Consider the following 95,690-nt stretch of genomic DNA (forward strand, 5'->3'; position numbering starts at 1 on the left):
GAATCGTTTGAATCTGTACATTTGGCCGATTTTCCAACTTACAACAGCGAAATTGTTAATAAGTCGTTAGAAAGTAAAATGGAAAAAGCGCAAACTGTGTCATCTTTAGTATTATCATTGCGTAAGAAAGAAATGATTAAAGTACGCCAGCCGTTACAAAAAGTAATGATTCCTGTTTTAGACGAAAATCAAAAGGCAGAAATAGAGGCAGTTGCAGATTTAATCATGGCAGAGGTGAACGTGAAAGAAATTAAATTGTTAAATGATGCTTCGGGAATCTTGGTAAAACAGATCAAACCGAATTTTAAGGTATTAGGTCCGCGTTTCGGAAAAGAAATGGGAAATGTGGCAAAAGCTATTCAAAATTTCACGCAGGAACAGATCAGCGAGATTGAAAAAAACAACGAAATATCTTTGGAAATCTCAGGAAATCTGGTTAAATTAACAAACGAAGACGTTGAGGTTTCATCACAAGATATCGAAGGTTGGTTGGTAGCAAACGCAAACGGAATTACGGTTGCTTTGGATATCACGTTGACCGACGAATTAAAGAAAGAAGGAATTGCACGCGAATTGGTGAACAGAATTCAGAATATCCGTAAAGATTCGGGATTTGAAGTAACCGATAAAGTAAAAATTAAAATGCAGCAAAACTCGGTTATCCAAGATGCCGTTACCGCAAACATTGAATATATTAAAGCAGAAACCCTTACGGAAACGCTTGATTTTGTTGATGTTTTAGAGAATGGTACAGAAATTGAGTTTGACGATATGATAACCAAAATTAGTGTTTCAAAATAAATTGTTTAGTTATGGAAAAGGAAAGTGTACAAATTAGATATTCAGACGCAGATTTGGCTGAATTTAAAGAAATTATCTTAAAAAAGATAGAGAAAGCACAAGCAGATTTAGATTTGATTAAAAGCGCTTATATGAACGATTTAAATAATGGTACCGATGATACATCGCCTACATTTAAAGCGTTTGAAGAAGGCAGCGAAACATTGTCTAAAGAAGCAAACTCGCAATTGGCAACACGCCAGGAGAAGTTTTTACGCGATTTGAAAAATGCTTTGGTGCGTATTGAAAACAAAACTTACGGAATTTGCCGCGTAACCGGTAAATTAATCGAAAAAGAACGTTTAAAATTGGTTCCACATGCTACAATGAGCATGGAAGCTAAATTACAGCAACGTTAATTGATAAAACGCTCTTAATTAAGAGCGTTTTTTGTTTTAAATAACTTACATTTGTGCAAAATTTTTGCATAGTATGTCGTTTAACAAAGCTTTATTTTTAGCGATTGTAGTAATTATTATCGATCAAATTTCAAAGATATATATCAAAACCAATTTTTTTATTGGGGAAGAAGTTCAAGTTTTTGAATGGTTTAAAATTCATTTTATAGAAAACGACGGAATGGCTTGGGGAGTTGAACTTCCGGGTAATTACGGTAAATTGATTTTAACTTTATTCAGAATTATTGCGGTTGGCGGAATTTTGTATTGGTTGAATGATTCGGTAAAAAAAAGAGGATCAAATATTTTAATTGTTGCCATTGCTTTGATTTTAGCGGGTGCAGTTGGTAATATTATTGATTCTGTTTTTTACGGAGTGATATTTAACGACAGTCACAACCAAATTGCAACATTGTTCAGCGATCAACCCTACGGAACGTGGTTTCACGGTAAAGTGGTAGATATGTTTTATTTTCCTATTTGGAAAGGTTATCTGCCAGATTGGTTGCCTTTATGGGGTGGCAAACACTTTACCTTTTTCAACGCCATTTTTAATGTTGCCGATGTAGCCATTTCGGTAGGTGTAGGATTATTAATTGTATTCAACAAAAAAGTTTTTAAGTAGGATTTCTGTTCAAACAGAAATCTTTTTTTATCTTTAAAATATTAAACTAAAATAAATTTTATGGAAGCATTTCAGTTAGCCGCGCAGGCAACCAAACAAGAACAAGCTACTTTTTATAAAAAAACTTACCTTAATTTGGCGTTAGGTTTGGTAGCCTTTGTAATTTTAGAAACTATTTTCTTGCGTATAGAACCTTTGGTAGATTTCATGTTGAGTTTAACTCAAGGGTATTTGTGGTTGGTATTGTTAGGTGGTTTTATGGGCGTTTCATATATCGCACAAAAAATGGCTTATAACGATACTAGTTTGGCAAAACAGTATTTAGGATATTTTCTATACATCGTTGCACAAGCAATTATTTTTGTGCCGATACTATACATTGCCATTTATTACACAGGAAGTTACGAATTATTAACACAAGCAGCCATAATTACAGGTAGTTTGTTTTTAGGATTAACCTTTGTGGTATTTAGTACAAAAGCCGATTTTTCTTTTTTACGAAGCATTTTAGCGATTGGATTTTTCGTAGCGATAGGCGCAATTGTTGCCGGTATGTTGTTTAATTTCGATTTAGGTTTATGGTTTTCTGTCGGAATGATCGTTTTGGCATCGGGATCAATTTTATACAACACACACCAAATTAAAAACAACTTTGGAACCAACCAATACATTGCAGCAGCATTGTCTTTGTTTTCATCGTTAATGTTGTTATTCTGGTATGTATTGCGTTTGTTAATGAGTAGAAACTAAAAAGTTTACTTTAATATGAAAGCTTACAATCGATTGAACGATTGGGATAAAATAGTTGCAATTGCAACTATTTTGTGTTTTATATTCTGGGTATTGGCAAAAATCCCGATAGTGTGGGATTTTATACCTTTTGGAATACTTTACGAAGCCGGAGGTTGGATACTATCAGCATTAATAACAATAGTGTGTAGTTTATATTTTCTTGTTAAATGGATCCTTAATAGGTTTTCATTAAGAATGATATATCTCTACGGATTTTTATTAGGAGTGTTTACTTTGTTAATAATGCGTTTAGTTTATAGTATTGATTTGAATGGAATAATTTGGATGACAAATAAAATATAATAACTAAAAAGTCCCGCATTTGCGGGACTTTTTACAACTAAACTAACCAAAATAAATTTTCCTTTTCATAACTTATATCGGTTAATCAATTAGTGTGCCAAAAATATTATTTCAATAGAAAAACTAAAAATATTGCCGGTATAAAGTAAATAACTATGGTTCTGGCACCATCGTAATCTTTTGCAATACGTTGTCCAAACAATAAGAACAATAAGGTAACGGAAGAAACAATTCCCGAGTATAATGCAATTTCTTTACAGTCGTTAAATAAAAACCAAATTCCGGCAAGTGATAAAATTCCGGCAATAATTTCCAGAATTAAAATAATTCCTAACGAAAAAGGCACTTTATCGCCTAAAAACGTATTTGCAAAATGCGATTTTAACCAACCAACGTTTCCGTTCCAATCTACAATTTTATCGTAACCCGATTGTAAAAAAGTAATTGCCAAGAACAATAAAATAAGTATTTCTGTAATGTAATTCATGTGTACGTTTATTTTTTGTAAAGGTAAAATTTATTTCGGGTTTTTACGAACGAAGCTCCTTGTACTTAAAAAAGTTCATAAAAAAACGGTAGTTACCTACCGCGTTTTAAGCCTCTGCGTTGCTTATGTTCTTTGTGATGTTGCTTTTTTTGCTGTCCCGGTGCATATCGTTTTGCCGATCGGTCGCCACGCAATTTTTTTTCGTGCCCTGGTGGAAGTTTTCTACGCTCGTGGTGATGTGGCGGTCTTACAACGCAACTTGTAAAAGTTGCAGAAAATGCCAGCAACAATAAAAAAATCGTTGCATAACGCGCTGTTCTACTAAATAATAACTTTTTCATATCACTAAAATTTAACTATCGTATTTGGTGTAATACAATAATCAAGCCGAACATCTTCTGTAAATACATCTTCAATTAGTTTTTCAGGATCGAAAAAAGATAATCCAATTTTTACGACATCAGGTTTGCATTGCGATAAAAACTTATCGTAAAAACCTTTGCCGTAACCTACTCTATTTCCAAAAACATCATAAGCCAGTAGCGGCACAAAAACCACATCAATCTGGTTATCTGCAACCGAAAATCCGTTTTGAGGTTCGGGAATGTTCCACTCGTTCTTTTTAATAATCACATTATCGGTCAATAAAACGTGATTCATTGTTCGGGTTTCAAAATCTGACTTTGAAACAATCACATTTTTGTCTTTTCCGTTTAAAATATGCAGCAGATAATCAGTCTGAACTTCTTTATGCTCGTGTATCGTTAGGAAAATATGGTAGTTTTCGAAATTCCAGATAGGCAGTTTTAAGGCGTTATTGGCAATTTGCAGACTTAAATCTTCTATCTCATCAAAACTTAAATTGTTCCGTAATTCTTTATATTTCTTGCGTAATTCTTTCTTGGTCATTTTTTAATTTGGTTGAAATATGATAAACGGCATCGCCCTGAAACACAATGGCAGCTTCGTTTTCGCAAATAATGTACCCATCGTTCGGCGCCAAAATAGGTTCTTCTACCAAGCCATACGGATCGGTAATTTTACCCAATTGTGTACCAGCTTTTACAAACATGCCCTGATGCACAAAATTCTGCATCAAGCCTGAATATTGTGCGCGAATCCATGTAGAATTTTCAATACAAACCATTTCTCGGGTTGGTTCTTTTACAGTAAAATTGTTGTTGAGCATTTGAAGTTTGTCCAAAAAGCGAATGGTTCCCTGAAGACCTTCTTCAATGACATCATTATTGATATCTAAAGCCTTTCCACCTTCAAACAACAAATATTTCTTGCCTAATTTATCGCAAGCAGCACGGAAAGATCCTTCGATATTGTTTGAATACAGAATAAAATGCGTAGAAAAAGCTTCTGCCAAAGCATCTAATTCTTCGTTATTTGGTTCGATACGAATTTGAGGTACATTAAATCGACCACGACCACCGGCATGAAAATCGATAATATAATCAACCAACGGCACAATATCCTGCATAATTCGGTAAGCAAAACGGCTTGCCAAAGAACCCGATTGTGAACCTGGAAAAACTCGGTTTAAATCTCTGCCGTCAGGAAAATCGCGCGATTGATTTACAAAACCAAACACATTCACCAAAGGCACGCAGATTATGGTTCCGCATTTTGGATAATTGATTCCGCGACGAATTACCTGTCGTAAAATTTCAATTCCCGTTAGTTCATCGCCATGCAAACCTGCGGTAAGTAATACGGTTGGTCCGTCGTAAACAGATCGTGAAACAATAATCGGAACCTTTAATTCCGTCATCGTATGTAGTGTTGCAATTTTTAATTCAATGGTTTTTGTTTCGCCCGGTATAACCGATTTGCCTAAAATTTCAAAATTACGTGTAGTAAAGTGCATTTATTAAATTTTATGAAAATCATAACTTAAAGATACTTTTTTAATCGTTAACAATTACAAAAACTTAATGTAAATTTGTTGTGCAACCCAATGCCGCTATGACAACAAATTCCGATATTTCTTTACAATTGCAAACGTTACCACAATTACCGGGTGTTTATCAGTATTTTGATAAAGACCAAAAGTTGCTGTATGTGGGCAAGGCAAAGAATTTAAAAAAGCGGGTGGCATCGTACTTTAACAAAACGCACGACAATGCGCGTTTAAATGTTTTGGTTCGAAAAATTGTGACGATAAAGCATATCGTTGTTAAAACCGAGACCGATGCGCTGTTGCTGGAAAACAACCTGATTAAAAACCTGCAGCCGCGTTACAACATTTTATTGCGCGATGATAAAACTTATCCGTGGATTTGTATTAAGAACGAGCGTTTTCCAAGAGTTTTTTCTACTCGAAATTTTATTAAAGATGGATCTGAATATTTTGGACCATACACCAGCGGTAGAACCTTGCATACCTTATTAGATTTAATTCGGGAACTATATCCGTTGCGAAACTGCAATTACGATTTAAGTGTTCAGAACATTAAAAACGAAAAGTATAAGGTTTGTTTAGAATACCATATTGGGAATTGTTTGGGTCCTTGCGAAGCGCATGAAACCGAAGAAGAATATCTGCGTAAAATTCAGCATATCCGTCAGCTTTTAAAAGGAAATTTTAAGGAAAATCTGAAAGAATTTAAGCAGTTGATGTTGCAATATGCATCTGAAATGAAGTTTGAAGAAGCACAGGCGGTTAAAGAAAAAATGCAGATTTTAGAGAATTATCAGGCGAAATCTACCATTGTAAATCCAAAAATTACAAATGTGGATGTTTTTTCTATTGTGTCCGATGAAACCATGGCATACATTAATTTTCTGCAGATTGCGCACGGTGCCGTTGTAAGATCGCATACGTTGGAATTAAAAAAGCGTTTGAATGAAACCGATGATGAATTGCTGGTGTTGGGAATTGTTGAAATTCGCGAGCGTTTTAGGCTATTGACAAAAGAAGTTATTGTTCCGTTTGAAATTGATTTGGGCGAGAAAATATCGGTAACCGTTCCAAAATTAGGCGATAAAAAACAACTTTTGGAATTAAGTGAACGCAACGCCCGTTATTACAGATTAGATCAGTTAAAGCAGATAAAAATTGTAGATCCGGACAGACATACCAACCGCGTTATGGCACAAATGAAAACCGATCTGCGTTTAAATAAAGAACCGCGCCATATTGAGTGTTTCGATAACTCGAACATTCAGGGAACAAATCCTGTGGCGGCGTGTGTGGTCTTTAAAGACGGAAAACCAAGTAAAAAAGATTACCGTCATTTTAATATTAAAACCGTAGAAGGACCGAATGATTTTGCGTCGATGGAAGAAGTGGTTTTTCGTCGTTACCGCCGTTTGTTGGACGAAGGTGAACCATTGCCCGATTTAATTATTATCGATGGAGGTAAAGGTCAGCTGGGTGCTGCTTTAAAAAGTCTGGATATTTTAGGCTTACGCGGAAAAATTGCCATTATTGGTATTGCAAAACGTTTGGAGGAATTATTTTATCCGGGTGATAGCGTTCCGTTGTATTTGGATAAAAAGTCTGAAACGTTAAAAATTATTCAGCATTTACGAAACGAAGCGCACCGTTTTGGAATCACCTTTCATAGAAATCAGCGCAGTAAAAATGCGATTGATAGTGGTTTGACAACCATTCCGGGTATTGGACCAAAAACCATGGAAAAATTAATGATTCAGTTTAAATCTATTAAACGTTTAGGTGAAACGCCCGAAGAAGAAATCGTTAAACTGGTTGGTAAAAGTAAAGCAGAGAAGGTTGTTAACTTTTTTAAGGAATTACAAAGCAAAAAGGAATAATAAAAATTATTCCTTTTTTAACTCTATTAAATTTAAACAAGTTTTATTCGTTTAGTATAAATGTTATTAATTTAGCGTCGATCAAGTTTGCTGGATTATTTGGGTCTTTCACTTGTACGTTTTGTATTGTCAAATTCGGATTTTTCAAAGCCTCAATTTTTGTTTTGCTTTCAGTTGGAAAACTGTCATATTTTGGGGTTGGAATTAAAGCAACTAATTCAAAAACGTTTGATGAACTTGTATACAGATAATTGAAAACTCGTCTTGGGTTTTGAATTTGCCACATCCCTCGAATACGCAAGTTAGTAATCCCTAACGGGTCAACTCGATTTACTCTTCCTAATTCATTGGTTACAGCAAGTTCAACATTTGGAATTTCATTAATTCCTTCAGTTATTTTCTGTTTAATGATTTGGTAAGTTTCATGATTAGCTGCATAAATATTTCCATAAACCATCCACAAAGATTTTATACTATCATCTGATGTGTGTCCAATACAATAAATCAAATCTTTTTCTGACCAATCTTCACAAGTCCTACAAGCTTGTGTTATCATTGTGCTATTTACTTTAACTGTCGATTTTGGGTACGAACTATTCAAAGCTAAATCAGAATTTGCACTTTGAGTTTTCTTAACTTCAATTGCATCTCCACCTTTTATCATAATATCAGGTGGATGGTTTTGATTGCCTAACCAAGAAAATTCTTCACTATATCTCCGCATTTTCTCTAATTCATCTTCAGTCTGAATAGTGTTTACAAAAGCATCTTTCACAAAAGTTTCCAATGCTTCCCCAATATTGTTTACCCTATTTCTTCCTGAATAATGACTTCTTATCGAATAGATAGGATTTTGTGAAATGTTTACAATCGCTTCTAAAATATTTGTCATGCGGTAACTAATTCATTAGTTGTTATTTCTATTTGGTTCTGAATTTCATTTTCCAAAATTTGTTGTCTGATTGTGTTAGCTAAAAAATTAGCTAAATTAACAGGGACTGCATTTCCAATCATTTTGTAGCCTGCAGAAATATTATCATAATGAAAAATAAAATTATCCGGAAAAGTCTGAACTCTGGCGCATTCTCTAACGCTTAAACGTCTGTATAAATGTTCTTGCCCAGGAACGAAAACACGGATGTTTTGCTCAATAAATTTCATTTTAGGAGCTTGTGGATGAATAGGTGCGTGACGCCCGCCTGCTTGTATTGTAAAAGATTGCTCGTCCCAACTTCTCACTCGGTTTCTTGACATAAAAATGGTAGAAAATCCCCCCGTCATATATTCGTGGTTTGGAATTACGCAATTATTTCCGTTTGTTTTATTATTCGTTTTTGCAGGCAAAACATTTTCTTTCAAATCAGAAATAGCATCTTGCAAAGTTAATTTTGGGAAATTCGGTTTTTGAAATTCATATTTAAAGCCTAAATCTTTTCGAATTCCTACAAAAATCACACGTTTTCTATCTTGCGGAACATTATAATCGCAAGCATTTACCATTTCAAAAGAGAGTTCATATCCAATTCCTGCATTTCGAAACATTTCTTTAATATTTTCCAACGCACTAGAATGTCTGCCAAGCAACATTCCGCTTACGTTTTCGGCAAGAAAAAATTTAGGTTGCTTTGCTTCTAAAATTCTTATGAAATCAAAAAATAATTGTCCACGTTTATCTTCAATTCCTTTCATAGCTCCCGCTTCACTCCAGCTTTGACAAGGTGGTCCACCAATAATTCCATCACATTCTGGAACTTCATCAGAAGGAACATTTACAATGCTTCTTTTATCTAAAACGGTTTGAGGATGATTTTTTTGATAAGTTTCCCAAATTTCTTTGTCGTATTCGTTTGCCCAAATTACATTAAATCCAGCATTTTGGAATCCAAGGTCAAGTCCACCTGCGCCTGCAAAAAATGATACTACATTCATATTGTTATTGGATTTTAGATTTTAAGTAAGCAACTTTTTCTTCGGCTAAAACCAAAGTTTGTTCATCACAATTGTTTTTATAGATTTTTTTAGCAATAAAATCACTAAAAAATTCGGTTCGTAGTTTAGTAATATCTAAATTGAAAACTTCTGCCATAAGCGTTAATCTTCTTTCGTCAAACTCACGTTTATTATTCTCTATCTTGCTTAGATTGGCAGAATCTAAATCTAATTTAGCCGCCAGTTGAGTTAGCGTAAAACCATTTTCAGTTCTAAGCCTTTTTATATATTCTCCAAATGTTTCTTTCATTAGACTTGTCAATTTATGACAAATTTAATTTTTATTTTGTAAAAGAGAAAATTTTTCTTTCAATTTTCTTGTAACATTTCTGTAGAAAGCGATACTTACTTGCTAAACAACACTTGTATCACTTCTAAAACTCAAGATAATGATCGAAATAAAAGACCTTCACAAATCATATCAAATGGGAAAAAATGCGTTGCATGTTCTCAAAGGAATTAATTTCAATGTTAAAGAAGGCGAATTTGTTTCCATTATGGGAAGTTCCGGCTCTGGAAAATCTACTCTTTTAAACATTATCGGAATTTTGGACGAAGCCGATCAAGGTTCGTACACGTTAGATAATGTTCCCATTAAAAACCTAAACGAAACCATTGCATCGCAATACCGCAATAAATTTCTGGGTTTTGTATTTCAATCGTTCAATCTTATCAATTATAAATCTGCGTTAGATAATGTAGCGTTGCCTTTGTATTACCAAGGTATGGCGCGTAAAGAACGTATGGAACGATCGATGCATTATCTTGAAAAAGTGGGTTTGGCAAACTGGGCAAAACATTTACCTAACGAACTTTCGGGCGGACAAAAACAGCGTGTGGCTATTGCGCGAGCGTTGGCATCGGATCCTAAAGTGTTGTTGGCAGATGAACCTACGGGAGCGTTAGATACAAAGACTTCATACGAGGTGATGGATTTGATCCAGCAGATTAACGACGAAGGTAAAACCGTATTGGTTGTTACGCACGAACCCGATATTGCCGAAATGACCAAGCGTATTGTGTTTTTGAAAGACGGACAAATAGAATCAGACAAATTGGTAAACCAGATAAGAGCATCGCAATATGTTTAGTATTGAACGTTGGCAGGAAATATTCGAAGGGCTTTATAAAAACAAGCTCCGCACGGCTTTAACCGGCGTTTCTGTTGCTTCGGGAATCTTTATTCTGGTGATACTTCTGGGTGCAGGAAACGGAATTCAGAACGGAATTCAAAAGCAGTTTGAACAAGATGCCGTAAACAGAATTTCGGTTTGGCCGGGCACAACTCAAAAAGAATATAAAGGTTTGGGCGTTGGGCGTGAAGTACAACTGCATAACGCCGATTACGATTTGGCAACAACGCTGTTTAAAGATTATATTGAGTATAAATCGGCAATTTTTTCGGTTTGGAGCGGAAACATCGTTTATAAAAAAGAAACGGGAACGTATCGGGTAGAAGGCGTTCATCCTGATTATCAGTTCATCGAAAATGCTTCTATTGTTAAAGGACGATACATCAATCATACCGATAATTCAAACTACGAAAAAAATGTCATCATTGGTAAAAAAGTAGCTACAGATCTGTTTAAAAACGGCGAAGAACCCTTAGGACAAGAACTGAATGTTTCGGGAATGATTTACAAAGTGGTTGGTGTTTATACTGATCCGGGTGGCGAACGCGAAGAAAGCCGTGTTTTTATACCAATATCAACAGCTCAAAAAGCATACAGTGCCGGCGACAGTATCCGTAGTATGGCATTTACCATGCGAAGCAGTGCTAATTTCGACAGTGCCATTGCAGAATCTAAAGAATTCACTCAAAAACTGGAAACCTTTTTAAAGGCAAGGCATACTGTTGCACCAGACGATCAAGGCGCAATCTATATAAACAACTCGTTAGAACAAGCAAAAAACATCTACATTATTACAGGTGGTGTGCAGGCATTCTTTTGGTTTGTGGGAATTTGTACCATTATCGCAGGCGTTGTGGGTGTAGGAAACATTATGCTGATTATTGTTAAAGAACGAACCAAAGAAATCGGGATACGCAAAGCTTTAGGCGCTTCGCCTTTTTCAATTATTACCATGATTTTGCAGGAAGCCGTTTTTATAACGGTTATTGCAGGTTTTTCAGGATTGATCTTTGGTTTGGTTGTTTGGGAAGTGGTGGCGCCGTACGTAGAAGCCGATTTCTTTACCCGACCTGAAGTAGATTTTAACGTGGCAATTACCACACTGATTATATTGATTGTTGCCGGGGCATTTGCCGGATTTGTTCCTGCATACCGTGCCGCGAAAATTAGACCAATTGTTGCATTAAGAGGAGAATAGTATGTTTAGCAGAGATAAATGGAATGAAATTATAGAGGCACTTTCTGCCAATCCGTTCAGAACGCTGATCACTGCATTCGGAGTTTTCTGGGGAATTTTTATCCTGGTAATTCTTCTTTCTGCAAGTCAGGGTTTGCAAAACGGTATCAAACGACAAATGGGTGGTTTATCAACCAACACCATGTTCATGTGGACACAGCCAACATCGAAACCGTTTAAAGGGTTGCCGCAAGGCAGAAGTTTCAACTTTAAAAACCCTGATGTTGAAGCTTTAAAGAGAGATATCGACGGTTTGCTGTATGTATCGCCACGAAATCAGCTGGGTGGTTTTAGGGGAAGCAACAATGTGGTGCGCGGAGAAAAAACGGGAGCTTACAACGTATATGGCGATTATCCGGAATTTATCCTGCAGCAACCTATGGATATTCTTAAAGGGCGATTTATTAATTATGGCGATATCGAGAATAACCGAAAAGTTACTGTAATTGGCGAAGGCGTTATCCGTGAATTATATGCACCGGGCGAAGAACCTTTAGGATCGTACATTAAGGTGCAAGGCGTTAACTTTTTGGTTGTTGGTGTGTACAAAAGTATTTCGAACATGGGTGGCGATGCCGAAGAAAGCCAGAAACAGCTTTTTATACCTTTTACAACTTTTCAGCAGGCGTTTAATTATGGCGATGTTGTGGGTTGGATGACCATAACCGCAGAAGACGATAAACCTATTACCGATTTAAAGGAAGATATTTTTAAGTTGTTGAAAGATCGGCATACGGTAGATCCTACGGACGATAGAGCCATTGGGCATTTTGATTTGTATCAGGAATTTAAAAAGATTAACGGGTTGTTTTCGATCTTAACTGCCGTTTCGTACATCGTAGGAATTTTTATTTTAGGATCAGGAATTATCGGTATCGTAAACATTATGTTGATTATTGTTAAAGAGCGAACCCAAGAAATAGGAATCCGCAGAGCATTAGGAGCCACGCCGGCTGTAATCATCAAACAGATTTTGACCGAATCGGTTGTATTATCACTAATTGCAGGTATGGCAGGAATCATTTTTGCATCATTTGTATTGGCATTAATTAATCTTGGACTAGAAAACGCACCAAACAGCGATCAAATACCAATTGTAAACCCAAGCGTACATTTAGGTGTGGTGGTAATAGCGTTAATAATATTAGTCATTGCCGGACTTTTAGCAGGATTAATCCCCGCTATCACAGCCATTAGAGTAAAACCGATTGATGCTTTAAGAACGGAGTAGAGACGATGAAGGAAGAAAGAGTAAAGAAGAAAGAAAATAGATTATAGAATATAGAAGAGTATTCTAATATACAGATCAACAATTAAACAAATCAACAGATCAACGAATAAAAATCAACGAATAAACAAATAAAAATATATATGAAAAAAGGTTGTACCATTTCAATTTTAGTCTTTTTAGCAATAGCTTTTGCAGGCGCATTATTTTGGTTGTATCAAAAAAACGCACAACCGCCGGTAGTTTATGAAACCGAAAAAGCCGAAGTTCGATCGATCTCTAAAAGCACCGTTGCTACAGGAAACATCAACCCGAAAGAAGAGGTATTAATTAAACCGAATATTTCAGGAATTATCGATGAGGTTTATGTAGAAGCCGGCGATTACGTAAAATCGGGCGATTTAATTGCAAAAATTAAAGTAGTACCAAATGTATCAAGCTTAAACTCTGCCAACAATCAGATCAGCACAGCAAAAATCGATTTGGAAAACCAGCGAAAAGTGTTCGAACGTCAAAGAACATTGTTCAATAAAGGCGTAATTTCTGCCAACGATTTCGATACTGCCGAAACAGCTTTTAAACAAGCACAACAAACCTACAATGCCATGGTTCAAAGTGCCGAAATTATCAGAACCGGTACAACCAGCGGAATGAGTAATATCGCACAGACCCTTATTCGTTCTACGGTTTCGGGAATGGTGTTGGATATTCCCGTTAAAAAAGGAAATCAGGTAATCGAAGCGAATAATTTTAACGAAGGAACTACCATTGCAAGTTTGGCTGATGTTGGAAACATGATTTTTGAAGGAAAATTAGACGAATCCGAAGTAGGAAAAATCAAGTTGGGACTTCCATTAGAAATTACCGTTGGTGCCATTGAAAACAAGAAATTCGAAGCTGTTTTAGATTATATCGCTCCAAAAGGTGTGAACGAAAACGGAGCCATGCAGTTTCCAATTAAAGGAACTTTGGTTAATAAAGACGATACTTTTATTCGTTCGGGGTTAAGTGCCAACGCGTCGATCATCCTTTCAAAAGCCGATAATGTGCTGGCAATAAAAGAAGGTTTGGTTCAGTACGACGAAAAAACCAAGAAATCTTTTGTAGAAGTTGAGGTTAGTCCGCAGAAATTCGAACGCAGAACAGTGGAATTAGGCGTTAGCGACGGTATTTACGTGGAAATTAAAAAGGGTATTACCAAAAACGACAAGGTTAAAGTTTGGAATCAGGTGAAAAAGTAGTTGAATCGTTGATTTGTTGAATCGATTAATTGGTTAAACAAATCAACAGTTAAACAACTAAACAATTTAAAACATGAAAATAATATCAAAAATAATTATTGCAATTTGTGTTTTTTGGGCAGGAAATTCGTTTGCCCAGAAAAAATGGACGTTAGAAGAATGTGTGGCACATGCCATGGAAAATAACGTATCCATTAAACAAATAGAATTAGACAATAAACTGGCTACTATCGATGAAAAAGATGCCTTTGGTAGTTTCTTGCCAACGTTCAACGCATCGGCATCACACTCATGGAATATTGGTTTAAATACCAACATTACCACGGGTTTGTTAGAAAATCAAACTACACAGTTTACATCGGTTGGTGCAACGGCGGGTGTAGATATTTTTAAAGGATTGCAAAACCAGAACCGTTTTCGCCGATCAAAACTGGCTGTAATATCTTCGCAATACCAACATTTAAAAATGGAAGAAGATGTGGCGCTGAATGTTGTAAACGCTTATTTGCAGATTTTGTTCAATAAAGAAAATCATAAAGTTCAAATACAGCAGTTCGAAGCCGATAGCTTACAATTGGTAAGGTCTGAAGCTTTGGTTGATGCAGGTATGATTCCAAGTGGCGATTTGTACGATATGAAAGCGACTTTAGCAACAGGCAAACAACGAATTATTCAGGCAGAATACGCTTTGATAGTTTCTAAAATGAGTTTGGCGCAGTTGTTACAAATGGAAGATTTCAAAGATTTTGATATTGCCGATGTAGAATATGAATTTCAAGCAAATTCGATCTTTTTTGAAACACCGGAATCTATCTACCAGAAGGCAAAACAAGAACGTACCGAATTAAAGATCGCCGAAAACAACGTAAAAATCGCCGAAAAAGATGTCGATATTGCAAAAGGCGCACGCATGCCGTCGTTAGTAGGTTTTTACAGCTTTAGTTCGCGTGTTTCATACGCCAATGTTCCCAATGGTTTGGGTGGTGTAATGTCGCCTCCGCCGTTTTTTGAACAGTTAGATATGTTTAAAGGACACAATTTTGGTTTACAGTTAAATATTCCAGTTTTTAACGGATTTTCGGTTCGAAACAATGTAGAACGAAGCAAAGTAAATCTGGAAAAAAACATACTGGCATTAGAACAAACCGAATTAGATTTAGAGCGAAACATTTACACAGCGTACGCCGATGCAAAAGGAGCTATGGAAACTTTTCTGGCTACAAGAGAAATGCTAAAGGCTCGTGAAGAAGCTTTTCGATATATTACCGAACGTTACGAAAACGGAATGGCGACAGCCTTTGATTACAACCAGTCGCAAACGCTTTTGGTAAACACACAATCTGATTTACTGCGCACAAAATACGATTATTTGTTCCGCACCCGTATATTGGAGTTCTATTTCGGTATTCCGATTATTGTGAGAAATTAAAAATTAAAGCTTCCGGTTAGGAAGCTTTTTTTGTATCATACTTTAGCATTTGGTAATACTGTTTTGTAACTAAAATTTTTTAAATTTGATGAACACCAAAAACCAAAACCTAAACAACCATGATAAAACTTTTATTTGGCTGCTTGTTTCTTTTTGCAGCATGCTTTCCGGCTTTTGCCCAAGAAAACCAGCGACCTAAAGTTGGTTTGGTATTAAGCGGTGGCGGTGCAAAAGGCTTGGCGCACATAGGTGTTTTAAAGGTTTTAGAAGAGCAAGGTGTAAAAATCGACTATATTGGCGGAACCAGCATGGGTGCAATTATTGGCGGTTTGTACGCATCGGGTTACAATGCCTCGCAGTTAGATTCTATCTTTCAATCGGTTGATGCCGATGCCCTTTTGCAAGATTATATCCCAAGAAATTCAAAATCGTTTTACGAAAAGCGCAACGATGAAATTTACGCATTACAACTTCCGTTTGATGATTTTAAAATCGGCAGCCCGGTATCGCTTTCTAAAGGAATGTATAACTATAATCTGCTCAATAAATTGTTGGCACATGTACGTTACGAACACGATTTTTCAAAGCTAGATATTCCATTTCTTTGCATTGCAACCGATGTAGTTTCGGGCGAAGCCGTTGTGTTAGAAAAAGGAAATCTACCGCAGAGTATCTTGGCAAGTGGCGCATTTCCGTCGCTTTACACGCCTGTTGAAATTGATAATCGTTTGTTGATCGATGGCGGTGTAGTTAATAATTATCCTATTCAAGAGCTTCGTGATAAAGGTATCGACATTATTATTGGTGTTGATGTGCAAGACGGTAAAAAGGATCGTGAAAATATAAAAGGAGCTTTGGACATTTTAATGCAGATTGCCAATTACGGCATGTACGGGGGAATGGATGAGAAGAAAAAGCAAACCGATATCTACATAAAACCTGATATTTCTACTTTTTCGGTGGTAACTTTTGATAAAGGAAACGAGATCATTCAAAAAGGAATTATGGCTGCCAAAGAAAAAATTCCGCAATTGCAACAAATCAGCAGTAACTATAAAAAACCAAAATTGCCAGATTATCTGTTTAAAGACGATATTCATATCCACTCTGTTAGCATGAACAAGTTAAAAAACTACAACAAAGATTATGTTTTTGGAAAATTGGGTTATTTTAAAGACGAATGTGTGTCGTTCAAAAGATTAGAAAACGGTATCACAAACCTAAATGCAACCCAGAACTTTAGCGGAATTTCGTATCATTTTGAAAAATCTGATGTAGAAGGAGACAATCTAGTTTTGAATTTGAAGGAAAACACCATAAATCGTTTTTTAAAGTTTGGTCTGCATTTCGATAATTTGTATAAAAGCGCGGCATTAGTCAACATCACACAGAAAAAATTACTCTTTAAGAATGATTTGGCATCGCTCGATTTTATTTTTGGCGATAATATTCGATACAATTTTAATTATTTGGTAGATAACGGTTTCCGTTGGAGTTTTGGTGCGCAAAGTCGATTTAATAAATTCAAATACAACGCAAAACCTTATGAAACAGGCGTTATTCCACCGGAATTTTTGGGGTTCGATATTTTTAATACCGATTGGAACGATCTAACAAACCGTTTGTATCTGCAGAATTATTACAATGATAAATTTGTAATCGGAATGGGGGTTGAACACAAATATCAAATTGTTGATATTGCCAATTTAAACTTTAAAAAGAATTGGTTAGATAACAGTCATTACATAAGTCCGTATTTCAACGTTGTTTTAGATACGTATGATAACAAATATTTCCCAACCCGAGGCGTTAATTTCAATGCCGAAGTGAAACACACTATTCTCTCATCGGATTATAATGAAAATTTTGAACCTTTTACACAGATTAACGGAGAATTAGGAACGGTAAAAACCTTTTTCGATCGAGTTTCGGTAGAAGCAAAAGCCGATGTTGGTTTAACAATTGGTAGCACTCCTTCAACAAACATGAACTATTTTCTGGGTGGCTACGGTTTTCAGTCCATATCAAACATAAAACCTTTTTACGGTTACGACTTTTTAAGCCTTAATTCAAATACCTATCTAAAAGCACTTTTACGCGTTGATTACCGTTTTTATAAAAAGCATCATTTAAATTTCACAGCAAATTATATGTATTTAAAAGATGCCATGTTCCAGTACAACGATTGGTTAGAATTGCCTATTAATTCTGGTTATGCGTTGGGTTATGGTTTTCAAACCGTTGTTGGTCCGCTGGAAATTAAGCAATCGTATTCACCCGAAGTAAAAATTCATTATACCTGGTTTAGTTTAGGATTTTGGTTTTAAATAAAGTGAAAATTTGCGTGATTCTTTTTATTTTTGGTTAAAATTAATAATCACAAAAAAATAGTTTTTATATTTGTTAGGTATGAAAACATGGCAAGGATTATTATCAAAACTAAAATACTTCATTAAGCGGAATCCCGAATGAAGAAGGCAATGCTATGCTTTTATTATTAATTAAAAACTAACAAATATGCCTTTATATCATAAATTAGGAAAAATTCCACATAAGCGCCACATACAGTTTCGCAAGCCTAACGGCGGTTTTTATTACGAGCAGTTGTTTGGTACGGTTGGTTTCGATGGTATGTCAACAAATATGTATCACGAACACCGTCCAACACAAGTAAAAGAAATTAAAGGTTCGTACAGCGTTGCACCAAAAATTGCACGTGCAAACAACATACAATCGTACCGTTTACGCGGTTTTCAAGTACCAAAAACCGAAGACTTTTTAGAAAGCCGTAAAGCTGTTTTAACTAACAGCGATGTAACCATTACATTGGCTGCACCTTCGGGTAAAACCCAAGATTACTTCTATAAAAATACCGATGCCGACGAATTGATTTTCATTCACAGAGGTACAGGTAAATTACGCACTTTTTTAGGAAATTTAGATTTTAAATACGGTGATTATTTATTGATTCCACGCGGAATTATTTATAAAATTGATTTTGATACAGACGATAACCGTTTGTTTATTGTAGAATCGCGCCGACCTATTTATACGCCTAAGCGTTACCGTAACTGGTTTGGTCAGTTGTTAGAACATTCGCCGTTTTGCGAACGCGATATCCGCCGACCAGAAGAATTGGAAACCTATGATGAAAAGGGTGAGTTTTTAATTAAAGTACGCAAGCAAGACGAAATCTTCGATATGGTGTACGCTTCACATCCGTTTGATGTGGTGGGTTATGATGGATACAACTTTCCATATGCATTCTCCATCCACGATTTCGAGCCGATTACAGGTCGTATCCACCAGCCGCCACCGGTGCATCAAACTTTTGAAACCGATGCGTTTGTAGTGTGTTCGTTCGTTCCGCGTTTGTACGATTATCATCCGGAATCTGTTCCAGCTCCATACAACCACAGTAATATCGATTCTGATGAAGTGTTGTATTATGTAGATGGTGATTTCATGAGCCGTAACGATATCGAAGCCGGTCATATTTCGTTACATCCGGCAGGAATTCCACACGGACCGCATCCGGGCGCAATGGAGCGAAGCTTAGGTAAAGTAGATACACAAGAATTAGCCGTAATGGTTGATACCTTTAAGCCATTAATGGTTACCGAAGAAGCTATGAAAATAGCCGATGAACAATATTACCAGTCTTGGTTAGATTAAAAATAAACTAAATAATGTGCGAATTAGCTAATTACATAGGTAACTAACTCGCTAATTAAACTAAACAATAATATATTATGTCAAACGAATTAAAATCTGTTGAGTACGGATTAGAAAAAATATTTGAAGGAGCACAAGATTTCTTACCAATTTTAGGTACAGATTATGTTGAATTTTATGTAGGGAATGCAAAGCAAGCAGCTCATTTCTACAAAACGGCATTCGGTTTTCAGTCTGAAGCTTATGCTGGATTAGAAACAGGTGTCCGTGACAGAGCGTCGTACGTTATCAAACAAGATAAAATACGCATTATTCTTACAACGGCTTTAAATTCTGATTCTGCAATTGGTGAGCATGTTAAAAAACATGGCGACGGTGTAAAAGTTGTGGCTTTATGGGTTGAAGACGCTGTTTCGGCTTACGAGGAAACTACAAAACGTGGTGCTGTTTCGTATATGGAACCAAAAGTAACTTCAGACGAGAATGGTGAAATTATCCAAGCAGGAATTTTTGCTTACGGTGAAACAGTTTTCATGTTTACAGAGCGTAGAAACTACAATGGTTTGTTTTTACCTGGGTACGTTAAGTGGGAAAGCGATTATAACCCGGCTCCGGTTGGTTTAAAATTTATCGACCACATGGTTGGTAACGTAGGTTGGAACCAAATGAACGTTTGGGTTAAATGGTTCGAAGATATTTTAGGTTTCGTAAACTTCTTGTCTTTTGACGATAAACAAATTACGACTGAATATTCTGCGTTAATGTCTAAAGTAATGGCAAACGGAAACGGACGTATCAAATTCCCGATCAACGAGCCGGCTGAAGGTAAAAAACGTTCGCAAATTGAAGAATATTTAGATTTCTACGAAGGTCCGGGTGTACAGCATATCGCCGTTGCTACAGACGATATCATTAAAACGGTTTCTGAAATGAAAGCCCGCGGGGTTGAATTTTTATCTATTCCTCCACAAGCTTATTACGATGCCATTCCAGAACGTTTAAAAGACCACATGGATAAATTTAAAGAAGATATCAAAGAATTACAAAAATTAGGAATCATGATTGATGCCGATGAAGAAGGATACTTGTTACAGATCTTCACTAAACCGGTAGAAGATCGTCCTACATTGTTCTTTGAAGTAATTCAGCGTATGGGTGCTCGCGGATTTGGTGCGGGTAACTTTAAAGCGTTATTTGAATCAATTGAAAGAGAACAAGAAAAACGCGGAACACTTTAATAATCTGCTTTTTAAGTATAATTAGTTAAAGTTATGTTAAATACAAAATAGTATTTTTACATATAAATTAAAAACCTACCTTTGCACTCACAAAATCAAGGTGGTTAAAAGCCTTGGTAATTGTAATAAATTTTTCATAATTTATAGTTTTTTGGTTGGTTAATAGCATAAAAACTCAGTTGGTAACAACTGGGTTTTTTTGTTTTTTAATAACTTTGGAATAGATATTGTTTTGTATCTTTCGTAAAAAAATTGAATTAATATGAAAAATACATTTTTAACTTTTGTAATTCTCTTTATAACGATGCTTGGTTACGGGCAATCATCGGCTTTTAAAGCAGGCGAATATTTTAAATTTCAGGTTTCGTACGGTTTTATAAATGCCGGTATTGCTACGTTAGAATTAAAAGAAACAACCTATAACGGTAAAAGCGTGTATCATGCAAAAGGCGACGGACATACAACAGGTTTATCGAAAACTTTTTTTAAGGTAAAAGATGATTATCAGAGTTATTTCGATAAAACAACCGGGCAACCATATCGTTTCATTCGCAAAATTAACGAGGGCGGATACACCAAAAACCAAGAGGGTTTCATAAATTATACAACCAACACTGTTTTGCTGAAAGATTACAAAGCAAAAACAGAAAAAACGTACAACGTAAATTCAAAAATCCAAGATGTTATTTCGTCGTTTTATTATCTGCGTAATCACGATAAGTTAGACAATATTAAGGCGGGTGAAACCATACAGATTGATATGTTTTTTGATGACGAAATCTTTAAATTTAAACTAAAATTTATGGGTTATGAGAAAATTAAAACTAAATTTGGTACGATTAACAGCATGAAGTTCCGTCCGTATGTAATGTCGGGGCGTGTTTTTAAAGAAGAAGAAAGTTTAACTCTTTGGGTTTCAAACGATGAGAACAAGGTTCCGTTGAAAATTCAGGCAAGTTTGCTGGTTGGTTCTTTAAAGGCAGAGTTAATTCAATATAAAAATTTAAAAACTACTTTGAAAGTCGTAAAATAATGGAAATTTCAAACGAACGCAAACAAAAAATAGAAGCCTTACAGGATAAATTCACAAAAATAGATCAAAAATTAGACACGCATTTAGAAGGAATGTTGTGGCAAAAACCAATCACTTATTGGGATTACATACAAACCGATGCCTTGCTTAATTTACAGATTCAACGCTCAACCCTGCCAGATGAAATGGTTTTTATCATGTACCATCAGGTAAACGAATTGTTGTTTAAAATGATCTTGTGGGAAATGGAACAGGTTTGCTTCGCAGAAAATTTAACAACTCTATTTTTTACCGATCGTTTAGGAAGAATTTCGCGTTATTTTGATATGTTAACTACATCGTTCACTATTATGCGCGATGGAATGGATACCGATCAATACCTTAAATTCCGCAACACCTTAACACCGGCAAGTGGTTTTCAAAGTGCACAATATCGTTTGATAGAATTTGCATCAACTGATCTAATTAATTTGATCGATGCCCGTTATCGCGAAACCATCGACAGAAATACACCTTACGAGCATGCTTTTGAACACATGTATTGGCAGGCTGCGGGTAAAGATTACAAAACCGGAAAAAAATCATACTTAATTAATGAATTCGAAAAGAAATACAAAAAAGAATTCATTGATTTTATGCAGAAATACAATACCGCAAACCTTTGGCAAAAATTCAAACAGCTTCCAATAGAAGATCAGCAGAACGAAGATTTGCGTGCAGCAATGCGTCATTACGACAAAACCGTGAATATTACATGGGTTATGGGGCATTTTAAAGCGGCAAAAAAATACATAGAAAGCGAAGCCGGACCGCAAGAAGCGACCGGTGGTAGCGATTGGAAAAAGTACATGTTACCGCAATACCAACGCAGAATTTTCTTCCCAGAATTGTGGAGCGAAGAAGAATTAGCAAACTGGGGCAAAGACGCATTATAATGAAGTTTTTTCAGCTCATATTATCTCTAACAGTTTTTTCGGTACTTTTTGCGTGCAATAAAAAGGTGTCAGAACCTGAATTTGCCGAAGTAGCCGTAAAAGACAAAGAAGAAGTGAAGCCTGAATTTGCCTATGGTTTTTCTTTAAACGAATATCATGTAGAGCGTGATACCGTTGAGCGCGGAGATAATTTAAGTTTGATATTGGCACGCCATAATTACGATGCTACCGAAATTCACGATATTGTTGGCAAAGTAAGGGATTCTTTTGATGTTCGAAAGATTAAGGCAGGTAAAACTTTTACGTTATTAAAGTCTAAGGAAACCATTCCTAAATTAGAAATATTGATTTACGAACCCGATAAAATGGGTTTTCAAGTAATCGATTTTCGCGATTCAATTCATGCTTACACCGTAGATTATCCGGTATCGTATAAAGTTAAAACAATAGCCGGCGAAATTGACGGTTCTTTATCGGCATCTATCCAAAAAGAAGGGTTAGATCCGGGTTTGGCGGCAGGTTTGGCAAAACGTTTCGCTTGGACTGTCGATTTCTTTAAATTTAAAAGTGGCGATAAATTTGCACTTTCTGTAAAAGAAAAGTTCATCAACGATTCTATTTATGTTGGGACCGAAGAAATTTTAGGAGCTTATTTCAGTTACAACGGTAAAGATGTGTATGGTTTTCCGTATAAACAAGAAGGCGAAAAAGAAGCACAGTTTTTTGATGAAAATGGAAAGCAAATGCGTACCATGTTTTTAAAATCGCCTTTAAAATATTTTACCATCACATCAAAGTTTTCTAAAAACAGATTTCATCCCGTACAAAAACGTTTTAAAGCGCATAACGGAACCGATTACGCAGCACCGCACGGAACACCAATTATGACGACTGCATCGGGTGTTGTGGTTGAAACCGGAAGAACATCGGGCAACGGAAATTACGTAAAAGTAAAGCACAACAACATGTACACCACACAATATTTACACATGTCTAAAATATTGGTACGCCGTGGGCAAAGTGTAACCCAAGGTCAGGTAATTGGTAAAGTGGGCAGTACCGGTTTGGCTACAGGTCCGCATGTTTGTTACCGATTTTGGAAAAACGGCGTTCAGGTAGATCCTTTAAAACAAAAATTACCAACATCTTTGGTAATGGATAAAAAAGATATTGCTAATTATCTGACACAGATAAAACCAGTTAAAAAAGCTATAGAAGACAAACTTCAAGAAAAATTTGAAAATTAATGTCATTACCAAAGAATAATCCTACCGAAACACAAGCGTGGCAAAAGTTGCGTGAACATTTTTACGAAGTTCAGTTTGTAAAAATGCAGGAACTTTTTAAAGAAAACCCAACGCGTGTTAATGATTTTAATATTGTTTGGAACGATTTTTTAGTCGATTTTTCCAAAAACAGAATTACCGGTAAAACCATTGATTTGCTGGTTCAACTGGCAGAAGATGTTGATTTGAAAGCAGGAATCAATGCACTTTTAAGCGGAGAAACCATCAATGAAACCGAAGACAGAAAAGTACTTCATACCGATTTAAGAAAAAAACCGGAAAATCAAACCGAAGAAGTTGCTGCGGCTTTAAAACAAATGCAACAGTTTACGGAAAGTGTAATTTTAGGGGATTTGAAAGGATCTACCGGAAAAGCGTTTACTGATGTGATTAATATCGGAATCGGCGGATCAGATTTAGGTCCAAAACTGGTTACTGAAGCCTTGGCTGATTACAAAAATCATTTAAATGTTCATTACATATCAAACATCGACAATGATACTATTGAATGTTTAAAAAACAAGTTACAAGCAGAAACTACCTTGGTTGTAATGGTTTCAAAATCGTTTACAACGTTGGAAACCATTAGCAATGCCGATATCTTTAAAAATTGGCTGTTGCAGAACGGTTTAAAAACGCAGGATCATATTGTGGCGGTTTCATCAAACATTCCCGAAGCGGTAAAGTATGGTATTGAAACACAAAATATTTTCCCAATGTGGGATTACGTCGGCGGTCGTTATTCGTTATGGAGTGCCGTGGGCTTAAGCACCGCGTTGTCTGTTGGATTTGCCAATTTTGAAAAGTTGTTAAATGGTGCAAACAAAATGGATCAGCATTTTGCGAACACACCTTTTAAAGAAAACATTCCGGTTATTTTGGCGTTGCTTTCTATTTGGTACAACAATTTTTTTTGTTTTGAAACCGAAGCGGTTGTGCCGTATGTTGATAAATTAAAAATGTTGCCGGCTTATTTGCAACAGGTTATTATGGAAAGTAACGGAAAAAGTGTTGATAGAAGCGGAAGTCCGGTGAATTACGAAACCGGAACCATTGTTTGGGGCGAAGTTGGTACCAACTCGCAACACGCATTTTTTCAATTGTTTCATCAGGGAACAAAGATTATTCCGACCGATTTTATTGGTTTCATTAAACCTTTTTACTCAAGTGATTTGCATGATTTGTTAATGGCGAACTTTTTTGCACAGACCGAAGCATTGATGAATGGCAAGGAAGGAAACTATCATACAGATGATGATACCGACAAGAACGCTGTTTATAAAGAATTTAAAGGAAACCGACCATCAAACACTATTTTGATTAACAAGTTAACGCCCGAATCGTTGGGAAGTTTGTTGGCATTATACGAACACAAAACGTTTGTACAGGGCTATATTTGGAACATTTACAGTTTTGATCAGTTTGGTGTGGAATACGGGAAGGTTTTGGCAAACAACATTAAAAGCGAACTGCAGGCAAACGAAATAAAAAAACACGATTGTTCAACTGCCTTTTTGTTGAATCATTACTTAAAAAACAAAAGCGAAAACTAATTAGTTTTCGCTTTCTTTTCTATATATCCTTCTGTTTCTAAAATATGAAGTAAAGAATCTGTTGAAATTCCTTTCTCTGATTTAAAATCTAAATTGATTAAAATCGATGTTCCTTTATAAATCTTATTATCGGGAGATAACACTTCTAAAATTTCATGTGAATTGAAATATGCTGCTTTTATCTCAAAAATTGTGTCCATTTCATCCGTATAAATCATTTCTACAGGATCAATCATGCCTACAAACTGCTTAGGCTCAATAATTAATTCGTAATTATTATTTTTGATTTCTACTTTATCAATATTTAAAAGATAATAAGAACCTTCTATGATAAAAAATGCCACAAAATTCCAAAGTGCATGATACATAAATCCTAACCAAAAATTAAAACGAACACGTAAATAAGACATTATTGCTCCGCCAATTATTTGCGTTAAAACTAAAAACGGAGCTAGAATATAAATCCAGATACTTGTAAATTCATAATTGGTAATGTGTACAAATCCAAATATTAAAACAGAGCTATAAAAGAATATAGGATAAAATTTATGCCAGACTTTCTCACTGAATAGATATTTTAAAAAGCCTGTTCTTCTTAAAAAATACCTGAAAAATAATTCTTCTAAAAAAGGGATCAATAAAACATACAGAAAAAAGGACATTAATATATTATATGAATCGGCAAATGCTTCTTCTAATTCAACATATTTATCAATCCAAATTACGATGGGATAATAAAAAATCAATAAAGCTAATTCTGCCAAAAAAAGCGTAAAAAACACTTTCCATTTATAAATTTTGTCGTCTCCAAAATATTGTAAGTCTCTTGGTTTTTTGATAAAAGAAAAGAAATCAAGTAAAATTTGTTTCATAAGTAATGTTTCGGCAAAAATAACAAAATATCTTAAAACAAACTTCCTTGTATTTCTTTAGGTTTTCCAAGTAACGGGAATTCTCTATAAACCATGAACTGCTTCAGGCTTTCGTCAAATTTTCTTAAAGTTAGGTTTGTTACGGCAAATTCTAAATGAATGTTGGTAAACAATTGTTTGGCAATTTCTAATTTTTCGGGCGATAACCTTCTTGCAATTGATAAATGTGGATTTGTATTCGTAATTGTCTTTTTAATTTGGATCGATTCTTTTAAAACCTGTTTCATTAATTCGGTCATTTTGGTACCTGAAACTTCGTTTGGTTTAATGTAAAAAGCGCCGTTATCAAACCAGTCAAAGGCATCACACTGTACATTAAAAGTATTTATTTCAGAAGCAATTCTATCTAACTGCAAACAAAATTTATCTTCCTGATTTTCATCTTCAAAAAATTCAAAAATAGTAAAATGTGCCAGCGAATTTTTACTGTTAAACCAGCCAATGTGCTGTGCTAAAAGTAATTTCATTTGCTTTACCTTTTCAATAGTTTGTAAATCGGGCATAAAAACCACCGAATATTTATTCATTTTATTATTTTTTTTAAATATCGTAAGAATCGTTTAATTAATACATTAAACACCGTTTTTAATTAAATAATTGCGTTTTTTTAAATAACTTTACCCTTTTAGAAACAAAATAATACAATGAACAACGCACTTAAAGTTTCTGTAAATAAAGAATATACCTTTGATGTTACAGAAGAGCAAATGCTTGCTGCCGATGCGGTGAGTTTAGATCAAGAAAACTTTCATGTGTTACACAACAATACTTCGTATCACGCCAAAGTTGTGAACACCGATTTTATCAACAAAACATATACGGTAGTTGTAAATAACAACGAATACGTGGTAAGCATTGCCAACCATTTAGACCAGTTGATTAAAGAAATGGGCTTTGAAGTTGGTAAAGCCAAAGTGGTAAACGCCATTAAAGCACCAATGCCGGGACTGATTTTAGAAATTAACGTTACCGTTGGGCAAGAAGTAAACGAAGGCGATAACCTGTTGATTTTAGAAGCCATGAAGATGGAGAATAGTTTTGATTCGCCTCGTGCCGGAATCATTAAATCTATCGCGGTTACAAAAGGTCAGGCAGTTGAAAAAGGTCAGTTATTAATTGAGTTTGAATAAAAATAGAAAAAAGACCCAAGAATAAAAAGATCGTTTTAAACGTAAAGGTTGTCATTCCGAACTTGTTTCGGAATCTCAAAAGATTATTTGAATATATTTAATGAGAAGCTGACTCGAGCTTGCGAACAGAACGAAGTTAATCAAGTTCAGCTTGACAACAGATTAGATTTAGTCTTGTATTAAAGAGAAAAGTCGAACGAATAGATAATTTTCAATCATTCAATCTTTGAATCATTTAATTTGTAGAAAATCATAATGAAAAAAATATTAGTTGCAAACCGTGGTGAAATTGCACTGCGTGTAATGAAAACGGCAAAAAAAATGGGAATTAAAACCGTTGCTGTTTATTCGGTTGCCGATCGCCAGTCGCCACATGTAAAATTTGCCGATGAAGCTGTTTGTATAGGCGAAGCACCATCGAACCAATCGTATCTTTTAGGCGATAAAATCATCGAAGTATGTAAAGAATTAGGGGTTGACGGTATTCATCCGGGTTACGGATTTTTATCTGAAAATTCGAAATTTGCCGAACTGGCAGAGAAAAACGGAATTACGTTTATCGGTCCAAAATCGCATGCCATTGAAGTAATGGGCGATAAATTGGCGGCAAAAGATACTGTAAAAGCCTACGATATTCCTATGGTTCCTGGTTTGGATCACGCAATTACCGATATTGATGAAGCGAAGAAAGTAGCGAAAGAAGTCGGTTTTCCTATCTTAATCAAAGCATCTGCCGGTGGTGGTGGAAAAGGAATGCGTGTGGTAGAGAAAGAAGAAGATTTTGAATCGCAAATGCAACGCGCTATTTCCGAAGCAACATCCGCTTTTGGCGATGGATCTGTTTTTATTGAAAAATATGTAGGATCTCCGCGTCATATCGAAATTCAGGTGATGGCAGATACACATGGAAACGTAGTTTATTTGTTCGAACGTGAATGTTCGGTTCAGCGTCGTCATCAAAAAGTGGTTGAGGAAGCTCCGTCTGCCGTTTTAACTCCTGAAATTCGTCAGGCAATGGGCGAAGCTGCTGTAAAAGTGGCAAAATCGTGTGATTATGTTGGTGCAGGAACGGTTGAGTTTTTGTTGGATGAAAACAAGAATTTCTACTTTTTAGAGATGAACACGCGTTTGCAGGTAGAGCATCCGGTTACGGAATTGATTACAGGAATCGATTTAGTAGAAATGCAGATTCGTGTAGCTCGTGGCGAAGTGCTTCCTATCAAGCAAGAAGATTTAAAGATAAAAGGTCATGCTTTGGAATTACGTGTGTATGCAGAAGATCCTTTGAATGATTTCTTACCATCAGTGGGGAATTTATCGACTTACATTTTGCCAGAAGGCGAGGGTGTTCGTGTAGACAACGGTTTTGAACAAGGTATGGATGTGCCTATTTATTATGATCCAATGCTTTCTAAATTAATCACGTATGGTAAAGACCGCAACGAAGCAATTGAGTTGATGTTAAAGGCAATTCAAGATTATAAGATCGAAGGTGTGAGTACAACATTGCCATTTGGAACGTTTGTGTTTAAGCATGATGCGTTTGTTTCGGGCGATTTCGATACCAATTTCGTTAAGAAATTTTACAGTGCCGATATCATTAAAGAAAGTCAGGCAAAAGAAGCCGAAGTTGCAGCTTTAATAGCTTTGAAACAATATTTTGCAGATCAAAAAGTTTTACGCGTACCAACGAAGCTATAGTTTAAAAGTTTAAGGTTTAAAGTTCAAAGTTTTAAAGCTTATAACTAAAAACTAAGAACTAAAAGCTAAATAAAAGAAAGAGAATGGAATCAAATACAAAATTCGATATTTTAAATAAAAAATTAGCCGAAGCCAAATTAGGCGGTGGCGAAAAGCGTATTACAGCGCAACATGCTAAAAAGAAATTAACGGCTCGTGAGCGTATCGAATATTTTTTCGATGAAGGATCGTTCGAAGAAATCGGAGCGTTTGTAACACACCGTACCAAAGATTTTGGTTTAGATAAAGAACATTATTTGGGTGATGGTGTTATTACGGGCTACGGAACAGTAAACGGACGTTTAGTGTATGCTTTTGCGCAGGATTTTACGGTTTTTGGTGGAGCTTTATCTGAAACGCATGCTGAAAAAATCTGTAAAGTAATGGATATGGCATTGAAAGTAGGTGCTCCAATGATCGGCTTGAACGATTCGGGTGGCGCGCGTATTCAAGAAGGTGTGCGTTCGTTAGGCGGTTATGCCGATATTTTCTTTAGAAATGTTCAGGCTTCTGGAGTTATTCCTCAGATTTCAGCAATTATGGGTCCATGTGCAGGTGGAGCAGTTTATTCGCCAGCAATGACCGATTTTACTATGATGGTTGAAGGATCTTCGTACATGTTCGTTACCGGACCAAACGTTGTTAAAACCGTTACCAATGAAACCGTTTCCGCAGAAGAATTGGGTGGAGCATCAACACACTCAACAAAATCAGGAGTTGCGCATACAACATCTGCTAACGATATTGAGTGTTTAGAAGATGTAAAACGTTTGTTAAGTTACATTCCGCAAAATAATCAGGAAGTTGTTGAGGATTTACCTTTTGAGTTTGGCGATGAAATCCGCGATCAGTTAAACAATATTGTGCCAGATAACGCGAACAAGCCTTACGATATGCACGATGTAATCAATAATGTAATCGACGAAGATTCGTTCTACGAAATTCATAAAAACTATGCCGAAAATATCATTGTAGGATTTGCACGTATCGGTGGAAAATCGGTTGGTATCGTAGCAAACAATCCAATGTTTTTGGCAGGATGTTTAGATGTGAATTCCTCAATAAAATCAGCTCGTTTTGTTCGTTTTTGTGACGCTTTCAATATTCCGTTATTGGTGTTGGTTGATGTACCTGGATTTTTACCGGGAACCGATCAAGAGTGGAATGGAATTATTGTTCACGGTGCAAAATTATTATATGCGTTGTCTGAAGCTACTGTGCCAAAAGTGACTGTAATTACACGTAAAGCCTATGGTGGTGCATACGATGTAATGAACTCTAAACACATTGGTGCAGATATGAACTTTGCGTGGCCAGGAGCAGAAATTGCTGTGATGGGAGCAAAAGGAGCATCGGAAATTATCTTTAAACGCGAAATTGCAGAGGCAGCAGATCCAGCAGCCAAATTAGCAGAAAAAGAAACAGAATATGCTGAAAAATTTGCAAACCCATATCGTGCAGCACAACGTGGATTTATCGATGAAGTTATTTTTCCACAAGATACCCGCCGCAAATTAATCAAAGCATTTAAAATGCTTGAAAATAAAGAAGTAGCAACACCAAACCGCAAACACGGAAATATTCCGTTGTAACTTGTTAGTAGTTAGATACTAGATTTTAGATATTAGAAAACCGTTCATCGCAAGTTGAACGGTTAACGTTTTTACAAACTCAATTATAAAATTAGTTTATTGTTTTATTTTAGCATATAAATTATAAAAAATTAAAATGATTGAATAATAACTACATCATCAATTATGTTTGAAATAATCTCATTAATTATTACTGTTGTATTAGGTTTACCAAGTTTAATAATTTTTCTAAAGCAGAAAAAAACGAGGTTGGTTTATCTAGAAAATAAACAAATTAATGTCCAAGAAGATTTACTTAAAAATTTTGATAATATTTCTATTAGTTATAATGGGCAGGAAATTAATTCAAACTTGATTTTTATAAGAGGATTTATAATATGCGATGGTGATAAAGATATAACAAGTAAAAACAACTTCATTGAAATTATAAGTTCTAGTAACTCAAACTGGACAGATTTTAAAATTATTTCTAAAAGTAAAGGTCTAACAGAAACTTCTACAATTAAAGAAAATATTGCAACGATAAATTTCGATTTATTCAAATCTCAGGAAAATTTTGAATTCGAAGGTATTATTGAGAAAAGCGAAAATGTAAAGATAGAGGATATTAAATTAAAGTTTTTTCATAGAATTCCAAATATAGATAAAATCGAAATTTTAAAAGCTGAGGATTTAAAAAATCTAAAATATTCATTTATGATCTCAACAATTTTACTTTTGTTTGGATTATTTATACTAAATACTCAATATCAAATTAAAAGTCATAATATTTTAGTTTACGATGCTAAAACAAGAAATGAAATTAAATCTAATGATATATTATACTCTGATAATTTGCAAACAAAAATAGATTCTTTAAATAATGAAACTAATGGAATTTATTTAATATTTAGTGCTTCCAAAAAGTATGATATTATTTATGATAAATATAATTTTAATAGCTTAAATTCTAAAAAAGAAAAAAAAACAATTTTCTTTAAGAAAGAAGTGTCTTTCGAAAATATTTTTACTTTATTTATAGCTTTAATTTTTCTAATTTTTTCAACATCTTTTTATTTATTATTTTTTCATTATTACTCTAAAAAAAAATATTTGAAATATATTTCTACGATTAATTGACTTACCTAACTTGATTGATCATATTACTTTTTGAAAAGAATTTAAGAACCAGTAGTACCCCAGCTAGCGCGAGCATCTTGCTCGTGCAAAGAATAAAAACTATTCGTGAGCAACGAAAGATAAACTTGGAGGAATACAAGATAAACCGTGAGCAACACAAGATTAAGTGTGAGGAATACAAAATCAACAGTGAGGAGCACAAGATTAAGTGTGAGGAATACATCCTCATCCTTGAAGAATACAATCTTATGACAAATAGACAGAAGATCATGTCAACCCCATACACCATAAGGCGTAACAAATACAAAACAAACTACAAAAACCCGTTTTTAAGCAACGGAACAATTATTGATACTTAACTTAAACATAAAAACAAATATCAAAGACTGTTGTTTTACACCAATATCTTTGCATCAACGAGAGTTCTTTCTCACAAAAAACAAAAAAATGACAATAGAAAACAACCATGTAGTTACAGTAAACTACAAACTTCATACTATTGAAGCAAACGGAGAAAAAGTATTTGTTGAAGAAACTACAACAGAAAACCCGTTAACTTATTTACACGGCGTAGGCATGATGATTCCTAAATTCGAAGACGAAATGAATGGCTTAACGGCAGGCGATAAAAAATCGTTCACTATTTCACCGGAAGAAGGTTACGGAGCAATTGATCCGAATGCTGTGGCGCAATTACCTTTAGATATGTTCAGCGAATCGGGCTTGCCACCGGTTGGTGCTATGTTGCCTTTGACCGATGATCAAGGAAATCAGTTTCGTGCGGTTGTTGTTGAAGTAAACGATAATGCCGTTGTTGCCGATTTAAACCACCCAATGGCTGGTAAAACATTAAATTTTGATGTAGAAGTTGTGGCTACACGTCCGGCTACAGAAGAAGAATTGTCTCACGGACACGCTCATGGTATCGACGGTACTGAAACACATTGATTTATAACCAAAACCGACTTTCAATTGAGAGTCGGTTTTTTATTAGTATTATGACAAACAACAATCCTTTACACGGAATGACGCTGCAAAAAATACTCGAAGAAATGGTAGAGTTTTTTGAAGGCTGGGAAACAATGGGCAAAGAAATTCCTATTAATTGTTTTAAAAAAGATCCAAGCATAAAATCATCGCTCACTTTTTTGCGTAAAACGCCATGGGCACGCACCAAAGTAGAACAGTTGTACCTTAAGATTTATCCACATTTAAAGAAAAACAAGCTGTAATCAGGTATTCAAAACCTTTTCAATCAGAAGATCGGTTTCATCCTTAAAAGAAATATCCACAATATCGTTGCTGTATAACCAGCTTTTTAATTTATCAACTTTTAAATCTTCGCTTCCGGTTACGCCCAGTTCTTTTAATGCCAAATAATTGCAGTATTGTTCAAATTGGCCTTTAATCGGCACTACATACAACATCTTTTTAAGATGCAAAACTTCAGCAGGAAACTCAAAACCCGCACCGCATAAAACTCCTTTTGTTGTTGCCAGATAAGATGTAAACAACTGCTCATCGATAGGGAAAAAAGTACAGTTCCCCTGCTTTTTAGATGTTTTACTGAAAGGTGAAAATACAACCCAATCCATATTTTTAATTTGCGAAAGCACTTTATACAGCTCATCGTTATAAAAACTGGGAAGATAAACCAGAATATAATCCTCTTTTTCGCAGTTTAAATTTTTGATCGAATTACGAATGATCGGATGAAAAATAGTATCATCGTATTTCGTAAAATGAAACCCAAACGAGTTTTGAATAGGCGCATATTTCTTTAAAATAAGCTTGCTTAAATGAAAATCTTTCTGCGGTTTAGGTGCTTTATCATGCAAAACGGCTGCCTGATGACTTAACCCGATGATTTTTTTGTTTCGATATTTGGCAGCATACGCCGTAACAGGTTCAAAATCGTTAATAATTAAATCGTATTGCTGAATGGGCACATTTTGTACCGATCTTAAAAACTGCACAAACGAATTTTTCTTTATGATTTTCTTGTAATTCAAACCGCCTTTTTTAGAGTAGAACAACGAAATTCCTTTGTTCTGCACGGCGTTTCCTTTAAACGGCAACTGCGAGTTCTGCCCCGAAATAAATACATCAACTTCGGCGTGTTCTTTTAATTTGGGTACTAAAACGTTGGCGCGCGCAATGTGTCCGTTGCCTGTTGCCTGTAATGCGTATAAAATTTTCATTTAAAAAAGACTTCAATTTCTTTGTATTGATCGGGAGTTTGCTGTGGTTTTTGATCGATCTGATTCATTAAATAAATCACCAAATCGTTTTCGTAATGATAGATTTCCCACGAACCGTTGTTGTATTCCAAAGCCGTTAAATTTTCGATCCAATCGCCCGAATTCAAATACAAACAACTTCCTTTTGCAGTAGTAACTTCTCTTTTTTGCGGTTGATGGATGTGTCCGCAGATCACGTAATCAAACTTATTTTCAATAGCCAGTTCAGAAGCTGTTTCTTCAAAATCGCCAATAAACTTCACGGCTTTTTTAATGTTGTTCTTTATTTTTTTGCTGAAGGAATATTTCTCGCGCCCCACTTTAGCTAAAATCCAGTTCGAAAGGTTGTTCAAACGAATCAAATAATCATACCCAATGCCGCCTAATTTGGCGATCCATTTTGAATGTTGAACAGATGAATCGAAAACATCGCCATGAAAAACCCAGGTTTTCTTTCCGTCTAATTCAAAAATATGTTTGTCTAATAGTTGGATCTTACCAAAAGTCATAGGAGAGAATTTCCGCAGAAACTCGTCATGATTCCCCGTAAGATAAATTACCTGACAGTTTGTTAGCGACAAATTCAGAATATATTTGATGATTTCGAGGTGACTTTCAGGAAAATAACTTTTTTTAAATTGCCAGATATCGATAAAATCACCGTTTAAAATCAATACTTTTGGATCTATTGACCGTAAATAATTCAACAACTCTTTGGCTTTGCAACCGTAAGTTCCCAAATGTGTATCTGAAATTACCGCTACTTCAACACTTCTCTTCATATTAAACAGAATTTTACCGAAGGTACTGCCGCGTTGTAAACTTATGGTTTTAAAAAAGTTATGTTTAAAACAACAAAACCGCTTACATTTGTAAAAAGATCGATATGAAAAATTACATTTTATGTTTTGTACTACTTTGGCAGTTTGCTGTAAATGCGCAAAACAGATTTACACAGATTTTACCCGAAACCGAATATATTTCCACCGAAAACGAACTGAATAATTTTGGTATGTATGATTTTTCGCCTGTAATTTTAGGATTGGAAATGAACAGAACATACGGAACAATTGGCAACAGTTACAGAAGAATCCACATAAAAATAACCAAAGTTGAAAAGGATATTGCCAATCCAAATGTTTATAGCGTAACAGGAAAATCAAAAGTGGGCAGCAATGTTGAAAGTTTTACAGGAATCATTAAGCTTCAGTCGGTCAAACATATTAAAATTACTGAATTAGACAATGAACCTGTAAACCCATCTGCAAAATATGAAGGTGTAATTTCGGGTACTTATGAATTTAAAGAACCTACAGATCGCAATCATTTCGGAGTTTTTGAAGGAACTTATAATGCACTTTTTCTAATTACAAAAGACAATGTTGTTTTTTATAACGATTTAGGCTCATTTAGCAATGGTTACATGAATAATGTGTACCAAGGTTTTTGGACTGATTATCAAACCAAAGAAGCAAAAATTTGCAAATGGGCTGATTTCCGCGTGCCTGATGTTTCGGGCGATTTTGATTTAGGAGCCGGCGAATTTAGTCCCAACGAAAAATACAATAACAAAGGTTGGCAAACCTATAACGATGCGTATTTACGAAAAGACAAATCTGCTTTAGCTGCCGAAGAGGCTGTTTGGTGGGAATAATTAGACAACTTTAATTAAACTACCGTCTTCATCGGTTTTTGTGATTTGTAACGCTACGGGAATGCGTTCTTTTAGTTCTTCAACGTGCGAAATAATTCCAACAATGCGGTTTTCTTTGTGCAGGTTGTTCAACGTTTCAAACACAATATTAACCGATTCGGCATCTTGCGTTCCAAAACCTTCATCGATAAAGAAAAAGTTTTTGCTAGCAACGCTGTTTGTCTGCACACTTTCTGCCAACGCCAACGCCAAACTCAGCGAAACCTGGAACGATTGCCCGCCCGAAAGCGTTTTCACACTGCGTGTTCTGCCTTCGTTTAAATAATCAATCACTTCAAAATCGTTTGCTTCGTTAACCTGCAAACTCAACTGGTTTCGAGTCATTTTACGGAAGCGAATATTCGCATTTTCGCACAGTTGTTTCAAATAAATCGACGAAACATATTGAACAAAACCGGCAGCTTTAAACAAATTGCTCATTGTTTTCAGGTTTTCTGCTCGTTTTTTAAGTTGATCTAACGTTTTTAGTAATTCTTTTTTCTGATTAAAAGCTTCGGTTAAACGAGTAATTTCTGCGGTAGTTTTGGTAACGTTTTCGGTAGCAGTTTTTAATTCGATTTCGGCAGTTTCAAAATCTTTTTCGTACTGATAATAAGCCGTTTCATTAAAAATTTCGTCTTTTAGTTTAACTTCTAATTCCTGAATTTGATTATTCAGCGTTTTGTACGCAACCGTAAATTCTTCAATTTCTTTTCGGAGAACTTCCACATTTAGGTTTAAATGCAGAATTTCAACAACTTTTTCTTTGTTTTCGATATTTTGATCGAACAGATTTTTGTTGAAAAGATCGTTTAATTCTTCCAGATTTTTATTAAGATCGAACAATTGTTTTTCAGTTGATACAATCGATGATTTTTGAACATGAATTTGAGTATTTAACTGATTAAACTGTTGGTTATATTGGTTAAAATCAGTTTCGATTCTATGATTAAACGCTTTTAAATCTCTTAATTTTTGTTCGATTTCTTCAACCGAAAAATTATTAAAATCTGCGAAATCAAGAATTTTTAAATTACTTAAGTTTTGATTGATTTGTGCTTGTTTTTCTGTTTCGTCTAACTTAAATTTCTCTAAAGCTTTTTTATATTTTTCTGCTGTTTCCTGTTGATTTTCTAATTGTGCTCTTTGCTCTGAAATGAATTTATTTTTAGTTTCGATTTGTTTTGTTAAATCAAATGAAGCTTGTTTCTTCTGCTGAAAATCCACAAAATCATCTGCATTAAAATCGATCCAAATAAAACCTGCATTGTGTTGAACAATTTGATTTTTTAAATTTTCTAAATGATTATTCTCTTTTAAAAATTGATCTTGAAACATTGTAAGTTTCTGAATTTTTTGTCGAATTTTATTAGTAAACTCAGCATAATTATTCTGCTTTTCATCAATCAAGTCCATCCCTTTTTTCAGTTCGTCTAAATGCAAAGTAACATCGTTCAACGTTAAAATTTCAGGATGTTCTAACGATCCACAAAGCGGACAAGCCTCGCCTTTATGCATGTTGTGTGCAAAATGAGCTAATTCCTGCTGCACTTGAAATGATTGCAGTTTTGCGGTTAATTCCTTTTTTTGTTGCGAAAAAGTATCGTTTAAAGTTTTTACATCATTTTCAAAAGTTGAAATTTCAATTTTATCACTGATTAATTCGTTTTCAATTAACTGAATTTCGCTTTTTAACTGATTGTTTTTCTGTTCTTGATGATTCCAATCTTTCTCTAAATGTTGTTTTTTGCTGAACCACTCGCCAACATTGATTAAAACAGTGGTTTCAATTTGATTTTTAGCAAGATTATTTATCTCAATTTCGGTTTCTTTTATGGTTTGCTGCAGTTGATTAACAATATGTTCTATTTCATGAACTTTAGCTTCTCCGTTAGAAGTTCTATTTTTTAACTCCACAACATCAGCAGTAAACTGAATTATTTTTGCAATAAAATCTAAATCGTTTTCCTGTAAACGCTTGTTATGTAAATCATCAACATAGGGTTTTGTTTCGTTAATAGCAGCTTCAATTTTACTTAATTCTGTTTCTGAATTTTGTAAAAGTGTTTTGTCTGTTGCTAATTGACTGGTTTTTTCTTGAATCTCACTTTCGGTTTTTTTAATGTCAACCAACAACTGATTAAACGTTTTGTAAACACGATCGTAAATTTCTAATTCCGACTTTTTCTGATCAATTGAGGGCTTTTGATTGTTGAGTTCTGCGAACTGATTTCTCTTATTTTGTAACGATTCAAAATCGGTTTTTATACTTTTTAAATGCTGTAGTTTTTCGTTAATAATTTTGAATGCACTTTGTTTTTGTATTTGAATTGTAGTTTCTTCTTTAAGTTTCTCTTTTAAAAGTGAAATGTTTTCTTCGGAAACTTCATCGTAACCTGACAATTTTCCTTCTAACTGATTCAAATCGGTAAGATTTTTACTGTTTAAAACCGAAACTTTATCAGACAGATCAAATCGATGCAGTTTAAAAATTTCTTTCATCATTTTGGTTCTGTCTGTAGCTCTCAATTCAATAAATTCTTTGAATTGACCTTGCGGAATTATGATGGTTCGTTTGAAATTATCATAACTCAAGCCCACAAGTTCTTGTGCATTGCTATGATTCAAAGGAATCCAATCGTTATTTATCCATTCATAAAAAACAACTGATGGCGTTTTAATATCGTCAAAACGTTTAGAATTTCGCTTAAATTCACGAGTTATCCGAAATATTTTGTCTTCATAATTATAAAAATCGAACGCAATAAAAGCAGTGTCCGATTTTAAATTCATCATATTATATGCACGTTTGTCTTTTGAATTTAATCGCTCGGTTTCGCCGTATAACGCAAATGTAATGGCTTCTAAAATGGATGACTTTCCCGATCCAACCGAACCAAAAATGCCGAACAAACCTGCGTTTATCAAGTTTTCAAAATCAATTGTTTGTCTTTTTTGATACGAATACAAACCTTCTATCGTGAGTTTAATTGGGATCATAAATTTAATTCTGTAAGGGGTTGAACAAAGAGAAAAGACGATAGACGAAAGACATTGCTTTTATCTTTCACTATTATTTAAAACTTCATTAAACAAATCCATTAATTCGTTATTTGGTTCTTGGTTGGCGTTTTTCGATTTGAAATAATCTTTAAACAAATCTTTTATGTTTTGATTTAGGTTTATTTCTCTTGCTGAAATTTCGTCTGCACCATTATTTTTTACTTTCGGAATTAAATGCACAATGCCTGAATGTGCCTGAAATATCGCTTTTCGTTCATCGGTGGTTAAAAAAGTATCGGTTTCCATTGTCAATTCCACCAAAGTATCCGGATTTTCCAACAACCAATTTACTGCATCATCAACCAATTGAAAGGTTTTACGAACCAACGCTTTTCCTTTGGTAAGATTTATTTTAGAAAAACTTACATTTTGATTTGGTTGGGCGTTGATGATGGATACATATTTGGTTTGACCGGCTTCGCTAAAGCTGTAGCACAAAGGCGACGACGAATAAACAACGGGGTTTTCGGTTGTGCCGATGTTGTTAAACGCATGTAAATGACCCAAAGCAGTATATTGAATTTGCGGCGGAATACAATCGGAATAAACCATGTCTGCTGTGCCAATTTTAATGGGCTTTTCGCCTTCGGGTTCTTCTAAAAGGGTAGTGCCGCGTTTGTTCATATATAAATGCGAAATCAGCAGATTTACACCTTTATCATCACAAAATTCATCGGCAATTTTTGTCCACTGATCTTTTAAAACGGCATTCAATTGCTCTTCTTTTTCCTCACCAAAATAGTGTTTTAAGCGTATTTCGTTTGCATAAGCCGTGTGAATAATTCGGATTGGGAAATCGATATTTTTTATGATTATTTCGATAAAACCTTCAGTAGATTTTTCTATTTTAAAATGATCTAACTCAAACAGATTGACTTTTTCGTTAGGATAACCAATTAATATAATTCCGCATTCACGTGCCAAAGGATCGGGTGCATTGATACGATCGGGCGAATCATGGTTGCCGGCAATGGCAATCACCGGTCGTTTTGCGTTGTTTGTAAGTCGTTTTAAAGTTTTGTAGAACAAATCAACCGCATCAACCGCCGGATTAAAAGCATCGAACAAATCGCCGGCAATTAACACCAAATCTACATCTTCGCGATCGGAAATTTCCACGATTTCATTCATTACATCAATCTGTTCTTCAAATCGTGAAAAACCGTCTAAACGTTTTCCTAAATGCCAATCGGCTGTATGCAGAATTTTCATGTTAGTCTTGTTGTAAATCTTGGTTGTTTTGCTGGTTGAATTGTTGCTGGATCTGTTTTAATCGTTCTTTTCGAAGTGTTTTGGCATTACTTTCTTTATTCTTTTTCTGATCGACCTTTTTCTTATGAGCCAACCGGTTGGTTTCGTTTCTTCTTCCCATATCAAATATAAATTGAAGTTAAGACATTAATTGTCGTTTTGAAATGTTCCCGAAACATAATACCAACGATCATTCATTTTTTGAAAAACAGATAATTCATGATGTAGCTGTTCGTTTTGATCTTGATCGATATAATATGCCTTGAATTCCACTTGATTTATGGTTGTAACATTAACGATTTCTAACTTGATCCATTGATTAATTTCGCCCCATTCCTGAAGTTCTTCTTTGGTATGAAATTTACGTTTTGCAGGTAAGGTTGTGGTCATTAAATAGTCGCCGTTTGGAATGGCGAAAGCAGAAAAGCGAGAACGCATCAAAGCTTCGGCAGTGGGTGCGTATTTTTCTTTCGTGTGATAAGGCTCACAGCATTCTGTGTATAATTTATTGGAGCAGCAAGGACAATTCATTGTATAATGTTTTTTCAAAAATACGCATAAAAAAAGAGGCGTAAATGCCTCTCTTTATCTTTTTTATGCTTGATTATTCTTCTGCTTGTTGTAAAGCTTCGGCACTTGCATATTTCATAACCAAACCTTGCATAGTCATATTAACTTCGTTACTTAAAGTACCAGCTTTTTGTTCAAAAGTGGTCTTATCTTTAGGTTCAAGAACAGTTACTTCTTTAGTTTCGGCAAATTTTTTGTTTGCAGCTTTTAATTCGGCAGCATCATAATTTTCATCAACCAATTTAGAGAAATCTGTTACAAAACCATTTACCAATGCATCAAACTCTTTATTAAAATCATCAACTTTAGCTGTATCAATCATTGGTAGTATTTGTTGTTTAACACCATCAATATTAGCTTTCATGCCCATGTTGTCAACAAACGTTTTAGCATCTTGTGTTTGGGCGAAACCTGTTTGAACTGCAAGCAGCATGATTGCGCCATAAATAAACTTTTTCATAATTTTTTATTTAAAATAGACATCTAAATTACTACTTTTTTTAATTTATACGCTATTGATTAACATTATTACAACAATAAACGAGGTTTATTCAACCCCGTTTTTATAATTATTGCATGTATTTCATTAAGATTCCTTGAAGTTGCATTTGCCATTCTTGCATACCTTTCATCTGATCTTTTAAGATTTTTGGCGTTGATTCTTGCATCTTTTTACCTAATGGCGAGTTATAAAATTCAATCATTTTTTTTACATCATCATGGGTATAATATTTCATCATGGCTTCTGCTGTTTTTTCATAAAGATCTGGCATAATTCCATCAATATCTTTTTTGAAATCTGCTCTTTTATCAGCAGGAATCTGTTCAATAACTGGCTCTAATAAAGCTGTAATATTAGCTGTTGTTCCAGATATTTTAACCATTTCAATTACATCTTTCTTAAAATCTGCTGATTGAGCTGATACAAACTGTACCGATAACAACATTGTTGCAGCTATAAATAAATTTTTCATGTGCTGTATTTTATAAATTAAAGTTAATTCCTTGTGCCAATGGCAATTCTGTACCGTAATTAATGGTGTTTGTTTGACGGCGCATATACACTTTCCAAGCATCAGAACCCGATTCGCGTCCGCCGCCTGTTTCTTTTTCACCACCAAAAGCGCCACCGATTTCTGCGCCCGATGTACCAATATTTACGTTTGCAATACCACAGTCTGATCCCGCGTGTGATAAAAACAATTCTGCTTCACGTAAATTATTTGTGAAAATTGAAGATGATAATCCTTGAGGAACTCCGTTTTGCATATCAATCGCTTCTTCAATAGTGCTGTATTTCATTACATATAAAATTGGTGCAAAAGTTTCTTCCTGAACAATTTCGAAATCATTCTTCGCTTCAATAATACATGGTTTTACGTAACAACCGCTTTCGTAACCAGCACCTTCTACTACACCACCTTCAACAACAATTTTACCACCTTGGGTTTTAGCTTTTTCAATTGCTTTTAAATAATCTTCAACAGCTTTTGTATCGATTAGTGGACCAACGTGATTTGCTGCATCTAAAGGATCGCCGATTCTCAACTGTCCGTACGCATTTTTCAATGTTTCGATCGTTTTATCGTACACACTTTCATGAACAATTAAACGACGGGTTGATGTACAACGTTGACCAGCAGTTCCTACTGCTCCGAAAACAGCACCAACTAATACCATGCTTAAATCTGAATGTTCTGATACGATAATGGCATTGTTTCCACCCAACTCTAAAATAGTTTTACCAAAACGTTCTGCAACTGTTTTTGATACGTGACGACCAATACGAGTTGATCCTGTAAAAGAAACCAACGGTACGCGTTTGTCGTTATTCATTAAATCGCCCGAAGCATTTCCTGTAACTAAACAGCTAACACCTTCTGGCACATTATTTTTTTCGAATACTTTCGAAATGATATTCTGACATGCAATAGCGCATAGCGGTGTTTTAGAACTTGGTTTCCAAACACAAACATCGCCACAAACCCAAGCCAAAGCTGCATTCCAAGACCAAACAGCAACAGGGAAGTTAAATGCAGAAATAATTCCTACAATTCCAAGCGGATGATACTGCTCATACATGCGGTGCATTGGTCGTTCTGAATGCATAGTTAAACCATATAATTGGCGAGATAAACCTACTGCAAAGTCACAGATATCGATCATTTCCTGAACTTCACCTAAACCTTCTTGTAAGCTTTTACCCATTTCGTACGAAACCAATTTACCTAAAGCATCTTTGTTTTCGCGTAATGCATCACCCACCTGACGTACAATTTCGCCACGTTTTGGTGCTGGTACTAATCTCCATTCTTTAAAAGCTTTTTCGGCAGTGCTCATTACTTTTTCGTAATCACTGTTTGATGATGTTTGAACCGTACCGATTAGCGAACCGTTTACCGGTGTGTATGATGAAATTTCTGATCCGTTTGCAAACCATTGCGTTCCTGTTGATGAACCCAGGTTTTTATTGTTTAAGCCTAATTGCGATAAAATTGTTTTCATTGCTTTTTTATGATAATATTCTGTTTTTATATAGTTTTTGTAAGATACTAAAATTATGTGGATTAACCAACAAAACGCTCATCTGCTTCCATAACCGTTCCACATTTTTTGCAGGTACGTAAATCTTCCGACGTATAGAAATGTTTAAAATGAGGCAGAAAATCGGTTTCAATGTTTTCTAAAGGAAAATAAACTTCGTACAGTTTTTCGTTGCAGTTTTCACAAAACCAAAGCAATCCGTCTTTTGCATCGGCATTGGCACGTTTCATTTCTACAACCAAACCAACCGATCCTTCTGTTCTAATTGGTGAATGCGGAGTTTTAGCCGGTAAAAGAAATACGTCGCCAGCATTCAATTCCATCACCTCTTTACCATTTTCGGTTTGAACGGCAATTGAAATACTTCCTTCTAACTGAAAAAAGAACTCGTCGGTTTCGTTATAGTGATAATCTTTACGGGCATTTGGTCCGCCTACAACCATTACAATAAAATCGCCCGATTCTGTATAAATATTCTTGTTGCCAACAGGTGGTTTTAGCAAACCTCTGTTTTCATCAATCCAATTCTTTAAATTAAAAGGTTTCTTCATTTCCATAATTATTTAGCGCTTAACCACGATTGTGGGTTGTTGTAATCACTGTTTTTGGTAATAAGGAATTTTAAAACCGATGCACCTTCAAAATTGGTTCCAACGGTTCCGATTTTTTGTTTGGTTGATACTTTTTGACCTTTAGATACACTTACCGATGCCAGATTTTGGTACACCGTAATGTATTCTCCGTGACGAATAAATACCGTTCTTGAATTTCCGATTACCTGAATTTGCGAAACTTCACCCTCAAAAACACTGCGAACAGTAGATCCTTTTTCGGTGCTGATTTCAATTCCGTGATTTTCGTATTCAATATCGTATTCCGGATGTTTAACCGTTCCATAACGCGATGAAATATATCCTTTTTCAACCGGCCAAGGCAAACGTCCGCGGTTATTACTAAAACTTGTTGCCAAAGCTTTCTCTTCCGGCGTCATATCAAACTTACCTGCAGAACTCGTAGTAGTAACCGTTGGTTTTGAAGTTGTTTTAGTTCCCGATTTTGCATTGCGAGCTTCCTCTTCGCGTTTTCTTTGTGCTTCTTCTTCACGTCGCTTGCGGTTCTCTTCTTCAATAATCTTTTTAATGATCGCTTTAATCTGTTGGTCGATCTTTTTGGTTTCCTGTTGTTTGGTTTTAATTTGCGAGCTGTATTTTTTGCTGTCTTTCTTAACCAAATTCATTAATTCGGTCTGTTTGCCTTTTTCAACCTCTAATTCTTTACGCTGATTTTGTTGTTCGTTTTGAACAACTTGCTGTTTGTTTTTCTGCGCTTCCATGTGGGCAGAAATTCGCTCTAATTCTTCAAATTTTGCTCGAATTTCATCTCCTTGCGATTTGCGGTATTTGGCATATTGCTTAATATACTGCATACGTTTGTAGGCTTGCAAAAAGTTGTTACTCGATAAAATGAACATGATTCGGTTTTGTTCCGATCGAGATTTGTAAGATTTCACGATGGTTTTAGCATAATCGTCTTTTAAAACAGCTAATTCGCGTCTTAATTTGTTTGCCGCCAGCGTGTTTACGTAAATATCGTTAGATAAAGTTCGTATCTGTTTTTGCGAATTATTGATTAATTCGGTTTGAAGTTTTATTTTTTTATTCTGTTCATTTAACTCTGCCAAAATGTTGCGTTCCTGCTTTTTATTGGTATTAAGCAGGGTTTGAAATTCTTTAATCTCTTTTAAAATGGCTGCTTTTCGCTCTTCCAGCTTGCGTTGTTCTGCTGCATAATCTTGTTGAGCGAATGTATTAAACGATAAAAATAATAGTATGATGGATAAAATGCGACGCATTAGCTTGAATTTTGTTCAAAAATAACTAAATTTTTATTGCTTTGGAACCACTTGGGATTTTATATTTAAAATCAACCGATTGGTTTACCGAAACTTTTTTGTAATCGATTCTTATTTGCACATCGTCTTTACGCATGGCATGAATCTTTATTTCTTTAGGAAGATAAATGTTGTCACTTGACTGATACGACGGATATTGAATTACCAGTTTATCTGCCGATTTATCTTCGGTTACCTCTGTTGATGCCACCTGATTTTTCGATCCTAAAACCAAACGCATTAAAAACTGATTCAGCTTTAACTCTAATTCGTTATTTTTTATTTTTTGATACTCATTCGTATTTAAATCGTAAAAAGCTTTACCTAACAACAAGTTTTCTACGTTTTCGTAAGTAACTTCGGTTCCTAAAAAGTCTTTAATAAATTTATAATCGCCATCGTAATGCGATCCTGTAATTTCATAATAACTGGCACGTTCAGGTGTTAAGTAAACTTTTGCAACAGTAACACCAAAAAGAGCTTTTACACTAATTAGGATTTGTTTCCCTTTTTCAATTTTAATATCAGCTGTTGGCGACTGATCCATGTTTTTGTCCTTATAATCCACATCGGCAGTAATGCTTAACGTATTAAAATCGTTAAACAGCGCATAATGATCTGTAGCCATTTCGGTAATTGCTTTCTTATTTGCTTTTTTTGATGTGTTTTCGGCTTTTGGTTCTACAATAATAGTTCCTGCCGTATTTTCGGTTTGATTTTCCGGCGCAGGCGTATTTTTCTTTGACGATTTACAGGAAACCGCAAAAAATGCAATACTTAATATGATAAAAATTTGTTTCATTCTTGAAATTAAAACGATAAAGAAACAAAAAAATCCGCGAACACGGATTTTTTTATGATTATTCTAACACACTGTAATCACCTATACTTATGTTGGTAAACTTACCGTTAAAGCTTGCAAAATTACCAATCATTGCATTGTCTAAATCGGCATTTTTTACGGTGGCGTTGGTTTGTATCAAACTGTTTTTAATGGTAGCATTTTCAACTTTAGAATTATCGCCCAAAGAAACATTCGGACCAACCGTTGCGTTTTTAAGCATTACGTTTTCGCCAATATAACACGGCGGAATAATGGTAGAATTTTCTATAACAGCTGTTGATGCTACAAGGTTTTCATTGTCTTGATGCAAGAAGTTCAACATACGGTTATTGGTATCAACCGTTACGTTTTTGTTTCCGCAATCCATCCATTCATCAACTTTACCCGGAACAAAACGCAAACCTTTCTGTTTCATGTTTTCTAAAGCATCGGTTAACTGATATTCTCCGCTTTTTTCAATTTTATTATCTAAAAGATATTCTAATTCGCTTCGTAAATTTTCGGCAGATTTAAAGAAATAAATTCCAATAATCGCTAAATCCGAAACAAATTCTGTCGGTTTTTCAACAAAATCAACAATCTCGTTTTTGTCATTCAACTGAACCACTCCAAACGCCGATGGATCTTCTACAGCCTTAACCCAAATAACAGAATCGGCAGAAGAATCTAACGTAAAATCGGCACGGAACAAAGTATCTGCATATGCAACAACGATTGGTCCCTGCATGCTTTCTTTAGCACACAAAATGGCATGTGCTGTTCCCAACGCTTCGTTCTGATAACAAATAGTTCCTTTAGCTCCTAATTTTTCTGCAATGGCAACTAAATCTTTCTCTACTTTTTTACCAAAACTTTCGTGAATAATGAACGCAATTTCGTCGATTGGTTGATTAATTACTTTGGCAATATCTTCTACCAAACGGTGAACAATTGGTTTGCCTGCAATTGGAATTAATGGTTTTGGAGTTGTTAATGTATGTGGACGCAAGCGTGAACCACGACCTGCCATTGGTACGATTATTTTCATTTTTAATATTTATTTTTTAGTTTCCTGCAAGGTCTAACAGACCTTGTAGGTTTATAATTTTTAATCCTACAAGGTTATTAAAACCTTGCAGGATAAGTGTTTTATTTTACACCAGTGCTACCAAATCCGCCTGCACCGCGTTCTGTTGTTGATAATTCTTCTGCTTCTACCCATTCAGCACGTTCGTGCTTTGCGATAACCATTTGTGCAATGCGTTCGCCGTTTTCTACCACGAAGGTTTCTTTTGATAAATTGGCTAAAATAACACCTACTTCGCCACGGTAATCAGCATCGATTGTTCCTGGTGAATTTAAACAAGTGATTCCTTTTTTTAATGCCAAACCACTGCGCGGACGCACTTGTGCTTCGTAACCAATTGGTAATTCCATAAACAAACCTGTTGGAATTAAGGCACGATCCATAGGTTCTATGACGATTGGCTGCGTTAGGTTTGCACGCAAATCCATTCCTGCCGAAGCAATGGTTTCGTAGCTTGGTAAGGCGTGTTGCGATTTGTTGATAATATTTATTTTCATTTTTTTAAAACAGATTTTAATATGCGTTGAATCATTACTTTTTCGTTATAATAAATCAATGCTACGAATATAAGAATGTATGTTATTCCAACGAAATAATTCTCTCTGAAATTGTAAAAGTATCCAAAAGAAAACAAAACGGCGGTTCCTAAATAAAGTGCAATGGCTTTTTTGTCATACGGAATTGGATATGATTTTTGTCCCAACACAAATGATATAAGCATCATTGTTGCGTAGGCTGCTAATGTTGTGATGGCAGATCCTATTAAGCCAATTTTCGGGATCAAAATGTAATTTAAAACAACTGTTACAATCGCCCCGAAAACCGAAATATAGGCTCCGATTTTTGTCTTGTCTTGAATTTTGTACCAAACCGATAAATTGGTGTAAATACCCAACATAAGGTTTGCTAAAATAATATACGGAACAATTTCCATTGCAAACCAATATTCTTTTTTCGGTATATAAAACAGCTTGATTAGATCGGCAAAGACAACAATTACAATCATTGTAAAACTTCCAAAAATAATGAAATACTTTGTTATGGTTGCATATTTTATCGGAGCATCGTCATTCTTGGCATAGCTAAAAAAGAAAGGTTCAATTCCCAACGAATAAGCCATGCGGAATAACACCATAAAAACACCAATTTTATAGATGGCTCCGTAACTTGCTAATCCTAAATCTACAAAACTTTCGGGTAGTAATTCTTCTAAAAACACTTTGTCAAATGTTTCATTTACAACAAATGCCAAACCGCCAATCATAACCGGAAAGCTGTACAGAACCATTTCTTTCCAAAGCTGTTTGTTGAATTTTAATTTTAACTTTAAATAGTATTTAGAAAGCAACAGAATTGTAACCAAACTGGCAATGATGTTCGATAAAAATAAATACCCAACCTGAAAATCTTTCTGATAATAATTTTGCAACCACGAACTTGCATTGTTTTCTAAAGATTTAGGTATTATGTATAAAAACAAAACTGTTAACGTTGTATTTACTAGAACATTGGTGATTTTTATAAAGCTGTATTTTATTGGTCGTTGTTCGGCACGTAAAATAGCAAATGGTATTATCACCAAACTATCTAAAACTAAAATCCAGATTAAGTAGCTTACAACGGTAGGTGAAATTCCAAAATAAGTATCAATATAACTTTTAAAAGCATAAACGCCTATTAAAAATACAGCGCAAACAGCCATTAAAAATAAAATGGTGTTATTAATAACCTCGTTTTTATTTTCTTGCTTGTTATAGAAACGAAAGAAAGCGGTTTCCATACCAAATGAAAGCACCACGTTAAAAAACATCATCCACGAAAAAATCAATGTATAATCGGCATAAGCATCTTTAGGCAACCAATCGATATGAAGTGGCGCCATAAAAAAACCAATCATTTTAGGAACAACCGTTGCTATTCCGTAGATTAAGGTGGTTTTAAACAGATTTTTGTAAACGCTCAAAATAATTAATTTTTAAAGTAAAGAGGGTTTAAAAAACGCTCTACTTGTTGTTTAGGGAGTTTTATAATGGTTGACCCTTGTACATACGGCGCAATTTCGTACGGATTGTAATGTAAAATCCATTCGGTTCTGGTTTCGTAAAAGTTTTCGGATAATTTAAATTGGTTGTTTTCAAAAGTAAATCCGGCATCATTCAAGTTGCCCGTAATATTCAATTGCTTTTTAAATTCGGTTTCGGCAAAGTTTTTAAATCCTTCAAAATTAATGAACAGATCTTTTGTCGGAATGATATTTCCTGTTGATAAATCAAATAAGAAAACCTTTGAAGCCTGCATTCCGTGCGCACCACCCGTAAAAATATAATAATCCCAAACCACTTGATAAACTTTAGGCGATACCTCTTTATGATTCACTTTAAAATTAGCTTCCCACGCAACGGCATGATCCGGATAGGTTCTGTAAACTTCGTTGTAATTATGAATAAAGTTTAATGCCAGTGTATCGTACGAACTGGTTTTTTTATCGTTTTGAAGAGCTACAATGCTTTGGACAAACTTAAAAAAACGATCGTTCATAGATTTTGAAACGGCTTCGTTGCCCGATACAAACGGAATTTCGAAATGTACATACGTGCAATTTCCCTCGGTACAATCCAAATCCGATTTTAAATCGTAGGTTTTAGTGGTTATTTGTAGCGGAATTTCCTTCTTACAACTCACAAAACCAATTGATAAACAAATAAATAGTAAATATTTTATCATTAAAAACAGCGCCTTTAATTTTAAGCAAATCTATAAATTTTAGTCGGTTTTAAGTGGTATCTTTACGCTTATTTTTAAAATTACAAAAATTATGAAATTCAACACCAAAGTTATACACGGCGGGCAGCATCACGACCCATCAACCGGTGCGGTAATGCCGCCGGTTTACCATACATCAACCTTTGCACAAACAAGTCCGGGCGTTCATACAGGCTACGAATACAGCCGTGCCGATAATCCAACACGTACTGCTTTAGAGCACGCTTTAGAAAGTATTGAAAACGGCGCGCGCGGTTTGGCATTTTCGTCTGGCTTGGCGGCAATTGACTGCGTTATGCGCTTGTTGAAGCCGAATGATGAAGTAATTGCAATGGACGATTTATATGGTGGAACGTACAGATTATTTACGCGTTTTTATCAGGATTTAGGTATTAAGTTTCACTTTATCGATATGAACGATTTAGCGTTGTTTGAATCGAAAATTAACGACAAAACCAAATTAGTTTGGATTGAAACACCTACGAATCCGTTAATGAAATTGGCAGATATCGAAACTATTGCAACGATCACCAAAAAGCACAACTTATTATTTGCGGTTGATAATACGTTTGCAACACCCTATTTACAAAAACCGTTAGATTTGGGTGCTGATATTGTGATGCATTCTGCTACAAAATATTTAGGCGGACATTCAGACGTTATTGCGGGAGCTTTGATTATTAAAGACGAAGAATTAGGAAAACAATTGCATTTTACGCAGTTTGCAACGGGTGCAACTTTGGGTCCGCAAGAATGTTTCTTGGTTTTGCGTGGAATTAAAACGTTGCATTTACGTGTAGAGCGTCATTGTTTTAACGGACAAAAAGTAGCTGAGTTTTTAGAACAACATCCGTTAATTGATAAAGTGTTGTATCCTGGTTTGGCATCGCATCCGCAACATGATTTAGCTAAAAAGCAAATGCCTAAAGGTTTTGGCGGAATGGTTTCGTTTACATTTAAATCGGGTGCAAAAGCCGATGCTATTTCGTTTTTAGAAAAGTTGAAAGTATTTACTTTGGCAGAATCTTTAGGTGGAGTAGAATCTTTGGCGAATCATCCGGCATTGATGACACATGCTTCAATCCCGGCAGAAAAACGTGCAGAAATTGGCGTTACCGATGACATGGTGCGCTTAAGCGTTGGCGTGGAAGATATAGAAGATTTAATTGCCGATATTGAACAGGCTTTGAAGTAATAATATAAATCCCCAATTCATAATTGGGGATTTTCTTTTTAAATTGATTGTATTACTGTAATACTATCAATTAATTTTATATTTGTAATTGATTTAACTAAAAATGATCAATAACCAAAAAATAGTAGTTGTACTACCAGCTTATAATGCATCTAAAACTTTAGAGCAAACATATAATGAAATTCCTTTTGATATTGTAGATGACGTCGTTTTAGTAGATGACAATAGTTTAGATAACACCTCTGAGGAAGCAAGTCGCTTAGGAATTAAAAATATAATCAAGCATGATGAAAATAAAGGGTATGGTGGCAACCAGAAAACTTGCTATAATAAAGCTTTAGAATTAGATGCTGATATTGTAATTATGCTTCATCCTGATTATCAATATACTCCAAAGCTAATTCATTCTATGAGCTATATTATTGCAAATGGTTTGTATGATGTGGTTATAGCATCAAGAATTTTAGGCAAAGGAGCTTTAAAAGGGGGAATGCCTCTTTACAAATATATTGCAAACCGATTTCTTACACTAACCCAAAATATATTGATGAATCAAAAGCTGTCTGAATACCATACAGGATATCGTGCTTTTTCTAAAAAGGTTTTGCAAACAGTTAAATACAATGATAATTCTGACGATTTTGTGTTTGATAACGAATTTCTGGCTCAAGTGTTTGATAAGAATTTTGAAATAGCTGAAATAACCTGTCCAACTAAATATTTTGAAGAAGCTTCTTCAATAAATTTATCAAGGAGTATCACTTATGGTTTAGGAGTTTTAAGAGTGTCTTTTCTGTACTTTGTAAATAAAATAGGATTGTATAAAGCTAAAATATTTCAACAATGAGAGATTTACTTCTAAAGAGAAACATTAGTTTAGCTTTATTTTTATTTGTGAATTTTTTGTTTACCTACAAATATTTAGAAAGAGTTACTCCTTGGGCAGCTTTATTGTCGGTTTTGGTTTCACTACTCTATATTGTTTTGTATCGAAACAGAAATATTTTAAAATTTATTAATAAGAAAATAGAAATTAGCCTTATTATTGTTTTCATAGTTGTGTGCCTTGTAATTTGGAAGAAAGTTCCAATAGAAACATTGAATGTTGACCGGTGGAGTGTAATTTCGTCTTTTTGGGATAGTTATTTTGCTAATGAGTATGCTTATTTTGCAAAAAGTTTTGCAGGAAATCCACCGGGACCAATGCCGTTCTATTTTATTTTGTCCTTACCTTTTTATTTAATTGGCGAATTGGGTTTTTTGTCAATTATAGGAGTGTTGTTTTTTTATTGGTTAATGTGTTATAAGAGAGTTAATTTCATAATTAGAGGTCTTGTTCTACTATTAATCTTATCATCATTTTTTAATTTGTGGGAAGTTATTTGCCGCAGTAATATATTCTTTAATGCTTCGTTGGTTTTGGGTTCTTTAATTTACATCCTAAATCAAAAAGTTTTTTCTCATAAAACATTAATAATCTCAGGGATTTTTATAGGATTATTAATATCAACAAGAAATGTGTTTGTTATTTCTTATATCATCTGCTTTCTATATTTATTGCGCACAAAAGCCATTCAATTTAAACAATTAACTATTTTAGGAATTATAAGTCTATTAGTATTTGCTTTAACATTTATTCCTGTTGTTTATGGGCATTTAGAAGATTTTAAACAAATGAATCCGTTTATAGTACAATCAACTTTCCTAATACCATTTGAATATACTATTCTTTTTGTATTAATAGCAATAGGGACTTCGTTTTTATGTAAGAATATAAATGATGTTTATTTTTATAATGCTATAGTTTTTTTTGTAAGCATATTAATTTATCTAATATATTATATCTGTTTGCAAGGATTCACTCAAGCATTTACAAATAGTACCGTTGATATTTCTTATTTTATATTTTGCATACCATTTGCATTTTGGTTTTTAGCAAATAATAATTCTAAAGGCTAACTTCTTTTGAAATGACTTTTTAAATTTCATAGCGTTACATATCTCAATTTATACTATTTTTATAAAAAAAACGTTTCAATCTTTGAAATCAAGTCCGTATGAAATTCTATTATCAATTATTTTTCTTTTTAGTATCGTTTGTTTCAGTAGCACAAACAAACCAGTTGTGGAAAGGTTACTATTCGTATCAGGAAACAAAAGCGGTAGAAAAAGACGATCAAAACATATACGTTGCAACAGATAACAGTGTTTTTGCTTACAACGAATACAGCAAAGAAACCGAGGTTTTTAATACCGTAAGCGGATTAAAGATCAATGGAATTAGCACATTGGGTTATGCCAAAGATTATAAAAAATTAGTAGTTGGTAGCACCAATGGTAAAGTAGCGATTATTGATTTGGCTGCCGATAAAATTTATCATTTAAATGATATTTTTTCTAAAACCAACATTCCAGATAATCAAAAGAAAATTAATAAGATAGTTGTTCATGCCGGCTTTGCCTATTTGGCTACAGGTTACGGTATTACAACGGTGCGTTTAACCGACAATCATTTTGGTGATACCTTTTATATAGCAGTGGGTGGCGAAATGGCGAACGTAAAAACAATGGCTATTTTTAACAATCAGGTGTATGCCGCGGTTGAAAACGAAGGAATTAAAAAAGCATCTATCAACAGTAATTTGATCGATTATAACAATTGGCAGGTTATTGATTTTGGTAATTGGATTGAATTGGCAACGTTTTCAAACAAATTAATCGGAGTAAAAGATGATTTCTCTTTAAACACAATCTCTACCACAAACCAAATTGATACGGTAGGCGATGTTTGGGAAGGTTTTTTAAAGTTTAGTATTGCGGGCGATGTTTTAATTGAAATTACACAAGAAGCCGCTCGTTTACGTACAACAGATTTAACCGTTTACAACGAATTTGTTTATTCTTTTGCTGAAAAAGGCGGTGTAAGCGATGCTACATTTTCAAACGGAAATTATTATTTAGCAACTAATAGGAACGGTGGTTTAAAAGTTCCTTTAGAAAATAAAGAAAATATAGAAGTAATATCTCCTGATGGTCCTTTAAGCAACAATATTTCATCGGCAGTTGTAAATAAAAAAGACCTTTGGTTAACTTTTGGAGGTTACGGTGTTGATATGAATCCCTACGAGCCAAACGGATTAACAAAATACGGCATCAGCACCTATAAAAATATGCAATCGTGGCAACATATTTCAAATCAAGAATTAAACGGATTACAATCAACCGTAAATATCAGTTTTAATCCGCAAAAACCTAATTTGGCGTATTTGAGTACTTTTAATGACGGTTTAGGAATTTTCGATTTAAACACTAAGCAATTAACAGTTTATGACGATACTAATACCGATGTTTTTACACCGATTATCCCAACCGATTTACGTATTTACGGAGTAGCTTTTGACAGAAATGGAACGGGTTGGATTACAAATACAGCAGGAGAAGATCCTGCTTTGATTTCCATCAATTCAAATAATCAGTTTAACAAGTACACATCTAATATTTTGGAAAGTAATAATCCAGGAAGTGATGCGTATTTACTGCCTGTGATCGATAAAAACAGCACCAAATGGTTTGCCAGCCGTTTAAGTGGTTTGTTTGCTTTTAACGAAACACGCAACAACAAAGCCATGAAAATTGGTACAAACAATGGGCTGCCTAACGTGGGTGTGCGTTCTATTGCATTAGATTATAAAAATGAATTGTGGATTGGAACAGCAAAAGGTTTGCGTGTTATTAGAAATGTAGATCAGTTTTTAACAAGTTCGCAGTTAACAGCAACCAATATCAAAATTGAGTACGGAGAGAATGTAGAAGAGCTTTTCTACGAACAGGAAATTTTAAACATTACGGTAGACGGATCGAACAATAAATGGGTATCCATAGCAGAATCGGGGGTGTTTTTGATTTCTGATCGATACCAAACGCTTTATAATTTTACGACAGCAAATTCGCCATTACCAAGCAACGATGTTACTGCTGTAACTATTGATGGATCTACCGGAGAAGTGTATTTTGTTACACGCGAAGGTATGGTGTCTTTTAAAAATTACGCTACAACACCAACAGCAGATTTAGACGATATTAAAGTATATCCAAACCCGGTAAAACCTGGCTTTTCTGGCGATGTAAAAATAAGCGGATTGGTTAGCGATGCCACGGTGAAAATTACCGATATTGCCGGAAATCTGGTTCATGAAACCAAATCGTTAGGCGGAACGGTTACTTGGAACACGCTGTCTTTTTCAGGTTCGAAAGTACCTTCTGGAGTGTACATGATTTTTATTACTTCGGCAGACGGCGAATTAGACGCAGTTAAAAAAGTGATGATTATTCGTTAATGCAGATTAAAACCGAAGCCATTGTTTTAAGTGCCTTGCGTTATCAGGAAAAAAGCCTGATTGTAAAGTGTTTTACCCAGCATTTTGGCTTAAAAACCTATTTTGTTCGTAATGCTTTTTCGGCAAAAAACAAAGGATTAAACAGCGCGTATTTTCAGCCGTTAAACCAGTTGTATATCGATGCAACCCATAAAAACAAAGGTTCGTTAGAGTATATTAATGAACTGAAGCTGGCTTATCCGTATCAGACCATTTCGTTGGAGTTTTACAAAAACAGCGTCAGTATTTTTATTGCCGAAGTTTTAAGTCACAGCATAAAAGAAGAGCAACCCAACAATGATTTGTTTCTGTTTTTAAAAACGGCTTTGGTTTGGTTTGACGAGCATTCTTTTTCGACCGATTTTCATTTGTGGATTTTAATAAACCTTACCAAATATTTAGGTTTTTATCCTGATGATTCCGATAAAGATTCGCTTTATTTCAATCCGCACGAAGGTAGTTTCACCATGCATTATACGCCTAATTGTTTTAATGAAGAGGAGACGATTTTATTCCGAAAATTGTTCGATCTTTCTTTAATTGATAAAAAAGTGGTGCTGACAAACATGCAACGCAGATCACTTTTAAAGTTGTTGTTAGCTTATTACGAAACACATATTGTAGGATTCAAACAGATTAAATCGATAGAAATTTTATCTGAACTTTTTTAAGAATATTCGCTATTCCCCTTTATAGTTTTATTTACCACAGATTACACAGATAAACCCCGATTTTTAAAAATTAAATTTAAGAACCTGCAAAGCATTCTTTTACTTTATACAAAATTGATTATGAACGATATCTCTAAAGTCCGCTATTCAATTTAACCGTTTAATAGTTAAGGTAATAAAGCTATGTGGTAAAAAAATGTAGCGACTTACTTTATAACAACCGTTTGAATATTCGCAAATTCGTACAAAGCAAAATGAGATAATTCGCGACCGTAACCAGAATTTTTAATGCCACCGAAAGGCAAATGCGGATCTGATACAATCATTTCGTTAATGAACAAAGCGCCTTCATCAAATAAGTGCAGGTAATTATCTAATTGTTGCGGATTATCAGTAAAAATACTGGCACCCAATCCAAAGTTCGATTTATTGCTTAATTCAATTGCTTCGTCAATGGTTTTAAAAGGAATAATTGCAGCCAACGGACCAAAAGTTTCCTCGGCAAAAACAGGCATATCAACCGTAACATTGGTAACCAAAGTAGGTTCAAAAAATGCTCTGTTACGTTTACCGCCGGCAATTATTGTTGCTCCTTTTGCTACACTTTTTTCCAATTGATTTTCTAATTCAACTGCTAAATCTTCTCGAGCCATTGATCCGAAAGTAACCGTTTCATCATATTTATCGCCTAAAATCAACGTGCTTAATTTCTGTTTGAACAAATCTACAAACTGATTATAAACAGCTTCGTGAATCAAAAATCGTTTTGAGGCAATACAGCTTTGTCCGGCATTTTGCATGCGTGCGTTAACGGCTTTTTCGGCAGCACAGTTTAAATCGGCATCGTTCAACACAATAAAAGCATTGCTTCCGCCTAATTCCAATACACATTTTTTAAGATGCTTTCCTGCAGTTTCTGCAACCGATCTACCTGCATGTTCACTTCCTGTTAACGAAACCGCTTTAATGATTGGATTAGCAATTACATTGGCAACTTCGCTGCTTTTTATAGAAAGATCTTTATAAATCGGGAAATCGATGGTATCAACATTAAAAACATCTTCCAATGCTTTGGCGCTTAACGGCACATTGCTTGCGTGTTTTACAACAAATACGTTTCCGGTAAGCAAACTTGGAATTACAAAACGGAAAACCTGCCAAAAAGGAAAATTCCACGGCATAACTCCCAATAAAACACCCAACGGACGAAACGTGATGTAACTTTTACCCCAACCGGTTTTTACTTCCTGATCTTCCAGAAACTGTGCTGCATTTTCTATGTAATAATCGCACAAGTAAGCACATTTTTCAACTTCTGCAATTGCCAGTTTTATTGGCTTGTTCATATCGGTTGTAATCGCGTATGCGTAATCGCGTTTATTTTGTAGCAACTTTTCTTTGATGTTCTTTAAAACCGAAATGCGATCATCCAGAGAAAAATCGCGCCATTTTAAGAAACTCGATTGCATGGTTTCTATAATTACGGAGGTGCTGTCTAATGCCATAGAAATTTGTTTTTATAAAGTTATTAAATAAAAATGGTAAGCCGAAACTTACCACATTTTAATACTGTAACACATTATTTTTATCAACCCAGCCAATGGTGTCATTTTGCAGCTGAATTTTTATCCATTGATTGGTTTCTTCCTGTATAAATCCTTTTTCGCCTTCGTTCAAAGTCGCAGTTATTTTGGAAACCGATCTTGGCTCGTTCATCAACAACACATCTTTATCTTTTACAATAACATAATTGTTCATCAACAAATAGTCAGACTGGTTTTTCGATATAAAATAACTTCCGATACTGATTGCCAACGTAAAAATACTCAAGGTAAAAAGTGCTTTTTTAGCAGTTGCATTACTATTTAAACGGTAAACAATCAAAACAACAACCGTTAAAAACATACTTGCAATTGCTAGATAAGCCCACGCATTTGGCTTTAAAAAATTAAAAACGCTGTACAACATTTGTTGTTGAGGTATTGGTAAATTGCCTTTGGTAACTTTGGTTTTAAGCTTTTCGGCAAAATTCAGGTTGATGCGCGCCGGCTCATAATCGGGTTGCAGTTTCAACGATTTTTCCAAATGATAAATACTCAACGCCGTATTTTGCAAACGTAAATAAGCCGTGCCTAAATTGTAATGCAACGTAGCGTTTAACGAATCTGTCTTTACCAATTTTTCAAAAACCTGTGCCGATGCTGCGTAATCTTTCTCGTTAAAAGCGTTTATTCCTTTAGTAAAAAGCGCATCGTTATTTTCTTGAGCTTGTAAACCCAACGAAAAGCAAAAACTTAAAAAAAGTATCAATAACTGTTTCATATTACTTTTTTATTTGTTTATCGATTGAATTAATCAACTGCACCGCCAAATCGTAATCGTTCTGCATGGTTTGAATATCCATTTGAGCGTACCGAGCCATTTCACACGTTGTTTTTATCGATATAAATGTCGAAATATCCTGATCGTTTATCTGGTTATTCTGTAACAATTCGGTAATGGTATCGTTACTCATTTCGGTGGTTTCAATTTTCAACTTCGCCTTTAAATAATTGTGCAGGCATCGTTCCAAAGCTTCGTAAAAAGCTTCTTTGTTTCCGATTTGCGTTTTAGCTGCCGATAGGTATTTTTTAGCCAGTTTGTTGCTAGCTTTTAGTTTGTTTCCACTAACATCGCCCGCTTTTTTGTCGGATACATTTTTGGCTAAAAATACAATTGGCAACAGTAATAAAGGTGCTAACCACCACGCATAAAACGAATTATTCTGAGTGATGAAATTCCCGTTAAACCATTCAATATTCTTATTCAAAGGCTGCATTTGCATTTTACTACTTACCACTTCAGCTTTATTGTTCATAGAAGCGTTTGTTGGCAGTTCCGGCCCATCGGTAACTTCAATGGTAATAGGTTGCGATGTGATGGTTTTATAGGTTTTTGAAGCGGTATCGAAATACGAAAAAGTAATCGGTTCTATAGTGTAAGTGCCTTTGTATTGCGGAACAACTACATATTTCTCGGCTTTTGAACCTTCCATTCCTGCCGATATACTTTTATTTACACGATTGATTTTTTCAGGATCATAAAGCTCCAATGCCGTTGGTGCAACAGGTTTTGGCAACGTCAATAAATCTAAATTTCCTTTTCCTTGAACGGTTAAAATCAATTCTAAAGGTTCGTTGGCTTTTACCGATGTTTTGTTTGCCTGAACATTAAACTGATACGTTCCCACAGCGCCCGTATAACCTGCCGGTTGACTATCAAGCGGCAATGGTTTAACCTGAATGGTTTTTGTACCCGATGAATATACTTTTTTGCGGATTCCTATTTCGGGCATTCCAAAAACATCAGCACGACCTGTATAATATTGTTCGTCTAATTCCAGTTCTAAAGGATCAATCTTTAAAGTACCGTCTTTTTGCGGTAATAAAACAGCTTTTTGCAGTGCAAGGTAGCGGTAGCTTTTACCGTTTAATGTTGCACGCGTTACCGTTTGCTGTTTTTGTTCGATCATGTGATTCCAGAAGTTCTGGTACTTCGGCATGTTTTTCACTGCCATAGTATTAAATCCAGCCTGATCGCTTACATATAAACCATATTCAACAGTGATAGGTTCGTTAACGTACGCGCTGGTTTTTGAAACTTTTGCAACCAAATGAATTCCTTGACCCATGTTTTTAGGAAGTTGTTGTTGCTGTTGGCGTTGTCTTCGTAACAATTCCTCTTCCATTTCGTCGAAAATAGCAAACGGATCACGGCGTCGTTGTTGTGGTCGCGGTTGTTCTTGTACGGCATCGCCTACATGAATGGTAACTTGTTGTGATTTATACTGCTTTCCTTCAAACGTAACCGAAGCCGATCCAATAACCAAGTTTCCTTTCTTTTTAGGTTGAACAAAGAATGAAAAGCTCTTTTCCATACTGGTTCTTCCGTTAACCCAGCTGTGACTAACAGATTGCATAGGTCCGCCTACAACTTCAAATCCATCAAACGAAGGTCGTTTAAAATCATCGCCGTCATCAGTCATGGTAAAGCGAACTTCCAATACCTGATTAATTCCAATAGACTGACTGCTAACTTGGGTTTTCAACTGAAACTGCGCCCAAGTAGCTATGCTTGTAAATAAAGCTAAAAACGTATATATGAAATGTTTTGCGTACATAGTTTTTACCAATCTTTTTGTGTTGGTGACGATACTGGTTTACCTTTTTGCTCACGACCTTGGATACGTTCACGAACGCCTTGTTCGTGATTGTCTAACGCTTTTAACATGTTTTCCATTTGCTGTTTAGACTGGTTTTGCTTTTGTTGTTGCGGATTTGGCTTAGGCTGTTCTTTGTCTTTTTTATCTTTATCGCCTTGTCCGTCTTTATTTTGTTGATCTTTTTTATCCTGATCGCCTTTATCGTCTTTTTTATCTTTATTTTGATCGTTCTTGTCTTTCTGATCCTTGTTTTGATCGTCTTTCTTATCCTGATCTTTTTTGTCTTTGTTTTGATCCTGATTTTGCTTGTTGTCTTTATTATCTTTATTCTGATCAGGATTTTCTTTCTGCATTTTCTTTGCTAACGCATAATTGTATCGCGTTTTATCATCATTCGGATTATTTCGCAACGCATTTTTATAAGCTTCAACGGCACTTCCGTAATCTTTCAATTTCATAAAAGCATTGCCCATGTTGTGAAAAATTTGATGTTTTTCTTCTTTGGTTTTTGCCGATTTTAATGCGGTTTGATAAGCCGAAACCGCTTCGTTCATTGACTGCATTTTGTAAATACTGTTTGCTTTGTTGTATTGTGCAGCGGTATTTTCTTTTTCTTTAGCCGATGCTTTACGGTAGGTTTGCTCTGCTTTGGTGTAATTTTTTACACTAAAACTCTGGTTACCGTTCGCTAATTCCGATTTATATGATTGTGCCCCAACAGCATTCAGCATAACTAATTGTACTAATATGATATACCAAAAGTGTTTCATGTTATTTCTCGTTAAATAAATTAATTTTCTTCATCCACGCTGTGCGGCGTTCCAACACCAAACTATCAATAATCAATAGCAATAATGCCAGACCGATAAACCATTGAAACTGCGACTGAAAATCGGCAATTTGTTGCGATTCAAAATCGGTTTTTTCTATTTTTTGTAAGGTTTGATCTACCAATTGCAACACCTCATCAGTCTTACTTCCGTAAATAAAAACACCGTCGGTACTTTTTGCAATTTCCTTTAAAGTAGCATCGTTTAATTTGGTAACAACGGTAGATCCATCGGTATCTTTTTTATAATCGATTGTTCTGCCGTTTTCTTTAATAGGAATTTGTCCGCCATCCGGAGTTCCAACTCCAATTGTAATAATCTTAATGCCTTTATCTTTAGCCATTGCAATGGCATCGCTAATTCCTTCGCCGTGATCTTCGCCATCAGAAATCAAAATCATTACTTTGCTGGTTTTTGGATCATCAAAATAATTACTTCCAACTTCAATAGCTTCGCGAAGTGCCGTTCCCATGCTTGAAACCATTTCGGTGTGCATGTCTTGAATGTACATTTTCGCCATGCTGTAATCAGTCGTAATTGGTAACATTGGGAAAGCCGATCCTGCATAACCTACAATTCCGATACGATCGGATGCCAAATTATTGATGATTTGCGATGCCAGTTGTTTTGATTTTCCCAAACGCGATGGCGCAATATCTTCTGCCAGCATACTTTTAGAAACATCGATTGCAAAAACAATATCAACACCTTGGCGTTTTACGGTTTCTATTCTTGTTCCGAATTTTGGATTCACCAATGCAATAATCAACGCGAAAACAGTTACAGCCAGCAACACCATTTTTATAAGCGGTTTGCTTGTGGTTGATGCTTCGGGAGCCAAACGTTTTAAATAGTTACCAGAACCAAATTCGGTAATTTTCTTTTTTTTCCAAACGGTATTCCATAGGTAAACTGCTATTAATATTGGAATTAACAGTAGTAAATAGAAATAAAAAGGTGTATCTAATCCCCACATTTTACACGAATCCTTTAAATAATGTTTTTCTCGAAATAAATTCAACCAGTAATAAAACCAATGCCAAAAGCGCTAACGGACGAAATAATTCGGTACGTTGAACAAACTTCTGTTCGTCTATTTTTGTTTTTTCCAATTGATTTATCTCTTCGTAAATATTTTCTAATCGTTTGGTATCTGTTGCACGGAAATATTTACCGCCTGTTTTTTGAGCGATGCTTTTCATCAGATTTTCATCAATCTCCACCTTCATACGTTTGTATTCTAATTCGCCGTTCGGTTTGATTGACACAGGAGTTTCTGCCATTCCGTTGGTACCAATACCAATGGTGTAAACTTTAATTTTAAACTCTTTGGCAATATCGGCAGCCATTTGCGGATCAATCAACCCGGAATTGTTCACCCCGTCGGTCATTAAAATAACCACTTTGCTTTTTGCCTTGCTGTCTTTTAAACGGTTAACCGCTGTTGCCAAACCAACGCCAATACCTGTTCCATCTTGAATAATTCGATCGTATTTAATATCAGCCAACTGATTCAACAACATGTTTTTATCGCTTGTAACAGGTGCTTTTGTATAAGCTTCGGCTGCATAAACAACAATTCCCAAACGATCGTCAGTACGTTGTTTAATAAAATCGGCAGCTACACCTTTCAAAGCTTCTAAACGGTTTGGTTTTAAATCTCGTGAAAGCATCGAACCAGAAACGTCGGTAGCCAGAACAATGTCAACACCGTTTGTAATTTTAGATTTTGTGCTTTTATCTACCGTTTGCGGTCTAGCCAAAGCTACAATTAATGCAACAAATGCCATAGCACGTAATACAAAAAGCAGCGGATACATTTTTGTTAACAAGGTTTTACTGTTTTTAAAACCTTGTATGCTGCTTATTTTTACAGGAACTTTCTCGTTTTTTCTGTTAACGTACCAATACCAGCCCAAAGGCAGTAAAAGTAATAGCAACCAAAAAAACTGCGGATTTAAAAAGGTTATATTACTCATTTGTATTTGCTACATTTAATTGAATGGATTCAATAATTCGTTGATCTATTTTTGCGCCGTATTCATCGCCTTCTTTAAACAAAACACTTACTTCCTGAATACCGTTTTGCTGAATAAAAACGTACATATCGTACTGCATTTTTATAGCTTCGCCCGATATAAAGTTCTGCGCCACCAATGTTCCCGTACCTCTAATTCCGCGTACACCGTTTTGGGTAAATTCTTCGGCATTGTAGGTTACATCTTTAGCTCCGTATTGTTTTGCTGTTAGATCGAGCTTATATTTTAGCATTTGATCTAAATTAATAGAATCATTTGTTTGTGTTGCGGTTGTACCAACGGCAATTATCAATTGAGTTTTAAGGTTTGAATAAGCAAAAACGCTGGTTTGCGATTGTTGTTTTTCTTTATCGGATTGAGGCATTTGCACGCGCGTTAACGCTTCGGGTGTACTTAAGATAACTGCCGGAAAACCATAGTCAGACGTTACCCATTCGCGCTCATACAAACTTTTGTTCGATGCAAAAATACTCCATTCGTATCCTGAACGAATTGCCTGAACTATGTAAACTACTCCAGTTGCTAAAAGTAAAATTCCAGTTACGCCAATAGGTATCCATAAACGCATTTGCTTGCGTTTTTTGAAACGACGCTCACGTAGTTTTACACGTTCTGATTGTTCTTCTGAAAAACGAGGAATGGCTTTATCAATAGAAACCGAAATCATTTCTGATGTTCTACGATCTTGTTCGATCTCGTTCATCATGGGTTCCGATTTTGCAAATTTTACCAAATCGGCAGTTTGCAACACACGTTTTAAATCGTTAACCGATTCTTTGCTTAACTGTATTTTTTTTGTTTTTATGGTTTGAAAAAGCATCTGAATTACCTCTGATGTTGTTGATTCTTTTGCGGGGATTTCAAAAACTTCTTCGATATAATCCCTGATAACATCGGTCATTTCAGAATAATACGATTTTACATCGCCGTTTAAAACCAATCGTTTAGAATCTAACAACTGTAATTTTTTGGTTACTTTTTCTAACGGCGTTTTGTATAAATCTTCTTCGGTTAAATTTTTATCTTGAATACGTTTAACAATAAAATAGGCTGCTACACCGGCAATTATAGAAAATAAAATACCAAACAAATATTTCCATAATTTATCGGTATCGGTTTCGCCACCAATTTGTGCTTTAATATCGTGCATTGGCTGCTTCAAGGTATCAACCGTAACATTGTTCACTTTAATGTTGAACAAATTGGTTTGATGATTTTTTCCATCTATATAAACCGATAAGCGTGGAACTACATAATCACCTTCATCAAACTGTGTTAAGGTATATTTTTTTGTCAGTTCCATTTGCGATCCGTTTAAAACAGTATCGGTTTTAGATTGTTCCAACACTTCAAACGGACCAATATTCTGCTGGTTTGGAAAAACCACTTTGCTGCCTTCGTTTGCGTTTGCCTTAATGGTTAGGTTAAACGCCGAACCTATTTTTATTTGAGTTGAATCTACCGCCGATGTTACCTGGGCAAAACCTGCCAAAGTACATAAACTTAAAAATAACGCAACTACTAATTTGTTCATATTATCGTGCTTTAAAGTAAGCCAATAGTTTTTTAACGTAGCTGTCATCGGTAGCTGTTTTAATAACTCCGGCGCCGCTGCGTGTAAATGTTGTTGTAAAATAATCTTCTAATTCTTGGTAATGTTCGCGGTAGGCTTTACGCACATTGGCGTCGCCTGTGTTTACATATTGTGCTTCGTTTGTTTCGGCATCTTGCATTAAAACGTAACCCACATTGTTTAAATCTTGTTCGCGTTTGTCGTACACTTTTATGCCGGTAACATCGTGTCGTTTAGCTGCAATGCGCAAAATACGGTCGTAATCTTTCGTCATGAAATCAGACAGCACAAAAACAATTGCCTTCTTTTTCATTACTTTAGAAAGATATTCAAACGCTTGCCCAACATTTGTTTGATTGCTTTTTGGCTGGAATTGGATCAGCTCGCGAATGATTCTTAAAATATGCGATTTTCCTTTTTTAGGCGGAATAAACAGTTCGATCTGATCTGAAAATAAAATCAGACCAATTTTATCGTTGTTCGTTGTTGCCGAAAAAGCCAGTGTTGCGGCAATTTCTGTAACAATATCGCGCTTAAAATCGTTGGTAGAACCAAAATCCTGCGATCCGCTTACATCAACCATCAACATCAACGTTAACTCGCGTTCTTCCTCAAAAACCTTTACGTAAGGTTCGCTGTAGCGTGCGGTAACATTCCAATCGATTGCACGAATATCGTCTCCGTACTGATACTGGCGAACTTCGGCAAACGACATTCCTTTTCCTTTGAAAGAGGTATGGTATTCGCCCGAAAAAATATGATCGCTTAACCTACGGGTTTTTATTTCGATTTTTCGAACCTTTTGTAAAATATCTTTTGTTTCCATTTTTTTGTTTAAGGTTTAAAGTTTTCTTTGTTTCAGGTTGCTGTAACTTGAAACATTAAACTTGAAACAAAATTTTATGGCACTTCAATTTCGTTAACAATCTTGTTTATGATATCTACGCTGGTTACGTTATCGGCTTCGGCTTCGTAAGTAATCCCGATTCTATGGCGTAACACGTCTAAAACAACCGCACGTACGTCTTCTGGAATTACATAACCGCGACGACGGATAAACGCATAACATTTTGCCGCATTTGCTAAGTTGATAGATCCACGAGGCGATGCACCGTAGCTTGTGTAAGGTTTTAAACTTTCTAGTTTGAATTGTTCCGGATAACGGGTTGCAAAGATGATATCTAAAATGTATTTTTCGATTTTTTCATCCATGTAAACCTCTTTCACGGTTTGTTGTGCACGAAGAATTTGTTCGATAGAAACCACCGGATTAATCGTTGGAACGGTTCCTGCCAAATTTTGACGGATTACCAAACGTTCTTCTTCTAACTTTGGATAATCGATCACGGTTTTAAGCATAAAACGGTCCATTTGTGCTTCCGGTAACGGATACGTTCCTTCTTGTTCCACAGGGTTTTGCGTAGCCATTACCAAGAATGGTTTTTGCAGTTTATGTGTAGTGTCGCCAATGGTAACTTGTTTTTCCTGCATAGCCTCTAACAACGCCGACTGCACTTTTGCAGGGGCACGGTTAATTTCATCAGCTAAAATAAAATTAGCAAAAACAGGTCCTTTTTTAATACTAAAATCGTTAACCTTTACGTTATAAATCATAGTACCAACCACATCGGCAGGTAATAAATCGGGTGTAAACTGTATGCGGCTAAAAGATCCGTCTACAGCTTTAGCTAGTGTATTAATTGCTAAAGTTTTAGCTAATCCTGGTACACCTTCCAGTAAAATATGCCCTTGCCCTAACAAACCAATTAGTAAGCGATCAATCATGTGTTTTTGCCCCACAATTGCTTTGTTCATTTCGGCAATAAGCAAATCAATAAATGCACTTTCACGTTCTATTTTATCGTTAATAGAACGAATGTCAGTCGTGGTTGTTGTTGCTTCCATTATATTGTTTTCTGTATGTATTAATTTTCCTTACAAATTGATTAAAATTTATTTGCTTAACTTGTTAACAAATGGTTAAAATACATATTTGTATATTTGTTTTAAGTATGTATTATCATTTTCTTTTTATAATTTTAAGATAAAACTTTCATTGTGATAAACAAACGGCTTTTAATTAAGAATTTACTGGCTCACCACACCGAAAACAGCTTCTTTGATAAAAAGCAGCAGCTAAACTTACACACTTTAGAAGGAAAAGCCAAATTTTTAAAACATGTTTGTTCTTTATCCAATTCAAACCCGTACAATCAGTCTTTTATTTTGGTGGGAATTGAAGATGAAAAAAATACCATTATGGGTATTGATTTTTACGACGACAGCCATATTCAAAACCTATTGAATGCTTATTTGGAGAATCCGCCACAGATCCAATACGAAAACGTTATTTTTCCGCATCTGGAAAACGGAATGGTGGTTGGGTTGGTTACGATTTATCCGAAGAAAGGAAAATGCTACTTTAAAAAACGCATTTATACGATTGACGAAGGAGCATCGTTTTCGCGCATTGGTAGTATATCGCACCCGGAATATCATACAGCAAAAATAAATAACAGTGAAATTGTCGATAGTATTTTAAAGGCATCGGTTACCAATTTGCAGAATACCATTGACAGTGTTTTGCAGTTTGTTACTAAAACGCACCCCGATATGAAACCGAAATATCATGTTTTTAAAGAATATTTTACGTTGTGCTGGGCGGGTATCGAAAAGGTAAAAAAAGGCGAAGTTTATTTATCTCGGGTTGATATCGAACTAATCAACGAACAAGTAAAAATATTTTATTCGGCATTGGATGAGGTTTCGATCACTTTTAACGACGATGAGTTTATCATTACAGAATACGTGAAAATAGGTTTCCGAAAAAACAACCGATACATTCCGTTCAGTGTTCAGAAAATTATCTTTAGCGATTCTATGACGTATCAAATTACATCGGAAATTATTTTTGAAACGCCCGAAATAGACAAACGTCATTTGTATCATCTGTACAATTATTACACGCTTATTCTAAACAAACTATCGCAACACAAACGCTTGGGTTTAACCGAACAAAACGATCTGCAAAACCTTTGTTATTCGCTAATGTTATGTTATCTTCACGGTTTCAAGAAAGCCAAAGAAGTATTGATCAACCATAAAGAAGTCTTTAAAAATTACAAACAACCTTTTTTATACACCTCTTTTAAAGAAGTAATGCGCATTCTTCGAAAATTAAAATACGAAACACAAAATGAGTAATACATTTGTAATTGGCGATATTCACGGAGGTTTAAAAGCATTGCAGCAGGTTTTAAACCGTGCAAATGTTACTACCAATGATAAGCTGATTTTTTTAGGCGATTATGTTGACGGATGGAGCGAAACACCTGCTGTTCTAGATTTTCTGATTGATTTATCGGCAACCTATTCCTGTGTTTTTATGCAAGGAAATCACGAAGAAATGTTGTTAAAATGGCTAAAGAAAGAAGATGATAACGAACTATGGCGTTTTCATGGCGGCGAAGTTACTGTGCAATCGTATCAGAATATTCCGTTAAGAACTATAGAAAAACATATTTCTTTTCTTGAAAAACTGAACGAATATTACATAGATGACAAAAACCGATTGTTTGTACATGCCGGTTTTACACATTTAAAGGGAGTTGCTTTTGAATATTTTCGTGGTATGTTTTGGTGGGATCGCACTCTTTGGGAAACTGCTATGGCTGTTGATGGCAATTTAAGTGCGGACAATGTACGCTATCCGCAGCGTTTAAAACTCTACAAAGAAATTTACGTGGGACACACGCCGGTTATACGTTTTGGCGCATCGGCGCCCATGAATTTTGCAAATGTTTGGAATGTTGATACAGGGGCAGCCTTTACCGGAAAACTATCCATTTTAAACGTTGATACTAAGGAATACTGGCAAAGCGATTCGCTTCCTGATTTATATCCTGCCGAAAAAGGAAGAAATTAAATACAAAAATTTTTATATTTGTCAAAAATATCATGATTATGAAAAGATTACTTTTAGCAGTTTGCGCTTTAGTGGGCACAGCAAACGCACAGGCACAGGCTTTAAACGAAGTAGAATTAAACATTTTTAATACGATTGTAAACCAATCTGTTGAAATTGGTTACGAGCATTTTATCGATCAAGACCAATCAATCGGAGTAGATTTATTAATTAACGATCGTTTTTCGTACTACGGACAAAACAAAAAAGAAGGAAAATTCAAGCAGTTCAACACCAATGCTATTGCCGTAAACTACAGCTTTTATTTTGGCGGGAAAGAAGGTGAACATGCATCGGGCTTTTACGCACAACCGTTCTTAAAATACCGTTTTGGTGATTACGAACACGATGTAGAAATCGCTAAAAGCGTTTATGAAAGACAAAAAGTAGATATGAATTCATTCATTATCGGAGTAGGAGCAGGATACAAATTGGTTAAAAACGATGCCTTTACAGTTTCACCTTTTGTAAATATTGGTAGAAATTTTAGTCAAGAAGTTTCTGATGAATTTATGGGAGTTGAATTAAATGCAGGTATTAATATTGGTTACCGTTTTTAATAAAAGATAATTATAAAATAAAAAAGCTGTTTCAATTTGAAACAGCTTTTTTTTATTTTACCATATTTTTACGCGGTTTTCCGGTTTAATGTACAACTTGTTTTCTGGTGTAACATTAAAAGCTTCGTACCAAGCATCTAAATTTTGTAAAGGAACGTACGAACGATAAATTCCCGGTGCATGTGGATCGGTCTTAACCTGATTTTTCACATACTCATCACGAGATTTTGTTCTCCAAACGGTTGCCCACGAAATAAAGAAACGTTGTTCCGGAGTAAATCCGTTGATTTTTTCCTGTGGATTGTTCTTTAAGAAAATCTGTAAACCATCGTAAGCAGCGGTAATTCCGCCTAAATCGCCAATGTTTTCTCCTAAAGTAAAATCTCCATCAACATAAATACCGCTGAAAGGTTGCAACGCACTGTATTGTGCTGCCAAGCTTTTTCCTAATTTGGTAAACTGCGTTAAATCGCTTGGTTGCCACCAGTCAACTAAATTACCATCGGCATTGTATCGCGCACCAGAATCATCAAAACCATGCGAAATCTCGTGACCAATTACTGCGCCAATTCCACCATAATTAACTGCTTCGTCTGCTTTGTAATCATAGAATGGCGGTTGTAAAATAGCTGCCGGGAAAACAATTTCGTTATAAGCCGGGTTGTAATACGCGTTTACCATTTGTGGCGGCATACCCCATTTGGTTTTATCAACAGGTTTTCCGTATTCTGCAAAATTCTTTTTAATACCCCATTCGGTAATAGCTTTCATGTTATCGAAATAAGTTCCTTTTTCTGTCGGACTTTTAACAGTAAGTTTTGAATAATCTTCCCATTTGTCAGGATATCCAATTTTAATACTCAATTTCGCCAACTTATCTAATGCACCCTGACGTGTTGCAGGAGCCATCCAAGGAAGGTTTTTAATACGATTTTCGTATGCTTTCACAACGTTTTCAATCATTTCCTTCGCTTTTGCTTTTGCTTCAGCAGGGAATTTTTTCTCTACATATAATTTTCCTAAAGCTTCGCCTAACGAACTGTTTACAATGTTAACTGCACGTTCTTCGATTGGTTTTTGCTTTTGTGCGCCCGATAAAACTTTGCTGAAAAACTCCCAGTTTGCTTTTTCTAATTCAGGAGACAACATAGAAGCGGAACCGTTGATTACGTTCCATGTTAGGTAGGCTTTTAAATCTTCGATAGGTGTAGTTTTAAGCAATTCGTTCATTTTAGCCAATGCTTTTGGCTGAGAAACCACTACGGTATCGATATTCTTTAAACCTGTTTTATCAAAATAAGCCGACCAATTAATGTTTGATGCGATGCTTTGCAGTTTGGTAACAGGCATTGGGTTATAGGTTTTACGATCGTCACGTAACTCTACACGAGTTAATTCTGCTTCAGATATTTTAGTTTCAAACGCTAAAACTTTTGCTGCTTTTGCTGTAGCATCCGCTTCACTATTGCCGACAGCTTTAAGCATACGGGCAACATGTTTTTCGTATTTGTTACGAATTTCTGTTGTTTCGGCATCTTTCAATAAATAATAATCGCGTTCGCCTAATCCGGTTGAAGTTCCGTAGACATAGACCACGTTTTTGTTTGAATCTAACGCATCAGCACTTACATACGTACCGAATAATCCTGTTCCACCTTTAAAAATAGTCGATTGAATCAACGCATTTACATCATCAATCGTTTTAATAGCTGCAATTTGTGCCAAATCAGCTTCGATAGGTTTAATGCCTAAGTTGGCACGCGAAACCGTATCTAAATAGGTTTTGTATAGATTTACCGCTTTGCCTTCATCAGAACTTGATTTTAAATCTTTGTTATTAGCAGCTTCTTTCAGCATGTTCAAAACATCCAAATCGGTATTTTTAGCCAGCTCATCAAAACTACCCCAAGTTGATTTATCTGCAGGAATTTCGGTTTTATCGAACCATTTACCATTTACAAAACGGTAAAAATCATCGCCCGGTTTAACGGTAGTATCCATGTACTGTAAGGCGATACCGTGTGTTTGGTTGTCTGTTTCTGCCTTGTCTTTTTTACAAGACGTTAATGCCAAAACAGCCAGCAAACTTAGTTGCGTTATTTTTTTCATTCGTTAAAAAAGTTAATTTTCTAAAATTAGTATAAAAAAACGGCAATTGTTACATTGCCGTTTAAGATTGTTTTTACCAGATTTTTACTCGATTTTCTGGTGAAACGTATAATTTATCGCCTGGTTTAATGTCGAAAGCTTTGTACCAAGAATCAACATTTTGCAAAGGCACATACGAACGGTACATTCCCGGAGCGTGTGGATCGGTTTTTACCTGATTTTTAATGGCTTCATCGCGCATTTTCGTTCTCCAGATGGTTCCCCACGAAATAAAGAAACGTTGTTCAGGCGTGTATCCGTCGATTAATCCCGGACGACCTTTATCTTTTAAATACAACTGTAATCCGTCGTACGCAGCGTTCACTCCACCTAAATCTCCAATGTTTTCTCCTAACGTAAATTTACCATCTACAAACGTATTCGGTAGCGGTTCTAAAGCCGAGTATTGATCTGCCAAAGCGCCGCCTAATCCTGTAAATTGCTTTAAATCGTCTTCTGTCCACCAGTTCACCAAGTTACCGTCGGCATTGTATCGAGAACCAGAATCATCGAATCCATGCGAAATTTCGTGACCAATTACCGCTCCAATTCCACCAAAATTCACAGCCATATCGGCTTTATAATCGTAAAAAGGTGGTTGCAAAATAGCTGCCGGAAACACAATTTCGTTGTTTGTTGGGTTAAAATACGCGTTTACCGTTTGTGGCGACATACCCCATTTAGTTTTATCTACCGGTTTGCCGTATTCTGCCATGTTTTTAGCAAAACGCCAGCTTGCAACATTTTTCATGTTTTCGTAATAGGTTCCGCCGTTTTCAGGTGCTTTAATTTCAACCTTTGAATAATCTTCCCATTTGTCAGGATATCCGATTTTTACTGTTGATTTACGCAATTTTTCAATCGCTCCCTGACGAGTAGCAGGAGTCATCCAAGGTAGATTGTTGATACGGTTTTCAAACGCCAAGAAAACATAATCGATCATTTCTTTTGCCTTTGCTTTTGCTTCTGGCGGGAATTTCTTTTCAACATACAGTTTACCCAAAGCTTCGCCAACCGTTCCGTTTACAACCTGCAACGCACGCTCTTCAATTGGGCGTTGCGCAATAGCTCCGGTTAAGGTTTTGCTGTAAAAATCAAAATTCGCTTCATCAATCGCAGTGGTTAAAACTCCGGTGTTTTTGTTGATCAACATCCAACGTAAATACGCTTTCAATTCATCTGCACTAGCTGTTTTAAAGATATTTTCTAATGTTTCCATGTATTTTGGCATAGAAACCACAATTTGATCTACATTTTTTAATCCGGCTGCCGATAAATAGTTGTTCCAATTAACTGTTGGAGTTAATTTTTGCAATTCGGCAACCGACATTGGGTTGTAGGTTTTTCTACGATCGCGACGTTCAACACGGTCTAAACGTGCTTCTGCCATTTTAGTTTCTAAAGCAACAACTTGTGCTGCCTGTTTTTTAGCCGATGCTTCATCAATTCCTAAAAATTGCAACATACGGGCAACGTGTACTTCGTATTTCTGCTTTTTATCTTGCGAATCGGCATCTTTAGAAACATAATAATCGCGGTCTGGTAAACCAATACTTCCCGGAGAAACGTAAATAGTGTTTTTGTTAGAATCCATAGCATCTGCACCAACATACAATCCAAAAAAGCCTAAACTGCCTTCGGGCATTTTTTCTTTTAATAATGCAACAACGTCATTAGCATTTTTAATTTTGTTGATTTGATCTAATGTAGATTGAATAGGTGTAATACCTAATTTGTTGCGGGTATCTAAATCCAAATAAGTTTTAAAAACGTTAACTGCTTTCATTTGATCCGATTTTGGATCTAACTTTTTATTGTTAACCGCTTCTTTTAAAATGGTCAACGCATCAATATCGGTATTTTGGCGTAATTCATCAAAACTTCCCCAACGCGTTCTATCGGCAGGAATTTCGGTTTTATCAAACCATTCGCCATTCACATATCTAAAGAAATCATCGCCCGGTTTCACGTTTTTATCCATGTATTCCAAGTTGATTCCGTGACTTTCTGCAGATTTATCTTGTGCCTGTATTGTTGATGTTGCAATCATTAATAAAGTTGCAGGCAAGAATAGAAATTTTTTATTCATATTTGTTGTTAGATCTATTGTTTAAAACAAATATAGGAATTTATAGAAGAAAGATTGCTTTAGAAAGCTATAATCATAGTATAGAAAAGCCTCAAACTATATAATAGTTTAAGGCTTTTTAAAATAAAAATGAATACCATTTGAACAGAAAACAATCTTTAAATTAGTAAAGAGCTGTTAATTGGCGGTCATTTTTTTTAAACAACTTTTTAGATTTACTGATTTGTTAGTAATTGGCGGTAAAATTGAACGAATAGAAAAACCTAATAAAATTCCCCCTCCAATTGTCAAATAATCGCTCTGTTGTTTTATTCCTTCAAAAATTATGAAGATGAATAATAAAATACTTATGAATAAAATTACTTTTTTCATAGTAAGATTGTTTAGTTATTTAACCACAGCATAGTGCTAGAGTTTAATATTGCTATATAAATTAATATAGATTTTTTATCTTCAGGTGTCAAAGTATTATCATTGCTTATAATATTTTGAACTGATAATAAGTATGCTGAAATATTAGAATCCTCTATAGTATTTAAATTCCCATTTATTGTATTAACAATTTCTTTTTGAAAAGCATTTAATCTGAATGAGTTCATAAAATTTTCGTGATTGAAATTGTCCATTACACTATTTTCATTAGCTTTACTTATGATATTTACTAAATTATTTTCATTTTGAATAAAAGCTAATGATATATCTTCTTCATCATAAAAATTATTTGATAACATATAATTTCTTAATTCTGACTCCAAACTATTATTAATTATGTTTGCCTTAATATTATTATCAATTGCATTTTTCATTAATACATTATGGTTTTTACCGAAATGTCCATAAATAAATAACTCATTGTTATCTACCGGTAATTCAATTTCTTCATTTTCAGAAGAAATTTTTTTAGATGTTCTCAAATAAGGTTCTACTGTTAAAGTGGAAAGAAAACCACCCCATAGAGTTCCGTATGGACCAGCGCCTGAAGAAATTAAACCTCCAATTGCATCCGCTATTCCTAACTTAATTGCTTTATTTCTATCTATTGGTTTTTTATTACCATAAGTAGAATAAGTTTCACTTTTCTTTTGAAATGTTTTAGCAGATTGATTAATTTTTTGAACTAAATTATTCTCTTCATTAACAGGAAGAGTTTCAGAATTTTCACAGCTTGTTAATAAAGCTATACTAACGAATAATAACAAAAATTTCTTCATGATAATTATAATTTAAAATTACAATAAAACAAATAATAATTGGTATTGATAGCTATCAATTGCAAATTTAAATACAAAAACAATCTTATTTATCTTAAATTTTTATTAATTTTATTATAAAATATTTTTAAATCACTATTGTCAAAAATAAAAACTAAACGCAATTAAAAGACTGTTTTATAACTTATTTAACCGTTTTTAGCTGAAACGTTTTGTAATTTTGCACAAAATTTTAGTAATGAAGGATCTTTTTTATCGTTACCGCTACTTGTTTTTAACCATTGGTGTATTGTCGGTTATTATTTTGTCGCTATTCTACAATGCCCTGAAACCCGAAAAACAATTGCCAATTTATACGCCTGCTATGGTGAATCCGGAATTGGTTGACAGTTTGGTTCAGCACAAAAACAATAAAATGGAGCATAAAATTGCCGATTTTTCTTTTCAGAACCAAAACAACAAAACCATTACTCAGAAAGATTACGAAAACACTATTTACGTTGCCGATTTCTTTTTTACAACCTGCCCAACTATTTGTCCCATTATGACCGATAATATGGTGTGGCTGCAAGATAAAATTAAAGACATGCCTAACGTAAAGTTATTGTCGTTCTCTGTTACACCTGATATTGATACGCCCGAAGTTTTACGAAAATATGCCGATGAAAAAGGAGTGATAGACAGCAAATGGAACATGGTTACTGGCGATAAAAAGGATATTTATTACTTGGCAAGACAATCGTTTTTGGCGGTAAAGACCGAAACTTCAGGCGAATTGTATGATATGGTACATACCGAAAATTTTATCTTGGTTGATAAAAATGGACGCATTCGCGGGTTTTACGACGGCACCAATTTAGACAAAGACAAAGGCGATAATACCAAAAATATGCAACAACTTTTAGAAGACATTAAATGGTTGAATGAAAAGGATTAATTGTTTTGTATAAATCTCACAGGTCTTTAAAACCAGTGAGGTCTGTGCTTCAAAAAGTTAAAATATTTATAAATGTTAAGAAATTGTAAAGGGGAATTTTCCAAATATTGGGATTTCCCTTTTTTAATGAGTAGATTTGTAATCTAAAATAATTCTAAATAAGAAGTTATGACTCTTGATTTTTTAAAAAAGAGCCAAAAAGGAACCATCATTTATGTAAATGAAGAAAAAGTTCCTTTAAAATTAATTGAAATGGGCTGCTTACCAGGAAATATGGTGGAGGTTTTGCAAATTGCACCTTTATCTGATCCAATCTACATAAAAGTAAACGATTCGTTTTTAAGTATTCGTAAAGATTTAGCAAAAGAAATTGAAGTTGAACTGATATAACATTTAATGAAACAACTAAAAGTAGCGTTAATTGGGAACCCAAATGTAGGTAAAACTTCTGTTTTTAACGCATTAACAGGCTTAAACCAGCACGTTGGGAATTATCCGGGCGTAACCGTGGAACGTAAAGTTGGTACAACAACTTTAGCAAATGATACCAAAGCACATATTATAGATTTGCCGGGTGTTTACTCTGTAAATCCAAGTTCTAAAGACGAAGAAATTGCACTGAAAGCCATTTTTGATGCATCGAACAAAGATTTTCCCGATGTAATTGTGGTGGTTGCCGAAGTAGAAAATTTAAAACGAAACCTGTTGCTTTTTACGCAGGTTAAAGATTTGGGTTTTCCTACAATTTTGGCACTGAACATGGCAGATCAAATGGAAAAGAAAGGAATTTCTATTGATGTGCCCGCATTGGAAAAAGCGTTAGATACCAAAATTGTTCTGATTTCAGCAAGAAAAAAGGAAGGAATTAACGATTTAAAGCAAGCCGTTTTAAATTATACCAAGTACAATACTAATAGCATTTTCGATTTAAAATCGATTGATGAAAACTATTTTACACTGTTAGGGCACCTATATCCAAATGAAAATCCTTACAAAGTTTGGTTAACGCAGACCGGAGTTTTTCAGTTCGAAAAATTAAGTCCGGTTGTTTCAAGTAGTTCAGCGGTTCAGAAATCAGAAAACGAACTGAAAAAGTTACAACAGCGCGAAACCATTAAGCGTTATCAGTTCATTAATGAAATTTTAAAGGATACCTATAGAATCGATACTTCAAAAGCAACGGATATCCGCATGAAGTTCGATCGAATCTTAACGCACAAATTCTGGGGCTACATCATCTTTTTCTTTGTTTTGTTGTTGATTTACGGATCGATCTTTGAACTGGCAGCTTTCCCAATGGATTTTGTTGATGGATTATTTGCCGATTTATCAGCTTGGACAAGCGCAAATCTGCCCGAAGGAAAATTAACCGAATTGCTTGCCGATGGAGTTATTCCCGGTTTGGGCGGTGTATTGATGTTTGTGCCGCAAATTGCCATTTTATTCTTTTTAATATCGATTTTAGAAGAAACCGGTTATATGAGTCGGGCGGTATTTTTAATGGACCGGATCATGAAACCTTTCGGTTTAAGCGGAAAATCTGTCGTTCCGTTAGTATCGGGAACTGCGTGTGCTATTCCGGCAATCATGAGTGCGCGTAACATCGAAAATCCAAAAGAACGATTAATTACCATGCTGGTTACGCCGTTTACAACATGTTCGGCACGTATTCCGGTGTACATTATCATCATATCGCTCATCATTCCAAAAACATATATTTTAGGTTTTGTACCGTTGCAGGCTTTTGTAATGACCATGATGTATGTTTTAGGATTTTTGGCTGCGTTGCTTTCTGGTTGGGTTTTAAGCAAGATTATTAAAGCCGACAGAAAATCGTTTTTTGTAATTGAGATGCCTACGTACAAAGCACCTATTTTAAAGAATGTTTTCTTGAATATGTACGAAAAAGTGGTTTCATACATTGTAGGTGCCGGAAAAATTATTTTGGCGTTATCGGTTATTTTATGGTTTTTAGGATCGCACGGGCCGAGTGATACTTTTGGAAATGCAGAAGAAATGGTTGCCGAAAAACAAATGAACGAACGATTGACCGAAGAAGAACTGGCAAGTGAAATTGCGGGTTATCAGTTAGAGCATTCGTACATAGGAATTATAGGAAGAACCATTGAACCTGTTTTTCGTCCGTTGGGTTATGATTGGAAAATAAGTATCGCCGTTTTAACATCGTTTGCTGCGCGTGAGGTTTTTGTTGGAAATTTAGCAACTTTATACAATTTAGGCGAAGATGCTGCCGAAGACGAAACTAGAATTATTGACAGAATGGCGAATGAAAAACGTGCAGACGGAACATCTGTTTACACCTTTGCAACAGGTATTTCGTTATTACTTTTTTACGCTTTTGCCATGCAGTGTTTATCAACCGTGGGGGTTACAAAAAAAGAAACCAACTCGTGGAAATGGACATTTATACAAATGATTTTTATGACCGGAGTAGCTTATGTTACCGCGTTAATTGCTTATCAACTTTTAAAATAAAGCGTATGCAAAATGTTATTGTTTATATATTGTTGTGCATGGCGGTTGCCTTTTTACTAAAAAAGTTTGTTTTTAAAAAGAAGAGAAAAGGCGGTTGCGGTAATGATAGCAACTGTGGTTGTGGGTAAAAAATATGGTGGATACGGACGTTGAGCCTGTGGAAACGTTTTATATTTCCTGTTTTTCAGCCCAGTTTAATTTTTTTGGAAGATTGATGTTTGATAGTTCAATATGAATAACTCTGCGTTTTTTACTGTTTGTTGTTCTACCTGAACTATGCAATAACAATGGTTTCATAAGCATAACACCGCCTTTGTTAACATTACAAGTTACTTCTTTTTCATTTTCCCAATTGATGGTTTCTGGTCTGTAAATTCCTTTTGAATGAGAGTTCTCTATAACCTTTAGGGCACCGTTTTCTGAATTGGTTTCATCTAAATGAATTCGTAAGGTTACAATATTTTCTAAAACAGAGATTGGAGGTTGAACCGCAAACTGATTTTGCTTTTTAGTCCAATTAACAAAGTTCTCGATTTCTGCTTTTTTATCAACCGAAATCGTCAGATCTTGATGATACGCAACGTACCAGTTTGAATTTTCAGGTTTATCAAAATAGATGCTTTTTACAATGAAATAATCATTCCCCAAAATATTTGATATCAGACGTTGAAGATTATCATTAAAAATGAATGGAAGTATTTCCGGAATTTCTTTCACAACTTGTCTTATTGCAAATAAATCAGCCGTTTTACGAAAGGTAGTATTCGTTTGATCGGCTTTATTAATACACGAAATCATGGAATCGATTTCTGTATCATTATAAATTCCATCAACAATAGAAAAACCTTTGTTGTGAAGACATTCCGGAATCTGATTATTATAAGACATGTTTTATTATTTAGTGTTTTTTATTATTTTAGTTTTATGATACACCTCTTTACAATCTTTCTTCGAAAATATCTTTTTCTCTATTTAGGAGCGAATTTTAGATGCTTTTTTGATTTGCTATATTTTAGAATAAAAGGAGATAAAAGAAAACCCGTAGTGCATTATCCAACGAGATTAATTTTTAATTTGTTGATGTTTCTATTAAACACAAATCTATTCAAATATTGAATAGTGGTAAGTGTTGTAATTTTAGTCAAAATTCTTGTTTTATATCCCTGAAAAGTTTTGGCATAATTCCTTCTTATCATAAACTGGTCACATAGTTGAGAGAATAAAGTCTCAATCCTTTTCCTGTATTTTTTAAAGGGATAAAATTGTGGTTTGTAGTCTTTCTGATTTTTTCTTTTTGGCGTTTCCAATTGTATATTTACCTCCTTAAATAAGTCTAGCTGTATAGTGCTAGAAAGATAGCCCTTATCGGCAAGTATCACACAATCGGATAGTTGCATTTTAATATCTTGTAAATAATGAATATCATGAACCGAAGCAGGAGATAAATCAAAGCTCTGAAAAACACCATTAATTGAACAAACAGCGTGTAATTTATACCCGTAAAAATGTAAGTTTTGAGAGGCACAAAATCCTTTATTTGGAATAGCGTAATCTGTTTCTTTACAAATTTTACTACGTGATGAGCGTGAAATTTTACAAACCTCCAACGGCATACTATCTACTACAAAAAAGGTTTCAAACTCATTAAATTTTTCAACCATTTTCATTCTGATTTCTTCCATAAATGGAAATAGTTTTCTTTTTCTTCTGTTATAAACGCTTCGCTCAATTCTGGATGCAATTTCAAAACCTTTTATGTCTCTAAAAAGTTGATGTTCAGAATCAATCGATTTGAATTCCGCCAAAATCATTAAGCTAATCAATTCTATATCAGATAGCTTTGGCTTTATTGGCTTGAAATACATATTTTCAAATTCTGCTATTTTACGTAATTCGATTAAAATTAATTTGTAACTTGCTTCTAAGTTGCTCATGATTGTATCTGATTGTCAGTCAATACAATATACTAATTATTAGTGTTTTGAGCAACTTTTTTATAATGCACTACGGGTAAAAGAAAACTAAATATTAAATATTATTATAATTACAATGAGCAACCTGACAAAGAATTAAGTGATGGTATTATCGGTTTTTTTGTTTTAGGCTGTTTAATTGCAATTTTTGTAAAGATAGCTCGTGTCAACGGTTGGTAAACTACCCCAAAGCTACATCCAACATCATCATAGCAATAAATCCGCCAATAAAACCAAGGGTAGCAATATCGCCATTATCGCCTTGCTGGGTTTCGGGAACTACTTCTTCAATCACAACAAAAATCATGGCTCCGGCTGCAAATGCTAATGCGTAAGGCAAAATCGGAGTAAAAAAACCAACGGCTAATGCACCAATCACAGCCGCAATAGGTTCAACCAAAGCAGAACTTTGTCCGTACATAAAACTTTTTCCACGACTCATACCAGCTCTACGTAGCGGAAACGAAACCGCCAAACCTTCGGGTAAATTTTGTAAACCAATACCAATTGCTAATGTTAACGCACCGGCAATGGTTGCTTCGGGAATTCCGGCGGCAACACCGCCAAACAAAACGCCAACCGCCAAACCTTCGGGAATGTTATGTAAGGTAATTGCTAAAACCAATAAAGTGGTTTTTTGCCAGGGAGTTTTGGTTTTAACACCTTCGGTTTTCGATACAGGGTGATTCAAATGTAAATGTGGTAAAATTTTATCTAACACAAACAAAAACAATGCGCCTAATGCAAAACCAATAGCTGCGGGCATTACTTTGGTAAAACCTTCGCCTTGGCTCATGTTTATAGCAGGGGCAAGCAAACTCCAAAAACTGGCAGCAATCATTACACCGCCTGTAAAACCAAGCATGCCGTCTAATAATTTTTTGTTCGGATTTCGAAAAACAAAAACCAACGCCGCACCAATGGCTGTTAACGACCAAGTGAACAATCCGGCAAAAAGTGCTGCCCAAACCGGATCTACCGATTCAAAAAAAGCGATTAATTGATCGAACATATTAAATCTTTTTAACGAATAAATTTTGAGCCACAACTTTTGATAAAGTCAGCTCGTTTTCTTGAAACAGAATCGTTACCGAATGGTCAAAATTTTCATGTTTTAAAACCATAAAAGTGCTCCCCAAGGCAATTTTTTGTCGGTCTAAATACTGCAAAAATGCTACCGATGTATCTTTTACACCTACACACATATAATTGTTGTTTTCTTCTGTTTCTGTCAATAATTCCTTTTCACGGTATGGAATTTCACCTTTAGCATTAGGAATAGGGTCACCATGCGGATCTTCTTTCGGAAATCCTAAAAAAGCATCCAACGCATTAATCAGTTTTTCAGATTTTATGTGTTCCAATTCTTCGGCAACATCATGCACTTCGTCCCAATTAAAATGTAGTTTATCAACCAAAAAAACTTCCCATAAACGGTGCTTTCTAATAATCATTTTTGCGGTGTACATACCTAATTGCGTAATAAAAACACCTTGGTATTTTTCGTGCGTTATTAAATCTTTTTCTTTTAATTTTTTAATCATATCGGTAACCGATGACGCTTTGGTATCAATTTTTTGCGCAATGGCGTTTGTTGATATACCTTGATCTTCGGTTTGCGATAAGTGGTAAATCACCTTTAAGTAATTTTCTTCTGCGTGCGTAAGCATTTGCTACTAAATTTTAAATCAAAGATATAAAAGAATTTTGAAAATTATATTTTTTATTTTGTTTGAATATAAAAATATTTTTAGATTTGTCTAAAATTATAATTCAATGAAACAAAATATACTTTTAATGTTATCCTTAATTGGATTTCAAACAGCTTTTTCACAGGTAGAACAAGATTCTATTCCCAGTTCTATAGAAGATGATACTTTAGACGAAATTGTTATCTCTGGAACCATGAAACCCGTGCTTCGATCGGAAAGTTTGGTGCCTGTTGAGGTTTATACGCCTACCTTTTTTAAGAAAAATCCTACATCAAATGTTTTTGAAGCCTTACAAATTGTAAACGGGGTGCGTCCGCAGGTAAATTGCAGCGTTTGTAACACAGGCGATATTCATATAAATGGATTGGAAGGACCTTATACTTTTGTTTTGATCGATGGAATGCCTATTGTTAGCGGACTTTCTACTGTTTATGGTTTATCGGGAATTCCAAATTCGCTGATTGAACGAGTTGAGGTTGTTAAAGGACCTGCATCTTCTTTATACGGTAGCGAGGCTGTTGGTGGATTAATTAATATCATTACAAAAAACCCTAAAAACGCGTCGCTTTTTTCTGCTGATGTATTTGGAACTTCTTGGGGCGAAGTAAATACCGATGTTGGTTTAAGCACCAAAGTAGGAGAGAAAGCGCATTTGTTAATGGGGGTGAACTACTTTAATTATTCAAACCCGATTGATAAAAACAATGATAATTTTACCGATTTAACTTTGCAAGACCGTATTTCGGTTTTTCAAAAATGGAATTTCTCCAGAAAAAGCAATAAGTTATTTACTATTGCCGGTCGCTATTTTTACGAAGATCGTTGGGGTGGCGAAATGGATTGGAATAAAAGTTACCGTGGTGGCGATGAGGTTTATGGCGAATCAATCTACACCAATCGATACGAATTAATGGGAACCTATGAATTACCTTTTGCAGAAAAAATGTTCTTTTCGTTTTCTTATGCCGATCACGATCAAAACTCGGTTTATGGCAACACACCTTATATGGCAAAACAGCAAGTTGGTTTTGGGCAGTTAACCTGGGATAAAAAATTAGGCAAGCACGATATGTTGTTTGGGGCTGCTTTTAGATATACATCTTATGACGATAATACACCAGCAACCAATGAAAAAGATGTTACGACAATGCCTGGTTTTTTTGCACAAGACGAGATTTCGTTAAATACAAAACATAGTATTTTATTAGGAGCAAGGTACGATTATAACAACAATCACGGATCTATTTTTACACCGCGCGTGGCTTACAGATACAAAGCAAATACGGGCGATGTACTGCGTTTAAATGCCGGAACTGGTTTTAGAGTAGTGAATTTGTTTACCGAAGATCATGCGGCACTTTCTGGTTCGCGAGATGTTATTGTGTTAGAAGATTTAAAACCCGAAAAATCGTACAACGTAAATTTAAGTTATTTAAAACAATGGTATTTTGGATCGAATGTGTTGCAGTTAGAAGCATCAACTTGGTACACCTATTTTACAAATGCCATTTTGCCCGATTATGATACCAATCCAAATCAGATCATTTACGATAACTTAAACGGACATGCAACATCAAAAGGAATCAGTGCGAATGTGGATCTTATTTTAGGAAACGGATTAAAATTCATTGTTGGCGGAACTTTAATGGATGTATCAACCGAAGAAGAAGGTGTTAAACAACGCCAAATGCTTACCGAACGTTTCTCTGGTACATGGGCAGTTTCGTACACCATACCATCAATTAATTTAGATATTGATTACACCGGAAATTTGTACGGACCAATGCGTTTGCCTTTGGTGAGCGAATGGGATCCTAGACCAGAATATTCAGAAACCTACAGCATACAAAACATTCAGCTAACATATAAAGGTTTTAAAAACTTTCAGATTTATGGTGGTGTGAAAAACCTTTTAAATTGGACACCAAGTAAAAATGTTCCGTTTTTAATTTCCAGATCAAACGATCCATTCGATAAAAATGTACAGTTTGATCCAAACGGAAATGCAATGCGTACCCCTGATAATCCGTATGGTTTGGTTTTCGATCCATCGTATGTATATGCAGCAAACCAAGGTATAAGAACCTTTTTAGGAGTTCGATATAACTTTTAATCTCATTTAATTTGAAGCAGTTACTTTTAGTATTATTTTTTAATTTTTACGTTCAAAGCTATTCACAACAACTGCAAACATACAGCTTTGAACAATTACAGCAGTTGGTCGAGAGAAATCCTCGGCCAATACTGCTTTACTTTTATACCGATTGGTGCCAATATTGCAAAATGTTGCAACAAACTACTTTCAAGAATAAAAAGGTGATAGAAAAACTAAATAAAAACTATTACGTTATTTTTTTTAATGCCGAAACTAAAACTACAATAACCTACAACCACAAACAGTACAAATTTGTACAAACGGGTATAAAAACAGGTTATCATGAATTGGTAAATTTTTATTTAGGAAAAAGGCAACAAATTTATCCGACCATTATTTTTTTAGATACAAATTTTAACGAAATATTTTTTCTGCAATCGTACATTTCTGCGAACGATTTTTTAGAAATCATCTAGTGTAAAGTCACTTTTAAGCAAGTAAGTATCAATCTAAAATATGTTAAAACAAACTCTTAAAAAATGTTAAAAAAGTAATTTTAAAAAGTTTTATTATTGTTATGTGGTTGTTTTTCAGTACATTTGCTTTTGTGTGAAAATTTAAAGGTAGTTTTTTGCAACGAAAAAAGCCTATCTTTACCCGCAAACAACAATAAATATAACTATGGAAACAGGTTTACAACATGCGCATTCTTACATTGCTTTTGCTGCTTTAATTTTGTTGATTGTGGCATCGATAAACGCAATTATCGGAATGTCATTAAACAAAGAATTTAAAGACGGCGATCGTAAATTATCGTTATTCGCTTTAATTTTTACACACACACAATTGTTAATTGGTTTAATACTTTATTTCAATTCGTCAATGGTTCAAACTTTTAATTTGCCAATGGGAGAAGTAATGAAAAATGCCGATTTGAGATTGTATGCAATAGAACATCCATTAATTAATATTATAGCAGTAATATTAATTACCATTGGTTGGTCACGCCACAAAAAAATGACTACAAGCAAAGCAAAATTCAAATCAATTGGAATTATGTTTGCTTTAGGAACTATTTTGATTTTATCAAGAATTCCTTGGAGCGCTTGGTTATAAAATTCGATTCTTAATTCCGTAAAAAGAAAAAGAATCCTCTTGTCTTTACAAGAAAAAAAGAAGTTTAATTAAATTACAATTTATGAAGAAGCATTTTTCATTAATTTTAGCAGGATTAGTAACACTTACGGCAGTAACAGGCTTTAGTGTTATCACAAAAAACAATGAGATGGATAACAACGTAAAAGTTGTAGGGAAAGAATTAGCGTATGTAGAAACAACAGCTAATAATTTGGGGAAAGATTCTTCTAAAATAAACGAAAAAGAAGCTGAATTAAAAAGAGAATTAATTAAATTAAATGCCGAACTGGAAGCTTTAGAAAACGAAGTAGAAACCGTTCACGAAGAAACAAAAGCGTCTTACTATCACGATAAATTCAACGGTAGAAAAACAGCAAGCGGCGATGTTTTTAGTAACAAAAAATACACGGCAGCCCATAAAACACTACCTTTTGGAACTAAAGTGCGTGTAACAAATCTTACAAACGACGAAGAAGTGATTGTTGAAATCAACGATCGCGGACCTTTTGCAAAAGGGCGTCAGTTAGATTTAAGCAAAAAAGCTTTTATGGATTTAACGCACAACCGTAATCACGGAACCTTAAATGTTAAAGTGGAAGTTTTGCCGGAAGATTACGAAGAAAAGAAGTCAGAAATTCAAGACGAATTAAACATTGTAACTTCGGTTCCTAATGATTTAGATTTGAATGAATTTGCGATATAGCCTAATTATTATCATATTATTGTTTGGTTTTGCAAGTTGTAAAACGGCAAGCAATACAAAAAACAGCAAAACCTCATTGTTTAAAGATGAGGTTTTTGCATGTTATTACCACAACAAATTTAATGGTAGAAAAACAGCAAGCGGAGCCGTTTTTTCTAACAGCAAATTAACCGCAGCACATAAAACCTTAAGTTTTGGTACAAAAGTTAAGGTTACTAATATTGAAAATGATAAAAGTGTAGTTGTAGAAATTAACGATCGCGGACCGTTTACCAAAGGTTTAGAAATTGATTTAAGCAAAAAAGCATTTGATGCCATTTCGCACGATAAAAAAGCGGGTAAACTTCAGGTTAAGTTAGAAATAGTTAATCATTCCAAGAAGTAAAAGGCACATTGCTTAAATAGGCGTTGTAAAAACGCTCATCGCCGGTTAATTCATCGCCCAGCCAATCGGGTTTTTCAAATTGTTGATCGGTAGTTTGCAGTTCTACTTCGGCAATAATTAATCCTTTGTTTGCACCATCAAAAACATCAACCTCAAAAACAACAGCACCAAACGGAACTAAATACCGGGTTTTATCAATCACAAAATCTTCGCACAGCAATAAAAGTGCTTCGGCATCTTTAATGTCGATCTCTTTTTCCCATTCAAATCGCGATAAACCATCGGCAGAACTTATACCTTTCACCGTAATAAATCCCTTATTTCCTTTGGTACGCACACGAACCGTTCGGTTTTTATCGGTATTCAAATAGCCTTGAGTAATCTTGTAGCTTTCTTTAGCATTCGCTAAAAAATTAGTACTTTTAACGGCGAATTTTCTTTCAATTTCTAACATTGATTTTGTAGGGTTTTCTTCGAAATCAAATATCGTAAAAAAGAAGTTATGAGTTTAATAAAAAAACAGTTAACCTATAAAAATGTCAATGAAATATTTACAAAATATATTGTAGATGATCAGGTGGTTTTGCAAGAGCGGCTGTATTTTTTATATGATTTGGTTCGATACTATCGCCCAAAAAATCCAAAAGCGGTTGCCAATATTACCTTGCGCGAACTGCTGGATCATTTGATCGAATTCGACAAACACCGTGTAATTCTTGCTAATTATCTGAAAAATATTCTTTCGGGAAGATCTTTCCACAGAATGGTTTCAGATGCAGGTATTTTGCAGGATTCAGATTTTTTGTATGAGATAAGAAAGCGTATTTCGGCAAAGATATTACCTTATCAACCAAAAAGAGATACGTTGGAATATGCGTTGAATCAGGTTTTTTATAAGGAAAACGATTTTGTGTGGATCAATAAAATTCCGTTAACCGAATTAATAGAACTGGTTGAAATTTTACAGATCAAAGATATTTATAGTTTTGATAAAGCCGATGAAGGCGCTTTGTCTGAAATACTGTATGCCATGGGACTTTTAACCCAGCGAATGAGCGGGCGTTCTATGGAAACAAGTATTTTAAATATGATTCCGAAATACAACCACTTGGGCAGTCCGTTTTTAGGTTTCGAAAACGAGTTTTTAGAGATTGAAAACCGCTTGCGAAAAGGCGAAATTCAGTTTGTAGATTCCAATGACTTAAACTACCGACAAATGGTTATTTTGTACAACCAGTGTGTAGATCTGGTTAAGCATGCCTACAAAAACAGCGCAACATTTGGTATTACGCTTAAGGTAAATCAAAGTCTGTTACGGATAAGACAACAGTTAGACCGTATTAAAATTTTAATGGACTTTTTGGTTGTTGATAAGTCAAACAATCGAATTGAAAATACCGTAAAACTATCATTAAAGCTTATAGAATACAACTGCTACAAAAATAATATCAGCAAATTAATTGCAGAAAGCACGCAGGTTGTATCGTACGAAATTACCCAATACACCGCAAAAACAGGCGAACATTACATTACAGAAACAGCCAAAGAGTTTTTCTCCATGTTTAAAGCATCATTAGGTGCGGGTCTTGTAGTAGGTTTTTTATGTATTTTTAAAGTATTATTATCAAAGGCAGATACCAGTGATTTTGGTTTTGCGTTTTTATACAGCATGAACTACGCCTTTGGTTTCATTGTAATTTATTTATGCGGATTTGCACTGGCAACCAAACAACCTGCAATGACGGCATCAACCATTATAAAAGCAATCGAAGAAGGTAGAAAAAATCAAACATCAACAACCGAACAACACAGTTCTTTTGCCAAATTGTTTGCAAGATTATTCCGCTCGCAGTTCATTGCTTTTGTAGGGAACGTTATCATGGCTTTTGGCGTGGCATTGCTTTTAATTTGGATTATAGACAGCATTACCGGCATAAACATTACCGATACCAAATGGCATACCTTGTTAAAAGATTCAAGTCCGGTGCATTCGCTGGCAATTTTTCATGCAGGTATTGCGGGCGTTTTCCTTTTTTTATCGGGAATTATTTCAGGAAACGTATCCAATAAAAACAAACACAATCAGGTGTATTACCGCATACAGGAAAATCCGTTTTTAAAATCGACTATTGGCGCTTATAAAGCTAGTAGATTGGCGGGTTGGTTAGAAAAAAAATGGCCGGGAATTATTTCAAATTTTTGGTTTGGTGTTTTCATGGGAAGCACGCATTCTATCGGAATCTTTTTAGGTTTGAATTTAGATATTCGCCATATTACGTTTGTTAGTGGAAACATTGCGCTAGGCGCTTATGGTGCCGATTTTCAACTACCATGGATTACTTGGATGTGGTGCGCTTTAGGATTGTTTTTTGTAGGATTTATGAACTTTATTGTAAGCTTTGGTTTGTCGTTAGGTTTAGCATTCCGATCGCGAAATATTCCGTGGACCGAAGTTTTTTCTTTGCAAAAATCGGTTTGGAAACACTTTAAAAAACACCCTTTGCATTTCTTTTTCCCACCTCGAAAAAAGAAAGAACCTGTTATTACAAATTGATTTAGATTGTAATGGAAATAAATCAAACGCATCGCAAAATAATTCATATCGATATGGATGCGTTTTACGCTTCGGTAGAACAGTTAGATTTTCCTGAATTAAGAGGCAAACCACTTGCCGTGGGCGGATCTGAAGAACGCGGTGTGATATCGGCTGCAAGTTACGAAGCCAGAAAATTTGGCATTCGAAGTGCCATGAGCGGTAAGCTGGCAATAAAAAAATGTCCGGAATTAATCTTTGTAAAACCGCGTTTTAGTCGATACAAAGAAGTTTCAAACCAAATAAGACAAATCTTTTTAGAATATACCGATTTGGTGGAACCCTTGTCGTTAGACGAAGCCTTTTTAGATGTAACCGTTAATAAAAAAGGATTAAAAAGTGCCACTTTAATGGCAGAAGAAATTCGGCTAAAAATATTTCAAACAACCGGATTAACGGCTTCAGCAGGAATTTCAATAAATAAATTCCTCGCAAAAATAGCAAGCGATTACAACAAACCAAACGGACAAAAAACAATTAAACCCGATGAGATCATTCCGTTTTTAGATTCACTAGAAATTAAACGTTTTTTTGGTGTAGGAAAAAAAACGTGCGAGAAAATGTATCATCTGGGTATTTTTACCGGAGCCGATTTACGGCAAAAATCTTTAGATTTTTTAGAAAATCATTTCGGTAATTCGGGCATTCATTTTTATCAGTTGGCTCGTGGTATAAGTAATTCAGCGGTTGTTCCAAATCGATTACCAAAATCAATCGGAGCAGAGCGTACTTTTAGAGAAAATTTCACATCGATTATTCCTTTAAAAGAAAAGCTAACCGATGTTTGCGAAGAAGTTTCTACCCGTTTGCAAAAAAGAAATCTTTCTGGGAAAACCATCACTTTAAAAATAAAATACAGTGATTTTACACTACAAACCCGCAGTTTTACTCTGACGTATTACATTAGCAGTTTTGATTTGTTGTTGGATACTTCATTGGAATTGTTACAACAAAGCAACTTAAGAACATCGGTACGTTTAATTGGTATTCAGGTAAGCAATTTAAACATAAACCAAAAAAAAGCAGAATACGTGCAGTTAAAATTTAGGTTTTAGGAAACAAAAAACTCAAACCGAAAGGTTTGAGTTTTTTTAATATTGACAAAATATATGAAATTATTTCATTTGGTAATCTTGTGTAGTATTAGCTTTTGCTTTTTGCACGTTTAATACATTACCTTTGCTATCTAATACAGCAACCACAACGCTTGCTTTTGAAAGATCCTTTAACTCATAAGATAAGTTAACAGAGGTTTTGTATTCATTTGAAGATTTTGTTTGATCTGCAGCAATAGATTGACCTAAGAAATCATTTGTTGCACGTACTACGTGATCATGAACAAAATCCATTACCCATTTTCCGCCATTTCCTTGTTCTCCAAACAATCTATTGTGTTGTGCTTGTTGGAATACCAACCCATCTTCTAATAGATAAACAACATATTTAAGTTCTTGGCTAATATTTTGGCTAAATTTTAAACTAACATCAACTTTACCACTTGTTGCAGTTAAGTTTGATTCTATTTTAATACCAATTGGCGAGCCTTCATTTAAAAGTTTATGCTTTTTTTGGAATTTCTCAAACTCAGTAGATGAAAATGTATACTTTCCAAAAGCTGTTTCGGGAATAAAATTTTGAAAATCAGTACCTTTTATTGCGGTGTTTCTATTGAAACTTAAATGTGGCCATCCTGACATTTTAAGTGCACTTGTAAGTCTTGATAAACCTGGTAATACAAATGGGTCTTTTACACTACTTGGGTTAAAATCACCATGTACGCCAACTCCAATAACTCTATCTTTATATTCTGATTTTTCTAATCCTTCGATTGCAATTGTACCCAAGGGACACCAAACACAACTTGCAGATGTAATATCTTCAACTAATACTTTTTGTTTGAAATCTCCTTTTGTAAAATCAACTTCCGTGTTTTGTGGTTCAGTAGTATCATCAGAATCAGAACAGCTAACAAAACCTAAAGATGCTATTCCAAATAGCAAAACTGGCAATAATTTTTTTGTAAACATAATATGTTGTTAATATTGAGTTAATATGGTGTAAAATAAAATAAAAAAAATATCATAAAAAAATTATTCGATAATTATTTTATCATTAATTTTGAAGCTAAATTTTTAAATAACTGATAATATATCATGAAATTACGTTTATCATTAGTAGCTTTTTGCTTGTTGTTTGTAACATTTGCAATTGCTCAAAACAAATTACCAAATATTTCATTAAAAGGGCTTGATAACAAATCTATAAACATTGCAAATTACAATAACTCTTCTAAACCTGTTATTGTAAGCTTTTGGGCAACGTGGTGCGGACCATGTATCAGAGAGTTAGAAGCAATTAAAACGAAGTATGCACAATGGCAAAAAGACTATGGTGTAGAATTAGTTGCAGTTTCTATAGATGATTCTAAAACCATTAATCGTGTAAAGCCTATGGTAACTTCAAAAGGATGGAAATACAAAGTTTTATTAGATGTCAATCAAGAGCTTAAAAGAACAATAAATGTGGTAAATGTTCCTTATACAATGATTCTTTATAAAGGAAAAGTTATGTTTACGCATTCTAATTATACTCCTGGAATTGAAAACAAAATAGAAGAAGAGTTAAAAAAAATTAGTACAAAATAATCAATGAAGAAGATAATTCTTTCGGCGACGTTATTAACGTCGTCTTTCTTTTATGCGCAAGTACGCGTAGGGATTGAATCAAATAATCAGTATTATCTTGATGATGATAAGATTAAAATAGATGAAAAAGAAGCCGAAGATCGTTTAAGATCTAACACTTATATAAAGGTTGATTATTTTAAAAACAAGTGGGAGTTTGGTACGCAGGTAGAATCTTACTATCCAAAAGCAATAATAAATTACAATCCAGATTTACAAGATGTTAATATAGGTACTATTTACGCACGCTATAACGATATTGAAAACGGAGTTAATATTACCTTGGGGCACTTTTACGAGCAATTTGGAAGCGGTTTAATTTTGCGTTCATGGGAAGATCGTGCATTAGGAATAAATAACGCGCTTTTTGGTATGAATGCGAAATTCCGTTTAACAAAAAACCTCGATTTAACTGCTTTAGGCGGTAAACAACGTATTGGAATGGGCTTCGATTTTTCCGATAGTTATGTATTAGGAACCAATTTAGAGTTTAATGCGGCAGATGCACTTAAGTTAGAAAATACCGATTTAAGATTTGGAGCAAGTTACGTTGGTAGATTAAATGAGGAAAAAGTAACGGAATACGAGGGTATAAATGATTTAACCAATGCTTTTTCTGGTAGATTTAACTTAGGAATTGGCGGATTTAATTTTGGTACAGAATATATTCACAAACAAAAAGATATTGTTATTGCCAATGAAGATTATGTAGATGGAACATTTCTAGAAGGAAATGCTATATTAGTTAATTTAGGATATAACAAAGATAATTTTGGATCAAGTGTTAATCTCCGAAGAATGGAGAATATGACATTTTATTCAGATAGAAAGTTGGCAGGAAACCAATACAATAAAGGTGTAATAAATTATGTTCCGGCATTAACAAAACAATACGATTTTTCGCTACAAAATATATACGTGTATCAAGCGCAAGGTGGAATTAACTGGTTTGAAAAAAGAAACGGTGAAATTGGTGGGCAGTACGATTTTTACTATGATTTTGTAGAAGGAACTAAATTAGGTGGTAAGTATGGAACACATTTAGCGGTAAACGGATCTTATTGGGGAGGTTTAAAATCAACCTATGATTTTGAAAATAATAAATTAGAGGATGAGTTCTTGAAATTTGGAGAGAAATATTATTCTGATATTGCTGTAGAAGTAAGAAAAAGATGGTCTCCAACTTTTCAAACCATTACTATGTACATGAATCAATACTACAACGCACCTGTTTTAGAAGGAAAGTTCGATGATGTAAAAACCGATATTGTAAGTGTGGAAGGTTTGTATAATTTTTCTGAAACAAGTTCGGTGCGTTTCCAGTTACAAAATATGTGGGCATCTGCAGATAAAGGAGATTGGGGAGCAGCCTTGTTAGAGTATGTTCCTAATACCATGTTTAGTATATATGTTACAGATATGTACAATTATGGCAATTCACACGCTGAAAGCCGTATTCATTATTACAGCGTTGGTGGTAGTTTTTCTAAAGGCGCAACCCGTATCGCTGTAAATTATGGTCGCCAACGTGGTGGTTTAATGTGTGTAGGCGGTGTTTGTAGATATGTGCCAGAATCAAACGGAGTTACCTTAAACTTAACAACAAATTTCTAAATAACTAAAAGTCTGAATTTAAATTCAGACTTTTTTTATTGATTTTTAGGAAGATAAAAAAAAACAACGTAAATTTGCACCACTTTTTAGTAGAAGATAAAGAATTGGCTAAAGGGTTGAAACATAAATCAATAACAACTTCTGTTTAAAACTTCGTTACAATTCTTAAATAAGCAGAATACAAATTTATTATCAGACATGTCTGAACAAACACAAAACGCAAAAGAATTCTTAGACACTTTCAACTGGGAAAGTTACGAAAACGGTATTGACGCAGTAGATGCTCAAAACTTACAAGAATTCGAAGATTTAGTAGAAAAAACTTTTATCTCAACTGGTGAAGAAGAAGTTGTAGAAGGTGTAGTAGTAAGAATCACAGACAGAGATGCAATCGTTGATATCAACGCTAAATCTGAAGGTGTTATTTCTTTAAACGAATTCCGTTACAATCCTAACTTAAAAGTTGGTGATAAAGTAGAAGTTTTAATCGACGTTCGCGAAGATAAAAACGGTCAATTAGTATTATCTCACCGTAAAGCTCGTACAATCAAGGCTTGGGATCGCGTTATCGCAGCTCATGATACAGGTGAAATCGTTAACGGTTTTGTTAAATGTAGAACTAAAGGTGGTATGATCGTTGACGTATTCGGTATCGAAGCATTCTTACCAGGATCTCAAATCGATGTGAAACCAATCCGCGATTACGATCAATACGTAAACAAAACTATGGAATTTAAAGTTGTTAAAATCAACCACGAATTCAAAAACGTAGTAGTTTCTCACAAAGCATTAATCGAAGCTGATATCGAAGTTCAGAAAAAAGAGATCATCGGTCAGTTAGAAAAAGGTCAAGTATTAGAAGGTGTTGTTAAAAACATTACTTCGTACGGTGTATTCATTGATTTAGGTGGTGTTGACGGATTAATCCACATTACAGACTTATCTTGGTCTCGTATCAACCACCCATCTGAAGTATTAGAATTAGACCAAAAATTAAACGTTGTAATCTTAGATTTCGATGACGAGAAAACACGTATCCAATTAGGTTTAAAACAATTAAACGCTCACCCTTGGGATGCTTTAGATGCTAACTTAAACGTTGGTGACAAAGTACAAGGTAAAGTAGTTGTTTTGGCTGATTACGGTGCATTCATCGAAGTTGCAGAAGGCGTAGAAGGTTTAATCCACGTTTCAGAAATGTCATGGTCAACGCATTTACGTTCAGCTCAAGATTTCGTGAAAATCGGTGATGAAGTAGAAGCAGTTATCTTAACATTAGACCGTGAAGAGCGTAAAATGTCTTTAGGTATCAAACAATTATCAAACGATCCTTGGACAGATATTACATCTAAATACCCAGTAGGTTCTAAACACACAGGTACAGTTCGTAACTTTACAAACTTTGGTGTTTTTGTTGAATTAGAAGAAGGTATCGACGGTTTAGTTTATATTTCTGATTTATCTTGGACTAAGAAAATCAAACACCCATCAGAATTTGTTAACGTAGGTGACAAGTTAGATGTTGTTGTTTTAGAATTAGATGTTGAAGGTCGTAAATTATCTTTAGGTCATAAGCAAACTACCGATAACCCATGGGATGCTCACGAAGCAGCTTACGGTGTAGGTACAGTTCATAACGGAACAATTGCAGACTTAAACGATAAAGGTGCAACTGTAAACTTCGATGAAGATGTGGTGGCTTTCATCCCAACTCGTCATTTAGAGAAAGAAGACGGTAAAAAATTGAAAAAAGGCGATACTGCTGATTTCAAAGTTATCGAATTCAATAAAGAATTCAAAAGAGTTGTAGCATCTCACACAGCAACATTCCGTGAAGAAGAAGAGAAAAACTTCAAAGCTTCAGAAGAAAAAGCTGCTGCAAATAACGCTGCAAACGAAAAAACAACTTTAGGAGATATCGACGCTTTAGCAGAATTAAAAGCTAAAATGGAAGGTAAAAACTAATAAGTTTTCTCTACATAAATTTAATCCCGTCAAACACATGGCGGGATTTTTTGTTTTTCGGGCGTTCCCCTTCCATTCTGTTTTAAAACAAAATTTAAGAAAACTCACAATTCATACAAACAAACAATTGCAGTAAACAGTCGGGTCGGGCTATTCGCTATAAGTCCTCGCTCGTTGTGCCTCCTCACTGCGGGCTATCCGCTGCTATCCTTAACGCAGTTTTCGTTTAAAGTTTAAAAGTTGTAGGTTTTAAGTTTTAAGTTGTAAGTTGTAGGTTTTTTAAATCATAAAAATAAAATTTGTGAAAATCCGTGCAATCAGTGGTTAAATGATTTGAAGTTTAAGGTTTAAAGTTTTACGTTTCAAGTTATTTTGCTAAATCAATTGCCTCGAACTTTAGTTCGAGGGTTGTTTTTAATTTTGAGTAGGCTTTAGCCAAATTTTATGTATTACAGTAAAGCCGTAAAATAAATCTGCGATAATCATTAAATCAGTGGTTAAATAAAAGAATAACCTTGGGCTTCATCCAACATCCCGCACCAAGCATATAGCATCAAATATAAATAAATCATCTGTGCATCTGTGGTAAAAAGATTACGGTTTCAGCCAGACACCCCGCACCAAACACCCCGCACTAAACACATATTCAGCTTCTTACAAAAAAGAATAAAAAACTTTGCAAAACCATTTGCAAAGTTCAAAAAAACAGTACTATATTTGCAACCGCTTTCAGAACAAGTAAAGCCACGTTCCTAGAAAAAGTAAAAAATAAATTTGGATTGTATTGCAAAAGGTTTTTATCTTTGCAGTCCGTTCAAAAAGAAAGGGCGATTAGCTCAGCTGGTTCAGAGCACCTCGTTTACACCGAGGGGGTCGGGGGTTCGAACCCCTCA

At 34.9% G+C, this 95,690-nt stretch carries 89 protein-coding genes and 1 tRNA gene (1 of these 90 cut by a window edge); 46 read left to right on the forward strand and 44 right to left on the reverse strand.

Translation table 11 applies throughout. The features are described from left to right. From ileS to BM253_RS02470, 4 genes are all read left to right on the forward strand, one after another. Nucleotides 1-801 carry the 3' end of an isoleucine--tRNA ligase gene (ileS, locus tag BM253_RS02455; protein ID WP_091518528.1) on the forward strand. The gene continues 2,601 nt to the left of window position 1, outside the view, so 801 of the gene's 3,402 nt are visible here — the last part of the coding sequence; its start codon lies off the left edge, out of view; it ends in the stop codon at nucleotides 799-801. An 11-nt stretch (nucleotides 802-812) separates the two neighbouring features. Continuing rightward, the gene (locus BM253_RS02460) at nucleotides 813-1,199 is read left to right on the forward strand and encodes a TraR/DksA family transcriptional regulator (protein ID WP_091518531.1); all 387 of its coding nucleotides are present in this window, start codon (nucleotides 813-815) and stop codon (nucleotides 1,197-1,199) included. A gap of 73 nt (nucleotides 1,200-1,272) precedes the next feature. Next, the gene (locus BM253_RS02465) at nucleotides 1,273-1,863 is read left to right on the forward strand and encodes a lipoprotein signal peptidase (protein ID WP_091518536.1); all 591 of its coding nucleotides are present in this window, start codon (nucleotides 1,273-1,275) and stop codon (nucleotides 1,861-1,863) included. A 60-nt stretch (nucleotides 1,864-1,923) separates the two neighbouring features. Continuing rightward, nucleotides 1,924-2,613 carry a Bax inhibitor-1/YccA family protein gene (locus BM253_RS02470; RefSeq protein WP_091518539.1) on the forward strand — a complete coding sequence of 230 codons (690 nt, stop codon included), beginning with the start codon at nucleotides 1,924-1,926 and terminating at the stop codon, nucleotides 2,611-2,613. Nucleotides 2,614-3,064: 451 nt separating this feature from the next. On the opposite strand, the gene BM253_RS02480 is transcribed toward BM253_RS02470, so the two are convergent. The 4 genes from BM253_RS02480 to BM253_RS02495 form a co-directional block, all read right to left on the reverse strand. Further along, the gene (locus tag BM253_RS02480; protein WP_091518547.1) at nucleotides 3,065-3,445 is read right to left on the reverse strand and encodes a DoxX family membrane protein; all 381 of its coding nucleotides are present in this window, start codon (nucleotides 3,443-3,445) and stop codon (nucleotides 3,065-3,067) included. 92 nt (nucleotides 3,446-3,537) lie between these two features. Then, nucleotides 3,538-3,786 (reverse strand): hypothetical protein, encoded by a 249-nt coding sequence (locus tag BM253_RS02485; protein ID WP_091518551.1) that lies wholly within the window; start codon nucleotides 3,784-3,786, stop codon nucleotides 3,538-3,540. A gap of 4 nt (nucleotides 3,787-3,790) precedes the next feature. Continuing rightward, nucleotides 3,791-4,354, reverse strand: coding sequence for a 5-formyltetrahydrofolate cyclo-ligase (locus BM253_RS02490; RefSeq protein ID WP_091518554.1), 564 nt, complete (start codon nucleotides 4,352-4,354; stop codon nucleotides 3,791-3,793). Further along, nucleotides 4,323-5,321 carry a succinylglutamate desuccinylase/aspartoacylase family protein gene (locus BM253_RS02495; protein WP_091518560.1) on the reverse strand — a complete coding sequence of 333 codons (999 nt, stop codon included), beginning with the start codon at nucleotides 5,319-5,321 and terminating at the stop codon, nucleotides 4,323-4,325. Before BM253_RS02495 ends, BM253_RS02490 begins: the two co-directional genes overlap by 32 nt. A gap of 98 nt (nucleotides 5,322-5,419) precedes the next feature. Here BM253_RS02495 and uvrC point away from each other — a divergent pair, with 98 nt between their 5' ends. Further along, on the forward strand, nucleotides 5,420-7,231 hold the full coding sequence (gene uvrC, locus BM253_RS02500) for an excinuclease ABC subunit UvrC (protein WP_091518563.1): 1,812 nt from the start codon (nucleotides 5,420-5,422) through the stop codon (nucleotides 7,229-7,231). Between the two features lie 43 nt (nucleotides 7,232-7,274). Here uvrC and BM253_RS02505 read toward each other — a convergent pair whose 3' ends face one another. Genes BM253_RS02505 through BM253_RS02515 form a run of 3 tightly spaced genes read right to left on the reverse strand, consistent with a single transcriptional unit; the run spans nucleotide 7,275 to nucleotide 9,470 of the window. Beyond that, nucleotides 7,275-8,123: an NgoPII family restriction endonuclease gene (locus BM253_RS02505; RefSeq protein ID WP_091518566.1), complete on the reverse strand. Its 849-nt coding sequence runs from the start codon at nucleotides 8,121-8,123 to the stop codon at nucleotides 7,275-7,277. After that, entirely contained in the window at nucleotides 8,120-9,160 is a 1,041-nt protein-coding gene (locus tag BM253_RS02510) for a DNA cytosine methyltransferase (protein WP_091518570.1), read from the reverse strand. The genes BM253_RS02505 and BM253_RS02510 overlap by 4 nt, the downstream gene beginning before the upstream one ends. 4 nt (nucleotides 9,161-9,164) lie before the next feature. Next, entirely contained in the window at nucleotides 9,165-9,470 is a 306-nt protein-coding gene (locus BM253_RS02515; protein ID WP_091518574.1) for a helix-turn-helix domain-containing protein, read from the reverse strand. A 139-nt stretch (nucleotides 9,471-9,609) separates the two neighbouring features. Here BM253_RS02515 and BM253_RS02520 point away from each other — a divergent pair, with 139 nt between their 5' ends. From BM253_RS02520 to pgi, 12 genes are all read left to right on the forward strand, one after another. Then, nucleotides 9,610-10,311: an ABC transporter ATP-binding protein gene (locus tag BM253_RS02520; protein WP_091518577.1), complete on the forward strand. Its 702-nt coding sequence runs from the start codon at nucleotides 9,610-9,612 to the stop codon at nucleotides 10,309-10,311. Then, complete coding sequence (locus tag BM253_RS02525; protein ID WP_091518581.1) at nucleotides 10,304-11,551, forward strand: ABC transporter permease; 1,248 nt, start codon at nucleotides 10,304-10,306, stop codon at nucleotides 11,549-11,551. The genes BM253_RS02520 and BM253_RS02525 overlap by 8 nt, the downstream gene beginning before the upstream one ends. Nucleotide 11,552: 1 nt before the next feature. Beyond that, nucleotides 11,553-12,821: an ABC transporter permease gene (locus tag BM253_RS02530; RefSeq protein WP_091518584.1), complete on the forward strand. Its 1,269-nt coding sequence runs from the start codon at nucleotides 11,553-11,555 to the stop codon at nucleotides 12,819-12,821. A 140-nt stretch (nucleotides 12,822-12,961) separates the two neighbouring features. After that, nucleotides 12,962-14,059 (forward strand): efflux RND transporter periplasmic adaptor subunit, encoded by a 1,098-nt coding sequence (locus BM253_RS02535; protein WP_091518587.1) that lies wholly within the window; start codon nucleotides 12,962-12,964, stop codon nucleotides 14,057-14,059. Nucleotides 14,060-14,132: 73 nt separating this feature from the next. Beyond that, entirely contained in the window at nucleotides 14,133-15,488 is a 1,356-nt protein-coding gene (locus BM253_RS02540) for a TolC family protein (protein ID WP_091518590.1), read from the forward strand. A 119-nt stretch (nucleotides 15,489-15,607) separates the two neighbouring features. Further along, nucleotides 15,608-17,815 (forward strand): patatin-like phospholipase family protein, encoded by a 2,208-nt coding sequence (locus BM253_RS02545; RefSeq protein WP_091518593.1) that lies wholly within the window; start codon nucleotides 15,608-15,610, stop codon nucleotides 17,813-17,815. Between the two features lie 190 nt (nucleotides 17,816-18,005). Next, nucleotides 18,006-19,163, forward strand: coding sequence for a homogentisate 1,2-dioxygenase (locus BM253_RS02550; protein WP_091518597.1), 1,158 nt, complete (start codon nucleotides 18,006-18,008; stop codon nucleotides 19,161-19,163). A 77-nt stretch (nucleotides 19,164-19,240) separates the two neighbouring features. Then, nucleotides 19,241-20,401, forward strand: coding sequence for a 4-hydroxyphenylpyruvate dioxygenase (hppD, locus tag BM253_RS02555; RefSeq protein WP_091518600.1), 1,161 nt, complete (start codon nucleotides 19,241-19,243; stop codon nucleotides 20,399-20,401). A gap of 262 nt (nucleotides 20,402-20,663) precedes the next feature. After that, on the forward strand, nucleotides 20,664-21,434 hold the full coding sequence (locus BM253_RS02560) for a DUF3108 domain-containing protein (RefSeq protein ID WP_091518604.1): 771 nt from the start codon (nucleotides 20,664-20,666) through the stop codon (nucleotides 21,432-21,434). Next, complete coding sequence (locus BM253_RS02565) at nucleotides 21,434-22,369, forward strand: tryptophan 2,3-dioxygenase family protein (RefSeq protein ID WP_091518608.1); 936 nt, start codon at nucleotides 21,434-21,436, stop codon at nucleotides 22,367-22,369. The genes BM253_RS02560 and BM253_RS02565 overlap by 1 nt, the downstream gene beginning before the upstream one ends. Before the next feature lie 65 nt (nucleotides 22,370-22,434). Continuing rightward, on the forward strand, nucleotides 22,435-23,616 hold the full coding sequence (locus BM253_RS02570) for a peptidoglycan DD-metalloendopeptidase family protein (RefSeq protein ID WP_245758431.1): 1,182 nt from the start codon (nucleotides 22,435-22,437) through the stop codon (nucleotides 23,614-23,616). Next, on the forward strand, nucleotides 23,616-25,208 hold the full coding sequence (gene pgi / locus BM253_RS02575) for a glucose-6-phosphate isomerase (RefSeq protein ID WP_091518612.1): 1,593 nt from the start codon (nucleotides 23,616-23,618) through the stop codon (nucleotides 25,206-25,208). The genes BM253_RS02570 and pgi overlap by 1 nt, the downstream gene beginning before the upstream one ends. Here pgi and BM253_RS02580 read toward each other — a convergent pair. Together BM253_RS02580 and BM253_RS02585 are read right to left on the reverse strand one after the other, a co-directional pair. Next, a complete protein-coding gene (locus tag BM253_RS02580; protein WP_143095569.1) occupies nucleotides 25,205-26,080 on the reverse strand; it encodes a CPBP family intramembrane glutamic endopeptidase in 876 nt (291 codons plus the stop codon). The genes pgi and BM253_RS02580 overlap by 4 nt on opposite strands. 32 nt (nucleotides 26,081-26,112) lie before the next feature. After that, nucleotides 26,113-26,667, reverse strand: a complete 555-nt coding sequence (locus BM253_RS02585) for a 2'-5' RNA ligase family protein (protein WP_091518614.1) — start codon at nucleotides 26,665-26,667, stop codon at nucleotides 26,113-26,115. Nucleotides 26,668-26,784: 117 nt separating this feature from the next. Between BM253_RS02585 and BM253_RS02590 the strand changes: the two genes are divergently transcribed. From BM253_RS02590 to BM253_RS02615, 6 genes are all read left to right on the forward strand, one after another. Further along, a complete protein-coding gene (locus BM253_RS02590; protein ID WP_091518616.1) occupies nucleotides 26,785-27,270 on the forward strand; it encodes an acyl-CoA carboxylase biotin carboxyl carrier protein subunit in 486 nt (161 codons plus the stop codon). Between the two features lie 255 nt (nucleotides 27,271-27,525). Then, nucleotides 27,526-28,971, forward strand: a complete 1,446-nt coding sequence (gene accC, locus BM253_RS02595) for an acetyl-CoA carboxylase biotin carboxylase subunit (RefSeq protein ID WP_091518618.1) — start codon at nucleotides 27,526-27,528, stop codon at nucleotides 28,969-28,971. A gap of 83 nt (nucleotides 28,972-29,054) precedes the next feature. Continuing rightward, nucleotides 29,055-30,602, forward strand: coding sequence for an acyl-CoA carboxylase subunit beta (locus tag BM253_RS02600; protein WP_091518620.1), 1,548 nt, complete (start codon nucleotides 29,055-29,057; stop codon nucleotides 30,600-30,602). Between the two features lie 165 nt (nucleotides 30,603-30,767). After that, nucleotides 30,768-31,721 (forward strand): hypothetical protein, encoded by a 954-nt coding sequence (locus tag BM253_RS02605; RefSeq protein WP_091518624.1) that lies wholly within the window; start codon nucleotides 30,768-30,770, stop codon nucleotides 31,719-31,721. A 447-nt stretch (nucleotides 31,722-32,168) separates the two neighbouring features. Next, nucleotides 32,169-32,669: an FKBP-type peptidyl-prolyl cis-trans isomerase gene (locus BM253_RS02610; RefSeq protein ID WP_091518628.1), complete on the forward strand. Its 501-nt coding sequence runs from the start codon at nucleotides 32,169-32,171 to the stop codon at nucleotides 32,667-32,669. A gap of 50 nt (nucleotides 32,670-32,719) precedes the next feature. Next, nucleotides 32,720-32,953 (forward strand): VF530 family protein, encoded by a 234-nt coding sequence (locus BM253_RS02615; protein ID WP_091518631.1) that lies wholly within the window; start codon nucleotides 32,720-32,722, stop codon nucleotides 32,951-32,953. Here the strand turns inward: BM253_RS02615 and BM253_RS02620 are convergent, their stop codons facing one another. Next, a complete protein-coding gene (locus BM253_RS02620; protein ID WP_091518634.1) occupies nucleotides 32,954-33,922 on the reverse strand; it encodes a glycosyltransferase family protein in 969 nt (322 codons plus the stop codon). Further along, a complete protein-coding gene (locus BM253_RS02625) occupies nucleotides 33,919-34,743 on the reverse strand; it encodes a UDP-2,3-diacylglucosamine diphosphatase (protein ID WP_091518636.1) in 825 nt (274 codons plus the stop codon). The genes BM253_RS02620 and BM253_RS02625 overlap by 4 nt, the downstream gene beginning before the upstream one ends. Before the next feature lie 104 nt (nucleotides 34,744-34,847). Here BM253_RS02625 and BM253_RS02630 point away from each other — a divergent pair, with 104 nt between their 5' ends. After that, nucleotides 34,848-35,615 (forward strand): hypothetical protein, encoded by a 768-nt coding sequence (locus BM253_RS02630; protein ID WP_091518639.1) that lies wholly within the window; start codon nucleotides 34,848-34,850, stop codon nucleotides 35,613-35,615. On the opposite strand, the gene BM253_RS02635 is transcribed toward BM253_RS02630, so the two are convergent. The 14 genes from BM253_RS02635 to BM253_RS02695 all read right to left on the reverse strand — a co-directional run bounded on the left by BM253_RS02635 (nucleotide 35,616) and on the right by BM253_RS02695 (nucleotide 49,565). Then, complete coding sequence (locus BM253_RS02635) at nucleotides 35,616-38,654, reverse strand: SbcC/MukB-like Walker B domain-containing protein (protein ID WP_091518643.1); 3,039 nt, start codon at nucleotides 38,652-38,654, stop codon at nucleotides 35,616-35,618. It lies immediately after the preceding gene. 60 nt (nucleotides 38,655-38,714) lie between these two features. Further along, nucleotides 38,715-39,929, reverse strand: coding sequence for a metallophosphoesterase family protein (locus BM253_RS02640; RefSeq protein WP_091518646.1), 1,215 nt, complete (start codon nucleotides 39,927-39,929; stop codon nucleotides 38,715-38,717). A 1-nt stretch (nucleotide 39,930) separates the two neighbouring features. Continuing rightward, on the reverse strand, nucleotides 39,931-40,089 hold the full coding sequence (locus BM253_RS17265; protein WP_177205695.1) for a hypothetical protein: 159 nt from the start codon (nucleotides 40,087-40,089) through the stop codon (nucleotides 39,931-39,933). Nucleotides 40,090-40,115: 26 nt separating this feature from the next. Further along, the gene (locus tag BM253_RS02645) at nucleotides 40,116-40,499 is read right to left on the reverse strand and encodes a YchJ family protein (RefSeq protein WP_091518648.1); all 384 of its coding nucleotides are present in this window, start codon (nucleotides 40,497-40,499) and stop codon (nucleotides 40,116-40,118) included. A 73-nt stretch (nucleotides 40,500-40,572) separates the two neighbouring features. Beyond that, nucleotides 40,573-40,998: a hypothetical protein gene (locus BM253_RS02650; RefSeq protein ID WP_091518651.1), complete on the reverse strand. Its 426-nt coding sequence runs from the start codon at nucleotides 40,996-40,998 to the stop codon at nucleotides 40,573-40,575. A 109-nt stretch (nucleotides 40,999-41,107) separates the two neighbouring features. Continuing rightward, nucleotides 41,108-41,512 carry a DUF2059 domain-containing protein gene (locus BM253_RS02655; protein ID WP_177205697.1) on the reverse strand — a complete coding sequence of 135 codons (405 nt, stop codon included), beginning with the start codon at nucleotides 41,510-41,512 and terminating at the stop codon, nucleotides 41,108-41,110. A 10-nt stretch (nucleotides 41,513-41,522) separates the two neighbouring features. Beyond that, complete coding sequence (gene amaB / locus BM253_RS02660) at nucleotides 41,523-43,043, reverse strand: L-piperidine-6-carboxylate dehydrogenase (protein WP_091518656.1); 1,521 nt, start codon at nucleotides 43,041-43,043, stop codon at nucleotides 41,523-41,525. Nucleotides 43,044-43,105: 62 nt separating this feature from the next. Then, entirely contained in the window at nucleotides 43,106-43,639 is a 534-nt protein-coding gene (locus BM253_RS02665) for a 3-hydroxyanthranilate 3,4-dioxygenase (protein ID WP_091518659.1), read from the reverse strand. Nucleotides 43,640-43,641: 2 nt separating this feature from the next. Further along, nucleotides 43,642-44,934 (reverse strand): murein hydrolase activator EnvC family protein, encoded by a 1,293-nt coding sequence (locus BM253_RS02670; RefSeq protein WP_091518663.1) that lies wholly within the window; start codon nucleotides 44,932-44,934, stop codon nucleotides 43,642-43,644. A 25-nt stretch (nucleotides 44,935-44,959) separates the two neighbouring features. Further along, complete coding sequence (locus BM253_RS02675; RefSeq protein WP_091518666.1) at nucleotides 44,960-45,775, reverse strand: lipoprotein insertase outer membrane protein LolB1; 816 nt, start codon at nucleotides 45,773-45,775, stop codon at nucleotides 44,960-44,962. Between the two features lie 58 nt (nucleotides 45,776-45,833). Beyond that, a complete protein-coding gene (locus BM253_RS02680) occupies nucleotides 45,834-46,844 on the reverse strand; it encodes a sugar phosphate nucleotidyltransferase (protein WP_091518668.1) in 1,011 nt (336 codons plus the stop codon). A 101-nt stretch (nucleotides 46,845-46,945) separates the two neighbouring features. Beyond that, nucleotides 46,946-47,380: a dUTP diphosphatase gene (gene dut, locus BM253_RS02685; RefSeq protein ID WP_091518670.1), complete on the reverse strand. Its 435-nt coding sequence runs from the start codon at nucleotides 47,378-47,380 to the stop codon at nucleotides 46,946-46,948. Then, entirely contained in the window at nucleotides 47,377-48,846 is a 1,470-nt protein-coding gene (locus BM253_RS02690) for an oligosaccharide flippase family protein (protein ID WP_091518671.1), read from the reverse strand. Before BM253_RS02690 ends, dut begins: the two co-directional genes overlap by 4 nt. A 5-nt stretch (nucleotides 48,847-48,851) precedes the next feature. Next, complete coding sequence (locus BM253_RS02695) at nucleotides 48,852-49,565, reverse strand: DUF3298 and DUF4163 domain-containing protein (RefSeq protein WP_177205700.1); 714 nt, start codon at nucleotides 49,563-49,565, stop codon at nucleotides 48,852-48,854. 133 nt (nucleotides 49,566-49,698) lie between these two features. On the opposite strand from BM253_RS02695, the gene BM253_RS02700 reads away from it, so the two are divergent. The 5 genes from BM253_RS02700 (at nucleotide 49,699) to recO (ending at nucleotide 55,888) form a co-directional block, all read left to right on the forward strand. Next, nucleotides 49,699-50,841 (forward strand): cystathionine gamma-synthase, encoded by a 1,143-nt coding sequence (locus BM253_RS02700; RefSeq protein WP_091518673.1) that lies wholly within the window; start codon nucleotides 49,699-49,701, stop codon nucleotides 50,839-50,841. 103 nt (nucleotides 50,842-50,944) lie between these two features. Continuing rightward, nucleotides 50,945-51,688 (forward strand): glycosyltransferase family 2 protein, encoded by a 744-nt coding sequence (locus BM253_RS02705; RefSeq protein WP_091518674.1) that lies wholly within the window; start codon nucleotides 50,945-50,947, stop codon nucleotides 51,686-51,688. Then, on the forward strand, nucleotides 51,685-52,800 hold the full coding sequence (locus BM253_RS02710) for a hypothetical protein (RefSeq protein WP_091518676.1): 1,116 nt from the start codon (nucleotides 51,685-51,687) through the stop codon (nucleotides 52,798-52,800). The genes BM253_RS02705 and BM253_RS02710 overlap by 4 nt, the downstream gene beginning before the upstream one ends. A 98-nt stretch (nucleotides 52,801-52,898) precedes the next feature. Beyond that, a complete protein-coding gene (gene porZ / locus BM253_RS02715; protein WP_091518678.1) occupies nucleotides 52,899-55,178 on the forward strand; it encodes a type IX secretion system anionic LPS delivery protein PorZ in 2,280 nt (759 codons plus the stop codon). Next, nucleotides 55,178-55,888, forward strand: coding sequence for a DNA repair protein RecO (gene recO / locus BM253_RS02720; protein WP_091518680.1), 711 nt, complete (start codon nucleotides 55,178-55,180; stop codon nucleotides 55,886-55,888). The genes porZ and recO overlap by 1 nt, the downstream gene beginning before the upstream one ends. Nucleotides 55,889-56,094: 206 nt before the next feature. Here recO and BM253_RS02725 read toward each other — a convergent pair whose 3' ends face one another. From BM253_RS02725 to BM253_RS02765, 9 genes are all read right to left on the reverse strand, one after another. Continuing rightward, nucleotides 56,095-57,393 (reverse strand): NAD-dependent succinate-semialdehyde dehydrogenase, encoded by a 1,299-nt coding sequence (locus BM253_RS02725; protein ID WP_091518683.1) that lies wholly within the window; start codon nucleotides 57,391-57,393, stop codon nucleotides 56,095-56,097. 58 nt (nucleotides 57,394-57,451) lie between these two features. Continuing rightward, the gene (locus BM253_RS02730; protein ID WP_091518686.1) at nucleotides 57,452-58,210 is read right to left on the reverse strand and encodes a tetratricopeptide repeat protein; all 759 of its coding nucleotides are present in this window, start codon (nucleotides 58,208-58,210) and stop codon (nucleotides 57,452-57,454) included. 1 nt (nucleotide 58,211) lies between these two features. After that, the gene (locus tag BM253_RS02735) at nucleotides 58,212-60,047 is read right to left on the reverse strand and encodes a BatD family protein (RefSeq protein ID WP_091518691.1); all 1,836 of its coding nucleotides are present in this window, start codon (nucleotides 60,045-60,047) and stop codon (nucleotides 58,212-58,214) included. Nucleotides 60,048-60,052: 5 nt separating this feature from the next. After that, complete coding sequence (locus tag BM253_RS02740) at nucleotides 60,053-60,859, reverse strand: tetratricopeptide repeat protein (RefSeq protein ID WP_091518693.1); 807 nt, start codon at nucleotides 60,857-60,859, stop codon at nucleotides 60,053-60,055. Between the two features lies 1 nt (nucleotide 60,860). Then, entirely contained in the window at nucleotides 60,861-61,895 is a 1,035-nt protein-coding gene (locus tag BM253_RS02745) for a VWA domain-containing protein (protein ID WP_091518813.1), read from the reverse strand. Between the two features lies 1 nt (nucleotide 61,896). Next, the gene (locus BM253_RS02750) at nucleotides 61,897-62,898 is read right to left on the reverse strand and encodes a vWA domain-containing protein (RefSeq protein ID WP_091518696.1); all 1,002 of its coding nucleotides are present in this window, start codon (nucleotides 62,896-62,898) and stop codon (nucleotides 61,897-61,899) included. Beyond that, nucleotides 62,891-64,540, reverse strand: a complete 1,650-nt coding sequence (locus tag BM253_RS02755) for a BatD family protein (RefSeq protein ID WP_091518700.1) — start codon at nucleotides 64,538-64,540, stop codon at nucleotides 62,891-62,893. The genes BM253_RS02750 and BM253_RS02755 overlap by 8 nt, the downstream gene beginning before the upstream one ends. Continuing rightward, the gene (locus BM253_RS02760; RefSeq protein WP_091518704.1) at nucleotides 64,494-65,357 is read right to left on the reverse strand and encodes a DUF58 domain-containing protein; all 864 of its coding nucleotides are present in this window, start codon (nucleotides 65,355-65,357) and stop codon (nucleotides 64,494-64,496) included. Before BM253_RS02760 ends, BM253_RS02755 begins: the two co-directional genes overlap by 47 nt. Nucleotides 65,358-65,431: 74 nt before the next feature. Further along, nucleotides 65,432-66,436 carry an AAA family ATPase gene (locus tag BM253_RS02765; protein ID WP_091518708.1) on the reverse strand — a complete coding sequence of 335 codons (1,005 nt, stop codon included), beginning with the start codon at nucleotides 66,434-66,436 and terminating at the stop codon, nucleotides 65,432-65,434. A gap of 153 nt (nucleotides 66,437-66,589) precedes the next feature. On the opposite strand from BM253_RS02765, the gene BM253_RS02770 reads away from it, so the two are divergent. The 3 genes from BM253_RS02770 to BM253_RS02780 are packed head-to-tail and all read left to right on the forward strand — an operon-like array spanning nucleotide 66,590 to nucleotide 69,055. Continuing rightward, on the forward strand, nucleotides 66,590-67,735 hold the full coding sequence (locus BM253_RS02770) for a DUF5929 domain-containing protein (RefSeq protein ID WP_091518711.1): 1,146 nt from the start codon (nucleotides 66,590-66,592) through the stop codon (nucleotides 67,733-67,735). Continuing rightward, nucleotides 67,728-68,456 (forward strand): metallophosphoesterase family protein, encoded by a 729-nt coding sequence (locus BM253_RS02775; protein WP_091518715.1) that lies wholly within the window; start codon nucleotides 67,728-67,730, stop codon nucleotides 68,454-68,456. The genes BM253_RS02770 and BM253_RS02775 overlap by 8 nt, the downstream gene beginning before the upstream one ends. A 38-nt stretch (nucleotides 68,457-68,494) precedes the next feature. After that, nucleotides 68,495-69,055: a DUF3575 domain-containing protein gene (locus BM253_RS02780; protein ID WP_091518718.1), complete on the forward strand. Its 561-nt coding sequence runs from the start codon at nucleotides 68,495-68,497 to the stop codon at nucleotides 69,053-69,055. 57 nt (nucleotides 69,056-69,112) lie between these two features. Here BM253_RS02780 and BM253_RS02785 read toward each other — a convergent pair whose 3' ends face one another. The 4 genes from BM253_RS02785 to BM253_RS02800 all read right to left on the reverse strand — a co-directional run bounded on the left by BM253_RS02785 (nucleotide 69,113) and on the right by BM253_RS02800 (nucleotide 74,503). After that, complete coding sequence (locus BM253_RS02785) at nucleotides 69,113-71,164, reverse strand: M13 family metallopeptidase (RefSeq protein WP_091518722.1); 2,052 nt, start codon at nucleotides 71,162-71,164, stop codon at nucleotides 69,113-69,115. Between the two features lie 73 nt (nucleotides 71,165-71,237). After that, entirely contained in the window at nucleotides 71,238-73,292 is a 2,055-nt protein-coding gene (locus tag BM253_RS02790) for a M13 family metallopeptidase (RefSeq protein ID WP_091518725.1), read from the reverse strand. A 177-nt stretch (nucleotides 73,293-73,469) separates the two neighbouring features. After that, nucleotides 73,470-73,664, reverse strand: a complete 195-nt coding sequence (locus BM253_RS02795) for a hypothetical protein (RefSeq protein WP_091518729.1) — start codon at nucleotides 73,662-73,664, stop codon at nucleotides 73,470-73,472. Between the two features lie 11 nt (nucleotides 73,665-73,675). Beyond that, nucleotides 73,676-74,503: a hypothetical protein gene (locus tag BM253_RS02800; protein WP_091518733.1), complete on the reverse strand. Its 828-nt coding sequence runs from the start codon at nucleotides 74,501-74,503 to the stop codon at nucleotides 73,676-73,678. Between the two features lie 238 nt (nucleotides 74,504-74,741). Here BM253_RS02800 and BM253_RS02805 point away from each other — a divergent pair, with 238 nt between their 5' ends. The 3 genes from BM253_RS02805 to feoB all read left to right on the forward strand — a co-directional run bounded on the left by BM253_RS02805 (nucleotide 74,742) and on the right by feoB (nucleotide 77,936). Then, entirely contained in the window at nucleotides 74,742-75,440 is a 699-nt protein-coding gene (locus BM253_RS02805) for an SCO family protein (RefSeq protein WP_091518736.1), read from the forward strand. 168 nt (nucleotides 75,441-75,608) lie between these two features. After that, nucleotides 75,609-75,830: a FeoA family protein gene (locus BM253_RS02810; RefSeq protein WP_091518739.1), complete on the forward strand. Its 222-nt coding sequence runs from the start codon at nucleotides 75,609-75,611 to the stop codon at nucleotides 75,828-75,830. Nucleotides 75,831-75,836: 6 nt separating this feature from the next. Then, the gene (gene feoB / locus BM253_RS02815) at nucleotides 75,837-77,936 is read left to right on the forward strand and encodes a ferrous iron transport protein B (protein WP_091518743.1); all 2,100 of its coding nucleotides are present in this window, start codon (nucleotides 75,837-75,839) and stop codon (nucleotides 77,934-77,936) included. 168 nt (nucleotides 77,937-78,104) lie between these two features. Here the strand turns inward: feoB and BM253_RS02825 are convergent, their stop codons facing one another. The 4 genes from BM253_RS02825 to BM253_RS02840 form a co-directional block, all read right to left on the reverse strand. Further along, nucleotides 78,105-78,824 (reverse strand): phytanoyl-CoA dioxygenase family protein, encoded by a 720-nt coding sequence (locus BM253_RS02825; protein ID WP_091518749.1) that lies wholly within the window; start codon nucleotides 78,822-78,824, stop codon nucleotides 78,105-78,107. A 161-nt stretch (nucleotides 78,825-78,985) separates the two neighbouring features. Continuing rightward, the gene (locus BM253_RS02830) at nucleotides 78,986-79,870 is read right to left on the reverse strand and encodes an IS982 family transposase (RefSeq protein ID WP_091518752.1); all 885 of its coding nucleotides are present in this window, start codon (nucleotides 79,868-79,870) and stop codon (nucleotides 78,986-78,988) included. Between the two features lie 220 nt (nucleotides 79,871-80,090). Next, nucleotides 80,091-80,921, reverse strand: a complete 831-nt coding sequence (locus BM253_RS02835) for a ZIP family metal transporter (protein ID WP_091518754.1) — start codon at nucleotides 80,919-80,921, stop codon at nucleotides 80,091-80,093. Between the two features lies 1 nt (nucleotide 80,922). Continuing rightward, a complete protein-coding gene (locus BM253_RS02840; RefSeq protein ID WP_091518757.1) occupies nucleotides 80,923-81,579 on the reverse strand; it encodes a metal-dependent transcriptional regulator in 657 nt (218 codons plus the stop codon). Nucleotides 81,580-81,685: 106 nt separating this feature from the next. On the opposite strand from BM253_RS02840, the gene BM253_RS02845 reads away from it, so the two are divergent. The 5 genes from BM253_RS02845 to BM253_RS02865 all read left to right on the forward strand — a co-directional run bounded on the left by BM253_RS02845 (nucleotide 81,686) and on the right by BM253_RS02865 (nucleotide 85,941). Next, nucleotides 81,686-83,734: a TonB-dependent receptor plug domain-containing protein gene (locus tag BM253_RS02845; RefSeq protein ID WP_091518760.1), complete on the forward strand. Its 2,049-nt coding sequence runs from the start codon at nucleotides 81,686-81,688 to the stop codon at nucleotides 83,732-83,734. 11 nt (nucleotides 83,735-83,745) lie between these two features. Further along, nucleotides 83,746-84,192, forward strand: coding sequence for a thioredoxin family protein (locus BM253_RS02850; protein WP_177205702.1), 447 nt, complete (start codon nucleotides 83,746-83,748; stop codon nucleotides 84,190-84,192). A 205-nt stretch (nucleotides 84,193-84,397) separates the two neighbouring features. Further along, nucleotides 84,398-84,832 (forward strand): hypothetical protein, encoded by a 435-nt coding sequence (locus tag BM253_RS02855; protein WP_091518766.1) that lies wholly within the window; start codon nucleotides 84,398-84,400, stop codon nucleotides 84,830-84,832. A gap of 82 nt (nucleotides 84,833-84,914) precedes the next feature. Then, complete coding sequence (locus BM253_RS02860) at nucleotides 84,915-85,556, forward strand: septal ring lytic transglycosylase RlpA family protein (protein WP_245758432.1); 642 nt, start codon at nucleotides 84,915-84,917, stop codon at nucleotides 85,554-85,556. Continuing rightward, a complete protein-coding gene (locus tag BM253_RS02865) occupies nucleotides 85,540-85,941 on the forward strand; it encodes a septal ring lytic transglycosylase RlpA family protein (RefSeq protein WP_091518769.1) in 402 nt (133 codons plus the stop codon). The genes BM253_RS02860 and BM253_RS02865 overlap by 17 nt, the downstream gene beginning before the upstream one ends. Here BM253_RS02865 and BM253_RS02870 read toward each other — a convergent pair. Further along, nucleotides 85,922-86,395 carry a CYTH domain-containing protein gene (locus BM253_RS02870; RefSeq protein WP_091518771.1) on the reverse strand — a complete coding sequence of 158 codons (474 nt, stop codon included), beginning with the start codon at nucleotides 86,393-86,395 and terminating at the stop codon, nucleotides 85,922-85,924. The genes BM253_RS02865 and BM253_RS02870 overlap by 20 nt on opposite strands. A 48-nt stretch (nucleotides 86,396-86,443) precedes the next feature. On the opposite strand from BM253_RS02870, the gene BM253_RS02875 reads away from it, so the two are divergent. Both BM253_RS02875 and dinB read left to right on the forward strand, forming a co-directional pair. Then, on the forward strand, nucleotides 86,444-88,495 hold the full coding sequence (locus BM253_RS02875; protein WP_091518775.1) for a recombinase: 2,052 nt from the start codon (nucleotides 86,444-86,446) through the stop codon (nucleotides 88,493-88,495). 11 nt (nucleotides 88,496-88,506) lie between these two features. Beyond that, a complete protein-coding gene (gene dinB / locus BM253_RS02880) occupies nucleotides 88,507-89,589 on the forward strand; it encodes a DNA polymerase IV (RefSeq protein ID WP_091518780.1) in 1,083 nt (360 codons plus the stop codon). A gap of 60 nt (nucleotides 89,590-89,649) precedes the next feature. Here the strand turns inward: dinB and BM253_RS02885 are convergent, their stop codons facing one another. Next, nucleotides 89,650-90,561 (reverse strand): Omp28-related outer membrane protein, encoded by a 912-nt coding sequence (locus BM253_RS02885; protein ID WP_091518784.1) that lies wholly within the window; start codon nucleotides 90,559-90,561, stop codon nucleotides 89,650-89,652. 126 nt (nucleotides 90,562-90,687) lie between these two features. Between BM253_RS02885 and BM253_RS02890 the strand changes: the two genes are divergently transcribed. The 4 genes from BM253_RS02890 (at nucleotide 90,688) to BM253_RS02905 (ending at nucleotide 95,690) form a co-directional block, all read left to right on the forward strand. Further along, a complete protein-coding gene (locus BM253_RS02890; RefSeq protein ID WP_091518788.1) occupies nucleotides 90,688-91,179 on the forward strand; it encodes a TlpA family protein disulfide reductase in 492 nt (163 codons plus the stop codon). A gap of 3 nt (nucleotides 91,180-91,182) precedes the next feature. Continuing rightward, a complete protein-coding gene (locus BM253_RS02895) occupies nucleotides 91,183-92,832 on the forward strand; it encodes a DUF6029 family protein (RefSeq protein ID WP_091518791.1) in 1,650 nt (549 codons plus the stop codon). Between the two features lie 198 nt (nucleotides 92,833-93,030). Then, a complete protein-coding gene (rpsA, locus tag BM253_RS02900) occupies nucleotides 93,031-94,797 on the forward strand; it encodes a 30S ribosomal protein S1 (protein ID WP_091518793.1) in 1,767 nt (588 codons plus the stop codon). Between the two features lie 833 nt (nucleotides 94,798-95,630). Then, nucleotides 95,631-95,690 (forward strand) — tRNA-Val (locus tag BM253_RS02905).

Source organism: Paenimyroides ummariense (assembly GCF_900115115.1).
Classification (GTDB): Bacteria; Bacteroidota; Bacteroidia; order Flavobacteriales; family Flavobacteriaceae; genus Flavobacterium; species Flavobacterium ummariense.

Coding starts and splice junctions, on each gene's coding strand:
- BM253_RS02830 (WP_091518752.1), bottom strand. CDS start 79,870: ATGAGCAACTTAGAAGCAAGTTACAAATTAATTTTAATCGAATTACGT.
- BM253_RS02635 (WP_091518643.1), bottom strand. CDS start 38,654: ATGATCCCAATTAAACTCACGATAGAAGGTTTGTATTCGTATCAAAAA.
- BM253_RS02860 (WP_245758432.1), top strand. CDS start 84,915: ATGAAGAAGCATTTTTCATTAATTTTAGCAGGATTAGTAACACTTACG.
- BM253_RS02460 (WP_091518531.1), top strand. CDS start 813: ATGGAAAAGGAAAGTGTACAAATTAGATATTCAGACGCAGATTTGGCT.
- feoB (WP_091518743.1), top strand. CDS start 75,837: ATGAAACAACTAAAAGTAGCGTTAATTGGGAACCCAAATGTAGGTAAA.
- BM253_RS02670 (WP_091518663.1), bottom strand. CDS start 44,934: ATGCGTCGCATTTTATCCATCATACTATTATTTTTATCGTTTAATACA.
- BM253_RS02550 (WP_091518597.1), top strand. CDS start 18,006: ATGCCTTTATATCATAAATTAGGAAAAATTCCACATAAGCGCCACATA.
- BM253_RS02895 (WP_091518791.1), top strand. CDS start 91,183: ATGAAGAAGATAATTCTTTCGGCGACGTTATTAACGTCGTCTTTCTTT.
- accC (WP_091518618.1), top strand. CDS start 27,526: ATGAAAAAAATATTAGTTGCAAACCGTGGTGAAATTGCACTGCGTGTA.
- BM253_RS02490 (WP_091518554.1), bottom strand. CDS start 4,354: ATGACCAAGAAAGAATTACGCAAGAAATATAAAGAATTACGGAACAAT.
- porZ (WP_091518678.1), top strand. CDS start 52,899: ATGAAATTCTATTATCAATTATTTTTCTTTTTAGTATCGTTTGTTTCA.
- BM253_RS02735 (WP_091518691.1), bottom strand. CDS start 60,047: ATGTACGCAAAACATTTCATATATACGTTTTTAGCTTTATTTACAAGC.
- BM253_RS02645 (WP_091518648.1), bottom strand. CDS start 40,499: ATGAATTGTCCTTGCTGCTCCAATAAATTATACACAGAATGCTGTGAG.
- BM253_RS02810 (WP_091518739.1), top strand. CDS start 75,609: ATGACTCTTGATTTTTTAAAAAAGAGCCAAAAAGGAACCATCATTTAT.
- BM253_RS02625 (WP_091518636.1), bottom strand. CDS start 34,743: ATGAAGAGAAGTGTTGAAGTAGCGGTAATTTCAGATACACATTTGGGA.
- BM253_RS02650 (WP_091518651.1), bottom strand. CDS start 40,998: ATGAAAAAGTTTATTTATGGCGCAATCATGCTGCTTGCAGTTCAAACA.
- BM253_RS02780 (WP_091518718.1), top strand. CDS start 68,495: ATGAAAAGATTACTTTTAGCAGTTTGCGCTTTAGTGGGCACAGCAAAC.
- BM253_RS02765 (WP_091518708.1), bottom strand. CDS start 66,436: ATGGAAGCAACAACAACCACGACTGACATTCGTTCTATTAACGATAAA.
- BM253_RS02855 (WP_091518766.1), top strand. CDS start 84,398: ATGGAAACAGGTTTACAACATGCGCATTCTTACATTGCTTTTGCTGCT.
- BM253_RS02805 (WP_091518736.1), top strand. CDS start 74,742: ATGAAGGATCTTTTTTATCGTTACCGCTACTTGTTTTTAACCATTGGT.
- BM253_RS02535 (WP_091518587.1), top strand. CDS start 12,962: ATGAAAAAAGGTTGTACCATTTCAATTTTAGTCTTTTTAGCAATAGCT.
- BM253_RS02745 (WP_091518813.1), bottom strand. CDS start 61,895: ATGTGGGGATTAGATACACCTTTTTATTTCTATTTACTACTGTTAATT.
- BM253_RS02865 (WP_091518769.1), top strand. CDS start 85,540: ATGAATTTGCGATATAGCCTAATTATTATCATATTATTGTTTGGTTTT.
- BM253_RS02790 (WP_091518725.1), bottom strand. CDS start 73,292: ATGAATAAAAAATTTCTATTCTTGCCTGCAACTTTATTAATGATTGCA.
- BM253_RS02505 (WP_091518566.1), bottom strand. CDS start 8,123: ATGACAAATATTTTAGAAGCGATTGTAAACATTTCACAAAATCCTATC.
- recO (WP_091518680.1), top strand. CDS start 55,178: ATGCAGATTAAAACCGAAGCCATTGTTTTAAGTGCCTTGCGTTATCAG.
- BM253_RS02750 (WP_091518696.1), bottom strand. CDS start 62,898: ATGAGTAATATAACCTTTTTAAATCCGCAGTTTTTTTGGTTGCTATTA.
- BM253_RS02540 (WP_091518590.1), top strand. CDS start 14,133: ATGAAAATAATATCAAAAATAATTATTGCAATTTGTGTTTTTTGGGCA.
- BM253_RS02795 (WP_091518729.1), bottom strand. CDS start 73,664: ATGAAAAAAGTAATTTTATTCATAAGTATTTTATTATTCATCTTCATA.
- BM253_RS02785 (WP_091518722.1), bottom strand. CDS start 71,164: ATGAAAAAAATAACGCAACTAAGTTTGCTGGCTGTTTTGGCATTAACG.
- BM253_RS02840 (WP_091518757.1), bottom strand. CDS start 81,579: ATGCTTACGCACGCAGAAGAAAATTACTTAAAGGTGATTTACCACTTA.
- uvrC (WP_091518563.1), top strand. CDS start 5,420: ATGACAACAAATTCCGATATTTCTTTACAATTGCAAACGTTACCACAA.
- BM253_RS02605 (WP_091518624.1), top strand. CDS start 30,768: ATGTTTGAAATAATCTCATTAATTATTACTGTTGTATTAGGTTTACCA.
- BM253_RS02760 (WP_091518704.1), bottom strand. CDS start 65,357: ATGGAAACAAAAGATATTTTACAAAAGGTTCGAAAAATCGAAATAAAA.
- BM253_RS02465 (WP_091518536.1), top strand. CDS start 1,273: ATGTCGTTTAACAAAGCTTTATTTTTAGCGATTGTAGTAATTATTATC.
- BM253_RS02870 (WP_091518771.1), bottom strand. CDS start 86,395: ATGTTAGAAATTGAAAGAAAATTCGCCGTTAAAAGTACTAATTTTTTA.
- BM253_RS02730 (WP_091518686.1), bottom strand. CDS start 58,210: ATGAAACAGTTATTGATACTTTTTTTAAGTTTTTGCTTTTCGTTGGGT.
- BM253_RS02675 (WP_091518666.1), bottom strand. CDS start 45,775: ATGAAACAAATTTTTATCATATTAAGTATTGCATTTTTTGCGGTTTCC.
- amaB (WP_091518656.1), bottom strand. CDS start 43,043: ATGAAAACAATTTTATCGCAATTAGGCTTAAACAATAAAAACCTGGGT.
- BM253_RS02615 (WP_091518631.1), top strand. CDS start 32,720: ATGACAAACAACAATCCTTTACACGGAATGACGCTGCAAAAAATACTC.
- BM253_RS02480 (WP_091518547.1), bottom strand. CDS start 3,445: ATGAATTACATTACAGAAATACTTATTTTATTGTTCTTGGCAATTACT.
- BM253_RS02710 (WP_091518676.1), top strand. CDS start 51,685: ATGAGAGATTTACTTCTAAAGAGAAACATTAGTTTAGCTTTATTTTTA.
- hppD (WP_091518600.1), top strand. CDS start 19,241: ATGTCAAACGAATTAAAATCTGTTGAGTACGGATTAGAAAAAATATTT.
- BM253_RS02875 (WP_091518775.1), top strand. CDS start 86,444: ATGAGTTTAATAAAAAAACAGTTAACCTATAAAAATGTCAATGAAATA.
- BM253_RS02845 (WP_091518760.1), top strand. CDS start 81,686: ATGAAACAAAATATACTTTTAATGTTATCCTTAATTGGATTTCAAACA.
- BM253_RS02560 (WP_091518604.1), top strand. CDS start 20,664: ATGAAAAATACATTTTTAACTTTTGTAATTCTCTTTATAACGATGCTT.
- BM253_RS02470 (WP_091518539.1), top strand. CDS start 1,924: ATGGAAGCATTTCAGTTAGCCGCGCAGGCAACCAAACAAGAACAAGCT.
- BM253_RS02705 (WP_091518674.1), top strand. CDS start 50,945: ATGATCAATAACCAAAAAATAGTAGTTGTACTACCAGCTTATAATGCA.
- BM253_RS02775 (WP_091518715.1), top strand. CDS start 67,728: ATGAGTAATACATTTGTAATTGGCGATATTCACGGAGGTTTAAAAGCA.
- BM253_RS02835 (WP_091518754.1), bottom strand. CDS start 80,921: ATGTTCGATCAATTAATCGCTTTTTTTGAATCGGTAGATCCGGTTTGG.
- rpsA (WP_091518793.1), top strand. CDS start 93,031: ATGTCTGAACAAACACAAAACGCAAAAGAATTCTTAGACACTTTCAAC.
- pgi (WP_091518612.1), top strand. CDS start 23,616: ATGTCATTACCAAAGAATAATCCTACCGAAACACAAGCGTGGCAAAAG.
- BM253_RS02800 (WP_091518733.1), bottom strand. CDS start 74,503: ATGAAGAAATTTTTGTTATTATTCGTTAGTATAGCTTTATTAACAAGC.
- BM253_RS02525 (WP_091518581.1), top strand. CDS start 10,304: ATGTTTAGTATTGAACGTTGGCAGGAAATATTCGAAGGGCTTTATAAA.
- BM253_RS02520 (WP_091518577.1), top strand. CDS start 9,610: ATGATCGAAATAAAAGACCTTCACAAATCATATCAAATGGGAAAAAAT.
- BM253_RS02665 (WP_091518659.1), bottom strand. CDS start 43,639: ATGGAAATGAAGAAACCTTTTAATTTAAAGAATTGGATTGATGAAAAC.
- BM253_RS02640 (WP_091518646.1), bottom strand. CDS start 39,929: ATGAAAATTCTGCATACAGCCGATTGGCATTTAGGAAAACGTTTAGAC.
- BM253_RS02510 (WP_091518570.1), bottom strand. CDS start 9,160: ATGAATGTAGTATCATTTTTTGCAGGCGCAGGTGGACTTGACCTTGGA.
- BM253_RS02740 (WP_091518693.1), bottom strand. CDS start 60,859: ATGAAACACTTTTGGTATATCATATTAGTACAATTAGTTATGCTGAAT.
- BM253_RS02755 (WP_091518700.1), bottom strand. CDS start 64,540: ATGACAGCTACGTTAAAAAACTATTGGCTTACTTTAAAGCACGATAAT.
- BM253_RS02725 (WP_091518683.1), bottom strand. CDS start 57,393: ATGGCATTAGACAGCACCTCCGTAATTATAGAAACCATGCAATCGAGT.
- BM253_RS02620 (WP_091518634.1), bottom strand. CDS start 33,922: ATGAAAATTTTATACGCATTACAGGCAACAGGCAACGGACACATTGCG.
- BM253_RS02565 (WP_091518608.1), top strand. CDS start 21,434: ATGGAAATTTCAAACGAACGCAAACAAAAAATAGAAGCCTTACAGGAT.
- BM253_RS02515 (WP_091518574.1), bottom strand. CDS start 9,470: ATGAAAGAAACATTTGGAGAATATATAAAAAGGCTTAGAACTGAAAAT.
- BM253_RS02485 (WP_091518551.1), bottom strand. CDS start 3,786: ATGAAAAAGTTATTATTTAGTAGAACAGCGCGTTATGCAACGATTTTT.
- BM253_RS02530 (WP_091518584.1), top strand. CDS start 11,553: ATGTTTAGCAGAGATAAATGGAATGAAATTATAGAGGCACTTTCTGCC.
- BM253_RS02825 (WP_091518749.1), bottom strand. CDS start 78,824: ATGTCTTATAATAATCAGATTCCGGAATGTCTTCACAACAAAGGTTTT.
- BM253_RS02585 (WP_091518614.1), bottom strand. CDS start 26,667: ATGAATAAATATTCGGTGGTTTTTATGCCCGATTTACAAACTATTGAA.
- dut (WP_091518670.1), bottom strand. CDS start 47,380: ATGAAAATAAATATTATCAACAAATCGCAACACGCCTTACCAAGCTAC.
- BM253_RS02590 (WP_091518616.1), top strand. CDS start 26,785: ATGAACAACGCACTTAAAGTTTCTGTAAATAAAGAATATACCTTTGAT.
- BM253_RS02680 (WP_091518668.1), bottom strand. CDS start 46,844: ATGAAAATAATCGTACCAATGGCAGGTCGTGGTTCACGCTTGCGTCCA.
- BM253_RS02495 (WP_091518560.1), bottom strand. CDS start 5,321: ATGCACTTTACTACACGTAATTTTGAAATTTTAGGCAAATCGGTTATA.
- BM253_RS02700 (WP_091518673.1), top strand. CDS start 49,699: ATGAAATTCAACACCAAAGTTATACACGGCGGGCAGCATCACGACCCA.
- BM253_RS02600 (WP_091518620.1), top strand. CDS start 29,055: ATGGAATCAAATACAAAATTCGATATTTTAAATAAAAAATTAGCCGAA.
- BM253_RS02630 (WP_091518639.1), top strand. CDS start 34,848: ATGAAAAATTACATTTTATGTTTTGTACTACTTTGGCAGTTTGCTGTA.
- BM253_RS02885 (WP_091518784.1), bottom strand. CDS start 90,561: ATGTTTACAAAAAAATTATTGCCAGTTTTGCTATTTGGAATAGCATCT.
- BM253_RS02580 (WP_143095569.1), bottom strand. CDS start 26,080: ATGAAACAAATTTTACTTGATTTCTTTTCTTTTATCAAAAAACCAAGA.
- BM253_RS02890 (WP_091518788.1), top strand. CDS start 90,688: ATGAAATTACGTTTATCATTAGTAGCTTTTTGCTTGTTGTTTGTAACA.
- dinB (WP_091518780.1), top strand. CDS start 88,507: ATGGAAATAAATCAAACGCATCGCAAAATAATTCATATCGATATGGAT.
- BM253_RS02655 (WP_177205697.1), bottom strand. CDS start 41,512: ATGAAAAATTTATTTATAGCTGCAACAATGTTGTTATCGGTACAGTTT.
- BM253_RS02610 (WP_091518628.1), top strand. CDS start 32,169: ATGACAATAGAAAACAACCATGTAGTTACAGTAAACTACAAACTTCAT.
- BM253_RS17265 (WP_177205695.1), bottom strand. CDS start 40,089: ATGGGAAGAAGAAACGAAACCAACCGGTTGGCTCATAAGAAAAAGGTC.
- BM253_RS02545 (WP_091518593.1), top strand. CDS start 15,608: ATGATAAAACTTTTATTTGGCTGCTTGTTTCTTTTTGCAGCATGCTTT.